A 115343-nucleotide genomic window follows, 5' to 3' on the forward strand; every position below is an offset into this window, starting at 1 on the left:
ACGGGTGAGAATCCCGTCCACCGTATGACTAAGGTTTCCTGAGGAAGGCTCGTCCGCTCAGGGTTAGTCGGGACCTAAGCCGAGGCCGATAGGCGTAGGCGATGGACAACAGGTTGATATTCCTGTACCACCTCCTCACCGTTTGAGAAATGGGGGGACGCAGTAGGATAGGGTAAGCGCGCCGTTGGTTGTGCGCGTCCAAGCAGTAAGGCGTGTGTGTAGGCAAATCCGCACACTGTAACGTTGAGCTGTGATGGCGAGTCCGTATGGACGAAGTTCCTGATTTCACACTGCCAAGAAAAGCCTCTATCGAGGTGAGAGGTGCCCGTACCGCAAACCGACACAGGTAGTCGAGGAGAGAATCCTAAGGTGTGCGAGAGAACTCTCGTTAAGGAACTCGGCAAAATGACCCCGTAACTTCGGGAGAAGGGGTGCTCTTGAGCGTGCAAGCGCATGAGAGCCGCAGTGAATAGGCCCAGGCGACTGTTTAGCAAAAACACAGGTCTCTGCAAAACCGTAAGGTGACGTATAGGGGCTGACGCCTGCCCGGTGCTGGAAGGTTAAGAGGAGTGGTTAGCGCAAGCGAAGCTGCGAATTGAAGCCCCAGTAAACGGCGGCCGTAACTATAACGGTCCTAAGGTAGCGAAATTCCTTGTCGGGTAAGTTCCGACCCGCACGAAAGGCGTAACGATCTGGGCACTGTCTCAACGAGAGACTCGGTGAAATTATAGTACCTGTGAAGATGCAGGTTACCCGCGACAGGACGGAAAGACCCCGTGGAGCTTTACTGTAGCCTGATATTGAATTTTGGTACAACTTGTACAGGATAGGTAGGAGCCAGAGATCTCGGAGCGCCAGCTTCGAAGGAGGCGTCGGTGGGATACTACCCTGGTTGTATTGAAATTCTAACCCATGCCCCTTAGCGGGGCAGGAGACAGTGTCAGGCGGACAGTTTGACTGGGGCGGTCGCCTCCTAAAAGGTAACGGAGGCGCCCAAAGGTTCCCTCAGAATGGTTGGAAATCATTCGTAGAGTGTAAAGGCACAAGGGAGCTTGACTGCGAGACCTACAAGTCGAGCAGGGTCGAAAGACGGGCTTAGTGATCCGGTGGTTCCGCATGGAAGGGCCATCGCTCAACGGATAAAAGCTACCCCGGGGATAACAGGCTTATCTCCCCCAAGAGTCCACATCGACGGGGAGGTTTGGCACCTCGATGTCGGCTCATCGCATCCTGGGGCTGTAGTCGGTCCCAAGGGTTGGGCTGTTCGCCCATTAAAGCGGTACGCGAGCTGGGTTCAGAACGTCGTGAGACAGTTCGGTCCCTATCCGTCGTGGGCGTAGGAAATTTGAGAGGAGCTGTCCTTAGTACGAGAGGACCGGGATGGACACACCGCTGGTGTACCAGTTGTCTTGCCAAAGGCATCGCTGGGTAGCTATGTGTGGACGGGATAAGTGCTGAAAGCATCTAAGCATGAAGCCCCCCTCAAGATGAGATTTCCCATTACGCAAGTAAGTAAGATCCCTCAAAGACGATGAGGTAGATAGGTTCGAGGTGGAAGTGTGGTGACACATGGAGCTGACGAATACTAATCGATCGAGGACTTAACCAATATGTTTGAAGCATTCAATGCACCGTTTATCCAGTTTTGAAAGAATAATTCTTTCAAATAAATAAATGTCTAGTGATGATGGCAAAGAGGTCACACCCGTTCCCATACCGAACACGGAAGTTAAGCTCTTTAGCGCCGATGGTAGTTGGGGGCTTCCCCCTGTGAGAGTAGGACGTCGCTAGGCAAATGAAGAGGCTGGGACAAAACCCACCTCTAAATTAAAAAGCCTGTGAAATTTTACGATCAGTAAAATTTCACAGGCTTTAAATTTTTTCATAAAAAAATAAGGATCACTTCTGATAAAATTAAGTCACCACAACAAAATTATACAGAAAGAAGGATCCTTATGTTTAAAAATTATAACATGAATCAATTAGTTTTGCCTTTAGATTTAGAAGTAACATTACAAAAAAATGATATTGCCTTCCATGTCCACCATCTAGTTGAAAGTATCTCGCCTGAAGCGTTTGAACCATTCCTTCGAAATGAAGGCTGTCCCGCCTACCATCCACGCATGATGCTTAAAATTATCTTATGTGCTTATACACAATCTGTCTTCTCAGGGCGTAAAATTGAAGCCCTATTAAAAGATAGTCTTCGGATGATGTGGCTAGCTCAAGGCTATGAACCAAGCTACCGCACGATCAACCGTTTTCGTGTTCAACCAGAAATGAAAGAGTTGATCCGCCAATGTTTCGTCCAATTCCGTTGCCAGTTGGTCCAAGAAGAATTAATTGATCAGGAAGCTATTTTTATTGATGGAACAAAGATCGAAGCCAATGCGAACAAATTTACTTTCGTGTGGAAAAAATCCATCGAGAAATATCATAACGGATTAATTGAAAAATCAAACCAGTTATACGATGAGCTACTCGAGAAAGAAATCATACCAGAAATTGAACGAGAAAATGGAGAAGAATTAGCAGTAGAAGAGCTCGCCCAGATGGTAGAAAAAGTAGACGAAGTGATTTCTACATATGATCAAAAAATAGAGGATTCATCGGATGTAGCTGCGCGAAAAGCTTTAAGAGCCGAACGGAAATTCCCAAAGCAAGCACGCAAACAATTAATCGACTATATTGTACGTAAACTAAAATATCAAAAAGACTTTGAAATCTTTGGCATGCGAAATAGTTATTCCAAGACGGACTCAGATGCCACATTTATGCGAATGAAAGATGACTATATGAAAAATGGTCAATTGAAAGCAGGTTATAACATCCAAGTCGCAACAGAAGGTCAATATGTGCTTGCCTACAGTATCTATTCGAACCCAACGGATACACGTACCTTAATCCCGTTTTTAGATGAAATCGAACAACATTATTTTGAGCTACCAAAACACGTCGTCGCAGATGCTGGATATGGTAGCGAACAAAATTATGATGATATCCTTTCGAATCGTAAACGAGAAGCCTTAATTACGTATAACTTGTATTTAAAAGAACAAAAGAAAAAGTATAAACAAAACGAATTCAATACAGCATACTGGGATTATGATGAAGAAAATGATCAATACACATGTCCAAACCAACAACAGCTTGTATTTAAATATCGTACCACGAGAACGGATCAATATGATTTCACGCGCGAGTTTAAGGTATACGAATGTGAAGACTGTTCCGAATGCCCATTTCGTTCATTATGTACAAAAGCAAAAGAAGGAAATAATCGTAAGTTAATAGTGAATGAGAAGTGGGAACAGCAAAAAGAATATGTAAGAACAAAGCTTTCAGAAGAAAAAACGAGTACCATTTATCGTCAACGCAAAATTGACGTGGAACCAGTTTTTGGATTCTTGAAAGCTAATTTGCGTTTCACTCGATTTTCTGTTCGAGGAAAATCGAAGGTTAAAAATGAAATAGGTCTGGCATTAATGGCTGTGAATTTAAGAAAATTCACAGCCATTAGGTAGGGAGACAACATAAAAAATAGAGAAATCCTAATTTGAATGAATTCAAATTAGGATTTCTCACTAATTGAAGCTAGTTATGTCCCAGCCTCTTTTTGTTGTACTGAAATTAAGAAAGTAGGCTGTTCCCGGAAAAGGACAGCCTTATACTTAAAACTCAAGAGCATTCCGAAGATCATTTAGATAAGATTGACTCACTGGTAACTCACTTCCATCAATTAAAGTGACAATAAAATTTGATGTTAAATCGCGTGCCATTTTTTTTATGAAATGTATATTTACAATGTAAGATCTATGGATACGAATAAAATATGATGGTAATCGTAATTGAAGTTCTTTAAGTGTAATACTCGTTTTATACTGATCACCCTCTACATAAAACCATGTTTTTTTCTGTAGGCTTTCAATATGAGATATTTTATTAATTGCTACAGGATTCCATTCCTCCTCTTGCTTTCCAGTTAAAAATTGATATGGTTCGGCTCTTTTTGTTGTAAATGATGACGGTAGGACAATGACAAGAGCAGCAGGCTTATTTTGAATGTATATGGGATAACCAATGCCGTAATATGGCGTATCGAATAGGGAATTATCTAAAATAGCATCTGTTTTTTTTTGAGTCTGTAACACTTGGTCCGCAATACTCCCAGGTAATACTTGTTGCCCTATCTCTAAATGAATACTTTGGTGACCAGAGTGAAAATAAACATAAGAATGTTCAACAGCAATCGCAATGGATGAATCAGCAGGTATCCAGTCTTTTAACATAAAAATATATTGTTGTGAAATATCTTTTACGAAAGAATTTAACTCATTGTTCATTGTGAATATCCCCCTTGTTTGTAAACAGTCTTCCAAATTTCATCCTTAAAAAAGGTAGTTTTATCCTTAAAATTTGATCTTTTATCGAAAAATAATGAAAATTCAAATAGTCTGTTATATATTAATTTACAACAAATAAACCTGTTATGGAACAGATAATTAAAAGTTTTTTAACAGAGTATATTGTACACAAAGGGGAAGGTGGAATTTCAATATGTCAACTCGTCAAGAAAGAATCGAAGCTTTAGAAAAACAATGGGCTGAAAACCCACGTTGGGCTGGTATTGAACGCACATATTCAGCTGAAGAGGTTGTTAAATTACAGGGGACAGTAGTAATTGAACAAACACTAGCGCAAAAAGGTGCTACTCGACTTTGGAATTCATTACATGAGGAACCGTTTATCAATGCATTGGGGGCATTAACGGGGAATCAGGCAGTACAACAAGTAAAAGCTGGCTTAAAGGCTATCTATCTATCAGGCTGGCAAGTAGCTGCAGATGCAAACCTGTCTGGTCAAATGTATCCTGACCAATCATTATATCCAGCTAACTCTGTACCAGCAGTAGTAAAACGAATTAATCAAGCACTTCAACGTGCAGATCAAATTGATCATGCTGAAGGACGTGTTGATCAATTTGATTGGTTCGCGCCAATCGTAGCAGACGCAGAAGCAGGTTTTGGTGGGCCTCTAAACGTATTCGAGCTTGTAAAAGGTATGATTGAAGCTGGAGCAGCTGGTGTTCACTTAGAAGATCAATTAGCTTCTGAAAAGAAATGTGGACACCTTGGAGGTAAAGTATTACTTCCAACACAAAATGCTGTTCGTAACTTAGTAGCTGCACGTTTAGCAACGGATGTTATGGGTGTAGATACAATTTTAATTGCACGTACAGATGCTGATGCTGCTGATATGGTTACATCAGATATTGATCCACGTGATGCAGAGTTCATCACTGGTGAACGCACACCCGAAGGCTTCTTCCGTACAAAAGCTGGAATCAAACAAGCAATTGCTCGTGGTTTAGCTTACGCGCCATATGCAGATTTAATTTGGTGTGAAACTTCTAAACCATCACTTGAAGAAGCTAGAGAATTTGCTGAGGCTATTCATGCTGAGTTCCCAGGTAAAATGCTTGCATACAACTGCTCACCTTCATTCAACTGGAAGGCAAATCTTTCAGAAGAAGAAATTGCAGAGTATCAACGTGAACTTGGTAAGTTAGGTTATAAATTCCAATTTGTTACTTTAGCAGGTTTCCATGCACTTAACCACTCTATGTTTGAGCTTGCTCATGACTATAAAGATAATGGTATGGCTGCATATTCTAAGCTACAGCAAGCAGAGTTTGCTTCTGAGTCTAAAGGCTATACAGCTACACGTCACCAACGTGAAGTAGGTACTGGTTACTTTGATGAAATCTCTCAAGTTATCTCTGGTGGTACTTCTTCTACAACTGCAATGGCAGGTTCTACTGAAACAGAACAGTTTGTATAAGTCTTAGTTTAAATACGTGTTTTCCTAAATTCATAATCATAGAATAGTCTCCTCCGCTCCTCCTAAAGCGGAGGATGACGAAACTAAAATGGCAAAGGTGGGTAAACAGCTAATGGAACAAGCAACGACAGGTAAGCTTAAAATTGTTGGAGAACAAAACGAGCAAACTAATGAAATTTTGACACCTGAAGCTCTTGAATTTGTTCTTGCCCTGCACGAAAAATTTGATGCTCGCCGCAAGGAGCTGTTGGAGGCTCGACAAGAACGCCAAAAACGACTTGATGCGGGAGAGAAGCTGGATTTCCTGCCAGAGACGAAGCATATTCGTGAAGGTGATTGGGTAATTGCACCACTTCCAAAAGACTTGCAAGATCGCCGTGTTGAAATTACAGGGCCAGTTGATCGGAAGATGGTTATTAATGCGTTAAATTCTGGAGCAAAAATGTTCATGGCATGCTTTGAGGATGCATCTTCCCCAACATGGGAAAATATGATTGGTGGTCAAATTAATATGCGTGATGCTATTAATAAGACGATTGAATTTACACAAGCATCCAATGGCAAAACATATAAATTAAATGATGAGACAGCAGTGCTGTTAGTACGTCCACGAGGTTTACACTTGCTTGAGAAGCATGTACTAGTGGATGGAGAGCCGATTTCAGGCAGTTTCTTTGACTTCGGTTTATATCTATTCCACAATGCCAAAAACGCACTTGCACAAGGTACAGGGCCATACTTCTATCTACCAAAGCTTGAAAGCCATTTAGAGGCTCGACTATGGAACGATGTCTTTGTGTTTGCTCAAGATTATATTGGTATTCCACAGGGGACAATAAAAGCTACTGTATTAATTGAAACAATTTTAGCCGCGTTTGAGATGGATGAAATTTTATATGAGCTACGTGAACATTCAGCTGGTTTGAATTGTGGTCGCTGGGATTATATTTTCAGCTATATTAAACGTCTACGCAATCAAGCTGACGTTATTTTGCCAGATCGTGGGCAAGTAACGATGACAGTACCTTTCATGAAAGCCTATACATCTTTATGTATTCAAACATGTCACAAGCGGAATGCACCAGCAATGGGCGGAATGGCAGCACAAATTCCAGTTAAAAATGATGATGAGGCAAATGCAGTAGCCTTTGCAAAAGTGGCAGAAGATAAACGTCGTGAGGCAACAGAGGGGCATGACGGTACATGGGTAGCACATCCTGGTATGGTTGCAACAGCGATGGAGCAATTTGATGCTATTATGACAACGCCTAACCAAATTCATAAAAAGCGTGAGGATGTACATGTAACTGCCGAAGATTTAGTAGCTGTACCAGAAGGAACAATTACAATTGAAGGTCTACGTATTAACTGTAGTGTTGGTGTACAATATATTGCTTCATGGCTTCGAGGTAACGGGGCTGCACCAATTAATAACTTGATGGAGGATGCTGCAACAGCAGAAATCTCTCGTACACAAGTATGGCAATGGATCCGTCATCCGAAAGGAATCTTAGATGATGGACGTGGTATTACATTAGCATTTGTTTTAGAAATATTGGAAGAAGAACTTGTGAAGATTAAAGAGGCTGTTGGGGAACAAGCTTATAACAGTGGTCGCTATGAAGAAGCTGCTGAACTGTTTAAATCCTTAATTGAACAAGATGAATTTGCAGAATTCTTGACACTTCCAGGGTATGAAAAATTAGCGTAAAATACAAATCTACTATCCAACATATCAAACTTTCCTAATAACTATCTATGGATTGCACTCGGGTACAGTCCAGCCTATTCCACTAACATAACGTGACGGGGTCTGTTCCCCCGTTTAAAGAGATGAGCACGATTGAATTAAAAGGGGTCTATAAATAAAAGTTAAGAGATTTTAAGGGTTTAAAGATGTCTTACTAGCTTAGATGGGGAGCGGTAAGGCATCTTTTTATTGTACATCCGCGTAACTGTTTTAAAAGTTACGCGGCTTTTCTATTCTAATTTACTATGGCTAGTACAAAGCCATCATACCCTTTCACACCAACTGTTTGTATAGCTGTTGCTTCAATTCTAGGGTCTGCTTTTAGTAAATCCACAAATTCCTGTACGCCTCTAACGCGTTCATCCTCACTATTTTCATCAGTTACCGCACCGTTACGCACAACATTATCAGCGATGATAACAGCCCCAGCCTGTGCTAATTTTAACGCCCACTCTAAGTAAGCAGGGTTATTAGGTTTATCAGCATCAATAAAGATAAAGTCGAATAATAGTCCAGCTTTTTTTAAGTTTGGCAATGTATCTAGGGCATTTCCTACAATTACCTCAATCATTTGTTCATAGCCTGCATTCTCTATATTTTGCTTGGCGATTTTGGCGTAATCTTCATTAATTTCTAAAGTCACTACCTTTCCTGCTTGAGGAAGAGCTTGGGCTAAGCAAATACTGCTATAGCCTCCAAGTGTACCGATCTCTAAAATATTTACCGCACTTTTCATTTTAGCGAGTAAATATAATAGTTTCCCTTGAGTAGGAGATACATCAATTTCTGGAATACCTGCAGCTTTATTAGCCTGTAGTGCACTATTAAGGTGTTCGTTTTCTGGTAGGAGCTTAGTCATGAAATAATCATCTACATTATGCCAAACATTTAATTCTGTCATTATACAGCCTCATTTCACTATTTTTTAAAGTGCAAGCTTGCCAATAAAGTGTATGATAGAATGAATCATAATAAAAATATATTATTATTATTTATACATAACTAAAGATTATGAATTGAGGTTAAATCATGAATAGTCATGGCTTAAAATTGTTTTATCAAGTTGCGGCTACAGGCAGTTTTACAAAAGCTGCAGAAAAGCTATGTATCAGTCAACCTGCCGTTTCAAGTCAAATCAAACGTTTTGAGCATGAAATTGGCGTCCAGCTATTTCAACAACAGGGACGTGGTGTAGTACTTACTGAATTCGGTGTGGCACTAGCAGAAAAAGCTCAAAATCTTATTGCTCTTGAACAACATATTGAAACATTTATAGAAGATTATCGACTTGCAAGAGCAGAAAATTTACACATTGTTGCAACCTACTTACCTGCTAATTTTTTAATTCCTAAATGGGCAGCTACTTTCAAGGCTGCAAATGAACAGGCGAATTTAATGATTACAACGACCAATACAAAGGATGCCTTTGAACAGTTAATAAACTATAAAGCGGATATGGCTATTTATGGTGGGGGAATGTCTGAAAGACCTAAGGAAATAGAGTGGGAGGAATTATATGAGGATGAATTATGGTTTGTAGTATCGCCAAATCATCGTTATGCACATCAATCTATTACATTAGTCGAAATGTTTCAGGAGCCTTTTATTATGAGGGAAGTAGGGAGTTCGATGAGGGAGCATCTTTTCTCATTATGTCAAACATACCAAGTGAGACCACCAAAAATCGCACTCCAATTTAATGGCATTCATGAAACCATTCGCTCAGTCATGGCAGGCTATGGTGCAAATTTTATTTCTTCTCTTGCGGTTAGAGAGTATGTAGAGAGTGGGCAATTGGCGAGGGTTTATGTCAAGGATATACATGCCATTAAACATAAAATTGCGATTTGTACGAGGAATAATGAGAAGCAGAATTTACTTGTGCAAAGATTTATTGAAACCATTAAAAATTCTCCCATTTAAAAATTTGTATCTCATGCAAGGTGGAGAGAAATTTGTTATATTAGTTGTATAACAAATATGGAGCTGATAAACATGCTTATTCAAATAGAATTTCAATCAGACGTACCTATTTATGAGCAGGTGACACGTCAAATTATTGAAGGAATTGCTAGAGGAGAAATGAAACCAGGTGATACTTTACCGTCTGTGCGAAGTTTAGCTGCTGATCTAGGTGTTAATATGCATACTGTTAATAAGAGCTATCATGAATTAGAGGCAAAAGGGATTATTACCATTCGACCAAAATCTGGAGCTATTATATGTTCTACAGAGGAGAGAGCTTTAACACCTGAGCAACTACGACAAATCGAAAAGAATTTGAAACCTGTTGTGGCAGAAGGAATGGTGCTCGGCGCAACAGCTGAACAAATTGAGCACATGATGAAAAAAGTATTCGCTGATTTGCAAATTCCAGCAGAGGGAGTGTAGCAAAATGCTACTTGGTGTTTTTACAACCATTTACATCATGACATTAGCTTTGCAAATAGTGGTTCCTTATATTGTACGAGAGACAATCGTTTTTGGAGTCACTGTGCCTGAACAAAAGATTAAACATCCCATCCTAGCTCAATTGAAAAAACAGTATGTTCAATTCGTAGGAGGCACAGGGATAGTATTTCTAATCATCATGATTATTAGTTACAATCAATTAGCGCCTTCTGAATCCATGCAAAGTATTGTATTATTAAGTTGTTTGTTTAGTATGCTTACAGTAAGTATGGTGCTGTATTGGATAAATCATCAAAAGGTATCTACTTTGAAAAAACAAGAGCAGTGGGGCGCAAATATTAAACAAGTACGGGCAGTAGATTTAACTGCACGAAGCCGCGATGAAATGCTTCCTTGGTCTTTTTTTGCTGTACCGTTAGGAATATCAGTATTTTTGATCATTTACACAGTACTACATTACGATCAAATGCCAAATGATATAGCAGTACATTGGGGGCCGAGTGGAGAAGCAGATGACTGGAGAGATAAGACCTATTTTACGGCTATTTCACTGCCATTGATAATGCTAATGATGCAATGTATGATGTGGGGAATTACCGACTCCATTAAACGTTCTGCAATTAAATTAGCTGTAAATCACAAAGAGGAATCGTTGGAGGATCAGCTCAAAACGCGAAAATACATGAGTTGGCAAATATTAATGATAAGTTATGCATTAACAGCTTTATTAACAATTTTGCAATTAAGCAATATCTATCCTTCTATGACAGTAGGCTATAAGCTATTACCTGTATTTATTTTGTTCTTAGTTGTTTTGCTGGGCTCATTACTTATATATGTTTTGAAAAAACATAAACACAAAGTACGCTATGAAGCAAATATAGATTCACAGGTAATGGACGTGGATGAGGATCGCTATTGGAAGGGTGGCTTAATTTATATGAATCGACAAGACCCTTCCATTTTTGTGGAGAAACGCTTTGGGGTAGGATGGACTATGAACCTTGCCAATCCTAGAGGCTATATTGTTATTGGTTTACCTTTTCTCTTATTGCTGTTGATTTCTATATTTTCGTTATAAAATAATAGTAATTTGTGATGAAAAAATTCGTTCTATATGATCGGATTTTTTCTTATTAACTGGAGGTGGGCAGATGAAGATCCTTGTTGTTGATGATGATGTTCATATTTTACAACTAGTAAATATTTATCTTACAAGGGAAGGTTATCAAGTGTTACTTGCTGAAAATGCACAGCAGGCACTAGCCTTACTTGAAGGGAGTCTGCCTGATTTAGCTGTTGTCGATGTAATGATGCCAGGAATGGATGGTTTTACACTAACAGAGTCTTTAACCCAAGATTATGATATTCCTGTTTTATTATTAACAGCAAAAGGGGAGCTAGAGGATAAAGAACGTGGCTTTTTAGCAGGATCTGACGATTATGTTGTAAAGCCCTTTGAACCAAAGGAGTTATTATTTCGTATAGCCGCGATTTTGAGGAGATTGGATAAAAAAAATCAAGTAACCATTCAAGTAGGCAAACTAGTAATTGATCGTCGAAGCTTTGAGGTTGTAATAGAGGGAAATACACTTATATTACCTTTAAAGGAATTTGAATTACTGGCTTTGTTAGCATCACGACCCCATCAAGTGTTTACTCGTAGCTATATTATGGAACAAGTATGGGGCTATGACTATGATGGAGATGAGCAAACGTTAAATACGCATGTGAAGCGGATTCGTGAAAGATTAAATCGATATGACACGGCTGTTGAAATTACAACAGTAAGAGGTGTTGGCTATAAGCTAGAGGAAACAACATGAAAACGTTATATAGTAAATTTGTTGTAACAACAATGCTGGTAATGATTGGAAGCTTATGTTTGGGCTTTTTAGTAACAAATACCTATTACCATCAAGTTGTAAAAGAAAAAAATGATACGAAAAACGTTAGCATAGCACAGGATATTGTGCATTATATTGAGACAGACAAACCAGAAGATTTAAATAGCTATTTGACAACATTGGGCGAGATTGGCTATCAAATTTATGTAACAACTGGTGAGGAGGGGCATTTTTTTGGCGGTCCATATCGTGATAAAACATTGTCAGCATCTGTTGTTGAGCATGTTTTAAACGGAGAAACCTATCATGGTATGCGAGATTTCCCTAAAGAAACCTTTGTAACAGGCTTTTTTGCTAATGAACTAAATAATACAATTGGTGTGCCATTTACCTATGAAAACAAGCCCTATGCTTTATTCATAAGACCTGATATTCGTTTATTGTTTTCTGAGGTGCATACAATACTTGCAGGATTAATGTTGGTTATGACGGTACTGAGCCTACTTGCCATGCTATTATTTGCTAAAGCATTAATTCGCCCCATTACAAAGCTAACAGCAGCCACTCAACAGCTAGCACATGAAAAATTTGATACAGTTCTAGATATTGATCGTGCAGATGAAATTGGTCAATTAGCGGCAAGCTTTAATAGGATGACTGAGAGACTACAGGAAAATGATCGTACAAGGAAGGAATTTATCAGTAATGTATCACATGACTTCCAATCACCTTTATTAAATATTCAAGGGTATGTTGATTTACTGAAAAATCCTTCCCTTACTGAGCAGGAAAGACAGGAATATGCAGCAATCATTGAGCTAGAAACAAAACGCCTATCTACATTGACCAAGCAATTATTATTATTAACATCGCTTGATCAATCGACAAGAATCGTAAAACGTGAGTCTTATCGGTTAGATGAACAGCTAAAGGAAACCGTACGAAAGTATCGTTGGCAAATGGAAGAGTCACAGCTTCAAGTATCATATAAGCTAGAGCAAATTATTTTTGATGGCGATGCAGGGCTTTTACAAAATGTATGGGATAATTTACTGACAAATGCCATTAAATATAATGTAGAGGGTGGGCAAATACGTCTACATGTACAAAGAAAATCTGCCTCACTTGAAATTCTTGTTGAGGACAGTGGAATAGGAATGACTGAGGATCAATTAGCAAAAGTATATGACCGTTTTTATCGCGCCGATGCGTCTAGAACCAAGCAAGGGACGGGGCTAGGCTTAGCGATTGTCAAACAAATTGTTGAGCTACATGGAGGGACCATACAGATGGAAAGTAAAGTGCATGCAGGCACAAAGGTTTATATCCATTTACCAATTTTGTCATAAGGAGTTCATGTAAAGTTCATGTTCACGCGATAAACTGCTACTTAGTTGAAACGAACATAGGGGGAGTTATCGTATGGAACAAAAGTGGAGCATACGCCTTATTCGATTAGCGGCAATTTTTGCTTTAATCGGCACATATTTAGGCTCACATATGTCGGGATCAGGTAGTTATGAATATAGACCGATACATGCACATATTTTACTTGTTGGCTGGCTTAGTATGTTTGCCTGGGGTATTTTTTATCGAGCCTTCAAAGTGAAATCACAAAAATTAGTAACCATTCATGGTTGGACAGCTATTGTGGGTGTTCTGGGCTTAACATTAGGCATGTGGTTTTATAATATAAATCCATTTAATTTCGGTAGTACTTTTACATTAGTCTTCTTTATTGTAGGAGGAACTACGTTATTAATTAGCTTTGCTTTATTTATTGTTGTAACATTTATGATTAATCAAAAAGTGGATATGAAAAAATAATGAAACCTACCGTGTCACGATTTGTGGAGCGGTAGGTTTTCATATTTATTGAATAACTTCTAGAGATTTTTCAGCCATTTTGAAGCCTCTTGGTACTCTTGTGTACCATACCCGATAACAAGCTGGGGTTTTTGGTTTTACTCTTTATAACGATAAAATATAACCTAAGTACCATTTTCGCGCTATTCTAATATGTCTAGTTTACAATACATTTTGTATATGATACTATACATTTAGAGGTGGGTGAATTGAAAAAAAGCAAAGTAAATAACAATGTGCGCCATTTTCGACGATTACTTAATCTAACACAAGAAGAATTTGCTGAAAAAATAGGTGTACATAGACAAACCGTTATTGCGATTGAGAAGCAAAAATATGAGCCTTCAATTGGTGTGGTATTAATGATTTCTTCGGTTTTGAAGGAGCCAATTGAAAAACTATTCTTTTTTGATGATGAAGTTGAATAAAGGATTTAAGGGGGTAAATATATATGCGGTCAAAGAAATGGATGATCTTAATTTTTTACTTATATTTATTCTTATCATTGGGGTATATGAGTTATTCCGCGTATGGTAGGGAAGATAATATTTGGATTATATGGTTAATTGCAAGTTTGTCTGTAGGCTATCAAATCATTCGATTCTTAATTGACAAAAAGAAAGATGGATGGAATAGCAGTTATGTAGTAGCCGATCAACGAATTTTTGGAAAGATTAAATTGTCGTTGGCAATATCCTATGTATTTATAATTGTTTTTTTAATAATTGGAGCTTTGGGAATTAGTCAAGGTTTCTTTATGTTTGATTCATTTGAAACGATTGTTGCAGCCATTATTTTTAGCTTATTAGTATTTATGATTTCTCAAATAGTTCAACAATTTATAAAGTAACAAACAAAAGGTTGTTATTTTTCATTTTAATTCTTCTTAATATGGTGTACGTACAAAAATACCATTTTAGGGGGAATTTTTTTATGACAATTATTAACGCATTATCATTAAATAATCAAGAACAACAAGCAGTAGTGGAAAAGATTAAGGACCGAGTAACTAGTAAATTAAATCTTGCTGTTGATTTCTCAAAATTACATGGGAATCAAGTCGATTTTTCTTTAATGAATCGTGGCGAAATTCGAAAGTTAGATAACACGATTGGTAAACAATTTACTGTTCCCACAAAAACATATGAGGGTTTAAATGGTCAGGTCCAATATACAGAGTTAAACGACATTTATATGCTTAATGTAACTACTCCAACAAAAAACCCGGAACTTTTAATTCCACTTCGCAATCTTGCTAAAGCTAATGAAAAACTTGATCGACTTGCAAAACATGTAGTTGCAGAAGGATATACGCTTATTGACAGTGATGAGGTAGTTATTCAAACACAAAAAGCAGTTTTTGAAAATGCAATCGAAACTTTTGTTGAAGCAACGAATATGTATACTCTTCCTATCTACAAAGATGATAATGCTGTCGGTTATTTAGTCTTTGATGAAATTAACTCTAATCCCATTGTAATCATTGGGAATGATATGACTGCAATCAATGAAGAGGGAGAAATAATTACAATCTTTGCCTCAGGAGATAGTTGTTCTTTAAAATGGGCTGACTGTATGCAACAAGAATTAGGTTGTAGTAACTGGTCTTCGTGTTTACTTCTGTTTGGTACTTGTATCTCCGCTTGTTGTACTTGTGCAGGTGTCGTTACTTGTCTTGTATGTGTAGGTTGTGCAATTCATGTATTTAACGCTGCGTGGTCTTGTCGTATGTGCGTTCCTGATGCAGCACGACCAAAAGAATGTCCGGTTAAATAAAAGTGTACTACCTTATGCCATTATTTAGATTCCAACTCTGTCTGCAAAAGATTATTCCTATTTTATAATTATAGGAAGATCCAGCCTTGGTTAGAAGGTGTGCCAAGTAGCTCCCATATTCTCAAAAATCTATAGATAACATAATAATAGCGCCCCCTAAAAACAGGGGCGCTATTTGACGCTTTCATTTTTTTAGAAAAGGTTGTGATATTTGAAATTGCTTTTTCTATATATCTTATGAATATTAGTGGAGGTGTTAGAGAGTGAGTGATACTCAAGTTAAACTAATATTAGGTTCAAACTCTTTTGATGAAGAGAAACTAAAAGAGAAAGTAACAAATAATATCTCTCTTATTGGAGCAAAGCACTTTTGGGATCAAGGATATAAAGGTAAAGATGTAGTTGTTGCTATATTAGATACTGGTTGTAACTATCATCATATAGACTTAAAGGATCGCATTATTGGTGGGTATAATTTTACAAAAGAATCTAATGGTGACTCTTCTATTTTTGAAGATTTTAATGGTCATGGAACGCATGTAGCTGGAACAATAGCAGCTTCAATTAACGGTATAGGAATCGTAGGAGTAGCGCCTGAAGCTAGTCTACTTATTTTGAAAGTATTAGATTATAAAGGAAGCGGTACGTTAGCTTCATTGGTTAAAGCCATTGATTATGCTATAAATTGGACAGGCCCAAATAATGAAAAAGTAAACGTTCTATCTTTATCGTTAGGCCTATCGTCTTCTAAAGAAAACCTTCATAATGTCATAAAACAAGCTGTATCAAACGATATTGCAGTTGTAGTAGCATCTGGCAATGAAGGTGATGGTGATTTATCCACTGACGAATATTCATATCCAGCTGGGTATGAGGAAGTAATAGCAGTTGGTGCAACGGATAAAAATAATAAAATTGCTAATTTTACTAATACTAATAAAGAGGTAGATATTTATGCACCAGGGGTAGATATTAGATCAACCTATTTAAATAAAGATTATGCAGATTTATCAGGTACTTCTATGGCGGCTCCACATGTAACAGGGGCATTAGCTTTATTGATTAATAAATATAAAAACTTGAAGAAATCAAAGCTTACAGAAGCAGAATTGTTTATGTATTTAATGCAACACACCACCAAAGTACAAATAGGCGATTATGGTGAAACGATCTCTATTCTTAATCTATCAAAAGACATTAGCATAGAAGGTGGTTCTAATGAACCATCTGAAACCCCATTAGATCTATCATTGCTACTTAAATGTTTCTGTGAAGCTCGAAAATCACAAGCATTATTTACACAATCCTTGAACGAAAATTCGACAGAGAATGAACGGAAATTTTTAATATCTTTGATTCAGGAATCCGCTTATACCGCGAGTCATATTAAAAATTTATGTAAATCATTTAAATGATAAAGTTATAATGTTAATATAACTATGGGATGTAAAAAATGGGTTTATTTACAAAAACTTTTTTCAAAAAAGAATGTAAACTCTTTTTTTTTAAATATAAAAGGGAACATATGATCTGTTTGAAGTAAAAAATAGAACATATGTTCCGAGAAAGGGGTGCTTTAATTGTTGGAAAACGAATGGAATGAAGAAAAAATCAGAAAATTTGAAACGGAAAATCCAGAGTTACTAAAAAATGATTTGGTGATTTCTTTTCTCGAAACACCAATTAACAAAGAAATGTATTTGAAAACAATATTAAACCCTACTCCCGAAAATATGAAAGAGTTAGATATATTATTTAAACATTTTTATTTTAAAATTCGCTTTATTTCCCATATATCTACAACACTTAAATTTAATTCTATTAATTACGACAAACGAACGAGGCTTATACAATCAAGATTTTCTACTACTTTAGATGCCCCAATTAATTTTAGTGAAGACCAAGAAACATTTCTCGATTTAATAGCCGACGAACAAGCTGGATACGACCCTTTAGAGGAGGTTGTTATAAACGATGACCTCGATGAACATATAAGCTGTCCAGTATTGTATGATGCATTAAATTCACTTACCAAAAAGCAAAAGGAAATTATTAATTTAGCGTATGCAGAAGGATTAAGTGATACAGAAATTGGACTGATATTAAATAAAACGCAGCAAGCGGTCTCTAAAACTCATAAGAAAGCTTTAGGAAATATGCTAACTTACATTGAAAAACGAAAGAATAATGGAGGTTAAGGATAAATAAAGGGGGTGACTTATTGATGATAATAGAACCATCAGAATGGCTTACGATCATCGGAAATTTTGGATTTCCTATTGCAATAACAATATATCTGTTTATTAGATTCGAAAAGAAAATAGAAAATCTTGAACTAAGTATTAACCAATTATCAGAAGTTATAAAGGATTTAAGAAGGGACTGAAAATAAATGTCACAAGAATTAATTGCCCTTGTAGAAAGATCAAAACATGATGATAAAGCTTTATTAACTATATTAAATTATTTTGAACCTAAATTGAAACATTGTCTTTATCAAACGTCTCCACATCATAGAGAAGATTTACGTCAGGATTTACTTATTAAGCTCATTAATACTATAAGAAAATATGATGTCAATTCTGTTCCTGGGTTTTGGGATATGAAGCAACGCTTTAGTGACAAACAAAATTTAAAAAAATCCAATTGATTACGAAACGGTCAAAAAGATGTGATTAAATCTTTTTGATCGTTTTATTTTTGAAAGGTTGTTATTTTAAGTAGTATTTCTTCTTTAATTAATATATCCTACATGGTGGCATAGCCAAGCGGTAAGGCCAAGGTCTGCAAAACCTTTATCCTCGGTTCAAATCCGAGTGCCACCTTTTGTAACTATTAAGCTTAAACTGAGGCTTTCATTTTATAAACACCTTTATGAGGTTGGTCTGACCCAGAAAAGTTAGACATATTTAGTTAAACAACTTTTTAGACCTGAGTTCGGACTGATATGCTCCCTATTAGGTAGACAGATTAAAAAATAAAATCTGTTTATCTAAGGGGAGTATTTTTTATGGGTCTTTGGTCTTTTAACTTTGGAAAATAAATTTTATAAAATGGTTGTTATTTCGTATTGCTGGGTTTCTTTATTACTTATAACAAGATAAGGGGGATTTTTTATGGAAGTAATAGTATATTCTAGTAACGGTTGTGGATTTTGTACTAAACAAAAGGAATTCTTAAAAGAGAAAGGGATTGTTTTTGAGGAAAGGGAGGTTAATACTAACGAACAATACTTTCAAGAATTCGAAGAATTAGGTGGTTTAGGTGTACCTTTAACGATTGTGAAAGAAGCTGGAGAGACTGTTTCGACAATTATTGGTTTCAATAGGGAAGAACTATCTAAGATCTTAATTCAACAATAAATGCTAGGTGGGTGAGAAATATTCTTGTCCACCTTTCACTAATTACTTACATACCAGAGTTTCCGGGTTTATCCTGTAAGAAAGATCTCATTCGCCAGTGTTTACTGCACTTCCATGACCAACTTATAAAAGAAAACAAAATCGACCAAGGGGCCATTTTGATTGATGGTACTAAAACTGAAACAACAAAAAAGAGTCCGGATGATATTGCTATGCGTAAACAGTTGCGTAGTGAACGAAAAAACAAATGTTATAACAAATGCATGACTGGATGACGTGTAAACAGAAGTACTTTTTTGCTCAGAATGCATTTCTAGCTGATAGGTCTCATATAGAATTTCCTTTAAAACAAAAAGTGCCTTTTGTAAAGATGCTACTGAGATTAAAGTAGCAAGTAAACTAGCATCCTGTAAATTTTAAGTTAATTTTGTAAGGGACTGCTACATTAAGTTCTGACATTGGTCTTCAATAATTATGTTATGCATGACAATAGCCCCCACTTCTTAATATGTCTTCGCTTCATTTCCAATGACTCTATGCTTCTAACCTAGATAAAATGGCACCAAATCTTACAAATCCGCTAAAATACTTCTCCTAAAATCACTTTGTTCATATATCGGAGAAAAATCGATATTATTGATATGTTTTAATGGGATTCATCAGTTGAATTGTTGCTGTTACATGATACTATTTGATATAAGGGAGATTCGTAGCTACGGAGGACCTGTCAGCCTTTAGTTGGGGGATCGAAATGAAAAATATTGCAGCTATTATACCAGCATATAATCCACAACAATCACTCATTACCTATGTACATCAATTATTAGCAACGACTATTACACAAATCATCATTGTCAATGATGGGAGTGATCAAAAATATAAGGATATTTTTGAAAACTTAAATAAAATTGACCGCTGCCAAGTACTACAGCATGATTGCAATATTGGGAAGGGTGGCGCACTTAAGACCGCCTTTGCATATATAAGAGAACAACAAGCCAGGTGCCATGGTATCCTTACAGTTGGGGCACATGGGCAACATACTTTACAAGATGTTAAGCTTGTTTTAACAATGACAAAGGTGTTTTCTGAAGGGATTGTGCTAGGTGTACGTAACTTTCATTCAGCTGATAGTACATTTCTTTCTTACTGGGGAAATCGTGCAACAAGCTTATTTTTTGAGTTACTGTATCACAAGAAATTAATGGATACACAAACAGGTTTGCGCTATATTTCGATAAATGAGTTGCCTTGGCTAATAAAAGTAAAAGGTGAACGTTATGATTATGATACAAATATGTTAATTGCTGCACTTAAAAGAAAGTGTCCAATTTTCGAGGTAGAAATTGGACAATTACGTATAAAGAAGAATTCAATAATCCAATACGATGAAATAACAAACGCTGGTACCATTATTACGAGAATGCTCATGAATTATTTAAAGCCAAGGAATAGTAATGGCTAGGTTTAAATTTAAAATAACGAGCTAGGATAAAGAATAACGATCACTCATTAGAGCGTAGCGAGTATAAGAAAAGGAGCAATGGTTATGGAATATTCAGATCAAGTAAAAAATCGTGTGAAACGGATGGAAGGACAGCTACGTGGCATTTTGAAAATGATGGAGGAGGAAAAAGACTGTAAGGCAGTCATTACACAATTATCAGCAGTACGCTCTGCTGTAGACCGTACAGTTGGGGTTATTGTTAGTACAAACCTATTGGAATGTGTTCAGAATGCTGAAGGGGATGGCGAAAAAATGAATGAAGCCATTCAGGAAGCAGTTAATTTAGTTGTGAAAAGTAGATAAAAGCTATGAATTCGTAACAAAAATATAAAGTAGAGTAATTAAAGACTTTCGGAAATCAACAAACAAATATTAACAAGCGCAAATGGACCCTTAAATGAGTTCTTTGTGCTTTTTTTGTATATAATGTAAAGAAGACGGTTGGAGGTGAGGAGTTTGTGGAAGAAATTAGCTATAATTGCCATTATTATTATTTTTATTGATCCCATTTATACGGCTGGTAAGGCTGCTGTTCAGCAGGTGATCGATTGGACAAATAATGATGAAATAGAAACTATGCTACTTTCAACAAAGGAGAAAATCGTAGATGTTACGGCAAGACTTTCAGATAATGCATCAATTGAAACAGCCCTGCCTATTGAAGATATACATGAAGCGGAGGTAGCCCCTGCAGCTCCACCCATTCAGAAACCTGAAACAAAGTTAGTCGTGACAAATGCCAAGGAAATGGCTGATGCGATGTATGCGTATTATAATAGCTTTTCACCAAAGTTTGAAATTCAATATAAAGGGAATACACAGCGAATTGAACAAATTGTAGAAGAGGCCTATAACAATGCTATCAAACGAGATGACTATGTTTACGGCCATGTAAGTAAGCATTCAATTCGATATGAATATGGGCGAAATAAAGCAACTATTTATGGAGAACAGAGCTATTTAATGACGCCAGAGCAGGCTGCATATGTAGAGATGAATGTTCAAGAAATTATCGCTAAGATCAGTAAAAAATCTATGACGGATGTAGAAAAGGTACGAGCTGTCAATGACTATATTGTTGCCAATACTTCCTATACAGATCAAACGAATTCTAGCCCACACAGCGCCTATACTGTTCTTGCTGAGCATGGAGGAGTATGCCAGGGCTATGCTTTACTTGCTCACTCCATGCTTCAAAAATTGGGTATTGAAACAAAATATATCGTGGGTTATGTAGGTCAAGAGGGACATGCGTGGAATCTCGTCAAACTTGATGGACAGTGGTATCATCTTGATACGACATGGAATGATCCGGTACCCGATCGTAAGGGCGCAATACGCTACCAATACTTTTTAGTAGATGATCGTACAATGGCGAAGGATCACACGTGGATTGCTGAAGACTATCCTAAGGCAACAAGCACAATGTATAGTTATTATCATGATATTGACTTCCCAGCACAAGTTGGTGATCAATTGTTTTATAGTAATATTGCAGATGACAATAAGTTATATGTACTAGATATGAAAACTGGTAAGACGAAGCGTGTCACAAATTCCCGTGCACAATATATCGTGTATTCGGATGGCTGGCTCTACTTTAGTAATTATTCCCGAGGGGCGTATTTAACAAAAATTCGCCCAGATGGTAGTGGCGAAGAGGTACTAAATAGGGAGGATACGAAGGATTTATTTATAAAGGATGGCTATCTCTATTTTACGACAAATGAATTGAAGAGAATGGCACTTTAAAACAAGAAAAGGGCTATGACTTATAAACAGTCATATGCCCTTTTTGTACGTTCAATTAGATAAGTAATAGGCTGATGCTGACAAAGTAAAATGTCCACTTGAGGATACATGAAGGTAATTTGCTCTGTAAAAATCTTTAAAATGAGTGGATTATGCTTGATGGCACCACCATTACAATAAAAAGTAAATGGTCCATTCTGATAGTCAATTTTTTTCAATACAGCGCTTGCTAGAAGGACTAGTTCATGTGCAGCTTGTTGAGATATTTCGATGGCGCAAGCATCTTCTTGCTCGACTGCCTTTGCCACAATGGAGCCCATCTTGGCCAGTTGTGCATTTGTATAGGAAGGGTGGAATAGCCATTCGGCGAGCTCTGTAACATCCTGTATACCTAAAGATTGATAGACAGCTTCCTTTAAGATTGTTGGTTTACCACGACCATCCTCCATTTTAAATATAGCTCTTACTACCTCCTGCCCTAACCAATATCCACTTCCCTCATCGCCAGCCCGATGTCCCCAGCCCCCTGCACGTACAATTTGTTGTCCATCATAGGCATAGGCAATAGCTCCTGTTCCAGCAATGAGCAGAGCACCTGCCTGTCCAGCAGTCACACCTAAGAGTGTGGCCTCTGCATCATTTTCAATAATCAATGTATCGACTTGTAGCTGTGTGGTCTGAAGAGCGTTTTGAACAATGGCCACTACTGCTGTATGATCCTTCGGCGAATCAATTCCAGCTAATGCAAAGGTAGCTACAGCAATTTGAGAATTAGGATACTTTTGCAAAAATGTTTCAACATTTGCTAAAAGCTCTTGTAATATTGCTGTAGCTGATTCAACACCAATGGCTTGATAATTAGAGCCTTTAGCGGATGTAGAATATTCAACGTCACCAGATTCAACATGAACGACTGCACATGCTGTTTTTGTCGCCCCACCATCAATAATTAATAACCATTGCTTCATTGATTCCATTCCTCTAGAAAGGCGGCTAGTTCTTTTTCTGCTTCCATAATGGAACTTTCCTTTAAGCGAATCCACTCATAAAAATCATGTGCATTCAGTTTGGAGCGTTCAAGAGCAGCTTTCATAGTGGCTGGAGCGGGACCACCTAGTAATGTTCGCACACCAACAAAAGATTCTGGTTTTAATGTCTTATAGAAATCCTCTTCCGAAATAGTTAATTCCTTACCCGTGATCAATTTCGATTGTGTATTTGCAAGTCCCCATGTAAGACTAGCTAATGATTCTTCTCCGTGAGCAAGCAGAACTTTAATACATTTACTAACAATACTATGTGCTTGACGGAATGAAATACCCTCTGAACGGACTAATGTATCAGCGAGCTCAGTGACATTTGCAAAGCTATTTTCAGCGCGATTTTTTAACTTCTTCTTATTGACATCCATTGTGACAACAAGCGAACCAAACAACTTATAAATGCCAATTAAGCGGTCAATGGCACGCCATAAATAAGGCTGCATATCATCCTCGGTGTCTACGATATCTCCAAACGGTGTATTATGTACCATCTGTAATACTGTACTTGCATCTCCTACAACCGCAGATAGTAATGAGCGTGTATGTTCTATAGAAACAGGATTACGCTTTTGAGGCATAATAGAGCTTATTTGCACATATGGACTTGCGAGTGTAAACGCATTAAACTCCTGAGTAGCCCATAATAAAAAGTCTTGAGAAGTTCGGCCAAGATTGAGTGCAGCAAGCTGTACAATACTTGCAGCCTCAGCTATATAATCTGCGCCTGCAACTGCATCCCATGCATTTTCGATAATATCATCAAAGGCTAGTAGCTCACGCATACGCTCTCTACTAATATTAAAGCCTGTCGTTGTTAAGGCAGCGGCTCCCATACTGCTACGATTGACTGTTTTATAGACATGTTGCATGCGTTCAAAATCACGCTCTAGTTGGTCGATGACAGCCTTTAAATAATGGGCGAAGGTTGTAGGTTGTGCCTGCTGTGTATGTGTGTAGCCAATCATAATGGTATCGATATGTTCCTCTGCAGCAGCGATTAAATCATCGCGTAATGTAAGTAATTCGCGCATTAATAATAATAGTTTTTTTCTTAATGTCATTCGATAAATGGCGATACCCATATCATTTCGGCTTCTGCCAATGTGAAGATTTCCAGCAATATCACCAGCAAGCTCTATTAATTTATTTTCAATGCGGAAAAATAAATCCTCATATTGGGGACTGTAATCCTCTAAACGATAATAATTTAAGTCTATTTTTTTTAGAGCGATCCCAATTTGCTTTGCTTCATCTTTTTTTACAAGTCCTTGTTCTTCTAACATTTTCAAATGAGCAATATTGATTTGTAGCATGATTGTTAAAAAATTTTTCTTCGCCTCATCATAAGCTGGCTGTAAAACGATTTTTCGATAGATGTTAGATGGGAATATCATCCCATCTTCCTGCTGTGTTTTGTTGCGAAAATCTTCAAACATTGTCATGGCCCCCTAATAGATTGGCAGCTAGATGGCTGTACCAGCACTGCCTTTTGATAGTTTTTCAGAAATAATAAGGACAACTAAAATTAAACAAATTTGTAAGACACCATAAGCACAGGCGGTCCCAAATTTAAATGCATATAATTTTTGGAATATCGCTACAGACAATGGAATAGTGGATGTACTGTAAATTAGAATGGATGCAACAAATTCACCAAAGCTTTGCACGAGGGCTAAGAGTGTCCCTGCTAAAATCCCGGTGAATGTTAAAGGCACGACAATACGTCTAAATGTATACCACCAATTGGCCCCTAAGCCACGTGATGCCTCTTCAATCGATTGATCTAGCTGTACAAGAGAGGCGGATGTTGATCGAAAAACAAGTGGTAAATGTCGAATAAAGTAGGCTAATGGCAAAATCCAAAATGTTCCGATCAATACTTGATTAAAACTAAAGATACTTTCTGTACTAAAGGCAGCAATTAAATTAACAGCAACAACTGTTCCTGGCAAAGCCCAGGGTACCATTATCAAAATGTCGAGCAAGGTTTTCCCTTTAAAATTTAAGCGCACCATAGCATAAGCAGCCGCGACACCAAAGATGATATTACCCAGTGTTGCAATGACACCCATTTGAATGGAGTTCCAAATTGGTCGCCATGTGCGTTCATCCGTAAAAAGGGCAATATAATGATCGATTGTATAGTCGGTCGGGAGAATTTGCGTTTTCCAAGCGCCATCCACAGAAAAGGAGATCAATATCAACACTAAAATAGGCAGTATCAATATTAATGTGCCAGCAAAAGAGGCCATTGTTGCTAGAATCTTTACTTTTTTTGAGGATACCTCTGAACGATGAACGCTAATGCCCTTACTCAGGTTTTGATAATTTCGGCGATTTTGATACCAACGCATAATGATTAAAAAAGTGATAGATACAAAGGATAATATCATCGACTGTGTTGCAGCCATCTCAAGATTCCCATTTGTCCGTGATAAATAAATTTGCATCGTCATAGTGCGCTCCACACCAAACATCAAAGGTGCAGTATAAGAAGCCATAGAAATCATAAACACCAATAAGGATGAAGCAACAATAGAAGGTGTGAGCATTGGTAAAATAACCTTTGTCCATACGCGAATACGCCCCGCCCCCAGACTAGTAGCTGCCTCTTCAAGAGCAGGATCAAGGCCCTTAATTGCAGCAGAGGCTGTTAAATAGAAGTACGTATACATTGTGAATGTATGAACGACGATGACTCCCCATATTCCCTTCAAGGCAAAAGGCACGTGATCCAACCCAAATAGATGCTGAAAAATTCGTGGGAAAATCCCGCTATCTCCATATAAAAATGAAAAGGACAGCACACCCACTAAAGGAGGAAGTGCCATTGGAACCAAAACTAAAACAGACAATATGCGTCTCCCAGGGAAATTATAGCGTTCTAGTAAAAAGGCCATTGTTACCCCGACAAGTGCACAGCAAATAACACTGACAAATGAAATATAAATGCTGGTCCACAAAGCTTCTAAATTTGCTGGACTAGCGATATCAAAAAATTTCTTATAATGAAAGAATGCTTCATCACCTGCAAAGCTTTGGATGAAGGTTTGATAGAAGGGATAAACCACATAGGCGAACAACACTAAAAATAATGGCGAAATTAAAATATAGACAAACCAATTGGCATGAAATATTCGCGTCCACGCACTTACAGACTGTTTCTCCATATTGGCTTCCTCCTATTCCCCTAAAAAATACAGTGAATCTTGTGCCATATGGATTGTAATATCCTCACCGATCTTTTTGATTTGGTCATAAGAATTAATAAGCATTACTTTAAGTGAGAACGCTGTAAAATCTACAATGTAATTAACGCTAATACCTGTAAACTCAACAAATGTAATTTTTCCTGATAATGTGTTTTCCCCAGTACCAAGTTGAATCGATTCTGGACGAATAGAAATAAATACTTTGTCTCCAATCATATGCGTTAAAGAGGGAGAGCTTTGTTGCTTTCGCCCAGTTAAAATATGTCCATTTACTGTTCGTACTTGTACATTTTCCCCTTTAATAGCTTGGATTGAACCTTCAATTAAATTAGTTTCACCAATAAAATTTGCCACAAAACGATCTTTGGGCTGATGATAAATTTCTTGAGGAGTCCCAACTTGTTTAATATTTCCATCCTCCATGACCATAATTCGATCAGACATGGACATGGCCTCCATTTGATCATGTGTAACGTAAATGGTTGTGACTCCCAACTCAGATTGGATGCGTTTGATTTCAATACGTGTTTCCTCACGCAATTTTGCATCTAGATTCGATAGAGGTTCATCTAGCAGTAAAATATCTGGCTCTATCACGAGTGCTCTAGCTAAAGCAACCCGCTGCTGCTGCCCACCAGATAGCTCATTTATTTTTCTGTTGCCGTAAGCAGCAAGATGCACTTGTCCTCTAATTCGATCAACCCTGTGTTGAATCTCAGCCTTTGAAAATTTTCGAACCTGTAAACCAAATGCAATATTCTCATCAACCGTCATATGGGGGAAAAGGGCATAATTTTGAAATACCATGCCGATATTGCGCTTATTGGGCTGAAGTCGAGTGACATCTCGCTCATCAAAAAGAATTTTGCCTTTAGTAGGGTAATAAAAGCCTGCAAGCATCCTTAAAGTGGTTGTTTTGCCACAGCCGCTAGGACCGAGAAAGGTAAAAAATTCACCAGCTTTTATTTCAAGATTTAAATCTTTCACGCCATACACTTGACCAAATTGCTTCGAGACATTTTCGATTCTGACACTTCTCAATCATAAACTCCTCTCCAACAAAGAATCTAGATGATACAGGAAGGTAAAAATTCGCTACATAAGCCGAATTTTTACCCGTTCTACTATTTACCTCGCCCTTTAATATTGTTATCCCAGTATTCCATCCATTCAGCTTCTTTGTCAGACATTAGCTGCCAATCAATATCGAAAGTCTTTAAATCTAATTCCTGATACCATTCTGGCATGGAGGCTTTATCGATATCAGAACGTGTAGGAATTTGATAATAATCATTAGCTAATTGTGTTACCATCTCTTTTTCAAATAAAAACTCTACAAATAGTTTCGCATTTTCTAGATTTTTCGCATTGTTTACAACTGCTACACCATCTACTAAAATAGGGGCTCCACTTTTTGGATAAATATAATCAAAGGGATAATCTGTCGTATATTTTTTTAACAAAATATCTTGCAGATTCCATAGAGAGACACTGCCTTCTTGACGTGTTAGCTTTAAATACAAAGCATTCGGGTCTTGTGTGTACTCCTTTGTATTGGCATCTAATTGTAGTAACCATTCATAGCCTTTATCAGGTGAATCGGCACCTTGTCGTACAATCATCGAAGAATAAATCGTACGCATTGTGCCTGACGCAAGTACACCTCTGATTAAAATTTGATCCTTCCATTTAGGATCTAATAAATCATCCCAGTCCTGTGGACCAGTTTCTTTTGTTAGTAAATCACTATTAATCATAATTACTTCTGGTAACAGCATCTCGCCGAACCATCGTCCTTCTAAATCTTTGTGTGCGCCATCAATGGAGTCAATAAAGCTCGGCTGCCAAGCATGTAGTAAGTCTTCATTTGCACCAACAATGAGAGCTGATTGCGTTCCGCCCCACCAAAAATCTGCTTGAGGATTGGCTTTCTCTCCACGAAGACGTTCTAAAATTTGTTGAGCACCCATCGTTAGAAATTCTACTTCAATGTCTGGATATTTTTCATTAAACTGATCGATCACATTTTGCACCATTTCTTCGTCACGTCCAGTGTAAATTACTAGCTTGCCTGAAGGCGACGATGCTACTACTTCTGTTTTTTTACCATCAGATGCCTCGTCGTTATTTGCTGCATCATTTGTGGATTTTTGCTGATCTTTGCCGTTACAAGCAGTTAAAACAAAAAGCATTAACATAAGCAAAAAACCAAGAATATAGGCTTTTTTCATCAACTTCCCCTTTCTTAAAGTAAGTTACTTGCATATTGCAGTATAATACCGAAAGGGAATATTAATGTTAGAATTATTAAAAAATTACATTTGCATTCATCATAACGAAGTGAATACTGGTAAGCAATGGCATTTCATTAAAGTTCAAAAAAACTCCTTAAAAAGGAATCATTCCATTTTTAAGGAGTTTTTTGTCGTTTTATGAATGTGCTTCTAATAAGCTATCCTTTTGTTGACGTTGTGCAACAATGGTTGGCAGCATCATACCAGCAATCACCAGTACAATCCCAATAATTTGTACAGCAGTTAAAGGTTCATGCAAAACAATAACGGAAACAGTAACAGCCACTGGTAATTCAATGGCACTTAAAATAGAAGCAAGCGCACCACCGATTTTAGGGATAGCAATTGAAAATAGATAAATCGGTAAAATGATACCGAAAAGACCTAGTGCTAGTCCGTATTTCCACAGGCCTTGCATGAATAGTTTACCGTTCCAAATAACCTCGGGGCTTAGGAAAATACTGATCAAAATAAGGGCTACAGAGGAAACGATTAATACCCTTGATGTGGTAGTCACGCCCTCGACGGGTCGAGAATTAAATTGAATAAAACATGCAAAAGTAACGGCTGCTGTAAAACCGAATAGCCATCCTTGAATAGGAATGTCACTTAAATCTACATTTAATACACCTGCAGCTAGAATCGTTCCTATAAATAAGATAACGATTGAAATTACTTCAGGTCTACTTGGTAATCTTTTATGGAGGGCACAATCAATCAGTAGACCAATCCATGTAAATTGGAATAACATGACTACTGCAAGAGAAGCAGGAAGATACTTTAAAGATTCTCCGTACACGATACCTGTTGTCCCTGTAAAAATTCCCGCACATATTAAAATAAGTAAGCCCTTCTTGGACGGTTTTGGTAATTTTCTGTCAGTAAAAATAAAGATCGATATTACGAGTAAAAAGCCAATAATATATTGGCTTGATACAGCCTCCGCTGATGTAAAGCCATGCTGCATAGCTACTTTGACAATAGTTGACAAGATCCCGTAACTACTAGATGCAATAACAATCAAAAGAGGGTAAAGCAAATTGTTTTTCATATATTAGTTATTCACTTCCTAAAACTGTTTAACCATATGGTGAAAAGGCTCATCAATAATTGACCAAGGCTCCGTAATAACAAAGCCTAGTCGTTCATAAAGACGGCGAGCTTCTTCTTTTTGGGTTTCAACATTTAATGATAATTTTGTATAGCCACGCTGCTTTGTCAGCTCTTCGGCAAATTGTAATAGCAATGTTCCGATTCCTTTACCACGTGCAGCTGGTGCAACACAAACTGTATCAATGTAAGCCTCATCTTCATGGGCTTCTTGGTCAATAACAATGGATGGCGCATTTTTTGCTTCAAGCCATTTAACAAGGTTAGCGTCCATGTGAACGGCTTGTTCGCCGTGATAATAAACGAGAATCCCCAAAATCTGTTCACTTTCAGTAGCGACAAAAGTATTTAAATAAGAATGTCGATTGTCTTCTTGGTGAAAAAGAACAGTCAGCTCTTGTATAACCGCCTCCGTTGTTTGCTCACCAGTTAAGCGATTAGCAATATCGCCAATGGCGTCGATAATTAAAGGCACAACGGCATGGGCATCTTGTGGTTGCGCTTGTCGAATTGTAATACTCATTTTGATAATCCCTACCTTTCTATAGGCAAGTATAACAAAGATAGGGGATGACTCAAGTTATCCATCCGCTCATAAAGAAATGCCAAAAGTAAAAACCTTTATAGAATGACAATTTTCGTGTTAATCTATAATGACTAGACTTTCAGGAGGACTATTATGACAAAGCAAGAGAAGGATTTTATATTAGTCTATGGAGATGCTTTTATTGACTATATTGCTGATGATGTAACAAACACATCATTTACTAAATATATGGGTGGCGCAACGGTCAATGTTGCAGCGGGTATTAGCCGCATTGGTGCGCCTTCCGCATTAATTACAATTACGGGGGATGACGAGGGCTCGCAATTTGTGCGAGATGGGCTTGCCCAAGAGGGTGTGAAACTGGATTATGCCGTATTTGATCCAGCAAAACGAGTAAGTGGTGTATATGTGCATCTAACAGAAGCATGTGAGCGAATTTTTAAGGATTATGTTGATGAAACACCTGATTTACAAGTTGAACCATCACAGCTAAATGAAGCAGCTTTTAAGCATGCCTCTGCTTTAACGGTGTGTTCAGGCACAATGTTCCATCCAACAGCTCTTGCTACAACACGAGCAGCAGTAGAAATGGCTAAGGACAAGGGTGCGATTATTGCAATGGATGCAAATATTCGTCCTTTACGTTGGAGCAGTGAAGAAATTTGTCGAGATACGATTACATCATTTTTCGAGGATGTCGATATTTTAAAGGTAACGGATGATGAGTTATTCTTCCTGACAGAGACAAGTAGCTTAGAAGAAGGTATCGAGCAATTAAATAGCTATCTAGTGCCTATTATTTTAATTACCGTAGGAGAAAACGGGACTTATGCAGTCCTTAATGGTGAAGTTATCCATGTACCGACTGAGAAAGTAGTGCCTGTGGATACAACAGGTGCGGGAGATGCATTTATGGCAGGTGTCCTACGTGATGTCCATTACAATGGTTTACCTACAACAAAAGAAGAACTAGTGCGTTGTACAAGCTTTGGCAACAAATTAGGAGCGTTTGCCGCAACAAAAGCAGGTGCTTTAACGGCTCTACCATATTATGAGGATATTAAGCATTTACTAAAATAAACATGTGAGGCGTGGAGAATATGGGGAAAGACTACGATGTTTTAGTAAAGGATCAACTGTTCTTTGGCGGTGCAAAAGATGCAGAGGCTGCATTTACACAAGAATCCGTTGATGTTGTGATAGATGTTCGTGTTCAAGGGCTATCCCCTCAAGACCAGGAGACAGTTCCTTATTCTTATAAACATATGCCTATAGCAGATGAAGATAGTGAGGTGGCATCATCCATTCAACAAGTCGCGCAAGAAGTTGCTATAGCCTTTGAGACAGGGCAAAAAGTATATGTTCACTGTGGAAGTGGTGGTGGACGTGCAGGTGTTGCAGCTACAGCTATATTAATGGAGTTGGGAATGGCTGATTCATTAGAAGCAGCACAGGCAGCTGTCAAAAAAGCTCGTCCATTGGTGACGATACGCCCTAAAATGGAAGACGCGCTGCAAAAACTTTATAAATAATTGAGAAGATGTACTAATTAAGGTACATCTTTTTTTATGATGTAAGAGATACTTTGTTCTATACATATTAGAACAAAGTTGTTATAGTTAATGTATAACAAATAATGAGGTGATCTGTATGATGGAGGAATTAGCAAAAGTTCCATGGGCAGTAATAGCACCGCTCATCATCGTTCAAATTATTTTGATGATTGTAGCACTTATTGATTTACGAAAAATTCATGCAACAAACGGCCCTAAAATTCTTTGGGTGTTTATTATTCTTTTTGCTAATCTATTTGGATCAATTGCGTACTTTATAGTGGGGAGAAAGCAGTCATGACAACTTTACTTCAAGTTATAGGTTTGACCAAGCAATTTGCAGAGCACAAAGTTGTAGATGCTATTCATTTTAACTTAGAGGAAAAAACTTCTACGGCTTTAATTGGTCCAAATGGAGCTGGCAAGACAACCACTTTATCTATGTTAACGGGGCTTTTAAGACCGACTGCTGGAAATGTAAAGATGCTAGGTAATGATTTACGTTCGAATATAGGTTTTTTACCCCAATATCCACAATTTCATCCTTGGTTAACTGCGTTAGAGTTTACAGAAATGGCTGCAAAATTGAATGGTGTAGCAGCCAAAAAGGCTAAATTAGAAGCACAAAAAACCTTAGAATTTGTAGGGTTAGGGGACGTCCAACATAAAAAAATAGCCTCTTTTTCAGGTGGAATGAAGCAGCGACTAGGTATTTCCCAAGCAATAGTGCATAAGCCTAAATTACTGCTATTAGACGAACCTGTTTCAGCATTAGATCCAGTTGGCCGTAGAGAAGTACTTGATTTATTAAAAGGACTACAGCAAGAGACGACTATTTTATACTCAACGCATATTTTAAATGATGCTGAAGAAATGACAGATCAACTATTATTCTTGCAAAATGGAAAACTCGTAGAACAGGGAACATTACGTGAGGTAAGGCAACGTTTTGATAAGCAAAATTATGTCATTGAGTTTAGTAGTGAAGAAGAGGCTAAGCTTTTTGCAAATCCATCTAATCATGTAATCGGTTGTTATGTCTATATTGAGATAGTGAATGAGGAGCCAACGATGAAGAAGTTGCTTCAACGATTAAGTGAATGTCCGTATACAATTAGAAAGGTAGAGCGACAGACAGCATCTTTGGAAGAAATTTTCATGAAGGTGGCGAAAAAGGCATGAGAGGATTCAATGTACTTCTGCAAAAGGAATTTAGAGAAGCGTGGCGGAGTTGGAAGTTTCTATGGATTCCTCTAGTGTTTGCTCTGCTTGGAATGAGTGATCCACTAACAAACTACTATATGATGGATATTTTAAATGCTGTTGGAAATGTTCCAGAGGGCTTTGAAATGTTGATGCCAGAATTAATGCCACTGGATTTAATTCAAGCTTCTATCGGGCAATTTCAAACAATTGGCTTGTTGGTGATGATGGCTTCGTTTGTAGGAGCTGTCAGTAAGGAACGTGCTAATGGTATGGCAACATTACTATATGCTAGGCCTATATCATTTGGCGCATATTTTTTGAGTAAATTTGTTGTTATGAGCACCATTTGTTTTGTTAGTATTTTAGCTGGGTTTGCTGCAAGTGTCTATTATACAAGTATTCTATACGGAACGTTGGATATTGGTGCACTGTTAGTAAGCTTTTCTACGTACTATATTTGGTTGCTATTTGTGATAGCTGTTACATTAATGATGAGTGCCAGTTTTAAAACAGTTATTGCTACTACATGTGCATTTACAGTGATTTTTGTTGGGCAAATCATCGATATGATTATAGGAATCTTTTGGACGGTATCACCCTGGAAGCTAGCAAGCTACGGAATTGCAAAATTTCGAGGAACAATAGAGATGTCAGATTACTGGTGGAGCTTAATAATTACGCTAGCATTGACAATTATCTGCATCGGCATTGGTATCGTGATGATGAAAAGAAATGCGTCTATGATAAAAATCTGAAGAGAGAACGGTAAAAACCAACTTATAATGGATTTTTACCGTTTTTTTTGTTTTAAATCATCCCACCATTTATAAGTAAAATCAATCCCACAAAGAACATAACCCAAGAAAGGGTTGAACTTGTTCTTTGATCAAAGAGCGTTTGAATTTTTCTTAAAGGCTTATTCATAAATCGGCGGAATAATAAATGGAAGCATAAAAGGATAATTCCTGGTGCAATCATTATCAAATTGTAACCAGCTAATATTGGTAACCATTCATAAAACTCTATTTGATTACTCGTTAAAATACCTATTGCTGCGAAATAAGGAAGAGCGGTTGCAACTTCTAAAATAGAAGTTGTGAAACCTAAAGCTACCATAGAGCTTACATGTAAAGATTTTGGTTTAGGTGCTCCATTTGTCTTTCTCTTTGGTACTAACCAACTGCCAATAAATAAAGCTGCCCCCACAATGGTCATGATTAATCGAGCTGAGTAGCTATCTAGCAAATTAGAAATTGGATTGAATATGACCCCTAGACCTAACATTAAAAAAATCCCAGTACTAAAGTAAAACAAGGCTACAGTCATTAAATAGGTTAATAAAAGGCGGATTTGCTGTTTTTTAGCCACAAGCAATACATAGACGGATACTCCAATAATAGAAGGACTAAACATGTCTAACAATGCTAAGGCACCAATCACAAGCATTATTTCTATGTTCATGGTTGTGACCTTCCTAACACCTGTTTTTTTGTTTCATAAACATGAAAAGCCTGCTCTATAAAGTGTAGAAATTCTTCCTCTAAAGGATAAAAACCCATTTGTTCAGATTTGTGTGCGGATTTTCTTATTGTCCACATCTTCTCTAAAAACTCATCATTTCCGTTATATTCTATTTCAGCCTTTTCCATCATTCGTTTGATAATAATCTGCACGGAATCAGCTTCAGGGCTTTCCTTATGAAGCTGCTTTAACTGACCTAATAAACCAATCCATTCTAAAGAATTAGGATCATTTTGATTTAAATTGGGTAATTTCTGAAAAAGCTCCATTTCGGCAGCTACAAAAATCTGTTGGCGGAAGGCTTGCTTATTATCTCGTTCTTGATTTGAAAGCTTAATGTACTTTTGGATAAGGGACTCTGTCAACCCACCTTCGATAGACGAAGCATTCTTTAATCCAAGAATAGTGTTCTTCATTTGCTGTAGTTTCTTTTGCTCTTCTGCTACAAAAGCTAACTGATGGTCTAAACTTGCTTCCCAGTTCCATGAATTATTGATAAGCGTCTGAATTTCTTTCAACTTGAAGCCCAATGCCTTTAAAAAAACAATTTGTTGTAACATTTTGAGCTCATTCTCACCATAAATTCTGTGTCCTCCCTCAGTCTTTGCTATAGGAAGTAACAAGCCGATCTCCTCGTAATAACGCAATGTTCGAACAGAAATGCCAGTTTGTTTTGATACATTGTGAATCGTAAGCAACGTAATCATTCCTCCTCTCTGTTAATGACATTATATTAAATGACGTAACGTCACTTTCAAGCGGAATTGTAAAACTACTTTCTTGGAATCTCTATAACTTAGGAATATAATGGGTGTGTAACTCGAAATTTGTCAAATAACTCGGAAAATATATAGACTACTATAGAAAGAGGGGACATGAAATTGGGAACTGAGAATTCCGATCGTTTCCTGACAGCGTTTAATCGAATAGATCATAGACTACGAGATATTGTAGGTGCTAAGGATTTTATGCCTTTTTATCGGCTGATTGATCAAGCAAAGAAAAAGGATGTCTTGGTGAAGAAATATGAAGATGATCTCCGCTCATATGCAGACTTACGAAATGCGATTGTGCATCATCGTACATCATTACATTATGTGATTGCAGAGCCACATACTGATGTTGTAGAACGAATTGAATACATAGATGCTACCCTTGCTAAGCCGACGCTTGTAGGGCAAATGTTCCGTAAAAGAGTATTGATTTTTCAAGAAAATGATTCTTTAAAACATGTTTTAAAAGTGATACGTCAGCGCAAATATACACAATTTCCTGTTTATTATAATAAGCAGTTTAAGGGGCTAATCACAACAGTAGGAATCACAAATTGGCTTGCGTCAAAGATGGGTGGGGATCATCTACCGAAAAGAATTCCAACCCTGCATGATATCTTATTGCATGAGAAAAATAGCGTGAATTACAAATTTGTCAGTAGAACGATATCCATTTATGAGGCTGAGGAAATATTTAAACAAGGAGTCGAAAGAGGGAGACGCTTTGAGGCATTATTAATAACGGAGCATGGTCAACCACATCAAAAATTACTCGGTATTATTACACCATTAGATATTGTCAAAATTGATTAATAAAAAACGAGACTAGACAAGCAATTAAGGGCTTGAATGTCTCGCTTTATCTTTTAAGCTGATGTACAAGGAACCATTTGTTTGGACTTGAGCAAAATAAACTTCTTCTACAGACTGCACATTTTGCTTTTTTAATTTCTTCATTACCCAGTCTTCTGTCAGCTCAAGTTCAACAATATTTTCGGTAATAAGTTGACCATCAGAAATAACTTCGGTAGGAAGATAGGTAGGTGGTGTTACATCTGCTTTAACATCCTGCTTTGTAGCCACTTGTTCAGAGGTTTTTTGTAGCACACTGAGTTTCCCATTCGTTTCTAGTAAGGCATACTCAACGTCCTGTACGGAGAAAATAGCTTGTTCACGAAGCATCATTGTAAGCTCATCTAGATGAAGACGATTTTTTTGTAGGGCTGATTCTAATATAAGACCCTTTTGAATCACAATCGTTGGCTTATCATCAATGAGAACGCGGGCCTTTTTAGATTTAATCGTAATAACGGTCATTAAATACGTTAAAGCACTCCACCAAACGAGGGAAATCATACCATCCAAAAAGGGTGTTTCTTCCTGAGAGGCAATCTCTGAAGCAATCGACCCAAATGTAATACCTGTAATGTAATGGAAAAATGTTAACTGGCCTAATTGTTTTTTTCCAAGTATACGTGCCAGAATTAGTAAGGCAAAAAACGAAAGTGTTGTTCGTAGAATCATTTCCCAAAAGTGAGCATGAATAAAACTTTCCATGCATATATCAACTCCTTTTACAGCTGTCGAACTATAGCTTGTGCAAAAAGGTCGATAGTATGCGACAATCATGTTTAAACAAAATAAGAGTGAGGTGGCAACATGAATAAACATTTAAATGTAACCAATCCAATCTATCCAATAATGATTGCAATCGGTGTTGCTCACCTAATTAATGATACGATGCAAGCTGTTATCCCAGCGATGTTTCCGATATTTAAGAGTGAATTAGGATTGACCTTTACACAAATTGGAATGATTTCTTTTGTATTAAATATATTTGCTTCTGCATTGCAGCCTGCGGTAGGCTTTATCAGTGATAAAAAACCAATGCCTTATGCTTTACCTATCGGTATGATTAGTTCATTTATAGGGATTGCTATTATAGCGTTCACAACGCAGTATTGGATTATTATTATTGCGGTATTATTTATAGGCTTCGGGTCAGCTATTTTTCACCCTGAGGGATCGAGAGTTTCCTTTATGGCAGCTGGATCTAAACGAGGACTTGCGCAGTCTATTTATCAAGTGGGGGGAAATTCAGGGCAAGCACTAGCACCATTAATTAGTGCTTACATCTTTGATATTTTAGGGCAACGTGGGGCTGCGATCATATTAGTCATTGCAACGTTTGGTATTATTTTATTAAGTAAAATTGCTACATGGTATAAAAAACAATTGGAGCAGGAGCGTGCAACTAAGAAAAAGCGTGTACTCGTCTCAACATTGCCTCCATTAACAAAGAAACAAGTAGGAATCGCATTAACATTATTATTTACAATTATTTTTGCACGATCATTTTATACAACAAATATAACAAGTTTTTATGTGTTTTATCTAATGGATCACTATGAGGTCAGCCTTCGACTAGGGCAAATATTAATATTCACCTTCATGGCATTTGGTGTAGTAGGTACCTTTTTTGGAGGTTCTTTATCAGACCGTATTGGTAGGAAAAATGTCATTATCCTTTCTGTAGTAGGCCCTATGCCATTTTGTTTAGCATTGCCATATGTACCATTATGGGCCGCTATGCTATTTTTAGTTATTATCGGTACGTTGATTATGATTAGCTTCTCCGTAACGGTGGTCTATGCGCAAGAGTTAGTCCCAACAAAAATTGGCACAATGGCTGGTTTAACTACGGGCTTTGCATTTGGTATGGGCGCAATAGGGGCAATGGTTATCGGCGTTTTAATGGATCATAAAGGCATTGATTTTACAATGATTGTCGTTTCATTATTACCGTTATTATTACTAGTTGCCTTCTTCTTACCGAAGGATAAACCTGCTTCAGCTGCTGTCTAATAAAAAAACGCGTAGATACGCGTTTTTTTTATTGTCTTAATGGAGCTAAAAATTCTGCTGGCAGTTTCTCCTGATCAATTACATAGCCCTCTGAAATATGAACTTCATGCATTTTATCGTTGTAAGTAAATTTAAAGATGCCGTTGTCAAAATCTGTGCCAATTTCTTTGAAGAATATACCTTCAATCGATACATACTTAGGACATGTAAATGCTACTTTAAAGTTCTCCTGTTCTTTAATTAAGTAAGCACGTACTCCTTTTTCATAGGTTTCTTTTGCATCATCGTCTGTTGGGCGTTGAACAGCTACAATATGAAAATCAACAAAAGGAACTTCTTTTAACAGTACGTTTAGGAACGAACCTTTCGTGATTTCCTCCCAACGGCTTTGTGCGCTTTGCCCAACGATAATTTGCGAAATACTATAATTCTTTGCGACCTCTGCAATAACTTTTTGTATGGGGCGTTTTTCATTATCTTGCAAAATAAATTTTTCAACCTCAAGCTCATCTGATAACTTTTTCCATTGCTCTATATAACTAGATTTTTCTGCGTCAAATGCATCAAGGGGTTGCGAATCGACTGAAAGAATATAGAGTGGGCAATCAAGCATTGTGGCCATCTTATGACCACGACGAATCAAACGTTCGCCATTTAAGCCGTAATAAACACAAACTAATATACTTTCATCTAAACGCCCTTTTACATGCTTCATAAAAAATGTACACCTCTTATCTGTTGGTATTTTGTTAATTTCACTGTTGATTTTGAAAAAATTATCCTAAAACAGCTAAAATCGATGCTGTTACAGTGCATTATGCTCATTTATATTGTATACTTAAAAATGTATAAAAGTTAACGAAAATGTATTGGAAAACCCTTGAAGGATTAAGCTTAAATCGATAATTAGAGATTATTTAATTTATGCATTCTGTGCATCTATGCTAATTTGCTTTCATATGCCACACTATTATGCAGTGAGTTAAATAGATAGTCAAGTGTCTTCATTATGCTGATATTAACTGAGTTGTAACTGTATAAATTATCTGATTTTCCACAAGTTATTTAGGCTTGCATCGGGTTAGAAGTGACTAAATAACTAAAATAACCGTTTTTATAAACAATTAGGCACTTTAATACCCCACCACATTCCATTAATAAATTTCAAGAATACATCTAATATGTTCCTTAGCTTGAACAAATTTCTAAAGTCTTAGCACTTTACATGCCCATCACCACAAAAATTTGCTAGATGATTTAGATAGTAGGAGGTTTTCATTTGGTCACAGTTCTCATTGCGATACTTTTGCCATTTGTTTGTGCTGCTCTAATTCCATTGCTTTACAGGCGACTAAGGCGTGTCACACATCTTGGCTGGTTTGTTTTATCTGTTCCATTCATCTTGTTTCTTTTACTCGCTCGCTATATTCCTCAATTAGCCGAGGGTAAAACCTTTATTCATACATATGAGTGGATTCCCTCTTTTAATATAAATTTCACCACTTACCTAGATGGACTCAGTATGATTTTTGGTCTGCTGATTACAGGTGTAGGTAGTTTAGTCATTTTATATTCTATTTTTTATTTATCAACGAAAGAATCTCTTCATCATTTTTACTGCTATTTATTACTATTCATGGGCGCTATGCTTGGCGTTGTTTTTTCAGATAACCTAATGGTATTATACACATTTTGGGAATTAACGAGTGTGTCATCATTCCTATTAATCGCATTTTGGCATCATAGAAAGGCTTCTCGGGCAGGTGCTAAAAAAGCGATGATGATTACCGTCTTTGGCGGACTCTCAATGCTTGCGGGTTTCTTAATGCTCTATGTAGCTTCTCATACATTTAGTATTCGTGAAATTGTAGCTAATGTAGAGGTTATACGAGATCATACCTTATTTACGCCAGCGCTTATTCTAATTTTACTAGGGGCTTTTACAAAATCTGCACAATTTCCATTCCACATTTGGTTGCCTGATGCTATGGAGGCCCCAACACCTGTTAGTGCTTACTTACATTCCGCAACAATGGTGAAGGCAGGCATTTATTTAGTTGCTCGTTTTTCACCGGTTTTTGGAGGAGAGGCAGTATGGTTCTGGCTAGTTAGTGTTATCGGCCTAGTTACATTATTCTGGGGCTCCTTTAATGCTGTCCGTCAGACGGATTTAAAAGCATTATTAGCCTTTTCAACAGTGAGTCAGCTTGGTTTAATTATGAGTCTCTTTGGTCTTGGGTCTGTTGGTCATTATTATGGCTATGAGGAAAACTCAATTCTTTACACCCAAGCAAGCTTTGCAGCGCTATTTCACCTTGTGAATCATTCGACCTTTAAAGGAGCTTTATTCATGATGGTTGGAATTGTCGATCATGAAGTAGGTACCCGTGATATTCGTCGTTTAGGTGGCTTAATGTCTTTCATGCCTATCACTTTTACAATTGCTGTGATTGGTAGCTTCTCAATGGCAGGACTGCCACCATTTAATGGCTTTTTAAGTAAGGAAATGTTTTTTGCAGCAGTATTGGCTATTCGTGATGTAGAAGCATTCTCTATTGCTGATATAGGGTTATTTTTCCCAATCGTAGCATGGGTGGCAAGTATCTTTACCTTTGTCTATAGTTTGATTTTAATTAGTCGTACATTTTTGGGTAAACTACAGCCAGAGAAGATTGATAAAAAACCACACGAAGCTCCTCTTGGCATGTTAATATCGCCAATTATTTTATGCTTGTTGGTAGTTGGTATCTTTTTCTTCCCTAATATATTAGGTCATTATATTTTAGAGCCTGCTATGGCTAGTATTTATCCAACATTCCCAACTACAAGTGAGTTAACACCACATATTCATGCATGGCATGGCATCAATGCAGAGTTATTGATGACAGTAGGTGTCATTATTATTGGAATTATCTTATTTAAAACATTAAAAAGCTGGAAGCCACTTTATCGTCTATTTTCACAAAAGTATACGTTTAATACGTATTACAATCGAATGATAGAGATGAGTGAAAATGGCTCACAGAAGCTTACCAATAAATATATGACAGGTAATTTAACACATTATTTTGTCTATATATATGTATTTTTTGTTGCACTTATCGCTGGTTATTTTGTTTGGTCAGATGCCATGACCTTTAATTTTGACAAAGATTCCGCTATAGAATCCTACGAGTTAATCCTTGTGTTTGTCATGATCTTCGCTGCTGTTTGGATGATTTTCGCAAAGGGTCGGGTGACAGCCATGTTGCTAAATGGTGTACTAGGCTATTCTATTGCTTTCTTCTTTGTTATTTTCCGTGCACCAGACCTAGCTTTAACACAATTAGTTGTTGAATCAGTCACAACAGCTTTATTCCTTTTATGTTTTAAATATTTGCCAGATTTAATGCCAGAGCTACCACGTAAAAGGGTTCAATGGTCAAAAGCATTGATTTCTATTTTTGTTGGTGCAACTGTAACTATTGTTGGTTTAGCCGTCGTACACTATGATCGCTTTGAACCAGTGGCTACTTACTTCAATGATGCCTATGAATTGGCTGGCGGTTCCAACATCGTTAATACAATACTAGGGGATTTCCGTGCTTTTGATACGATGCTAGAGGTTGTTGTTCTTCTAATTGCTGGCTTAGGGGTCTATGCCCTGACAAAGCTTAAGCCACGAAAGGAGGAAGCAGATCATGAAAATTAATGATGTGATTTTAAGAACCGTCACCAAAGCCGTTGTGTTCATTATTTTAACACTCGGCGTGTATTTATTCTTTGCTGGGCATCATGCTCCTGGTGGTGGCTTTATAGGTGGTCTGGTGTTAGCCTCAGGCATTGTTTTGTTATATCTAGCCTATGATATTGAAACTGTTCATAAAGGGATGCCTTTCGACTTCAAAAAAGTTGCAGCTCTTGGTGTATTGCTAGCAACTGGAACAGCAATAGGTTCGTTGTTTTTTGATGTCCCATTTTTAACACAAGCACATACGTATATAGATGTTCCTATCTTTGGGAAAATGGGCTTTTCAACTGTCACTATTTTTGAAGCAGGTGTGGCTTTAACAGTGGTGGGGGTTGTTGTAACAATTATTTTAAGTATAAGTGAGGATGAGTAGCCAATGGAGTCTTTAATACTTGTTTTAGTAGGTATATTAGTAGCTGTTGCGACGTACTTAATCCTCTCGAAGCAGTTATTGCGTGTTATTTTAGGCACCGCTGTTTTATCTCATGCTGCCCACTTATTGATTCTGACTATGGGAGGTCTAAAAAAAGGGGATGTACCGTTATTAGGAGAATCAGAGGGACCATATACAGATGCATTACCTCAAGCATTAATATTAACAGCGATTGTGATTAGCTTTGCTGTCACGGCCTTTGTTCTCGTTTTAGGGTATCGTGCGTACAAAACAAATGGTTCAGGGAATTTTGATGAATTGAGAGGTACACCTGATGAGTAATATGATTGTTTTACCATTAATTGTACCGGTAATTACGGCTATTTTACTGGTGTTTTTAAAAGAGCATGTGACGCTACAACGCATCATCAGCTTATTGACATTGAGCTTTATTATTATCATTAGCGTCATTTTATTAGTAGAGATTCAAGAGCAGGGAGTGATGCGCATTGATTTTAGTGGATGGGCACCACCATTTGGAATCTCATTTGTAGCCGATTCCTTTGCGACATTATTAGTGTTAGCTGCAAATATTGTAGCCCTCATTTGTATGCTATATGCAATTTTTACAATGGAGCTAAGATATGAAAAAATGTATTTTTATCCATTTACGCTGCTGATGATAGCAGGTGTCAATGGCTCATTTTTGACGGGCGATATTTTTAACTTATTTGTATGTTTTGAAGTAATGTTGCTTGCTTCCTACGCACTGATCAGTCTAGGTGGTGAAAAAATTCAGCTACGTGAAGCATTAAAATATGTGCTCATCAACATTGTTGCCTCTTGGATTTTCTTGGTGGCACTCGCTTTTCTGTATGGAACAGTAGGCACATTAAATATGGCCCATATATCCATTCGTGTAATGGAGGCAGGAGCTAATCCGCTTATTACAACAGTGGCGCTTATCTTCTTAATCGTCTTTAGCTTGAAGGCTGGACTTTTATTATTCTTCTGGTTACCAGGCTCGTACAGCGTACCACCAACTGCCATTGCAGCTTTATTTGCTGCTTTATTAACAAAGGTAGGGATGTATGCACTTGTACGTACTTTTACGCTGTTGTTCCCTAATAATCCTGAAGTCACACACACAGCACTTGGCATCATGGCGGGAATTACAATTATTGCAGGTTGTATCGGTGCACTTTCTGGTCGTGATGTTAGAACAATAGCCTCCTACAATGTGCTAATTGGCGTTGGTTTTATAATAATTGGGCTAGCGGTAGGCACTGAGTCAGCCTTACAAGGTGTTATCTATTATCTAATGCACGATATGGTAGCGAAGGCTATGTTGTTTTTAGCTGTTGGTATGATGATATATGTCACTGGGGAAACAGTAATTGATAAAATGAGTGGACTTATTCGTAATTATCCCTTTTTTGGATGGTTGTTTTTTATAGCGATGTGTTCACTAGCTGGTATACCACCATTAAGTGGCTTTTTAGGAAAGGTTTTAATCGGGCAAGGTGCGATAGAGGGTGGCCATTTTGTTCTATTAGGACTAGGTTTTTTCTCTAGTTTAATTGTTTTATATTCACTACTACGGATATTTCTTTCTTCCTTTTTTGGTGAAACCATTATTAGCTTAGAGGATGAAAAACCGTTACCTAAACGTATATTGTTGCCATTAACATTACTGGCTGTTTGCACAATTGGTTTAGGTATTGGGGCAGAAAAACTGGCACCATTTGTCACAGATGCAGCTGAAACACTTTATACACCATCTATTTATATTGATGCAGTTTTAGATGGCCAACAATGGCAAGGTGAGGTGAATAAATAATGGCGATGCAGTTTATTTTAAATTTATTTATCGCAGCACTTTGGTTACTTCTACAGGATGAAGTGACACCACAATTTTCAACATTTTTAATGGGCTTTGTTGTAGGTATGGGTATTCTATATGCGATGCATCGCTTTTATGGTACTCAATTTTACATGCGAAGAGTCTTTTCCATCATCAAGTTATTATGGCTGTTTAACTGGGAGCTATTTTTATCAAGCTATAGTGTATTAAGACAAATCACTACACCTAAGCTAAATATTACACCTGGTATTTTCACCTATAAAACTGTATTAAAGGGTGATTGGGAGATTACAGCTCTTGCTTTACTGCTAACATTAACACCTGGCTCTGTCGTCATGGAGGTATCGGAAGAGGGAGATGTCTTTTATATCCATGCTATGGACATAGAGCAGTCTAAGGATGCCGTTATACGATCGATTGGAAAATTTGAACAAGCAATAATGGAGGTGACACGCTAATGATTAACAATATCTTACTTCTTGCACTTGCTTTCTTTAGTATTTCAATTGCGCTGTCGTTATATCGTGTTATCTGCGGCCCATCAATGCCTGATCGAGCAATAGCTCTCGATACAATTGGTGTTAATTTATTATCGGCTATTGCGATTGTCTCTATTATATTGAAGACTAAAGCATATTTAGAAGCTATCCTTATTTTAGGTATTTTAGCGTTTATCGGAACGATTGCATTTACAAAATATATAGAAAGAGGTGTGATTGTTGAACGTAAATCAAATGATTGAATGGGCAGCAGTTATCCTTATTCTTATAGGTTCCATAGTGAGTGTTATTAGCGCATTTGGAATGATTCGCTTACCAGATGTCTATACACGATCACATGCTGCAACGAAAAGCTCTACATTATCCGTTTTAACCTGTTTGTTAGGAGCGTTTATCTATTTCTGGGTGCATGACGGTTTTGTTAGTGTACGGCTTATTTTAGGTATTCTTTTTGTCTTTGTGACAGCACCAGTCGCAGGGCATTTAATTTGTCGTGCAGCCTATCGTTCTCGCGTTCCATTAGCGAAGGGCTCTGGGGAAGATGAATTAAAATCAAAATTGTTCCCTGAAGAACATACGGTTAAATAGAAGGAGGACTGTTTGCCCGAAAGCAAACAGTCTTTTTAGTGCAAAAAAAAATGAAAAAGTTGAATTGCAAAATGGATCAATAGATTGTTCAAAGAGAGTGGTGAAATCCCTGCACGAGAGATGAGAGAGCAGTGGCTTGAAGGTAGTAAACATTGGACAAGTCTTAACATTCAAGTGGAGTTTAAATAAGTGAAAGGGAAGTTGAGCGGTTTAATCAACTTCCCTTTCAAATTATGCTTGAAAAACTAATTGATACCCAGAGCCTCTTACCATAACTATTTTAGCTGTGTGACCTGGAATGGTTTCAAGTTTTTTTCTTAAATTGCTGATATGAACTCGTAAGGCTTGTGTTTGCCCAAAGCTATCCTCTTCCCAAATAAGTCGATACAGCTCATCAGCTGGAAAGGCTTGATTGCAATGCTGTGCTAAAAAGAATAAAATTTGGAACTCCTTTGTTGATAAAGTTAATACAGTATCACCGATTGAAACCTTTCCTGAGTGTATATGAAAGTGTAATGTATGAATAATTTTGGTTCCTTCATTTACAGAAGCATGATCAACATGTTGTATCAACTTTTTATGCTCCCTTCGTTCAAGTAGTCGCTCAATTGTTTTTAAGAGTCGGTTTTGGTCAATGGGCTTTAAAATATAATCTATAGCCTGTACATTAAAGGCTTCTAAAGCATAATTTTCGTACGCTGTAACAAAGACAATATCTATATAGCTTGAGACATCTTCTATTTTAGAAGCAAATTCAAGACCTGTCATTTCAGCCATTTCAATGTCTAAAAATAAAATATCAGGTTTTAATATATCAATATTTACGAGGCCATCCTTTGGATTCTGGAAGGTTCCAATAATCTCAATAGAGCCACTTGCCTTTAGCATGGATTCTAATAAACGAATGGCTAAAATTTCATCATCTATAATAATTGCTTTTAACAAGCTGCTCACATCCTCTAAATAGTGATTATTGGAAATCTTATTTCCACAGTCGTTCCTTTGTTTTCGAGGCTATCAAAATGGATAGTAGCGTTATCGAATTTTTTTAATCTTTTAGAAATATTTAGAATGCCAATGCCTTGACTAGCTGTTTTTTCACCATTTTGAATTTGCCTTAAAAGCTCTGAAGATATACCAATGCCGTTGTCTATCAGTTGGAAAATCACCTTATGCTCTTCCTGCCTTATAACTAATTGTAGCTTGCTACGCTCTTTCCTTACTTTCAAACCATGAAGAAGAGCATTCTCTACTAGAGGCTGAAGTAGTAAAGGAGGAATAAGGCATTGGATAGGCTCATCCATGCAAATATTAAATTCTAATTGCTCAGGATATCTAGTGCGATGAATATTTACATATGCCTCAATAAGACTAAGCTCCTTTTCCAAAGGAACAAGACTGTTGGCATTTTCAAAGGCAAAACTGTTACGTAAAAATGTAGCAAAATCTGTAATCATTGCCCTTGATTTGTCTAAGTCTAAATAGCTTAGGGATAGAATGGAATTTAAGACATTATAAATAAAATGCGGTTTAATTTGTGCTTGTAAAAACGCGGTTTCCATTTTCACAGCTATTTCTGCGGACTCCTTCAATAAAAGAAGATTGCGAACCCTTGTCTTAAGCTCGGTAGCATCCAAAGGTTTATGTAAAAAATCATTTGCCCCAGATTGAAAGGCTGCAATCATATCCTCTGGGCGAATCGCCGCAGTCAACATTAGAATAGGTAGCTCTGTAGACGTGTAATTTTGTCTAACCTGTTGACAAATCTCATAGCCAGAAATAGTGGGCATCATAATATCCAAAATTAATAAATCAATACTAGGTTGCTGTGTAAGGTACTCAAAAACATGGTGTCCATTATCAATTGCTATAATGGAATAGTTTTCTTGTGTCAATATATCTATTAGCACCTTTAAATTAACAGCATCGTCATCCACAATAAGAATTTTTTTCTTTCCTATTTGTTCAACAATATGTGGGAATGTTAGGAAAGGATGTTGGTATGTTTGGATTGGCATTGATGGTAATTCCTCATTTGTCGGCTGTGCTTTTCGTAATTTAATTGAAAAGGTTGCACCTTGTCCGACAATTGAATCCACAAATATTTTCCCACCCTGCCGCTCAACAAGCTCCTTTGTAATATGTAAACCTAATCCACTGCCACCGATTGAATAATTGAATTGTTGGAATGATTAAAAATAGTTTTTAAATTTTCTGGCGCGATTCCACAGCCGGTATCCTTAATTTCAATTACTAAGAATGACTGTTTCTCATAACAAGTTATATCAATTTTTCCTTCATTTGTATACTTCAATGCATTATGAATTAAATTATATAAAATTTGGCGAAGACGATTTTCATCTGCTTGGACAAAGGTTCCCCTCTCAATGTGATTGTAGATTTTGACATTCTTGCTAATGGTATAGGAGAGTACTTCTACAGTCATATGTGTAATGGCATATAAATCAACAGAAGTCATCCGCAATGTTAATTCATTCTCCTTCAGCTTTGAAAAATCAAGTAAATCATTGACTAAATAGGAGAGACGTTCAGCAATATTAAAAATAAGGGATACTTTTTCCTTTTGTTCGTCCGCTGAGATAGGTAAACTATTATCCTTCAGCATAGATTGTGAAATGCCTATAATGCCATGTAAAGGGGTCTGGAATTCATGAGATGTTTTAGCGAGAAACTCATCCTTTAATTTATCTACACGTATAAGTGCCTCTGTTAGCTTGCCTTTTTCTAAATAAGAATCTGCAAAACGATGAGAAATATATAGGGAAAGCATTGTTAGGCAAATAAATGGCAACAACGGTGGTAGAGCACTCAGTTCAAGATTAATATTTGTATTTAACGTCGCAACGATAAAATAAAGCAAAATGGCTAGGGAGCTTAAAGTTAAATACATTACACCAGTTGCACGTCGGTAAATTGCTATAATTTGCACATAGAAAATATAAACAATATTTGCGAATACATACAATGAATTGATATTTTGAAATAGTGAATTAATTGATGTTGGAAGCAATGCAACAAGCATAAGAAGAGTACCTATTGCGCAAAACACTTTCACAACCAAACGATTCATATATTTGATTAAAGCACGGTAAAAATACAACAATATAAAAAGACCTACAGCTATACTAGAGATCATTTGTATTTTCTGAAATGGAGCGTAGGGCATATTTATCAAGGCTAGTAAAAATTTTTCGCCGTGTGTGAGAGTGTAGAGCCCACTTGCGAAACAAAATAAAGAGAAGTAAAGCTGCTCTATCCCAAATTTTGAATAAAGATAAGAGCCAAAAAAGTAGATAAACATTGTTAAAAAACCTGCTAAGGTAATTAAATCGTAGAAGAGGGCACCCTCTCGAAGCTTTGCAATACTTGATTGATCCCCTAAAAAAATGGAGCTAATAATTCCTCCTCCCGGTGCATAATCGAAATTTGCTACATGTACAATCAATTCAAGTTCTTTTTTATCAGGCGAAAAATAAGCAGTATACGGGGTATTGTGAGGTATATAGCTGCTATCCTCAGCTGGCTCTCCACTATGGCCAACTCGCTTTCCGTTAATATACAATGCGTTCGACATTCGGATATTACTCGTTTTAATCCCTAAAATATCTTCGGTATCATCGATTAAAACCTTGAGTCGATAAGTTCCACTTTCAAATACAGGTATTTGTTTCCCATCAATTGTATATTTTGTCCAAGCTGAAGGGACATCAACAAGATAGCTTTGATAAGCATCAAAGGCTTCACCATCCACTAATTGATTCGGGATAAATGCCCACTCCCCATCTAATTTGATAGGCGTATTATCGTGAAATGTATGATGACGTAAATCCATCACACCTTTAATCGCTTGCGGCCCATGCGACTTAGGTTGAGTTAAGAAAAAGGTAATGCCTGCTATCAGCATTGAACCAATAATAATTGCGAACAACAACGATAATTTTTTCATCGTAAAAATCCCTTTCAAATGATTTATATGGATTATACAAGATAACTTACGCCATTAATATAAAATTCCTACTAACGATAAGATCTAAATATTGTGAGCTTAAATGATGATGATCAATCTCTATCTCTGAACTGTTGAAATTAAGTTGTTTTTATAATGGAGGAATAAATAACGATAAAACGGAAAATAGTAAAGTTACTTTATAAAATAAATGAAAACAAAAATAAATTGACTTATCAGAAAATTATGTATATAATATTTGGCTGAAAATTTTTTAGTTTATCTTGATTATTATTTCAAAAGAGTATATCTTAATTAGCAGATAGATTTTTTATTCTTCAATATGAATAAATATCCAATCGATTATTTTAGAGAAATGTATTCTCATACACAATAAATTATAAATAAAAGGAGTTACAGGATATGAAGAACAAATTGTTCATCATGATGCTAGTACTAGTAATAGGTGTACTTGCAGCATGTGGTACTAAAGACAATAATGCAAGCAATACAGGATCTACTACGGATACAGAGGGTAAGCAAGTATTAAAAGTTGGTACATCAGCCGATTATGCGCCATTCGAATATGTGGATGCAGCTAAAGGTGAAGAAATTATCGGATTTGATATTGATTTAATCAAATTAGTTGGAGAAAAAATAGGCGTTGATATGCAAGTACAAGATATGGACTTTAACAGTTTAGTGCCAGCACTACAAGCAGGAAAAATCGATGTCGTTATTTCTGGTATGACACCGAACCCAGAGCGTGAAAAAGTAGTTGATTTCTCAGATAAATATAATGAAACAGAGCAAGTAATCCTTGTTAAAAAGGATAGCGGTATTAAAAAAGAAGCGGACTTAGCTGGTAAAAAAATAGGTGTACAAACAGCATCTATCCAGGAAAACTTAGGTAATGAAATTGCGAAAAAGGTTGATGTAGCAGTAGAAGGACGTACACGTATCCCTGAGATCGTTCAAGATATGATGTCTAAACGTTTAGACGCAGGTATTTTAGAGGGTGGCGTGGCGAAAGGGTATTTAAAAACGAATGATCAATTAGAAGCTTTCCCTGTAGAAGAACAGCCTGAAGATTTCAAAGCAATCGCTGTTCCAAAGGGAAGCGATTTGAAAGATAAAATTAACCAAGCTTTAAAAGAGCTAGCTGAAGAAGGCAAAATCCAAGAGCTAGAAGAAAAATGGTTAGAAAAAGTTGAATAATAATCGCGTGCGATAGCTCTACTTTTGGGCTATCGCTTGTGCTTTTCATTATTATCCTTTAAGCCTCTATCAAATTTGTGTTGGGTACAAAAACACAGCTACATCATGATGAAAAGAAAGGAGGGAGCGCTGTGAATTTAGATTTTACAGCTATCGTTCCCTCTATTCCTTATATTTTAAAAGGGATAGGTGTTACACTTCAAATTGCAATCGGTGCATCCATCATCGGTTTTATCGTAGGTATACTTTTAGCATTATGTAAAATTGGTAAAGTGAATTTTTTACGTTGGTTTGCCGATTTCTATACGTCGATTTTCCGCGGTACACCACTTGTATTACAATTATTAATTATTTATTATGCAGTACCACAATTACTAGATATCCAAATTGAGCCTATTCCAACAGCTATTATTGCTTTTGGTTTAAACTCAGGTGCATATATTTCAGAGATTATCCGTGCTGGTATCAATGCAGTTGATAAAGGACAAATGGAAGCGGCACAAGCACTGGGGATTCCATATGCAAAAATGATGAAGGATATTATTATTCCCCAAGCAGTAAAAAATATTTTACCATCCTTAGTAAATGAATTTATTACATTAAATAAAGAAACGGCAGTTGTGACAGTAATTAGTGCATTAGATATTATGCGCCGTGCCTACATTGTAGGGGGTTCGACATATCGTTATCTTGAGCCATTACTTTTTGCAGGGGTAATCTATTACATCATGACGCTTGTTTTAACGTTCCTTGGTAAACGAATCGAGAAAGGAATGAGAAAAAGTGATTAAAATTGAAGATTTACACAAATCCTTTGGACAGAATGAAGTATTAAAGGGTATATCAACTGAAGTTAAAGAAAAAGAAGTAATTGCGATTATTGGACCCTCTGGATCAGGTAAATCGACATTTCTTCGTTGCTTAAACTTATTGGAAACTCCTACAAGTGGAAAAGTAACGATTGCAGGGGATGTCCTTACAGATAAAGGGACAAATATAATGAAAATACGTGAAGAAGTAGGTATGGTATTTCAGCATTTCCATCTTTTCCCACATAAAACGGTGCTTGAAAATTTAACCTATGCGCCAATCAATGTGAAGGGTATGGATAAGGCAACTGCTATCAACAAAGCAGAAGAATTACTAAAGAAAGTAGGTCTGTTTGAGAAGCGTCAAGAATATCCAAATCGCTTATCGGGGGGACAAAAGCAGCGTGTTGCCATTGCGCGAGCACTTGCCATGGACCCTAAAGTTATATTATTTGATGAGCCTACATCGGCACTTGACCCTGAAATGGTTAAAGAGGTATTAGCCGTTATGAAAAACCTCGCCGATTCTGGTATGACCATGTTGATTGTGACACATGAAATGGGCTTTGCTCGAGAGGTTGCTGATCGTATCCTTTTCTTAGATGGCGGCAAGCTAATAGAAGATGCTTCACCAGATCAGTTTTTTACAGCGCCATCAACACAGCGTGCAAAGGATTTTTTAGAGAAAGTTTTATAAAATACAAAAGGCATTTAGCTTCCCTGTTTAGACGAGAGCTAAATGCCATTTTTATTTAAAAGAACATTTCAAATAGAAATAGGCTCCTGCAGGAAGTTTATTGTTAAGGAGTCTTCCGGCAATTCATATTATATTGGGATAAATTTGTAACAATAACTTTGCAATTTCCCCACCCACCTCATCATAGCCCCGATGATTAGCTATTCCTATTTTTCATTTAGTAGTTTCTCTCTTAAAAGCGACTAAAGCGTCAATCATATGTGTTTTAAATTGGGGAGAATTGTCGCAAACCCACCCTACTTCTCGCTTATTCCTTTATAAAGCATGGAGCTTCGCCAATAGCAAACTTGTATTTGAACATTGTTGAAGTTAAAAAAGAATGCTCCTAGCTTCACTAATCATAATAAAAGGTTAAGAAAAATTAACCTAAAAAATGGAATGATTTCATAGTGAAATCTATTGACCTATAATATAATGAAAAAAAGGCTAAAAGTCACCAAATAAATGCAATAATAGTCTTTTTACTTGGGTATTAAGGATTAGTTATTAATAGGGTTTATAAAATCTGAATTTTTAGATAAATGAAGTGATGGAGATATGCCACACATGGTTTATGATTCTATAATCATTAAGATTTTCAATAAAAGGATTTTGCCAGGTTTCCAAGGTAATGGAGGAGGAACTTATCTAATTAGCAATCTTCAGCAAAAGGCAAAAGAAGAAAATAAACCAGTGATATTGCAAGTTCTTCATACAAATCCTGCAAGAAATCTATATGAGAGACTAGGATTTCATGTAGTGTCAACTGATGAACTCTATTTAAAAATGAGGTGGCAATAAACGTATCAAGTCTTTTGAAGCTGATTCCCGTCCATTATTAAAATCTAAAGTGAGGTGAATGTGAATTGCCAATATCAAATACGGCTTTACAGACATATGAAGAAAATTTACGGCAAACGATTCAGTGCTTTTTCAATTTAGAGGGACAAGTCGAAAGTGTCATTGTACACATTGACAGCAATATCAAAAAATATATTCAAAAAAAAGAAAGAAGATTTTTATTAGCAAGTAAAAAGAAAGAAAAACATCTCGAAGAATTAAGAATACTACAATCGGATTTACAAAAATCCTTAATTGGTATAGCGCATGTCAAACAGCTACTAGTCAATGAAATAAACACTTTGCAAAAAAATAACAGAGAATTACAGCAAACTTTTAAGGAAATGCTTCCCCTACTTCCATTTGCAGTATCAAGCATCCCTTTTGAGACAAGTTTTTCTTCAAATGTTCAATTCAACATATTGCTGTCCCTCTTAATTGAAAAAGAGATAGTAACAAAATTACCCCTTCTAACTGCAACAATTGAATCGAGTCAAGTAAATGAAATAATAGTAACCCTAGACAAGTTTGATGTGAACATAAAAGAGCAAATAAATGAAGCAAACAACAGTGTTGCTAAATTAATGTCAATCATAATGGATACTGAAAATGAATTGGACAAACTATTTGGCGATGTCGTCTCTAATTTAAATCAAAGTGATAAGTTGTCAGAATCGCCCTATACGCAACAGGATGTCATTACTGAGATTAAGAGCAAGGGAGAACAGTTGAAAATATGGGCGGACCATTATCAAATGCTTCATACAATGTTTGAAAAAGATATGGAATTCCAAGAAGCTTTACATCTAACGGCAAAAGTATTAAGCGAAAGTTTAGAGGAACCAGCACAAATCTATCAAAACCAGAGAGTTTTACAAGGAGCTTATCTACTCGAAACAGGTGCGAACTATATGACACTAGCACAAGATGTAAAGCTATCAGAACAACAGGCAAAGCTGTTAGTAGCAGCATACTTATTGCTAAACCAAGAGAGCATAGCAGTAGTTGCTGAACAAGTGAATTTAGAATTTATGGAGATTGAAGCTTTTTATAAAGAAAATAAAGAATTATTTTCTTTAATTATTTCCTAATCAGAAAGGAGAAAATGCTATGCCAATTTCGGAATATCAATTAGACAACTATGTAAAGGAACTTCAACCCAGTATTAAAAATATAATTGAACTAGAAGACAAGCTTGGAAAAGCCGGTGGAGATATAGACAATATTTTATCTAAATTAAAAGATGAAGGATTTGACCTAGGTGCATGGCTTGGTGACAATCTATTTCGGACAGATAACCCGAAAAGGAAAGAAACAGCTATTCAACTGTTAAATGACTTAAACAATGAATTAAGTAATGCAAAAATTGATTTAAATATTTTAAAGCATGATATCCAAGATGAATTAAATACTTTATTAAAAGAGTATGGGGACTGGAAAACTTACTTTGATAATAGGTTACCATTTATTGCGTTTTCCATAGCTGTACCTAAATTCCAGGCTTTTAATCCCTTTCATCGATTAATGCTAGGGTTCGTATTAACCGTCGTATTGAAAGATATATTACTACCTATATTTGAGGTATTAGGGTTAGGTGTTGTAGGTCTTATTGTTGTGGTGGTGTTAATAGATGGAATAATTCAAGGCGAAAAAAGAATGGAGCTATTTGAAAATATCCAAAAAGAAACAAAAGCTGCGATGGAGGATGTTAAAAAGTTAAGACAGGATATCAATGATGTGCAGGTGCAAGTAAATGCCTTTTTTGAAGATGTGGCAAAGAGCTTTCAAGAAACAGGCTTGTTAACAAAGCCATATACAAACCATCAGGAGCTAGTATCGTTCGTTAAACAACAGGCTGGCACATTAAGACGTTGGTCGGATCAATATGATTCGATGAAGCGAATGATTAATAAAGGCTTAGATATTGAATTTTCAGCAGAAGTTGTTGCTGCAAATCTAGTAAATAAACAAGGTGATGAAAATGAATTAGACAATTACAGCAAACTGTTAATGGGTGCCTACCTTATTGAAATGGGAGAGCAAAATAGTGTTGTTTCTCAAAAGCTTGATATGTCCCTAGAAAGAATTAAAAAAGTAAAAGCAACCTACATGTTATTTAAAATGCATACGCCAGATGAAATTGCACAAGTCTTGGAAATGGATGTAAACGAAGTTATGACAATTCAAGAGACGAATAGCGATTTAATAGCAATTGTTAGTTAAAAAATAATTTTAGAATGGATGGATAATATGGCGATTACAGAAGCGACATTAGCAACCTATGTAGAAGAATTACAACCTTCCCTAAAAAATATTTATGAGGTAGAAGACAAGCTGGCTGAATGTAAAGAGGGAATTGATAGTATCATTTCTAAGCTATTGGACGAAGATTTAGAGATTAGTGCTTGGATTGGTGACCATATATTTCGTACAGATAACCCAGAGCGAAAGGCACAAGCAATTAAGCTTTTAAAAGAGCTGAAAAGTGAGTTAAGCGGAACAGCAATTGACTTAAATATTTTAAAGCATGATATCCAAGATGATTTAAATAGTTTGCTAATGGAATTTCTAGAATGGCGAAAGTGCTTTAAAAATACGCTGCCACTAATTTCCTTATCAATCGTTGTGCCTTCTTATAAAAAAATCACTTTAGATAAATACGTCGCGCTTACATTATTTGTAGTTAATCAATGGATTGGAAAAATAAAAGTGCTGGATAGCTTAGTTGCAAAACTTGGTACGGTTGGTGCAATAGCCGCTGTCCTTTATCTTATTACAGGTATTATTCAAGGGGAATTACGGAAAGAGTATTTTGAAAATATTCAAGCAGAAACAAATAAGGCAAAAGAGGATTTAACTAAGACAAAAGAAGAGATTAATCGTGGGCAAAGCCAAGTTAATGCTTTCTTTAAAGATCTTGCAAAGACTTTTAAGGAGACAGGACTTTTACACGATAGGGATGTAAATCATCGAGAGCTAGTTTTCTTAGTAAAGGAGCAAAACTATACTTTACGCAAATGGTCGGATCAATTTAGTGCTATGAAACGGATGCATGAAAAAGGGATGGATTTATCTGTGGCAGCGAGTATAGCTGCAGAAGCATTATGTAAAAACGCTGTGGACCAAAATGAGCTACAAAAAGTCACTAATACTTTATTAGGCTCGTATTTGATTGAGAACCATACGGATTTAGCTGAAATCTCAAATACTTTAAAAGTTTCTGGAGATCAAGCAAAGAAAATAAAGGCTATGTACATGTTATTTACGAAGCACACACCATCCGAGATAGCAAGAGTTTTAGAAATGGAAGTCCACGAAGTCGAATCTATAAAAGAAGAAAATAAGGATATTTTAGCGAGTGTTGCTTGAAATTGATTGAAATTTCGGAAAAAGGGGTGAGTAGCTTAGCAAAAATGAAAGATAAAGTGAAATTGAGAGTGGCATTACCTGAAGAGGAAGATACCCTTTATTCATTATTTGTATCTACAAGAAAAAGTGAATTTGCCATATTAGAATGGGATGAGCAACAAATAGAAGGTTTATTACGCATGCAATACGATGCTCAAAAAGCTTTTTATCAGCAACAATTTCCTAATGCTAAATATGAAATCATAATGTACGAAGGTTTAGGAATTGGTAGATTGATCACCGAGATACAGCAAGAAGCAATACGTCTGATTGATATTTTTATAATTCCCGAATATAGAGGGAGAGGAATCTGTACAGCGCTATTGAGGGAATTTCAGCATGTAGCTGCTGAATTGAGGTTGCCTATAGAACTTAATGTGTTGATGGGAAATCCTGCACAGAGGTTGTATGAGAGATGTGGGTTTGTTGTTACCGGAGAGATAGTGCCGCATGTGATGATGGCGTGGCATAGGAATTAATAAATGGTTTTTTGAATTTGAACTTGTTAAGTAGTTTTAGCATTGGAGTTAAAGTGAGTGTCGGAGAACCTTTTCAAGCATATTTGAATTAAAGGAACTTTCCCACTGTAATAATAAATAAAATTAAAGTGAGGTATAAATTATGGCCGAAATGTATATAGGATCTATTGTGGCATGGTCAGCACCATTTGCTCCAAAGTACTGGGCGTTTTGCAATGGTCAAGAACTTCCAATTCAACAGAATCAAGCTTTATTTGCTGTATTAGGAAATCGATATGGTGGAGACGGACAGAATACTTTTTGCTTACCAAACCTGAATGGACGTGTACCAGTAGGTGCTTGTGGGAAATGGGGAATGGGAGGAACTATACCACAAGGGGTCACGCCATATAATTTAGTACAGACTGGCGGTGTGGAGAAAGTAACACTTTCTCCATTGAATATGCCACAGCATACTCATAGTGCAACTACGTCTACATCTAATTTAACTGTAAGTAATATGAACGTTGCAATCCCAGCCGCCTCTCAAGGGGGAGGAAGTAATTCACCAAATAATGCAAGTCTTGCAGCCTCTGTAGATCAAGGTATGGGAACAGCAGATTTTTATACGACGGGAACTACGGATACAACCTTGAAGCCATTTCTCATCTCTGGTGGAACAGTAAGTGGGAATGTAACAACTACGATTTCTCCAGCTGGACAATCGGCGCCCTCTGCATTGGATATTCGGCAGCCTTTCCAAGCAATGAATTATATTATTTGTATTCAAGGTTGGTTCCCTACTCCAGAATAAATAAAATCTATTTTTAAATTTAAATAAAATCAAAGTGAGGTATATTATGGCGGAGAATTACACAGGAACGATTGTAGCATGGCCAGCATCATTTGCTCCACAGGGCTGGGCATTTTGCAACGGTCAAGAACTTTCAATTCAACAGAATCAAGCTTTATTTGCTGTATTAGGAGTTCGTTATGGTGGAGACGGACAGAATACTTTTTGTTTACCAAACTTGAATGGACGTGTACCAATAGGCGCGTGTGGAGATGGGGGAATGGGAGGAACTATACCACAAGGAATCACGCCATGTAATCTAGGACAGACTGGTGGTGTGGAGAAAGTAACACTTTCTCCATTAAATATGCCACAGCATACTCATAGTGCAACTACGTCTACATCTAATTTAACTGTAAGTAATATGAACGTTGCAATCCCAGCCGCCTCTCAAGGGGGAGGAAGTAATTCACCAAATAATGCAAGTCTTGCAGCCTCTGTAGATCAAGGTATGGGAACAGCAGATTTTTATACGACGGGAACTACGGATACAACCTTGAAGCCATTTCCCATCTCCGGTGGAACAGTAAGTGGGAATGTAACAACCACAATTGTACCAGCTGGACAATTAGCGCCTTCTGCATTGGATATTCGGCAGCCTTTCCAAGCATTGAATTTTATCATATGTATCCAGGGGATATTTCCTAGTCAACAGTAGGTGGTGCAAAATGCTAGATTCATATAACATTCCTTTATTTGATACATAGAAGGAATAGTTTTGTTGGAGGAGATATTTATGAGACAACGTTATAAGAAAATAGTAAGTATCCTACTAATCTTTCTATTATTTTTTCAATGGATACCCAGTGCATTTGCTGATTTTACACTAGCAACACCACCAAGTGTAAGCTATAAAGCAGTGGCTTATGGTGATGGTAAATATGTGGCTACTTCTTTGGGGACGAATACTAAGGTTTATTATTCAACAAATGGATCATCATGGACACAATCAACTACTATAACTGCCCCCCAAACGATTAATTCAGTCGTTTATGAAAATAACCAGTTTATAGCAGTTGACAACTCATCTAATTTTTATACGTCATCGGATGGGCAAACATGGACAACAGCTACTTCAGTAGATAGTACTACCCCTCTTCATTCAGTAACATATGGATATAATAAATATGTTACTGTTGGTAATTTAGGTAATATGTATGTATCAAGCAATGGGGTGACATGGCAAAAAAAAACCCCACAGACAAATAATCTTTATGGTGTAATATACGCTAATAATCAATTCGTCGCAGTAGGGCATGGTGGAACGATATTGACATCTGCAGATGGGGAAAATTGGTCAATGCAAACCTCTAATACCACGAATATTTTAAGATCAGTAATTTATGCAAATGGTCAATATGTAGTCGTTGGTCAATCTGGAACGATTCTCACCTCACCTGATGGCATAGCTTGGACAAAGCAAGATAATTTACCGGTAGGTACAACTTCTATCCTCTTAACTAGTGTATCTTATGGAAATGGTTATTATGTAACAGTTGGAGCTTCTGGTAAAGCATATTACTCATCAGACGGAATAAATTGGACTGAACATGCAACTGGTTTAGGTAGCATTCTTTTACAGGGGGTTACTTATGGAAATGGTCAGTTTGTAATAGTCGGTAATAACGGAACCATATTATATGGGAATCCAGATGTACTTACTCAAGTTCCCATAGTTATAACCTTAAATCCAGCGACAAGTGTTACGAGTACAGGTGCAACAGTAGGTGGGAACGTAACTTTTGATGGAGGAGCAGAGATTACAGAACGTGGAATTGTTTATTCGACGAGCACCGAACCAACTACGGAGAATAGTGAGAAAGTAACTGCTATTGGAACAACGGGAGCGTTTAGTGTTGATCTATCAGGTCTTAATCCAAGTAGTACTTATTATTACCGAGCGTACGCGAAAAATTCGGTGGGGACTAGTTATGGTGAAAATGAGATGTTTGAGACACTAACTGTTTTGCCAGAATTGGGAGGCACGGTAAGCATCACAGGAGAGGCTAAGTATGATGGTGTGCTAACCGCGGATATTAGTAGTATCACGTATACACCAACAACGACAGCGGATGTGCCGACCTATCAATGGTATAGAGGGAACACGGTTATTCCAGGAGCGACCTCATTCACATATACGTTGGTAGAGGCCGATATCGGTGAGAAACTCAAGGTTACAGTTACTGCCGATGGAACGCATGCGACAGGAAGTGTAACGAGTGGAGCGACGGCAACTGTGGAAAAAGCGAATGGTCCAAGTGCACCTTCAGCACCAACTGAAGCCAGTAAAACGCCGACAAGTATTACGCTAAATGGAGTAGCAGGTCAAGAATACAGTAGAGATAACGGGACGACCTGGCAGGATAGTCCGATCTTTAGTGGACTCACTCCAGATACGGAATATATGTTTATCACGAGAGTGAGAGAAACTGCGACTCATAAGGCATCACTAGTAAGTGCAGGGGCACCAATCCAAACTCAACCTATAGCGATTCCAGTAATAGGAGGCACGGTAAGTATTGCAGGAGAGACAAAGTATGGAAACGTATTAACCTCGGATATTAGTGGCATCACGTATACACCAATAACGGCATCAGATGTACCAACCTATCAATGGTATAGAGGGAACACGGTTATTCCAGGAGCGACCTCATTCACATATACGTTGGTAGAGGCCGATATCGGTGAGAAACTCAAGGTTACAGTTACTGCCGATGGAACGCATGCGACAGGAAGTGTAACGAGTGGAGCGACGGCAACTGTGGAAAAAGCGAATGGTCCAAGTGCACCTTCAGCACCAACTGAAGCCAGTAAAACGCCGACAAGTATTACGCTAAATGGAGTAGCAGGTCAAGAATACAGTAGAGATAACGGGACGACCTGGCAGGATAGTCCGAACTTTAGTGGACTCACTCCAGATACGGAATATATGTTTATCACGAGAGTGAGAGAAACTGCGACTCATAAGGCATCACTAGTAAGTGCAGGGGCACCAATCCAAACTCAACCTATAGCGATTCCAGTAATAGGAGGCACGGTAAGTATTGCAGGAGAGACAAAGTATGGAAACGTATTAACCTCGGATATTAGTGGCATCACGTATACACCAATAACGGCATCAGATGTACCAACCTATCAATGGTATAGAGGGAACACGGTAATTCCAGGAGCGACCTCATTCACATATACGTTGGTAGAGGCCGATATTGGTGAGAAACTCAAGGTTACAGTTAGTGCCGATGGAACGCATGCGACAGGAAGTGTAACGAGTGGAGCGACGGCAACTGTGGAAAAAGCGAATGGTCCAAGTGCACCGTCAGCACCAACTGAAGCCAGTAAAACAACAACAAGTATTACGCTACATGGAGTAGCAGGTCAAGAATATAGTAAAGATAACGGGACGACCTGGCAGGATAGTCCGATCTTTAGTGAACTTACTCCTAATACTGGGTATATGTTTATCACGAGAGTGAGAGAAACTGCGACTCATAAGGCATCACTAGTAAGTGCAGGGGCACCAATCCAAACTCAACCTGTAGCGATTCCAGTAATAGGAGGCACGGTAAGTATTGCAGGAGAGACAAAGTATGGAAACGTATTAACCTCGGATATTAGTGGCATCACGTATACACCAATAACGGCATCAGATGTACCAACCTATCAATGGTATAGAGGGAACACGGTAATTCCAGGGGCGACCTCGTCCACGTATACATTGGTAGAGGCGGATATTGGTGAGAAACTCAAGGTTACAGTCACTGCCGATGGAACGAATGCGACAGGAAGTATAACGAGTGGTGAAACAGCTTTCGTGGAAAAAGCGGATGGACCAAGTGCTCCGCCAGCCCCAACTGAAGCCAGTAAAACAGCGACAAGTATTACGCTAAATGGGGTAGTAGGTCAAGAATATAGTAAAGATAACGGGGCAACGTGGCAGGATAGTCTAATTTTTAATGGACTAATCCCTGAAACGGAGTATACATTTATCACGAGAGTGAAGGAGACACCCACTCACAAGGCATCACTGGTAAGTAAAGGAACATCGATCCAAACACAAACTCAAACTGTAGCGGTTCCAGAAATGGGAGGTACGATAAGCATCACGGGAGAGACGAAGTATGGAAGCGTGTTAACCGCAGATATTAGTGGGATCACGTATACGCCACCAACGACAGCAGATGCACTAACCTATGAATGGTATCGAGGGAACACGGCCATTTCAGGAGCGAACTCTTCCACATATATGTTGGTTCAAGCAGATATTGGAGAGACGATTAAAGTAAGAGCCAGTGCCGATGGAACAAATGCAACAGGAAGTGTAATGAGTGGGGAAACAACTATTGTGGAAAAAGCGGATGGACCAAGTGCTCCGCCAGCCCCAACTGTAGCCAGTAAAACAGCGACAAATATTACGCTAAATGGGGTAGTAGGTCAAGAATATAGTAGAGATAACGGAACAACGTGGCAGGACAGTCCGATCTTTAGTGAACTAACGCCTGATACAAAGTATACGTTTATCACGAGAGTGAAAGAAACGGCGACGCACAAAGCTTCATTAGTAAGTGAAGGAACCCTAGAGAATACTTCTGTGATTAGTACGTTTACTATCACCTACAACGGCAATACAAACACAGGGGGCACAGCTCCAACAGATAGTGAAACGTATGAGCAAGGAGAAACTGTAACAGTTCTGGGTAATACAGGAAATCTGGTAAAAGTGGGTTACACGTTTGAGGGCTGGAACACGCAAGCAGATGGAAGAGGAATAGATTATGCACCAGCTTCAACTTTCCTAATGGGTAGTGAAAGTATCATATTATATGCAAAATGGAAGCCAGTGACTGTGACTTATACGGTAAGCTTTGATGTAGCGGGGGGAAGTCCTGTCTCTAATCAGACGGTGGTACATGAAGGAAAAGCAAGTCAGCCAACCCCAGCACCAACGAAAGCTGGCCATATATTTGAAGGCTGGTATACGAGTCCTGCCTATACAACACCATATGATTTTAATAGTGCCATTACTAGGCACACAACGATATACGCAAAATGGATACCAATAACGTATACGGTGCGTTTTGATGTCAACGGAGGAAGTGCCGTCTCAAATCAAACGGTAGAGCATGGGAAAAAAGCAAGTCAGCCAGCCCAAGAGCCAACGAAAGCGGGCTATACATTCGGTGGTTGGTATATAAGTAATGCTTATACAACACCATATGATTTTAATAGTGCCATTAACGAGAACACAACAATCTATGCAAAATGGATTCCTGGGATGTATACAGTGAGGTTTGATGTCGACGGCGGTAGTGCTATCTCAGATCAAACGGTAGAATATGGGAAAAAGGCAAGTCAGCCTAAGATTGAGCCAACGAAAGCCGGCTATACATTTGTTGGCTGGTACACAAATAATGCCTACACAACACCATTTAATTTTGATACTGCGATTACAGCTAACACAGTGATCTATGCAAAATGGATTAGTAATGATACAGGTGGCGGTAATACTGATCCTTCACCAAATCCTGATGCAGGTTCAACAACACCTTCAACCAACGTAGAGGAAATTGTGGTAGATGTAGAGTCGGGTGATGGTGACCTCGTCTCTAAAACAACGGTAAAAAGAACAAAAAACACCGACAACACAATCAGGGATGAAGTGTTATTAACACCAGAGAGCGCAACAGAGACGATTAGGAAATTAAAGGAACAAGGAAATGATAAAGCAAGAATCATTATTCCGGATCAACAGGATCAAGTAAATCAAGTTCATGTGTCTATACCAAAAAATGTGGTGACACTTCTACAAAATAGTGCAGTCCATCTTGAGATTGTCACAGATAACGTTAGAATTGAAGTGCCAAAAACTTCGTTGGAAACGTTTAATGATAATCTCTATTTCCGACTTGTTCCTATAAAAGAGCGGGCTAATCAATTGGATATTAAAGAACAAGCTAAAAAGGAAAGGGCTGTACAGCAGTTGGCAGGAAGTACGGTTGTTGAGTTGCTTGGTCGTCCAATGACCATTGAAACAAATATGCAAAGCCGTCCCGTTATATTAACCTTACCTCTACCAACTGATTTAACACGTGAACAGCTTAATCATCTGGCTATTTATATCGAGCATAGTGATGGCACAAAAGAAGTTGTACGTGGGAAAGTTGTAGAATATCAAAAGGGAATAACAGGTTTACAGTTTGAGGTGAATAAGTTCTCCACCTTCTCCATTCTCTACTTACCAGAGAAGGAAGAAGTGAAGGAACCAACTACTGATGGTGTTACACATCTACCTTATATTCAAGGCTATCCAGATGGTACCTTCCGTCCAAATGCTCCTGTTACAAGGGCACAGATGGCAAGTATGTTTGCTCGTCAATTAACAGGTAATGCCATTCCCCAAGCAAAGGCAACCTATACAGATACATTCCAACATGATGCTAAAGATGCAATCGAATTCGCGAAGGAGAAGGGTCTGTTTAAAGGGGTTACAGCAACTAACTTTAATCCAAACGGCTTGATTACACGTGCACAGATGGCTACAGTGGCTGCCCGCTGGATAGAACAGCAATGTGTAGAACGTCCTGATGCAGATTTCTGTCCACCAACCTCACCAAGTGCAGCATTCAAAGATGTGAGCGTCCATCATTGGGCAGTGAAAGCAATTGATACTGTCAATGCAGCGGAGATTATGACAGGAGTAACAGCAGATACATTCAATCCAGATGGTTTTTTAACACGTGCACAAGCAGTGAAGGTATTAAATCGACTGTTTGAACGTCAGGTACTAACAGAAGTCCAAACACCATTATTTACAGATGTGCTAAGACAGCATTGGGCATTTTATGAAATTCAAGAAGCGGCAAAAAAATAAGCTAAAAAGGGTACGACGATTCGTTATGTAATCGCCGTGCCCTTTTTTCATGGTTCAAAAAGGAATTGATACCCCGAACCTCTCACTGTCATAATCTTTGCTTTATGACCATCAACAGATTCTAACTTTTTTCGTAAATTACTAATATGAACCTTCAATGCCTGTGTATGCCCAATACTTTCCTCAGCCCAAATAAGCTTATACAGTACTGATGGGGGAAAGATTTGACCTGGTCGTTGTGCTAGAAAGAAAAAAATTTGAAATTCCTTTGTAGATAAGGCTAATGCTTTGTTACCGATATATACTCTTCCTGAATGTACATGAAATTGAAAACCCTCTATTATACGAGCATCTTCATTTATGTGGTGTGCATCAGCTTTTTCTTGAAATTGCTTTCTTCGCAAGGAAATTCTTTTGATTGTTTTCATTAAACGCTCTTTCTCAATTGGCTTTAAAATATAGTCAACAGCCTGTACATTAAAAGCTTCTATTGCATAATGCTCATAAGCAGTTACAAATACAATGTCCATTAAAAACGGAAAGTCTGCAATCTTACTAGCAAATTCAATACCATTCAATTCAGCCATATCTATATCTAAAAAAAGAATATCTGGTTTGAGTGTAGGGATATTTGCTATAGCTTCTAGTGGATTTAGGAATTTTCCGATAATAGTAACAGCGCTATTATCATGTAACGTAGCTTCTAATAAGTTGATTGCCAAAATTTCATCATCTACTATGATGGCTTTTAACATTTTTTCACCTCTTATCTTCTAAAAAGTAGAATATTATGTAGCACAGCCGTACTTTGTAAATTTTCCGCCACTAATTTTATACATTGCTTGTAGCAATGGAAGGTTGAATAGCAAATCATGTAATTCGGAAAATTCTATAATTTATTGCGAGGTAAAAACGCTATTCGCCGTCCAATAATTGGACAATCCCTACCGCTCTCTTTTTCACCTTTAACTGTTTTAAGTTTATTAGTATTCCTGCACTTTAGTAAATGAGATGCATTTCCCAAATCGTGATGTATTATGAGTGGATAATAAAACATGCCTTTTTACCTATAGTATAGCATGCCAATAGTTAACAAAAAATAGATTAAATCGTGCATCATTATCTAATGATAGAAATTTTAATCTAAGGGTATTTGTGCATTTTGTGTATTTAAAGTGCATATACTTACAATCACTCTGTTTTTTGCTTATAATAAGAAAGTCAGAATTATTTCTGAAAAAGTAGCCACAAAGTGAGCGATTGCGATTGAAAAAATTATTATATGGTATCTTCTTTGTTGTTTTTATAGTCATTTTTTTGTACGTAAACAATCACTGGCTAGTCGTAAGTAAACATACGTTTGAATCAGAGAGTGTGCCTGATAGCTTTGATGGGCTACGCATTGTACAAGTTTCGGATTTACATGATGCCGTCTTTGGTGGCAATCAACAAAAATTGATTACTAAGATAAAGGATACAAAGCCGGATTATATTTTTATCACAGGTGACGTGATCGATAGTAATCGCTATAATTTAAAACAAAGTTTACAGGCAGTAGCAGGACTAGTTGAAATAGCGGATGTTTATTATGTACTAGGAAACCATGAGGTAGCGACGAATAAGGTGAATGAAATTTATGAGGCGCTGTCATCGTTAGGGGTACATATTATGGCCAACGAATCGACCGTGTTAGAGCGCGACGGGGAGCGCTTGGCGATTGTTGGTATTGAGGATCCATTAATGGGTAGAACAACAGAAGATATGCTAGACATTGCAACAGCCTATTTGCCAGACGATATGTTTAAGTTGTTACTAGCGCATAGACCAGAAATGTTTAATACGTATGTAAATTATCACGTTAATTTAGTATTTTCGGGACATGCGCATGGTGGGCAAGTTCGTATTCCTGGGCTTGGAGGACTTGTTGCACCAGGACAGGGGCTTTTCCCAAAATATACAGCTGGTGTCTACGAAGCAGGCGCGACGAAAATGGTAGTTAGTAGAGGCTTGGGTAATAGCTCAGTACCATATCGCATTTTTAATCTACCAGAAATTATTGTGATGGATCTAAAGAAAAAATAAGCACTGCGTAAAATTTACGCAGTGCTTTCAATTTGTTTGCGTTCTATACGTTTAACGAGATAAATACTTATTTCATACAAAATAATCATCGGTATTAATACGAGTAACTGACTTATAAAGTCTGGTGGCGTGATAACAGCGGAGCCTACGCCCATTGCGATATAAGACCAACCTCGTATTTTTTTCATGGATTCAGCAGTCAGTACACCAATGGCAGATAAGAATAGGGCAACAATCGGTAACTCAAATAATAGACCAAGCGGTACTGTAGTCATAATTAAAAAATGCATATATTCATTTGCTGATACCATGACATCGAAATTGGTAGCCCCAATGCTTACTAAGAATGTATAGCTAAGTGGGTTTACGACAAAATAACCAAAAGCGACTCCTACTAAAAATAGAACTAACATGATTGGTGCATAGAGGCCTAAAAATCGACTTTCCTCTTCTTTTAAGCCTGGTTTAATAAAGCTCCATAGAAAGTGGACGAGAAAAGGCATTGCAAGACCAAAAGCTAAAGTAGTTGAAATCGTCATGTAAAATTTAACTACTTCTAGTGGTCCTAAAATAACGAGTGAGTGACCTCGAGTTATGAATGGAAACCAAATATTAATAGTAGAAAAGACAACAATGAAAAATAAAATAAAAACCGTTAACCCTTTGATAATTTGCTTACGTAAATCAGTAAGATGCTCCAATAATGAGGTAACAGGTATAAGGGGCTCATTATACACATGCTCCTCTTCAATTGCTACCTTTGTTGGTATTTCAACTAAAGCCTCCACTGGTTTTGGAGGCTCAGCTTGTGGTTTATCAAGAGGGCTTAAATATTTTCTTTTTCCGTCTTCATATGGATCCATAGGAAACCCTCCTACGAAGCATCAGATTTTTTTTCGACCTTTTTCACGGTATCATCTTCATCATCCATAAGTCCCTTAGTAGACTTTTTAAATTCTGCAAACGTTTTACCAACCGCTCCACCGATTTCTGGTAATTTTTTTGGGCCAAATACAATTAATACAATCACTAAAATAATGATTAATCCAGGTACTCCAATTGCTCCTAGACCTCCCATAATTCTTGCCTCCTTTAGAATGATTTTTTATACTAATGAACCACCTGATTGACTATATTTAATGACTCCCTCAGCACAACGGTAGGCAAGTGCTCCTAATGTACCTGTGGGATTATAACCACTATTGTGTGCAAAGTTGCCTGCACTTACTGCGAAAAGATTATCAACATCCCAGTGTTGTAAGTAATTATTCACAACACCTTGTTCTGGTGTTAAGCTCATCACCGTACCACCAGTATTATGCGTTGTTTGGTAAGGCACGATATTGTAATCGGTAATTTCTGCGTTAGGGACAATTGTTTTTGCACCCATTTCCTTCATAATATCTGCTGCACGTGCAGAGATATATTTATGGAGAGCTCGATCCTGATCAGTAAAATTGTACGTTAACTGAGTTAATGGTAGTCCGTAAGCATCCTTGTAGGTAGGGTCAAGTGATATATAATTTTCCTTATGAGGCATAGATGCTCCTTGCGCACCAATACCGAATGAGCGTGTATAGTAATAAATTGATTGCTTTTTAAATTCTGGTCCCCAAGTAGGCGTATCTGGTGGAGTTGGATTTGAGCCGATTGGTCGGGTACCTGTCTGTGTAAGCGCAATGTTACCTCCGTGAATAAAATCTAAATCACTATGGTCAAAATTATCCCCATTGTAATCGTCTATACACATACCTAACGAACCTGCGCCCATAAATGTATTGTATTGTTCCTCGAAGAATCCAGCGGCACCTGGCAAGATTTGATAGCAATAGTTTCTGCCGAGTGTTCCTTTACCAGTAGTAGGGTCATATCTTTCGCCTATGTCAGAGACCATTAATAGCTTGGCATTATTAAAGACATAACTAGTTAATACAACAGCATTAGCTGGCTGAATGAATTCTTCTCCCGAAACAGTATCGATGTATCTTACACCTGTAGCCTTGTTACCCTGCTTTAAAATTTCAACAACATTGGAATTGAAACGTAAATCAAAATTTCCTGTCTTCAGGGCGGTTGGGACAACCGTAATTTCTGCGGACGACTTTGCACCATATTCGCATCCAAATCGTTCACAAAAACCACAATATTGGCAAGCATTGATTGTTTCGCCATCTGGGTTTTTATAAACCTCTGACACGTTAGCTGAAGGAACCATATAAGGTGTTAGCTTCAGGTTTGTTGCAGCTTTTTCGAATTGTGCAAGCATAGGCGTTTTTTTCATAGGTGGTGTTGGATAGGGATTCGAACGCTTTCCACTAAATTTATTTTTATCATCGCCTGAAATACCAGCAGTTTTTTCAAACTTATCCATATAAGGTTCAAGCTGATCGTATGTTAAACCCCAATCTTGAATCAGATAATCTGGTCCAAGCTTATTTGGTCCATATCGTTTATCTGTTAATGTTTTGATTTGAAAATCATAGGGTAAAAATCGATAAGTCATCCCATTCCAGTGTGTTCCTGATCCACCTAGACCCTCACCAAGCAAGAAGGAGCCAAGCTGACGCATTGGTAATGCCTTCATATTCCGATCATTACGAAAGCTTACTGTTTCTTTGGATAGATTTTGCATTAAATCATATCGAATCGCATAACGGTATTCATCATGGACATTTAAATAATCCTCGGTACCACGCTTTTGACCTCGCTCTAAACCAACTACCTTTAGGCCAGCTTTGGCACATTCAGCAGCAACGATACCGCCTGTCCAACCTACACCAACTGTTACAACATCTACACTCGGTAATGTTTTAGCCATTTTTAATCCCCCCTTAATGGTTGCCTAATGAATTAGGCTCAATTTTTTGGAATTTCGCATCTTCTATTTGTGTAATATAAGCCATTTGATGACCAGGGAAGCCCTTCATACGCCAGCCATCCATATTACGATTTCCTCCATACATAGGGTCAGAATAAGCTCCCTCTAATGTAGCTGCTCGTAATAATGTAAAGAAGAACGCGGAAGTAACCCCAACCATTTCTATGTCACCTTTTTGGAAGGCAGTTAAAATTTCATCCATTTGCTTGCCATCTAAATCGTTAAAGCTTTTCTTATAACGCTTTTGTGCTTCATCCTCCATTTTTTGAATACCCTGCCTAAAAATCTCCGCTCGCGTTAAGCGGCTCTGATAGCCTTGAGTTGGGGCACCCACATCAAATGGACCTTGCATATATTCTTTAGAGTTACTCCCATAATTTCCTGCAAGTTGATGATCGATAAAATAGGGAACATCTAAACCAATAGCACCTGGTCCCAAATCGTCTTCTGGGAAAATACGTTCTGTGGCCTTTGATAAGATACTAAAATCTTTTTCATTTCTGAAAAACATCTTAGCCTTCGGTGAGCCTATGGCCTCGTTTGTTGTTTCATGACCACCATGTTCCAGGGTAGAAGTACCTTTACCATGGATGTTGTAGCCTACTAATCCTCCAATTAAACCACCACCGACTAATGTACCAGCAGCAATACCTGTTGTTTTTAAAAAGTCTCGACGAGAAACATTATTTTTGTCTGAACTCATGGAAATCCTCCCCTCAAAATGTGTTAAACGGATCCTATCTTTAATAATCAGCAAAAAATGTGAATTATAATCAATTTTTGTTGGAAAATGTTTAAATTTCATCCAACAACTTTATATTCTCTGTCTTTTTATAACAAGAAGGATATATGAATTGAAAATTTTGTAGAAAATTGTTAGCACTATAAGGATAGTGATAATGGTATTATTATACATTTATTAATAATATTGGAAAATCTTTGTTGACTTCTACTTTTAGTGACTTTACTCTGAAGTTATGCAAAAATATGTGGTTTGTATAGCTAAAAATGGAAGAAGTGAGAAAAAGAGAAATGTGGTTAAAAGGTATTGGTGGTAAATTAATCGTTGCAATTATAGCTCTTGTATTTGTAACATGCGGCACGCTCGGGCTATCTACTTGGATAAATAGTACAAAAGCTGTGAATGAGCAAGTGGAATCTAATTTGGTTTCAAGAGCAGAGGATGTTTCTCACTACATAGAAGAACACTTCCAATTAACACTAGTGGAAGTGGAAGCAATTGCAGAGCAAGAGGCAGTTCGGAGCATGGACTTTGAGAAGCAGAAAAAGTATCTATCGAAACGACTTGCTAGTAATGAAAATTACTTAGGCTTTGGCATTATCAACGCTGATGGGGTTGCTCATTATCTAGATGATACAACAGCTGAACTAGGGGATCGTGATTACGTAAAAGAAGGCTTTACTGGTAAGTCTGTCATGTCTGAAATTACGATTAGTCGTGTGACAGGTGAACCAGTCATTTTAATCGTTTCTCCAATTGAAACAGTAACAGGTGAAAAAGCTTTATTATTGGCACGTATTGATGGCTATTACCTATCTAAAATAGTAGAAGGCATTAAGGTTGGAGACAGTGGCTACGCATTTATGCTAGACGCTAACGGAACGATTATTGGACATAATAATCACGCGTATGTGAAGGAGCAATACAATCCAATCAAGGAAGCAGACGAAACAGGTCTCAAGACTGGCAGGGCAATGGCTGTTAAAGAAATGCTTGCTAATGATAACGGTTATTTTTCTTTTGAAACGGAAGATGCAGGAATTAATTTAATGGGCTATCATACCCTTGATAATGGTTGGAAAATGGGTGTTATCGCATTAGAAAATGAGATGCTTTCAGGGCTTTCTAAGCTTAAGACAAACTTTATAGTCACTACGATCATTGTTTCGATACTCGGGCTATGCATCTCGTTTGCCATTTCCCGCTCTGTTAGTAGACCACTTCGACATGTACTTCGCATTAGTGAGGGGTTATCAGAAGGAGACTTTACACAGGAGATTCCAGAAAAATATTTGAAACGTATTGATGAAATGGGAACGATGGCACGTGCATTAGATCGAATGATTGATAATATGCGGGAAATGATAGTCAAAGTCAGTCAAGAAGCAACGGCAGTGAATGAAGCTTCGTGTGATTTAATGGGAGATGTAAACGGAGTAACAAAGCATTCAAAACAAATTGCTGGTGCAATAAGTGAAGTAGATCGAGGGGCACAAAGTCAAACTGTGATGGCAGAGGAAAGTGCCTCAGCAATGGAACAAATGGCAATGGGGATACAAAATGTAGCTGAAGTTGCCTCCACAATTGCTTGTAATACAGATTTTATTTCCCAGAAAATTAGTGAAAGCAATCATGCTGTCCAACAATCAATTCGTCGTATGAATGAGATTCAGCAAGGCACAACAGATGAACTAACAATTATTCACAAACTAGAAAAAGAGTCAACGGAAATTAGCTTAATTTCAAAAATGATTACCGATATTTCCGATCAAACGAATTTATTGGCATTAAATGCCTCTATTGAAGCAGCACGGGCAGGAGATGCTGGTAAAGGCTTTGCCGTTGTAGCGGAAGAAGTTCGCAAGCTATCAGAGCAAACAGCAGAATCAGCTACTAAAATTAATGTGCTCATTGAAAGAGTTCAATCTTATACATTAGAAGTAGTAAAAGCAGCGGAATCAGGTGAAGATAATGTTGAGCGTGGTTTAGCTTCCATTGAGGCAGTTGGAGAACGCTTCGAGGAAATGGTTCAAGCAGTAGGAGAAATAGCAGGTCAAATTGAAGAAATGAATGCTTCAGCTGAACAAATGTCTGCCAATACGGAGGAAGTTTCAGCATCTATGGAAGAAATGGCAGCTACTGCACATGCAGCAAGCGATTATGTTCATGAGGTAACAGATGCAACAGCGGAACAGTTGAAGACGGTAGCAGTAATGAACAATCAAACTGAAAAACTATCAGAAATGGCAAAACGTTTATATGAAGCCATTCAAAAATTTAAATATTAAATGAGAGAGGAGCTGTCTATTAATGATAGCTCCTCTATTATGCAATTAAGCGTCTTGCATCGCTGCTAGTAATTCTTCTTTCGAAACGGTGTAATCGCCACCGCCTTGTACCATTTGGTCACTTCCGCCACCCTTACCATTAATAAGAGGCAGTGCCTTTTGAGCAACATCCTTCATGCTTTTTGAAACATTATTACCTCTTGCTGCAACGAATTGTAGCTTGCCTTCATTTTCGGACACAAGTAGAGCTATTACATCTTTCTGTTCCGTAACAATAATACGGGCTATTTTTTGTAGCTCTTGCATTGTTCGCTGATTAAAAGCAGCTGTTACTACACCCTCGTTATTAACAAGTGCCTTTGCTTCATACGTGAGTAATTCCTCTTTCGCAGCAGCAAGTGCTTTTTCTGTATTTTTTTGAGCAGATAGAACTTTTGTGAGTGCTGTGGCAGCTTCAATCTCAGGGACACTTAATTGTCGAGCAACGTCTGCTAATACTTTTTTTCGCATGCCAAGCTCAGTCAATACACGTTGACCACAAACAAAAGAAACGCGCACATTGCCCTTCATTTTTTCGGTACCTAATATTTTGATGGTACTAACTTGTCCTGTAGATGTAGGGTGAGTGCCACCACAACCGTTGTAATCAAAATTAGGGATAATCACAAGTCGAATATCACCCGTCACGGCTACTTCTTTACGAAGGTTATAGTTACCAAGCTCTTGTTCTGTAACCCAGGTAGTTTGAATAGGGCGATTCTCTAAAATAATGTCATTGGCTCTTGCTTCTGCTGCTGCAAGCTGTTGCTCAGAAATCGTTTCTACAGCAAGATCAATTGTTACTTGCTCACTGCCTAGATGAAAGCTTACAGTCTGTGCATTAAAAAGCTCAACAAAAGCAGCTGTTAAAATATGTTGGCCAGCATGCTGCTGCATATGATCAAATCGTCTTGGCCAATTTAATTTTCCATGTACGACGCCATCTAAAGTCGATAGATCACCTTGAATATAGTGACGAATTTCATCATCCACTTTTTCAACATCTATGACCTCCAACGCATTCAATGTACCTGTATCGTGGGGTTGACCTCCACCAGTTGGATAGAAAGCGGTGTTCGATAGTACAACATAATGACGGCCTGATTCATCAGTTCCTTTACCAATAATAGTTGCATCAAACTCTTGTAACATAACGTCTTGATAATATAGTAGCTCTTTCATGAAAAAGCCTCCTTGTATGTAGGGAAATTTAGTTCTAAATTAATTCCATTTCATTGTGGCATAATTACTTACAGGTGTATACGGCTTTTCTAGTTGACCCATGCTGAAATTGATTTAATATAGAAAAGAACAGCTAAAGAAAAAGGAGCAAACATAATGGAAATTACACAATTCTCAATGGAAGAAATTTTAGACCCAACAAATATTATTGAAGGTAAGCGTTATGAATTTATACTGGATGTAGAAATTGATGAAGAGGATGAGCTTTACCACGAAGCTGGTATTGAAATTCGTGTCCTTATTGGTGAAAAAGACGAAGAACCATTCATATTAAATTACTTCATCATGGAAAAGGCTGAAGGTGAATATTTAGACTTTGCATTAGAGGATGATGAACTAGAAGAAATTTTGACATTCTGTAAAGAAGAAATAGCGAAAGCATAGTAAGTAACAGGTAGAGAGTATATATTCTTTACCTGTTTTTTTATTGAATTAAGGATTATGTAAGCTTGATGAAATATACATGTAGTATTGAAGGACTAAACTTAGTTTTAGTGTTCAGAAAATAGGGCAATTTAAAGAGAGAGGTGTTTCTATGTCAACGTATACACAATCCATTTTTATAGCTTTTTTCATAACCATCATGTTATCCTTCGTACTATTTATACCATGGCTTATTTATACGTATCGAAAGTATGGATACTTATCGATGTCCAAAACCATTATCATGTTCTCATTTATTTTTTACTTTTTATCTGCGCTTTGTTTAGTATTATTACCATTTCCATCTACCAGAGATACTTGCTCACTTCAATCCCAAGACACCGTTCATACTAATTTGCGACTTTTTCAATTTGTTGATGATGTTCTAAAGGATAGTGGAGTAGTTTTAACAAATCCATCTACATGGCTTGCTATCACAAAACAGCAGGCATTTTTTCAAGCCTTCTTTAATTTCTTACTACTGATGCCATTCGGCGTTTACTTGCGATATTTTCTTAAAGAAAGAAGGTACTGGAAACGTGCATTTTTAATTAGCTTTTTGCTAACATTGTTTTATGAGGTCACACAAAGAACAGGCATTTATGGCATCTTTAATTGCGCATACCGAATCTTTGATGTAGATGACTTATTACTAAACAGTGTAGGTGCGCTCCTAGGCTTCTTTTTAGCACCAATTGTTTGGGCATTATTCCCCTCTCATGAAGAGGTTGAGGCTAAAGCTGCTGAAATGGAAAAAAATGATATTGTTAAGCCGATTTCTATTTTACTAGCATTGGTCATTGATTTATTTATCGCCCAATTGGTTTGGATGATTATTGGTGTTCTGACAGGGTACAGTGGTACTTTTGAATTCTTAGTGAAAATGGCTCTGTACATTGTACTCTTTGGTTTGATGCCAAGTTTAATGAATGGTGCAACGCTCGGTATGAAGGTGATGCGTTTTACAATGGTCAACAAGAATGGCAATAGTATTGTAAAGCAATCATGGCGTCGCTGTATTGCCATTATCGCTACCTTGTGTTTATCAGATGTCATTTCAACATTAGGTGACATTCAATTAGATATGGATTCACCATTTTATGTTCTGCAAATTGTCATTTCTCTACTTGCCGCAATAGCAGGCTTTGCACTTACAATGATAATAGCCGTTCACGTGGTAAGGGTCATCGTAAGTGGTGGAAAACGACGTTTGTATATCGATCAATATGCAGATTTAATGGCAACAAGGAAAAAATAAGGGGGCTTGTAGAATGAAATACGTCATCATTGGGGGAGATGCTGCAGGTATGTCTGCAGCAATGGAAATCTATCGGAATGTTCCAGGGGCAGAAATAACTACTTTAGAACGTGGTTTTATTTATTCATATGGGCAATGTGGATTGCCTTATGTTGTAGATGGTCGTATTTCATCAACCAAACGTTTAATTGCAAGAGATGTCGAAACTTTTCGAGATAAGTATGGCATTGATGCAAGAGTTGGCTATGAGGTAGAGAATGTAAACATAGAGAAGAAGGTTATTACAGGTACACAAGCAAGTGGTGATAAATTTGAGATTACCTACGATAAACTTCTTATTGCAACGGGGGCTAGTCCAGTCATGCCTGTGAAAAGGGGGATTGAGCTAGAAGGTATCCATACTGTGAAAACAATTCCTCAACTGGAAGATTTGATGGCAGATTTAACATCAGAGATTGAGCAGGTAACCATCATAGGTGGTGGCTATATTGGTTTAGAAATGGCTGAAACCATACATGCCTGTGGGAAAAAGGTAAGGCTTATTCAGCGCGGAAGTCATGTGGCCCGTATTTTAGATGAAGAACTTGCTCAGCATGTTCATGAGGAAGCGAAAAAGAACGGTGTCGAGCTGTTATTAAATACGAGTGTTGAAGCTTTTGAAGGAAATAAACGAGTAGAACGTGTTATTACAGATAACGGCGTTCTAGAGACGGATTTAGTCATTGTTGCTTCAGGCATAAAACCAAATACTCAGTTTTTAAAGGATACTGGAATGGCATTTGCAAAAAATGGAGCGATCATTGTAAATCGCCATTTAGAGACTTCTATTGAAAATATTTATGCAGCTGGCGATTGTGCAACTCACTTTAATATTGTGAAAGAACGTTTAGATTATATACCTTTAGGAACGACTGCCAATAAGCAAGGTCGTTTAGCAGGTCTCAACATGTCAGGCAAATTTGCTCCGTTTAGAGGAATTGTGGGCACATCTATTTTAAAATTTTTCAACTTAACTATTGCTACAACAGGCATTAATGAGCGCGATGCTAAAGAGCTTGGTTTTGACTATGAGGCATTTAAATTATCTGCACGCCATATAGCTGGCTATTATCCAGGTGCACAACGTATGTTTATAAAAGTGGTCGTTCGCAAGCGCGATCAATTGTTATTGGGTGCGCAAATCGTGGGACCAGCGGGAGTCGATAAACGTATCGATGTGTTTGCGACGGCATTATATAGTAAAATGACCTTACCTGATTTGTTAGATTTAGATTTGGCCTATGCACCACCATTCAATGGTGTTTGGGATCCTTTGCAGCAGGTGGCAAGAATGAATGGACGTTTATAATAGGAGGTAGAGAGATGAGCATTTATGATATTAATGTAACTTTAGAAGATGGTACTATCTATAGCCTTGAACGTTATAAAGGAAAGCCGATGCTTATTGTTAATACAGCTTCCAAATGTGGCTTTACACCACAATTTGAAGAATTAGAAGGTCTCTATAAAAAGTATCAGGAGCAAGGTCTGGTTGTACTTGGTTTCCCATCAAATCAATTTAAACAAGAGCTAGCGACAGCTGAAGAAGCTGCCTCCCAATGTCGATTAACATATGGTGTGACATTTCCCATGCATGAGATTGTTAAGGTGAATGGTAAAGAAGCACATCCTATTTTCGATTATCTCACTTCCCACTCCAAAGGATTTTTAGGCAATAGTGTTAAATGGAACTTTACAAAATTCCTTGTAAACCGTAATGGAGAGGTTGTTGGACGATACGCCTCAGCAGATAAGCCAAGTAGCTTTGAGGAAGATATTCAAAAAGTATTAGCTCAATAGATTAGAAAGGTTCATGCACTACTTGTGTATGAATCTTTTTTTTGTCTATAAATTTCAAAAAGCTGAGGATTTAAGGTTGCTGTAAGCTTGCGACAAATTTGCTGTAAGTTTGAGGTCGTATACTAAAGTCAGAAAGAAGAGGTGAGCGTATATGACGCCATTATTAAAGGTACAAAACGTTGGAAAAACTTACGGCAAAGGCGCAAATACTTTTACAGCGCTATCGAATATATCATTTGAAGTAGCAAAGGGAGAGTTTGTTGGTGTAATGGGTCCTTCTGGGGCGGGGAAATCTACGCTTCTTAATGTATTAGCAACGATTGATACGCCAACGACTGGTGAAATTATTATTGAGGATACCAATTTGGCCCGTATGAAGGATGCTGAATTAGCAGATTTTCGTCGTGATAATTTAGGGTTTATCTTCCAGGATTATAACTTGCTCGATTCTTTAACAGTGAGAGAAAATATTGTCTTACCGCTAGCGATTGCGAAGATGCCAACAAAGGCTATTAATGCAAGAGTTGACCGCATTGCTGAATTGTTTGGCATTAGTGAATTATTAAATAAATATCCTTATCAAATTTCAGGTGGGCAAAAGCAGCGTACCGCCTCGTCACGAGCATTAGTGACAGAGCCGAAATTAATTTTTGCTGATGAACCTACAGGTGCACTAGATTCAAAATCTGCAACTGACTTGCTAGAAAGCTTAAGTGATTTAAACCAATCTCAAGCCGCAACAATTATGATGGTTACCCATGATGCCTTTGCAGCTAGCTTCTGCCAGCGCATACTATTTATTCAGGATGGACAGCTTTCTAAGGAAATTCAACGTGGGACTCTAACGAGGAAGCAATTTTTCCAAGAGATCTTGCAGGTGCTGTCTAGCATCGGGGGTGGAGTAAATGACGTTATTTAGTTTAGCGCGTAAAAATATTCAACGCAATTTATCGAATTACTTTTTATATATTGCTTCGATGGTATTTAGTATCGTTATTTACTTTACGTTTGTGACGCTCAAATACAATGATGATCTTTCAGCCTTAAAGCAATCGTCACAACAAATTAAAGGATTGATGAGTGCCTCGTCAGTCGTACTTCTGTTCTTCATTGTTATCTTTATGGCCTATTCCAATTCGTTTTTTATGAAGAAGCGGAAAAAGGAAGTAGCCCTTTACTCTTTACTTGGTGTGCGTAAGCAAAAAATTGGCTTAATGCTCTTCTTTGAAAATTTAGTCATAGGGCTTGTCTCTCTAGTGTTTGGTATCCTTCTAGGTTTCTTTATGTCCCAAGGGTTATTAATGATACTAGTTCGCTTAATGGGCTATGAAGTGGTTGGTAGTCTGACATTTTCAATGGAGGCACTAATTAATACAACGGGCATTTTTACACTATTGTTTTTATTCACATCCTTACAAGGTTACCGTGTGATTTATCAATTCAAGCTAATTGATTTATTCCATGCAGACAAACAGGGAGAGCAAATTCCACGTGCATCATTAGTAGCTGCTTTACTTGGCACTGTATTTATTGCATTTGGTTATTATACAGCTGCCTCTGATATGTTTACGAGTAAAATATGGCGATTCTTTACGGTGTTAGGTACGCCATTAATGGTCATTGGCGTAACAATTGCAGGGACATACCTTCTATTCCATAGTGTGAGTGTCTTTGTGTTAACAGCATTAAAAAAAGCAACATCATGGTCATGGAAGGGCTTAAATTTAATCGGTGTTTCTCAGCTATTGTATCGTATTCGAGCAAATGCTAAATCGTTGTCAATTATTGCAATTTTAAGTGCCACTACGATTACAGCAGGTGGCGGTGTCTTCGGTATGTATTACAATGCAGAAGCTTCTGTACGTCAGATGCTGCCAAACACATTTATGTGGAAAGGCGAGATAGTAGAATTTTCACAAAAGGATGTCTTATATAATGAAGCACTGGCTGTGAAAAATTTACGTGTGGATAATGAATTCTCATTTTTCGAATATACATTACTTAAGGAATCGGACTATAACCGCTTAGCGAAATTACAAGGCAAGGATAAAGAGCTACACATTGCAGATGGCTCTACGGTTTTACTTGATGCAGCCTATGATGAACGATTTTCACATGATTTTACAGGTGAGGACTTTAAGCTACAAAACGGCGACTCCTTTCATGTAGAGAAGATGTACACGGAAAGCGTGTTAAACTTTATAGCAGCTGGAACAGTTCTCGTTGTGAATGATCAAGAATTTAAAGCTACTGATGGCGATGAGATCATGATGCAGGTTGTTGGATTAGACAATGATTTGAAACAACAGGACGTGTCAAAAGACATTTACCAGCAGTTATCTACTGAACAGCAAGAATCATTCTCTAGTGTACCGCAAAGCTATGAGGATAGTTTAGCAACAGTAGGTGCCCTATTGTTTGTGGGAAGCTTCCTAGGATTGGTCTTCCTAGCAGCAACGGGCAGTATTATCTACTTCAAAATTTTAACGGAAGCCGAAGAAGATCAGGCGAAATATGCTATTTTAAATAAAATCGGTGTAAATAGTAAGCAAATCTTAAAGACAGTAGCAGGACAGGTCGCTGTTATCTTTAGTGCGCCACTTATTGTAGGGATTGCACATAGTGCGTTTGCATTACTAGCATTTTCACAGCTATTTAACATGAATATTACAAAACCAGTCATCTTGTGGATGATTGCATATTCAGCTATTTACTTTATTTATTATATCTTTACGGTTCGTTCGTTTTATAAAATAGTGAGACAGGGGAATTAATATGAAAAAAGTATTTTTCGGAATAGGTGCGTTGTTCATCTTATTCGTAGCAGGGTTGATTGTATTGATGACAGTAGATTTTAACCGTTTAAATAAAGATACTTACTATGTTCATATCACGGCTGATGGTGAGGTAGAGGAGTATAAGGCAGATAGTGGTGAAATCTTTAAAATGTATTGGTACGAGCTACCTTCTTACGATAAAAATGGGGGAGAGAAAACATTAAAGTTTTCCGCTCATAAAAATTTACGCCAGGATGCTTATTTAAAGCTTTACGTGAAAAAGGAAACAGAAGTTACTTCATTTGATGAAGTGAAATTCCATGAATTACCTGCTAAAGTACAGGATCAAATGAAATAGCACAAAGTGGGAGTCTCAAAATTATATGAGACTCCTTCTTTTTTACACGTAAGCGCAGTATAACGAAGCGGTAGTGCCAAAATCTAATTGGTTAAATTTGGTTTATTACTTATTGGTATCCCTTTTGTAGATCAATAATAACGCATGTACCTTTTCCTTTTTCCGAGGTGATGGTCACTGTTCCTCCATGGGCCTCAATGATATCTCTAGCAATAGCTGTGCCTAAACCAGTACCAGCAGTATTGTCCGTATTTGTGCCTCGATAATAGCGTTCAAATATATGTTCTAAATCCTCTGGGGCTATCCCCTTGCCATTATCAGAAATTGAAAGAGTATGCTCATCAACAGACACATGGACAGATACATCGGGAGCATTGTGAAGCAGAGCATTGTGTAAAAAGTTCATGATAGCTCTGCGCATAAAATGTTCATCGATTTGATGCAGGCTGTTCTCGTTTGTCGCCTCAAACGTAAGATTAGCCTGTTCATATTGTGGTGTATTTAATGTTTCAATCACTATCTCTCGAATAAAAGGCACCATGTTAACTTCATTTAGTGTAAGTGGAAGCTGTTGATGTCTTAAACGCATCGTTAAATTTAAGTCATCCAGTAGATTTTGCATATGCAATGATTGTTTTTCTATAATTTGTGCGTACTCCATTTGCTCAGTATTGGTTATTTGTGCATCATTCAATAGTTCTGCATAACCTCGTATAGAGGCAAGTGGGGTTTTCATATCGTGGGAGACATTACTAATCCATTCTTCACGCATGATCTCTAGTCTCTTTCGCTCCTGTTCATGAGCTGCCAATTCTCGTGATACTTCATTTAAGTTTTCAAAAACCGGCTTGTAGACACCACCAGGAGCCTTAATAGACGTATGATCATGATTTTTTAAATGGTGAATGCGATCTATCATCGCATAAAGAGGCTTTGTTAATGTACGACCAAAAAGCCACCCTACTAATGTAGCTACTAACAAGTCCGCAATCACGATGAACAGGCCAAATTTTCCTATAAACTGTAAGAGTGATGTGCCAGAAACATGCGTCACAATTCTTGTAACACCGCTTCCTTTAATACCGATTAAATAACTAATGGGATCCTTACTGCCAATATACACCGTAGTATCAGAATCGAATTCTTTATATTTATATACTTGAATTAAGTCGATAGGTGCATAGTGCAATGGTGCTTTATCTGGTGCAAAATGTGAATCAATAACTTGGCCATTTTCATCAAGCAATTGTATCCAAGCATTTCTTTGATGCAATTGTTCGAGTCCTTCTGCACGTATGGAGGTTGCTCCATTTTTTATCTCGATATATTTTTGGAATTCTCGCACAAAGTCTTCCTCTTCGGTGGCAGAAACGCCTTCAGAGTCAGTTGCTAGCCGATAAGTAAGGAGTCCCAGGAAGATAGCTGTATTGACGAAAATAACAATGATGACTATAGAAAGTACGGAAAGGAGAAAGCGAGCGGTTAATTTCCACTTCATTCTTGTGCCTCTTTAGGCATGATAAACTTATAGCCAAGTCCTTTTACAGTTGTGATATATAGAGGATTAGAGGCATCCTGCTCAATTTTTTCACGCAAACGACGAATATGCACCATAACAGTGTTATCAGAACCGAAGAAATCCTCTCCCCATACACGTTCAAACAATGTTTCTTTACTTAAAATTCGATTGGGATTGTGCATAAAGCACGCCATTAATCCAATTTCCTTAGCTGTTAACTCCAATAATACGCCATTTTTATGCACCTCAGTTTCATCGGCATTCAACTGAAATGGTCCAATTTGTAGTGTTTTTTCAACAATATTCGTTACGGTATCTTGTGTTTGATAGCCAGCTCTACGCAATTGAGCCTTCACTCGATAGGCAACTTCTTTAGGACTAAAAGGTTTTGTAATATAATCATCTCCGCCAATGGCTAATCCTAAAATTTTATCAATTTCCTCGTTTTTAGCAGACATAAAGAGTACAGGGACATGGGATACTTCACGGATACGCCTACATAAATCGTAGCCCTCACCATCTGGAAGCATGACATCTAGAAGTATAATATCAGGTGTTGCTTGTTGAAAGCTTGTCCAAGCATCGTGAATGGTGCCAGCTGTATAAATTTGTTTGTAGCCCTCTTTTTGTAAGCTTACTTTAAGAAGATTCGCTAAATCAGCCTCATCATCCACTACTAAAATGGTTGGTTCTTGCACTTGTTCACACGACCTTTCGATTTGGAAGAATCATTACTGACAATCATTATAAATGAAATGTATAGAAAAGAGGAAATGTTGGGTTGCACATCTTAACCAACAGATGATTTTAAGAGAAGCAACATTTTGTATATAAACCGCTCCATAGTGAAACCTTTAGAGATGGTAAAGCGTAAAAAGAGTATGACAAATTAGGAGGAATGACGATGTTTAAAAAAATAGCAGCAGATGCACTTGGACTTTCAGATATTGGAGTGGTTGTACCGCGAGAGGACTATGATAAGACAGATGCAGATGATTTTATCTTACATGAAATTGATGAAAAAATTTATTTTTTAATTAAAACGAAGGCAGATGAGTATTGCTTTACGAATCGTGCCATTATTCATGTAGATGGCGAAAGCGCTATGAGTAAGAAACGATTACTGCGACGCTATGATTATTCAATGTATACTGTTACAGAAGTTTTTCTCGAAACAGCAGGAACAATCGACCTTGATGTCGAAATTAAGTTTACAATCGGCAATTCCCCACTATCCATCGACATTCATAAACGCTTTATAGATGATATTAAAGATTTATATAAAGCACTACATGCCATTAGCTATGAACAAAAGAACAATGCTTATAAGTTAGAAGTAGCAGAAAAAAGTTTACACATTGCTTCTTCTTCACTTGGACGAATTGGCAATGACAACATTTCTCCATCAGCGTCATTCGAGGAAATTACACGCTTTGCAAATACTTGGATGATCGATCATAAAGATAAGTATAAAAAAGAAGACTTCTCACATATTTTTGATTTATATATGAACAATTGATAAAAATAGCTCTCTGCAAGTGTGGAGAGCATTTTTAACATATAACGATATACATAAAAATTATTCTAGGAGCGTGATAGAAAATGACAAACGAATTGCATGTGCTAGAAAAAGAAGAGGTAGAAAGTGATGATTTTATACAGCGACCTCAAGCCGCTGAGACATTGTTCGTAAATGAGTTTATTGATGGTATTTTAGATCCGTCACAAAAGATGTTAGGACCGGTTAAGGATGGTGGAACGATTATTGCCAATACAACACCTGGGTGTTGGGGGCCCATGCTTACACCCACTATTCGTGGAGGACATGAAGTTACGAAGCCCGTGTTTGTAGAAGGGGCAGAGGTGGGTGACGCTATTGTTATAAAAATTAAATCTATTCAGGTCACATCTCTTGCAACTTCATCTGGTCATGATGAGGCAATTGTAGATCGATTCATTGGTGATCCGTTTGTTTCTGTAAAATGCCCAGGCTGTGGGAAGCTTCATCCAAGCACAGTTGTAAAAGGAATAGGGCCACATGCAATTCGATGTTCAACATGTGATACAGAAACCGCACCCTTTAAAATGACAAATGGCTATACGATGGCACTAGATCATAAAGGGCAAATGGGTGTGACTGTTGGACGTGAGGGTGCTAGACGAATTGCACTTGATGCTAGGAACTTCATGAGAACACCTGAAAATTCTGTACAAAATCCTGTTGTTGCACTAGCTCCAAGTGACTTAGTAGGTGTAATGGCGAGAATGCGACCATTTTTAGGTCAGCTTGGTACAACCCCTTCTAAAGCGATGCCAGATTCTCATAATGCTGGTGACTTCGGTTCATTCTTAATTGGAGCACCACATGAATATGCTTTTACCCAAGATGAATTGGATTTACATCGTACCGATGGACATATGGATATCAACCGAGTTCGTGAAGGGGCGACAATAATTTGTCCGGTTAAGGTACCAGGCGGTGGTGTATATATTGGAGATATGCATGCCATGCAAGGGGATGGGGAGATTGCTGGTCATACAACCGATGTAGCGGGTATTGTGCAGCTTCAAGTAAAAGTCTTGAAAAAAGTAGCATTGCAAGGCCCGGTTTTACTACCAAATGTAGAAGATTTACCTTATACAGCAAAGCCCTTTACGAAGGAAGAAAAACGTCGTGCACGTGAGCTAGCGGAGGAATTCGGTGTTAAACAGGTAGAGGATGCATTCCCAGTGTCGGTGGTTGGTTCTGGTAAAACGTTAAACGATGCGACTGATAACGCGATCAGTCGAGCTGCGAAGCTATTTGAGATGAGCGAGCCAGAGGTTTTAAATAGAGCAACAATCACAGGCTCCATTGAAATCGGACGCCATCCAGGGGTTGTTACAGCCACCTTCCAAGTACCTAAATCCGTATTGAAAAAGGTAAGAATATATAAAACTATTAAAAAACAATATGACTAATAGATGATTTCTTGAAAAAGCAAACTTTTAAAAGTTTGCTTTTTGTATGGGTTACAAGTCAGATAAGTAAAGGTTTGACTGAAATTTGAAATTTGGATTGAAATCTATTGTTGTGTTGATATAATAGTTAAAGTTTAACAATGATTAACATGACGTATATAAATAAATGAGTATGGAAGAGAAAAGTTGGTGTCGAATGACAGAAATCATAGGTGCGGAAAACAAAATAGAGAAAAAGAGTAGTATAAAACCTTTTATATTAAAAATGAGAGGAGGAGGTCATGCTCCTTCTCGAACAAATTTCGCAGATGCCTTTACTGGAGCAATAGGTGGATTAATATGCATTTTTGTGTTGCTATGGCTAACTAACATTACCGATTCACCTTGGTTAATGGCATCATTAGGCGGTAGCTGTGTTCTTGTATTTGTCGTCTGGAATGCACCATTGTCACAGCCTCGAAATATAATTGGAGGTCATTTCATTTCAGCCTTTATTGGGTTGACCATGTATTCATTACTAGGCTCCAATATATTGTCTATTAGTCTTGGCGTTGGATTAACTATATTTTTTATGGCCTTTTTAGGTGTCATCCATCCTCCAGCAGGCGCCAATCCTATAATTATTATTTTAGGAGGTTATGGTTGGAGTTATTTACTAACCCCTGTATTCATTGGAGCAGTCATCATTGTATTTTTCGGGTTGCTGATAAATAATTTACGAGAAAAAAGAAAATATCCATTGTTTTGGTAAGGATGATATCCATCTATGAAGTGTGTTCACTTAATAGATGGTTTTTTATTTGTTAACGTTTTCGCTATGCATACCGATATTTTTTTAGCATATGTTAGTTAAGATTTGTTATATTGAAGAAAGAGTGTAAAAAACATGTATTTGAATGGTAGGGGAAGATCTTTGTTGGTAGAAATTGATGGGAGGATCCATTTTTATGCTGTTGGACTGTGATGAGCAATTATTCATGGCTTATAAACAAAAAAGTGAAAAGGGTGCTGAAAATATACTAGCAACATGGCTGGAGGCAGAGTCAAATCTACAAGAAGATCCAAAAATACTTGGTACTTCGCTTTCACCCAAACTATTTTTAGTAAACGAAGAAACGGCTAAGAATATTGCCTTTTCCACAGCACGTAAATATTGGGGTCATGTATCAACAGAAATGCAAATGTATTTTGACAAGTATGGTTTGGATTCAAAATTTGTGAATGAGCGTCTCAGTGCTTTTTTCTATACACAAAAAGGTAAAGATACTTTTTTTGAGCAGCTTTTTGCCCAACATACAATAGACTTAGAACGTTTAATTTGGTTGGTTTTCGGAAAACGAATGCAAATGGCTATGCCAGTTAATGAGCTACAATCAATTATTTTATATAAATTTCAAGATGAATATTTAGTGCATATGATGTATAAAGAGCATGCGTCTTTTTGGCATTGGCTTTTCACAAAAAAAGTTTATTCACTGCTTATCCACAAACCATTAGAGCAATTCACATTTCTTTATGAAATAATGGGACATTTCGAGCAATCTATGAGAGAAAATTGTGAACATGTGGATAACTTTGTGTATAACTATAAGGCAATACTGGATAAGTGTATAACTCATGTGGATAAGCATAATGCTAGCTGTTTGGCAAAGAAACAGTTACGTCTTTATCAAATTGTTACTCATTACTGCTTATCAGAAGGTGATTTTAATAGTGTCAAAGCGTTTATTACCTCATTTGAAGCCGAATGGCGCTACTCAATGTATGCACTATCAGAGAAGGAGAAAGTGTTAATTGCCTATATTTTATTTCATATAGCAAATAGAGAACAGCAGAGTGAAAAGGTTATACATTATGGTGAATATTTATTAGAGGATGAACGAATAAATAATTATGCCATTGAGATACTACTGGAGTATAAAGAACTATTACCAAATCGTAAACCAACACCACCTGCCATTATTAAAAATTATCAGCTAAATTATTTAGAAAATTTATATGCCATTCTACTTGAGCACTATGTAAAAATGGCACGTTATGAGGATGGCTTACTTTTATTAAAAGAGCATGTTTTAGCATCGAATAAAAAAATTAATTCCTCATTAGTACAAAAAAACTTTAGTAGTGAACAACTTATTGCGATTGAGGCATATGTTCAACAGGATATAGCACTTCATGTGAATAACTCTCTACAGCATATTGGCTTGTCTGTGGAAGAGTGGCGACGCAATTATCGTCAACCAGATGCACCATACTATGTTGTAGCACAAAGTGCTTCTCTGCATATGTTAAATATTTTAAGAGTATTGTTTGTCACCGAGCAGTACGAGCTTTTTGAAAAATTAATGGAGATTTATAAAAAATATCTACTAATTGATGATCATTTTGAAAACCTACGTATGTTTATTAGTGCGTATGTATAAAAAAGGTGTCTAATACGTCACAGTATTAGACACCTTTTTTTACTCTAAAACGCCTTTTTCTTTCAAAGCTTCGATTTGTTCAGCATCAAAGCCCAGAGATAATAAAACTTCCTCATTATGCTCTCCTAGCTTAGCGCCAACATGCTTGTATTCAGGCTGCGCACCATCAAATTTAAATGGAGAGGCGATTTGTTTTTGCATAGTCCCATCGCTTTTGGGAATAGTTACAATCATTTCTCGTGCCTTTAGCTGTGGGTGCTCACATGCTTCAGGAAATGTTAGAACTGGCTCTACACAACCTTCAAAATCCTCGTTAAATACTTCAAGCCATTCCTCATATGTCTTGGACAAAAAGGCGTCGTGAACAGCCTCTTTAAAACGAATTTGTGTATAGTAGGAATCATTGAAGGTGTTATCGATTAACTCAGGAATATCGAGTGCTTCACAGAGTAATTTGCGAAATTGAGGCTCTAAACTACCAACAGAGAAAAACCGCCCATCCTTTGTTTTGTAAAAATCATAGTAACTGCCTCCATTTAAAATTTCTTGCTCTGGCTGTGGGACACGTCCACCTCCAATAAATGCAGCTCCATACATAGCATTAAGTGAAAAGACAGCATCTGTCATACTAATATCGATGAACTGTCCTTCTCCAGTTTTTTCACGATGAAGGGCAGCAGCAAGCACGCCAATTGCTGCATGCATAGTCCCTCCAGCTATGTCAGCTAGTTGAACGCCCATGGAAACAGGCTTTTTATCCTTATGGCGGGAATAGTCGAGTATGCCTGCTAAGGATAGATAGTTATTATCATGTCCTGGTCGATTACTATAAGGCCCTGTTTGACCATAGCCAGTAATGGCACAATAAATAACCTTAGGATTTATTTCTTTAAGCGCTTCATAGCCGATGCCAAGTCGCTCCATTACACCGGGTCGAAACCCTTCGATAATAACGTCATACTCCTGTACAAGTGATTTAACAATGTCGATAGCTTCTGGTGATTTTAAATTTAACGTTATGGATTTTTTTGATCGATTTAAATGTTGATGGATGTATGCCTCGTGATCATCGTCATAGGGAGGCATAATTCGCGTTAAATCAACTCGCTTAGAAGATTCAACATGGATGACATCTGCTCCTAAATCAGCAAAAATCATTGTCGCCATTGGTCCTGGTAGTAATGCAGAAAAATCGAGAATTTTTAACCCCTTTAAAATGCCCAAATCTTCCAACCCCTTTTTGTGTAGGCTACACAACCATCTGTATGATGATGGCGAGTAGCGCTTTTCTCATAATCCCCATTGTGTGAAAAGCGTATTCTATATACTGTATTATTACAGTTTATTATATTTTAATGAGTATTATAACAGATTGAATCTTAACTTGCCTATGCTAATTTTTATTATAAAATAAACGCTTCAACTTTTATATGTCAGAATAACAATAAAAGTAAAAAAATTTAGAATTTAGATTTTCTATCAAATTTCAGATAATTAGAGTCAGCTGTTAGAATATTTAATCTAAGTATCTAAAATGTTGGAATTTTGTTTGCTAGATTCTATAGGATACGACCTCTTTTATTGTTACAATCCTAGAGGTGTATTGGATTCTTCTTACCCAATTAATACATGTTACTTTTACCTATAGGAGTCTTTGCTTATAATAGGCACTAATTGTTTAAAGAATCTCTCAAAATATACATATTAAAAAATATAAACAGGAGGGCAGAAATGAAATCGCACCGATTAAAATTAAAGCATCTTATAATGGGCGTAGCGATGGCGGCATTCTTTTTTACAAGCATTGGTAGTGTTTGGGGCGGGTATAGGATGAACATTGATTCCATTAAGGAAAATACGCTAGAAACGAATAGAGTTTATGCTCAAAAATTGGCCTCAACGGCTGATTCCTATCTACATGAGGCTTTTCAAATCTTAGGATATAGTGCGGATCAGATCAGGACGAAAATGGATGATGAACAAGTATTGAATCAGGAAACAGAGCGATTGAGATTGCAAAATCAAATGTTCAATTCTGTGGTTATAACAAATGCAAAGGGACTTGTTTTATCTGTCTCCCCACCCTCTATAGAGATTAAAGGAGAGGTTTTAACATCAATTGGCGCTAAAGAGGCATTAGCCAAAAAGACACCAATTATTTCTAAGCCATATGAGGCGATGACAGGGCGGCTCATCATTTTTATATCGTACCCTATTTTCTCAGAGTCCAATGAATATCTAGGAATGATTGCTGGCACTATTTATTTAAAGGAACCTAATGCCTTTAAAACCTTATTGGGAGAACATTATAGTAAGGATGGTTCTTACGTATATGTAGTTGATTCAGATGGACGAGTTATCTATCATCAAGATCCAAGCCGTATTAATGACGTTGTAACCAAAAATAAAGTGGTTCAGGCTGTTACATCCGGCAAGGATGGTGCTCAACTAGTTGAAAATACAAAAGGTGTGAAAATGCTAGCTGGCTATAGTGCAGTGGCATCGACAGGGTGGGGAGTTGTTGCACAGAAACCTTTAGATGTAGCATTAGCACCTTCATTTGATCGTGTACAGGAGGTCATTATAAAATCTGTTCCTCTTATGATTGTTTCGATCATCATTGTACTTTGGGCTGCAGCACGTATTGCGAATCCTTTACAACAACTAGCATCATTAACAGAAGAAAGTTTAGATAAGAAAAATGTTGAAGGTTTAAAATCTGTAAGTGGATGGTACTTTGAAGCCTATTCTTTGAAGAATGCATTGGTTCGAAGCTTATCGTTTCTACATGGACAGGTCTCTTTTTTTAAGGATCAATCTACTGTTGACCCACTGACGGGTATTACGAACCGACGTACAATGGATTCAATGCTTGCTGAGTGGTTAGCAAATAAGATACCTCATGCCATTATTTTGTTAGATTTAGATCACTTTAAAAGTGTGAATGATACATATGGACATGCAATAGGCGATAAAGTTTTACAATTTTTAGCTAGACAAATGGAATCAGTAGCTCGTGAAGGCGATGTCTGCTGCCGGTACGGTGGCGAGGAATTTGTCATGCTTCTTCCGAATACGACGGCACAGGAAGCAACACTAGTTGCTGAACAACTACGAAAAGCTTTAGCCGATACAGTCAGTCCATGTGGTAGACCAATAACATTATCTGCAGGAATAGCGGTCTATCCAGCGATGGCAAATACAACTGAAGCGCTAATTGAAGCGGCTGATGATGCACTTTACCTAGCGAAACAAGAAGGGCGCAATCAAGTAAAAGTTGCAGTCTCAAAAAAGGATTAAAAAAAATATAATAAAAGAGCTTACAACGCAAATTTTTGGGGTAATGATTAATGCAAACATCATTTGGGCAAGCTATGTATAAGTCATCCGCCACATGACTTTTAAACATGTTCAAATGATATGTAACTCGGGCCACATCTCTTGATCGACTTGACAAGACGTAAGGTTATCCCCCTTTCCCTTATGACACCCAAGTACGACTAGATGCATGCCTATATATCGTCAAAAGCCAAGCGAGCACCGATGCTCCTTGGCTTTTTTTGTTGAGTGCTTTAGTGAAGTTCATTTGATATTTGGTGGGGAATACAAATAGGGTGGAATCCTTATGAAATGCTTGGGAATAATTAGGTTGTTTTAATGAGGAGTGTGGGAGTGATCACAAAAGTGAGGTATCCGCTCAAAGAGGGTGAGGAAGTGATCACAAAAGAGTTGCCCCCGCTCATAAGAAGTCTGAAAGTGATCACAAAAGAGCTGCCTCCGCTCATAAGGAGTGAGGAAGTGATCACAAAAGAGTTGCCCCCGCTCATAAGGAGTAAGAAAGTGATCCATAAAGAGTTGCCCCCGCTCATAAGAAGTGTAAAAGTAATCCCTAGAAATCAATCCTACCTGGGTTACTAAGGGGAATTGAAACTATTTTTCGACAAAGAAATTAGCATAGTCTGAAACTATTATAAGTATTAAGAATTTTACCTGACTATTTTAAACTTATCTATGAAGGTTCACTAGCCTTTGGTCGATATAAAGGATATGAGCAAAATGATATTTGTACGTATCAAAATACATAAGCGAAAGGAAGAGTGGAATGGATAAATCTAAAATCCAAAAAGTAAATAAAGCCTTGATTGCAACAGTATTTGCTTCAAGTGGGATTGCTGTAGTAGTACCACCACCAAAAGCAGCAGCGGCTTCTTCTCCCTTTACGGATATTAACCAGTACACAGATCATTATAACGATATATTAAAATTATATTCACAAGGGGTAATTAAAGGGTTTGCCGACAATACATTTCGTCCAGATGTGAATGTAACACGTGGACAGGCAGCGAAAATGTTGGCAACTGTTTTAAAATTGGATACGAAAAATATCCAAGATCCTTATTTTAAAGACGTACCTAAAGGTAGCGAATATTATAAATATGTCGCTGCATTGCAAAACGCAGGCATCATGTCAGGTTATTCAAACGGAACATTTATGCCAAATGAAGTCATTACTCGAGGCGAACTTGCCAAAATGGTAGTGGTTGGGTTCCATTTAGAGGTATCCCAAAATTATAATAATATTTTTAAGGATGTTAATAGCCAAACAAGTAACGCTCTCTATATTCAAACAGTTATTGACTTAAATATTACCGAGGGTACAACCCCGGTTACTTTCTCACCGTTTGCTCCAGTAACCCGTGGACAGTTTGCTTCGTTTGTTGTAGGTTCACAGGAGAAGAAGAGCAATGAAACATCATTCAAAATTACAAGTGTTGAAGATGATACAGTTTATGTAAATGGTGAATCTTACACAATTCCAGAACATCTTTCTCATATTTTTAACGACTATAATGCACCTGTCTTAAAAGGTGCCTACATTGAGGGTGATCTTTCAGGGAAAGTAATTCGATCCATTTCTAAGCTAACGCTTAATGCAAGTGGAACAAGTTCTCGTTCACTTGATTTCGATGGTAATTACGGATCTTTTGGTGCAACGATTATTGTAAATGGTAACTATATTGAATTCTCTAATATGACATTGACAGGGACAATGTTTGTCAATGAAACAGTTCGCCCACCATTGCATATAGGTGCTGCAAACCATCAACCATTAGCTCTTGGACGTGTAGCAAGTAACAATATCTCATTTATCAATTGGTCGAATCCAGATAACAATAAAGGAGAAGATTCGTCGAGCAACAATTCGAATGATCTTCAAAATTGGACAAAACCAAATACTGATAATGACAAGCCATTTGTCAATTGGTCTAAAGAAAAAGAGGAAATGAAAAATGTTGAAAAGTACCTTGAATTCTATAACAGCAGTGTTTCTCGACTCGTCGTTTCTCAAACGGGTACAAAAATTGAAACAAATACAAAACTACCACGAGTAGACATCATTGGAAATGTGCGAGAGTTTGAAATTCAAGGCAATATTGGTACGTTAAATTTAAATACTGAAACAAAACTCACAATTTATGGTTCAGGAAATATAGATTGGATTAATTACAATAGCTATACAGATCTTGAGCTGTATATTGATGGTCGAATCGGCACATTATTTGTTGATAATGCATATGGCAAGATTGATATTGGAGATTATACGTATATTGATAAAGTTATTTTACCTAAGGACGTGTCACCGAATGATATCTTCGATGACTTCTTAGATGATAAAGATAATGTTGGGGAAATTACTGATCCAGATGGCAAACCAATCGATAAAGACGATAATGAGAACCAAAATCCTGATGATAAAACAAAACCTCTTGTTAGTATTACGGAACTCCAATTACTAAATGGTAGTGAGATACAAGTAGATTTCACTTCAGATGAAGTCGGTACCTACTACTACATTGTGCGTGAAAAGGATGTAGAGGCACCAAATAAAAGTGAAATGGTCAACCGTCTTTCAAACAAGAATGTAGCACATGGAACTGGTGCAGCCATTAAAGGTAAGAATACTATTAAGGTTTCTAATTTAGGTGAGAAAAAAGAATATGTTATCTACATTATGGTAGTAGATGGATCGAAAAATGCATCAGATATTGTATCTCAATCCTTCCAAATGAAAGATGCATCACCACCAGTAGTAAAATCTTTACAAGTTACGCCTTTACATGGTGGAACAAGAGCTGAATTCAAGTTTACTGCAAGTGAACCTGGAGACTATTACTATTATTTACGCCCAAAAACGACAGCACCTGACCCAACAACAGCAGATATTGTTGCCAATCCAACGGGTAAAGGGAAAGCAAAGGCTGGCGCATTACCAATAACAGGAATTTTAACAGGCTTACAGGCTGAAACTGGCTATCAGCTTTATGTAGTGATGAAAGACGAATCAGGCAACTTTTCAGTAGACCCTGCTGTAGCTAAGGATTTTACAACGAAAGAGCTTGATAATATTCATCCGTTTGTCGAAAATAAAATTTTAGAACGAAAAGGGCTTAATCAAGTATATGTTTACTTCAACGAAAGGTTAGATAAAGAAACCGCGCAAGATGTTAAAAACTATGAATTATCCGGTACTGGGATAATTAACGTTACAGGGCAAAAAGTAATTAGTCCCGAAGAGGCTATTTATGAAGAATATGGTTCTGGCAAATCAAGAGTATTATTAAAAGTTCCTTCATTAAGCGGGTTTATTAATCATGATACTTTAACTGTAACAGTATTACCTGGAGTTAAAGATTTGGCATTTAATGATTTTGAAAATATAAGTACGGTTCCTTCTGGAGCTATTCCGAATAATTATGCAGAATATATGCACTCAGATATAGATACTCCAAAATTAAAAATTGAAAAGGTAATGAAAAATGCTGAAAAAACTAAGATTGAAGTAGAGTTTTCAACAGATAAAGCGGGAACTTTCTACTATATGATTATGCCTCAAAATACAGATATGGATGCTCTAAATATAGACTCCCGTGATTTTATAGATGAGTTCACATCAAAACCAAGTGGCAAATTTGACAATAATAGTGGTGCGAAAATTTATTTATTCAAGGAAGGTGAAAAGATAGCCAATAGAGGCAACACTAAGTTTGATATTGTATTATCAGATTTGGCAGTTGATCCATTTACAAGTTATTCTGTATATATGGTAGTAAAGGATCGTTCCGGAAATTTATCTATCATTGAAGATGCCCTAATTGCTGATGATAGTAAGCCTCCACTAATTGGAGATATTCAAGTAACACCAAAAGGAGAGAAACCAGGAAAACCTGGAGAAGAGACTGCTAATTTAACATTTAACTCTGATGAAAAAGGTAATATATATTATGCTGCAATACCAAAATATAAGAAAAATCCTGTTAGCGGTGTGCTTGAACTGAATCCAGATATATATGATAATAGTGGCAATATAAAACCATTACCTGGAACAACTGATTCATCGAAAGATAATGCTACACGGAAAGCTGCCTTCTTAAGTGCTGCAACAGGCTATAAACATGCGTCATTAGATGCGGGTAATAATAAACTTTCAATTGATGGATTAATACCACATGAAGAATATGTATTATACATTGGGGTGGAAGACACACCTGGGAACTTCACAGTGCAGCAAAGGGTAGGTACTACGCAAGAATATGGTGATGTTATGATGAAACCATTCTATGCGGACGGGACAGCACCAAAGATAGATCCTATTATCAAGAAAATTACAGAGTATGAGTACGAGGAAATACCTCAATTATTGAGTTCAAAAGTTGAATATGAGTTTAATAAAACTTTTGTTATAACATTTTCAGAAGCTATATCAATATCAGATTCTAGCTTAGATATACCTGTACAAAATAAAGAAGCAGAGACATTAGCAACTCTAAAAAATGTGCTACAAGATATAGCAGGTACAACTATCAAAAATATAAAATGGCAAGATTTAACAGATGTTCCTACATGGAAAGAACGGAAATTAATAATTACATTTGATGATAAAGTAACTTCCGATATAACAGTTGATATGAATTCAAATCAATTGAAAAATATCACTGATTTAGGCAAAATATCGTTTAGTGGTGACACATCTATAGGAAAGTACAAAGTAGATAAATCACCTAACGATGTAAATATTTTAAATGAAGCAGTTCTTGAGGATCAGAAAATCATTGGAGATACAGCTAGATCCACAAAACTAACAATTCTAGCTAATCTAAAAGCTGATTCGAATTGGAAGCAAAGGTTCTACTATGCTACATCTAATAATCCTTTAGTAATGGATCAGGAAACTGTACACAGAATAATTAAATCTGTTGAAACAAAAAAACTCCAAGATAATATGGGATCTATAATTTTAGTGGGAGCAGATAATGTAGTAGGTAATGAAGGTAACAGCTTTGAGCGAACTTTTAATGCTGCACAATCACCAAGTAGTGGAAATACAAATGTGTTTATGGAAGGGCAGTATTTCTACTTATTTACACTAGATCAATATGGTAATGTAATTTGGGCACAAGACTCAAAAGACGAGAATAAAAAATATAAAGTTATTAAACGACAAACTAATTAATAATTGAAAAATGACAATAAAAACCGACCTTAGTTCCAATAAAGTGGACTTACCCCTGTCAAGTAGACAGCTTTAAAAAAGACTAAGCAGCCATCTGGTGTCGATATTCTATCGGTGCCAGGTGGTTGAGTCGTTTTTGGAAGCGTTGGAAGTTATAAAAGTAGATGTATTGCTCAACGGCTTGCCTCACTGCTTCTTCCGTATTATCGTGTAAAAGATACAAACACTCGCTTTTAAAGTGCGAGAAGAACGACTCGATACAAGCGTTATCATGGCAGTTTCCTTTGCGAGAATGACTGCCAATCATGCCAAGTTTTCTTACGGTCTGATGATACTTAATCGATGTGTATTGGAAGCCCTGATCCGAATGGATGATGCTTCGGTACACCTTTCTTTTTGCCGTCAATTCCTGTAGTGTGTCCATGACTAATTCTAAATCGTTACGCTCACTAATTTTCCAGGCGACAATTTCGTTGTTATATAAATCTTGTACAGCTGATAGGTAGAGAAAACCATTTTTCGTCGGTAAATATGTAATATCTGTCACGAGCACCTCATTTTCTACACGCTCCTTAAAATTACGCGCCAGCACATTATCAAATACACGTGATAGTCGATTTCCCCATATACGATGCTTTTTACGGATAATCGATTGAATACCCAACTCACTCATTAATCGATAGACCTTCTTATGATTCACATGAAATCCTTTGTCTCGTAAAGCGATTTTCATACGAGGATAACCATACATTTTATGCGTTTGATGAATCGCTAAAATATGCTCCTTTAAAAGGATATCATCACGTTTACGTAACGATACCTTGCCATTTTTAAGCCATCTATAATAACCTGAACGTTCATCTTTCGCCATTTCAGTGAGCCATGTAATCGAATACCGATCTTTCATTTCTTCGATAATATGATAACGGTCTGGATAAGTGGGCATTCCTCCATTTACAGATTTGGATACTGCTTTTTTAAGTATTCTACCTGTGCCTTATAGTAATCACGTTCTTCTTCTACAGTTTTAAAGTGGGTACGTTTTCCTTTTAACGGATTCTTCACACCTTTCGCTCCAGAACCCGTAGATGGAAGGCGATTAAAGGCTTCAATTGATCCAACTTCTTTAAATTTTTTCACCCAGGCCTTCACTTGTGAAACATTGCGAATTTCATATCGATCCGCAATCTTTTGCATACTTTCATTGCTCGTTAAATAGGCTTGTACAATTTCTAACTTCAATTCATTTGAATACGTATTATTTTTTCGCGACATAGAGAAAATCCCCTTTAAGTAAAATGTTTATCTACAGCGTACTGTAGGTTTTTTAACATTGTCTACTTAAAGGGGATAATATCAAAGGACGGTTTTTATTTTATAGTAAATTACTGATTAGAGATTATAAATAGAATGCTTTCTATTCAATTTATACTCAACATCTTTTAATATATTTCATTTGTAATCTCTAAAATATAAGGAGATAAAACCTCTCCACCCAAAAAGGAGGACAATCTCATGAACATAGAAGACCACCTTTTACTCTGGAATCACGCTTCTATCAAGGTATTAGATGTACGTCATAGGATACTCAGTATAGGGGAAACATTGCAGCCATAAAAATCTTTTACGCGATCTTCCCAAGCGTAATTTGTAATCCAAGAGAAGCCAGCACCTACTGTTTTGATTTTCAATGCAAGTATATCACCGTATCCTTCTCCATGATAAACCACCCTCTCAGGATCTACAGGAATTTCAACCTCATGACCTAAATAATCCTTATAAACACGAGTTGTTGATTCTGATGTTGTTTTCTCTTCTTTTTTTGTCTCTTCATTGGTAGAACTACAAGCAGCTAGTATGATACTAACCAGTAATAATAGGCTACAGATGAGCATATATCGCTTAAATTTTTTCATGTCTTTTCCTCCGCAAATGATAATCATTATCGATATAGGCTAGCATAAATTAGTCCTTGGCCTAGGACAATGGACAAAATGAAAAAGAGCCATTAAGGTTTATCCAAAAATCTAACTGCAACTTTAAAATAAAATTCGTTTTACCGTATAAGTATCCTTCCATTGGTGGAGAATGGACCTTTCATAGGACTAAGATTCGATTAATGAAAGGGGTTTAAAGATGAAAAATTATTGGGTGTTTGTCATAACAGGAATGCTATTAATTGTTACAACTACGGGTTTTGGTCGTATGGCATTATGGCGTTATATTGCCGTTTATGCAGGAGGGATTGAGTCTCACAACCATTCAATCTGGTTACTTAGGAACAATGCTGTTTTTAGGTTATGTACTAACAGTAGGTCTTTCTGGAGCTTTACAACACACATTGGTGCAAAAAATGTTCTGTTAGTAGGGGGAGCCTGTGTCATTTTAGGGTTAATAGGATTGGTGTTTGTTGCAAATTTCTGGTGGGCTGCCATCACACTGTTCCTTGCAGTGTTGGGAGTGCCCCTAAGAAACGAGGTCGGTCATGGGACTGTTAATGAGTGGAGCTGGGATAGGGATGCTTTTTGTTAGTGTTTTGTGCAATAACAACCCAGTTCTATACAGAAGGAAACCATGCATGAAAAAACAACAACATGGCGTAACAAGCAGCTAATATCATAGCAGGTATTTACTTCTTAGTAGGGATTGTCTTAATCTATGCCAAATAAGCTGTATGATAATACTTGAATTATCTAATGGGCTAGCAGGCTCCATATATACTATTGCGAGGTTTATATCTAGTAGAGGTGCACCGTTTTGGGAGATGCTAGCAGAAGATATAATTGGTGTGAATAAGGCATTAACAACAGCCTTACTATTAGCGACTGTTGGCGATATACTGCCAATCATGCAAGAGACCATGAGTGGATATATATTATCTACTATTCTTTGGGGTTCTTCACTCGGTGGTGTTCTAGTATTGACTTTCAAACTAATTCTAAATTGAACGGAGAAAAGATAGCACTAAAGAAACCAACATCGTTTCTCATTGGTATTTCTTTAGTGCTTTATATTTTAATTGTTTAGGATTTGGAATGTGTCAGATGTAGTTGTTTGGATAATATGACGATTTCCACTGATGATGAAATCGGCAGGTACTCGCTTACCCACATCGTTTGAGCGAACGATGGATGAATTTGCAGATAAACCTTCAATTATGATTTCCATATTGGCATCAAAGGTTACTGGTTTTTTATTCAATGTAGCTTGAAGTGTAATTCGGTTTGCCTTTTTTGTAACTTGAATATCCATTACCCCTTCATCTTCATTGACAAGTGTATAAAGTGGTGGAATGATGATGGTCATTTTGTCTTTTGTTGTTAGAATATAACGTTCCGTGTCAATTTCTGATGTGGCTACATTTATTTTGGCTCTATAAGTATTTTTATTTTTTGTCATTGCAGTTGTTTTCCCAGGAATAGCTGCTGTATCTGATAAATCAGGTTTTTTAGGTATGTTATCTTTTGTAGGAAGTGTGTGTTTTCCTTGTACAAAATCCACTAAAGTCCAAACGTTTGGCACAAGCTGCTGTTGGACAGGTGTTAATGCTTCAAAAGATGTTTTGACTGCCTGCACATCCTGAGCTGTAGACGTTTTTGGTGATAAAGCTGCAATTGCGTTTTCCACTTCTTTAGCTGCCGCTTTATCCTTCACAACAAGCTGTTCAGCATCAAGTAACAACTGTTCAATACCTACAGGTAAAGAAGCATTAGAAAACTTACGCAGTATATTAAGCTCTGCGCGGGCATCGGCTACATCTTTATGGAATGAGAGACGAGATGAATTAATCAATTGAATTTTATTGACTACCTTTTCAACAGATGTATTTGGTGCAATATAGGAAGTTAATATTTTTTGCGCAGATGCGCTTACAAAGGTTTTTTGTGCTGCATTCAAGGTATTATACCAATCTCTTGTTTCAATAACATTTTGATAATAATTAGCGGATGTAGAATCCACAGAATTTAATTTCTCTTCAATTTGTGCTGCAAGCTTTCGATAAGCAATTCTTGTCTGCTGATGTGATGACAATGTGGAATAGTTCGTGACATACTGTTTTTCTGTTCCCGTTAAAGCATTATAAGCCTTTAAAGCGGCCTCTAAATTTGTTTGGAAGGTAGCTGTTGTATTGTTAATATTGTTAATTAGTTGTACAACATTCGCCACATTAGCATTGTAGTTAGCAAGTATGTAGGCTGGCTTTGATATCTCAGTAGCCGATGCTGGCGTGCTGTAAAGAAGGGAGGGAACGGCCACTAAAGACAGTAATACTAATTTTTTTTTGTTTTTCATCTTGGAGAAGCCTCCTATTTTAATAGTTAATGTATATAGAACTGTAACCCAACTAATATTTGGTAGTATATTAATTCTATCATAGCCTAGGATTTTTTTATGCCCTTTTTGGGTGAATAGGTATAGTGGTTATAAAATTTATAGTAGAATGGCATAATTTTAGGAATCATATTGATAAAGATAATAGAATTATAGTGAGAAAACAGGTGATGTGAGGTTAATACATTGCCTGTTTTTTTATATTGTAGAGGCATTTTATCTTGTGTATATGGTTTAACACCTTCTGAAGCAAGGAGTAGGTTAGGGTATAGTTCCCATTCCTTTTGTAGCTTAATTTTAAAATCATGGTTAGTATCAAGTCCTCTTAAATCAATAGCCCCTTGTGTAGCAGCTACTCCTTTTGCAGTATTGGTGAAATCCATCCAAATAAAACGTAGAAGTGTAAGAAAGCAAAAAAACAATCCGGCAACGAGAATTACGGTAATTTTTTTAGAGAAAATTTTCTTTTTTATCATAAACAATAAATTTCGACAAATAGGCTCTATTCTCCTTCAATAGTAACAGTTCCCTATCAATTCTTTCAAAAAATGAACGATAATAATACAAGGAATAGTTTTTAAGGAGGGGAATAGATGAGAATCGTGCTAGTGGATGATGAATATTTACCATTAACGAGACTAAAAACCTTGCTTGAAAAAAGTAATGTCTCGGGGATTGAAATAGTTGGAGAATACACAAATTCTTTCGAATTACTTAAAGATATAGAGATCCTACAACCAAATGTTGTATTTTTAGATATTGTCATGCCTGATATGGACGGTTTAGCATTGGGTGAAAAAATTCAAGAAATAGTACCTAATGTTGAGATTGTGTTTACTACAGGTTTTGATCAGTATGCTATTGATGCATTTAATCTACATGCTATCGACTATCTATTAAAACCTGTACAAATTTCACGTTTAGAAAAAACTTTAGAACGGCTAGACCAAATCAATAACAAAGTAAAAGAAATTAAACCTAGACTAACAGTAATAAAGCTTTTTGGTGGCCTTCATGTTGTTTTACCAGATGGTCGGACACAACCAATTAAATGGCGAACTTCCAAAGCTAAAGAACTATTTGCTTACATGCTAGAGCATAAAAATGAAATGATTTTCCGTGATACGATTCTAGAGTTATTTTGGCCAGAGTCTGATATTGATAAAGCATCAAAACAACTGTATACCGCCATTTATACAATAAGGAAAACATTAAAAAACTATGGGGTGGAGGGCGTGAAAATTTCAAGTCCTTTGCTAAGTTCTGGCTACAAACTAGTAGTTGAAAATATTGTGGTGGATGTAGAACAATGGCTATCTCGTTTAAAATTGTTACCTCCAATACAACAGACAACAGTCGATGAACATGAACAAGTATTCCAGATGTATACAGGTGATTATTTAGGAGATTGTGATTATTTATGGGCGGAAAGTGAAAGAGAACGTTTGAGAAGACTATGGTTGCACCATGCTCAGCAACTAAGCGAGTTTTACATAAAAAATGAAAGTTACATTGCTGCCGTAAAAGTGCAGGAAAAAGTGCAAGCATTATTCGCTGATGCAGAGGATAACTATTTTACTTTAATGAAGCTTTACGATCTACTGAATAATACAGCCGCGGTTGAGGAGCAATACTGGCTGTTAAAAAAGACGCTTCAAGAGCATTTGGCAGTGGAACCAAGTGAGGAGATTGAGGATTGGTATAGAAGCTGGAAACAGATAAATATCATGTCTTAAATAGATGCCTTTAATTAGTCAAAATTTTTAAGGACTCTGCATAAAGCAGAGTCCTCAGACTGTAGACAAAGTCGATTTTTTCGACTTTGTCTATTATTTTTAAATTAAACGGCTATAAGTACAATTTTTTCAGATTTTCCAAACCCTTTATTTTCTAGGATTCAGAAAAATATTTGAACATAGAAAACTAAAGTTAAATGCCGACTTATGATAACTTTTTGTTACGAATTTAGTTTGTCGACACTCTGAGGACTCTGCATAAAGCAGAGTCCTTCTTTTAGTGTAATAAACCATCACGTTTAGCAGAGTTGTAATAGCTCAATGCGCTGTTTAAATTATTATAAGCACTTACGACTTCAAGCTGAGTTGCGTAATAATTGTTTACAATAGATTTAGCTTGTTCAATATAGTTATTTAGATAGATCCAATCATTTTGGGAAGTCCATTTTGAGTAATAAGGTACATCACTGCCATCTCCATTGTACGATATTGAAACAAGGTCATTATAGGCTGAAGTGATAAGGGACTCTAAATAAGATTTTTCGACATTATAACCACCATTTGTGCCATACTTATAAGCATTTTTATAAGTTCGTATAGCATTGTTTAAATTATTGATCGCGTTGGCAATATCGGTTTGAGTCGCATAATAATTATTGACAATTAACTGTGCAGACGAAACAGCAGCTTCGATTGCGTTTCTTTCCGTCTGAGTAGTCCAAGGCGAATTATAAGGTACATTTGATCCGTCCCAAGAAACCGTAACATATTGAACAGAATTAATTAAAGACTGTAGTGAAGCTTTATCGCCATAACCATATTTTGTACCACTCTTTTGAGCAGCTTGGTAGACTGCTAGTGCATTTTTGTACTGATTGATGGCATTTTTCACCTGTTCTTGTGAGGCATTTGAATTATTTGCTACAGCCTTCGCACTTGCTACAGCAGAATCAAACACTGTGCGGTCTGCTTGTGTCGTCCATTTGTCCGTATTTAAAATATCATAGCCGTTTACAGATACTTGTACATATGGTGGGGATGCGATAAGTGTATTAAGTTCCTTTTTATCAATAACAGGTAGTGTCACGGAGACATTTTTATTGTCTACTTGTACATTGTTTACCAGATGTCCTGAATCTAAAGCTACTTTAGTACCGCCCTTTACAACGATTTGCTCTATTTTACCCTCACCATAAAGATTGAAATCTTTCGCAACATCAATTGTAAGCTTTTCTATATTAGACATAGCTTCAAAAGATGTAACTTTACCTACTACATCTACTTTGGAAAGAGTTTGGTCAGAAGATATATTGACTTTAGTACGTTCCAAATTGATGTTTGATGATTTCATATCGATTAAAGTAACGTATAGCCAACTTACATTTTTCGTTACAATTGGTTTTAATGTAATTGTTTCATCTACTACTACATCATCAAGTGTAAGGGCTTTTTTTACTCTGTTTGTAATGAAAAGCTGACCATCCACACTAACATCTTGAATCTTTAGATAGTCTGCATTTACAGTAAGATCTCCAGAGATTTGTGCATCACCTCCATCAAAATAGACAGATTTTTTGCTTGTACCTGCTTTGTTTAATATTAATGAGGTAACGTCCGTAATTTGACCATTTTTCACTACAATGGTAGCCCGGGCATTTGTTAATGCAGTTTTATTTGAAGTATCAAATAGGGGCTTTAATGCCGATTGAACTCTAAATGTACCATTAGATGTTATCACAGTATCTTTTGTTATGTTTTTGATCGTTACGGATTCACCAATCACCTTTTTTGCTGCTGCTACCTGTGTCTCATATAAATTTGATTGAATTTGAGATGATGCGGCATTCGCAGTAGACATTGGTAATACTAGTGTCGCTGTAATAGCCGTGGCCATTAATGTTGATAGCGCTTTATTTTTCATGTGAGTCACTCCAATCATTCTATTTAATAGTTAATATATCATATTCTTCTATAATTTAGAATTCGAAGAGAATGTTTTACTATTAATCTCAATTCAAATAAGTCATTAGTCCTTTGTATTGAAAAATGATGATTGGCAATGTATCGGTATTTTTCTCTATAATTTTGTAAGTTTTCTACTTTATTTGCTAAATAATTTATTGTGATACAATCATCCATCCATTATTATTAGTATAAAAGTGGGGGTGTTAGTAATGAAAAAATCAAGAGGAATTGCCTTAAAACTTTCTTCCCTTATAATAGGATTATTTCTCATTTTATTTTTATCCTATACTGTCATAACGGGGATTATTATAAAAAAGCAAAGTGTTGAAGACGCAGAGCATGGAACATTGCAAACAGCTGAATCCTCTGCAGCTATTATGAGTGAACGCTTTAAGAAAGCCAATACGACATTACAAACAACAAAGCGTATCATAGAAAGCATGGAGAAGAATAATACGTTGTCTACCAAAGGTGTTATAGACATAATGGAAAATAATTTAGCTAACAATAATGACATTCTTGGGGTAGGAGCAATCTTTGAGCAGAATTCTATTATTCTTGAACCAACTGAGGCTGCTTTAATAGATACTAACAAGCGTTTTATACCTTATTTAAGTAAGAACGGAAATGATATCACGACTGCTCAAATCGAAGGTATTGATGATAAGAGTGTTTCTGAGTGGTATTGGGTACCAAAAGAAGACAGACGTGCAGTTTTGACGGAGCCCTATGATTATAATGTAAATGGGCAATCTGTATTAATGACAACGATTTCGGTGCCATTAATCAATGCTTCTGGAGCATTTTTCGGTGTATTGACAGCGGATGTATCAATAGACTTTTTAAATGATTTAACAAAATCGAACGCCCCAGCAGGCGGTTACGCAGCAATTATTACGAATAAAGGTGTGCTAACAGCTAACAGTTTTGGTGAAGAGCTTGTTGGGCGCAATATGCAAGAGGATCCTACTTGGACAAGTATTAGTAAGACAATGGAAAATGGTGAACTAACAAGTATGTACGCTGATTCTAATCAGCTGAAGGAAAAGGCATATAATGTTTTTGCTCCAATGATTTTAGAGGGCATTGACGAAACTTGGACTGTTCAAGTCGTGTTAGCTGAATCAAAGATCCTAGAGACATATAATCATGTATTTGTATTTACGATTATTGCTTCTATTATTATGGTCATTTTGATGACAGTTGCAAGTGTGTTATTCATCTTTAAACAGTTAAAGCCACTTAAATTTTTACGTACATCGATTGAAACGGCAGCCGAAGGGGATTTAACACAAAAGGTAGAGGAGAAATATATTAAGCCTGATGAAATTGGAGCAGTGGCTGTGGCCTATAATAATATGTTGGATAAAACCAATAGTGCAATTCAAACCGTTCTAAATTCTACGAGGTTATTGAACCAATCTTCTAATCAGGTAAATGAGGCATTTAATGAGGTAGTTGCTTCTAGTCAGGAGGTTTCGGTAGCTATCAACGAAATTGCACAGGGAGCTTCGAAGCAATCAGAGGATACAGAAGAAACAAATTATCGGATGATGGATTTATCTGATCAGATTGATGCCATTACGTCCCTTTCCAATGAAATGGATGAGCTATCTCATAAAACAGGTGTAACAACGGAAAAAGGATTGCATGAGGTTGAAAGTTTAAGAGTGCGTAATATGGAGACAAATGAGATGAATGGGCGTATCCAGCAGCAAATAGAATCATTAGCTTCTAATATTGCCAATATTAATCAGATCATTGCTTCGATCCAAAGCATTACCGAGCAGACTAATCTGCTAGCTTTAAATGCAAGTATTGAGGCAGCACGTGCTGGTGAACATGGTAAAGGATTTGCTGTAGTAGCAGAGGAAGTTAGAAAGCTAGCAGAACAATCTAAGAATGAAACAGAAATTATTAAGAGTACGGTAGAAAGCATTCTTGAAAATTCTCAGCAAACGGTTGCTGTTATTGCATCTAATGCAGATTTAATGCAATCACAAAATGAGTCAGTACAAAGCACGCAACTAGCATTTAAAGATAGCAGTGACTTGTCAGGTTCAATTGCCAATTCTATTAGTGAATTAATGAATAAATTATCTAGTATGTTAGAGCATAAAAATCAGGCAATCATGGCTATCCAAAGCATTTCGGCTATTTCAGAGCAAACAGCAGCCTCTGCGGAACAAGTAAGTGCTTCCGCAATGGATCAACAAGCAGAATTACAAAAAGTAGCAGAGTCTATTCAAAATATGAACGATATTTCAAACGAGCTACAAGAGGTTGTAAATCGATTTAAGCTTGCTTAAAGGGAAAGGCTGCCTTCGTTATAGAGGCAGTCTTCTTTTATTGTGAAAGTCAGAGAAATTGACCTAGAAGGAATTCGACACTACTATTAACACTGGAAGGGGGACATTGATATGATGTATCTCGGAATGATTTTCTTTCAAATTGTTGTACCTATTTTAGTGTTACTTGTAATAGGCGCTATACTACAAAAGAAATTTCGCTTTAATTTAAAAGCATTATCTCAGCTTATTACATATTGCTTTATGCCAGCAGCTGTTTTTGTAAATTTATATGAAACACATGTGGAATTATCTGTACTGGGAGAGGTCGGATTATTTATTGTACTCTTTATCGGTAGTCAAATGATACTCAGTCACTTTATGGCAAAAGGGTTAGGTTTAGCTAGAACAGAGGCAGCTGTCTTTAAAAATAGTGTTGTGCTCATTAACTCGGGTAATTACGGTATTCCAGTGGCTCAAATGATATTTGCCACGCAACCTATTGGAGTAGCCATTCAGGTCATGCTCGTAATCTTTCAAAATATGACTACGTATACATATGGTTTATACAATTTAATTTCTTCTACAAAGTCAGGTATGACAATCATCAAGGATTTCTTTAAAATGCCTATTATTCATGCGCTGATTATAGGTGTCGCTATGAATTATTTTGATATCGGTATTCCACAGTTTATCAAAATACCAGTAGAACATGTGGCAGATGGATTTATTGCTGTGGCTCTAATTACTTTAGGTGCGCAATTATCACAACTAGAGATGAAATCAATGTTTAATAAAACCGTCTTTATCAGCTGTTTTACGCGACTAATTATTGGACCATCTGTGGCATTGGCCATTATTTATATATTGGGATTAGATGGAGTCGTCGCACAATCACTCTTTATAGCTAGTGCCTTTCCAACATCCCGCAATAGTTCTAGTCTAGCATTGGAATATGATGTAGATTCAGCAACAGCCGCGCAAGCTGTTTTATTTTCAACCATTGTAAGCTGTATAACTGTAACCATTGTGATCTATTTTGCAGAAGTATTATTTACCTAGTAAGATAAAAAATAACTTCCATCTCTTAGTATTATCTGCTACACTAGCATCAAACTAAATAGTATTAACTAGGGGAGTCTGATGAGTCAGGCTGAGAGGGAAACGCTACGAAGTTTCTTGACCCTTTGGACCTGATCTGGCTCATACCAGCGTGGGAAAGTTAAGAAGCTATTGCAGAGTATGCAATCAATAGACCTTTACATTCGTGGCCGGATCCAAATAATTATTTTGGATTCGGCCTTTATTTTTTAGATTGTTGGGGTGAGCTAGAATCGGTCCTTATATCAAAATAAATTTAAGGGAGAGAAGTAGCTCATGTCAGCAATTAGTGAAAAGAATATGACCATTATGTCCAGCTTTGAGGGAAGCAAAAAAGTATATGTGGAAGGATCACGCCCAGATATTCTAGTACCTATGCGAGAAATTGCATTAAGTCCGACAACAGGCAGTTTTGGAAATGAAGAAAATCCTCCTATTCGAGTATATGATACGAGTGGACCCTATACAGATCCAGCCTACCAAGTAGATATTACGAAAGGTTTACCTGCCTTACGAAATACATGGATTCAAGAGCGAGGGGATGTAGAAGTATATGAGGGACGCGCCGTTAAACCAGAGGATAATGGCTTTCGTCGTGCAGATGACCCACGTAATCATGAAAATATCTTTCCTGGATTAGCAAGAAAGCCTTTACGTGCTAAAAAGGGTAAAAATGTGACACAGCTTCATTATGCACGAAATGGGATTATAACGCCTGAAATGGAGTTTGTAGCGATTCGCGAAAATGTGGAACCTGAATTTGTCCGTTCAGAAATTGCAGCGGGGCGTGCTATAATGCCTTCTAATATTAATCACCCTGAGGCAGAGCCGATGATTATTGGACGTAATTTCCATGTGAAGATCAATGCTAATATTGGGAATTCTGCTGTAACTTCTTCCATTGCGGAAGAAGTTGAGAAAATGACCTGGGCAACACGATGGGGTGCAGATAATATTATGGATTTATCGACTGGTAAACATATTCATACAACAAGAGAATGGATTATTCGAAATGCTGCAGTGCCAGTGGGAACAGTGCCAATTTATCAGGCTTTAGAAAAGGTAAATGGTGTAGCAGAGGATTTAACGTGGGAGGTTTATCGTGATACCCTCATTGAACAAGCTGAGCAGGGTGTGGATTACTTCACCATTCATGCAGGCGTCCTTTTACGCTATGTACCACTTACAGCAAATCGTGTAACAGGCATTGTATCTCGTGGGGGCTCTATCATGGCACAGTGGTGTTTATATCATCATCAAGAGAATTTCCTGTATACACACTTTGAGGAAATCTGTGAAATTATGAAAGCCTATGATGTTGCTTTTTCCTTAGGTGATGGTTTACGCCCAGGCTCAATTGCAGATGCCAATGATGAGGCACAATTTGCAGAGCTTGAAACATTAGGTGAGCTAACGCAAATTGCTTGGAAGCATGATGTTCAGGTGATGGTTGAAGGGCCGGGTCATGTACCAATGCATCTGATTAAAGAAAATATGGACAAACAATTAGAGGTTTGTAAGGAAGCGCCCTTCTATACATTGGGACCACTCACAACAGATATTGCTCCAGGTTATGACCACATTACCTCAGCCATTGGAGCAGCGATGATCGGATGGTTTGGTACAGCGATGCTTTGTTATGTGACACCGAAAGAGCATCTTGGTTTACCGAATCGTGAGGACGTTCGTGTGGGCGTTATCACTTATAAAATTGCTGCACATGCTGCTGATTTAGCAAAAGGCCATCCAGGTGCACAACAACGAGACGATGCACTGTCTAAAGCGCGCTTTGAGTTCCGTTGGCGTGATCAATTCAATTTGTCACTAGATCCCGAGCGTGCAGTGGAATATCATGATGAGACACTCCCAGCGGAGGGAGCAAAAACAGCACACTTTTGTTCTATGTGTGGGCCTAAATTCTGTAGTATGAGAATTTCACAGGATATTCGTAATTATGCTAAAGATAAGGATTTAAATACGACTGAAGCGATCCATCAAGGTATGAAGGAAAAGGCTGAGGAGTTTAAAAAAGCAGGCAGCCAAATTTACCAATAATGAAAGAAAAGGCTTATGTCAAAATATAGACATAGGCCTTTTCTTTATCAAAAAACTCCATGTGAATAGTGGATTCACATGGAGTATAAGTTGGATTTGGATATCAATAATTAAGTGGATATTAAACGTTTGTTGGTTGTTTTACATATGGGTTTGTAAGGTCCATACCTTCTAATGAAAGACCCATCGCTTTTGCTACACCTTCACCATATGCTGGGTCGGCTAGATAGCAGTGAAGGATGTGACGGCGTTTGATAAATTCTTCAACAGAAGCCATATCATTCGCTGTATTTTCAAATAAGCGTTGTTGCTCTTCCGCAGTCAATAGACGGAATAGTTTACCTGGTTGCTCAAAGTAATTATTATCGTCTTCACGGAAATCATGAATACCTGCATGACCATCAATGCGTAATTCAGGCTCTTTATGATCTAAATTATGCTCCCACTCGCCATAGCTATTTGGTTCATAGCTTAATGTCGAACCAAGATTGCCATCAAAGCGCATTGCTCCATCGCGGTGGAAAGTACGGAATGGACATTTTGGTGCGTTGACAGGAAGCATATAGTGGTTTACACCAAGACGATAGCGTTGTGCATCCGCATATGCAAAGATACGACCTTGTAGCATTTTATCTGGTGAGAAGCTGATGCCAGGAACAATGTTAGATGGTGCAAATGCAGCTTGTTCAACTTCTGCAAAGTAGTTGTCCGGGTTTTTGTTTAACTCGAACTCACCTACAGGAATTAATGGGAAGTCTTTTTTATACCATACCTTTGTTAAATCAAATGGGTTGTATGGTAGCTCACGCGCTTGCTCCTCTGTCATTACCTGAATGTACATTTTCCATTTAGGGAAATCGCCTTTTTCAATGGCTTCATATAAATCACGTTGTGAAGATTCACGGTCTTGACCAATAATCTCATTAGCCTCAGCACCAGTTAGGTTCTTAATGCCTTGCTCTGTACGGAAGTGGAATTTAACCCACACACGCTCATTATTAGCATTGATAAAGCTATACGTATGAGAACCAAATCCGTGCATATTGCGGTAACCAGCTGGAATACCACGGTCAGACATAACAATTGTCACTTGATGAAGTGCTTCAGGTAATGAAGTCCAGAAATCCCAGTTAGAGTTGGCATTTTTCATATTTGTACGTGGGTCACGTTTTACCACGTGGTTTAAATCTGTAAAGTGTAATGGGTCGCGGAAGAAGAATACAGGTGTATTGTTCCCTACTAAATCCCAGTTTCCATCTTCTGTATAGAATTTAAGGGCAAAGCCACGAATATCTCGCTCTGCATCTGCTGCACCACGCTCACCAGCTACTGTAGAGAAACGTGCGAACATTTCAGTTTTCTTGCCGATCTCTGAGAAGATTTTCGCTTTTGTATATTGTGAAATATCATGCGTTACAGTAAAAGTACCAAATGCACCAGAGCCTTTTGCGTGCATACGACGTTCTGGAATTACTTCACGATTGAAATTTGCTAATTTTTCAACTAACCATACATCTTGAAGTAAAAGAGGGCCACGTGGACCTGCTGACATAGAGTCATGGTTACTTACTACTGGAGCACCACCTGCTGTTGTAAATCGACGGCTACGATCATTTGCGTTTGTCATATTAGTTTACCTCCTGAAAAAAATGTGAGTCAAACTCTTCGTCTATAACTATAACAAATATAAAATAGAATTGCTAGTACATTATAATAATTATCGTTAAAGAATTTTTATATTTAAGTACAAACTATAAATATATGCGCTAGACATGCGAATTATACATAGTTTTTAGCTTTAATTTATTTTATTTAATCTCAATTTTAAAGATAATTGTCACATTAAGATCAAGATAATGACAGTATGATAAAAATCTTTATTGAAAATAAAATGAACTAATTGAAAATTATTTTAATCAATCCTTTAATTTTTTCTATATCGATTAGGCGTAATACCAATTTGTTGCTTAAATAATTTTATGAAATAATTTGGGTCATCAAAACCGTTTAAATGAGCGATTTCACTAATAGCAAAATCTGTTTCTAGCAGCATTTTTGTGGCATGTTGAATTCTTACTTGCTGTAAATAGCGCTTAAATGGCAAGCCTTGTTTTCTTGAGAAAATCGTACTTAAATAATTGGGGCTTATTCCAAGCTTATGAGCGACAAAGGGAAGAGACAGTGCGCTATCTTTAAATTGTTGATCAATTACTTCTATAGCTAGTTCAACATAGTCAGCTCGTTTCTCTATTCTAGCTTCCCTTGCTAACTCAATTAATGTCTGCGTGAAAGAAATAATCCCATTGAGTATCGTATAAAATATAGGATGCTCAATGATTAAGTGAAATAGCTGACGGTAGTTTTGTTCGATAACCGCTTTTTCATGTAATTTATATTTCAGCATAAAGCGTCTAATTTGTGCTAAGACACTCGTCAGATGAATGCGTAAATCATCTTGCTCATAATATATGCCTTCATTAGAAAGCCGATATAAAAATGTTTTAACGGCCTCTAGGTTTCCATCTTCCAAACTACTTATTAGTAATTGTTGTTCTTCTGGTGTTAGTAAGGGGTCAAAGGGCTGAGTCTCATATTGTTTGCTCGCATAAAAAATATGGCCAAAGCCTTCGTAAAAACTTTGATGTAGTGCACGCTTTGTTAATGTATACATATTTTTAATGGTTGTAGGTGTTCCATCATATATCCCAATATTTAAAGAACTATTACTAATCACACGCCATTCCTTCATAAGTGTACGTACATCTTTTTCTACAATCCTTATATCATTTGTTTGAAAAAGACATACGATGCTATTAGATAGAGGATATGTTTTCATATGGAAGTGAATCGGTGTTTGTTGAAGCCAATTGTAAAGCTTATTGAAGGTTTCTGTATGCTCGGGTTCAATCATTGTGAAATGTATCGTTGTCTCAATTGAACTAGATTTATTATCTAAAAATAATTGATTATAAAAGGAATCATTTGTAGCCTCCTGCGCATCTTCTGTAACCTGTGGTGTGCGAAGAGAAATGGCTGTGAGTTTTTTCTTTAATAGCTCTAAATCAATAGGCTTCACAAAAAGATGTGCTACCTGTAAATCAATAGCCTTCAGTGCATTTTTAAATAATGGTTCTGTTGTCATTGCTAAAATGGCGCCGGAAAGCTTTTGTAAATCGCGATGAAGAGCAGCTAAGCGATTATTGGGAAATAAATCAATATTTAACAGTATGGCGTCTGGTTCAAATTGTCGAATGCTTTGAGATACCTCTGAAATACTTGTACACATTTCAATAAAAACATCCCCTGGGAAATATGTATGTAAAAACCATTTTATTCCTGCTAGGTCGGTTGGATCGCGATCAATTAATAACAGCTTCATACCATCAGCCTTTCTTAAAATATTCTGGTTTCATATAAAAGTACGATTATATTAATAAAAATAACATAGTAATCTGAAAAAAGTCTTGTTTTCTCTATTAAAATTCTCTATATTCTGAAAAAGGTAGTTAGTACAATGTAAATAGAGTAATTGATCATCAGCAGAAACCAACTTTTGTTATGAAAACGCTTAATAAGTTTGATACTGATGTTTTTATATTACGAAAATATGAATGAAGAGAATTTATTTACATAGCCATATAGGGAATAGGGGGATGTCATGTGAAGTCAATCATCGAGCTTGATGGCAATACATTAACAAGACAACAAATTGAGGAAATCGTGAAGGGGCAAGCAACAGTTGCACTTGCTACAGAGAGTTTAGAACGTATTCGTTTAAGTAGAGAGCGTATCGAAAAGCGTTTAGCTGAAGGACAAACAATTTATGGTGTGAATACAGGGTTTGGTAAACTCAGCAATATAAAAATTGAAGAAGAAGACATTGAGCTATTGCAGTTAAATTTATTACGGTCAGATGCAACAGGTGTTGGTGAACCATTCCCAACAGATGTTGTACGTGCAATGATGGTGTTACGTGCCAATGCTTTAGCCAGAGGATTTTCTGGCATTCGTGAGGAAACTGTCCAACTACTATTGAATTTTATTAATAAAGGTGTCCACCCAATTGTTCCGTCACAAGGTTCGGTTGGAGCAAGTGGTGATTTAGCGCCTTTATCACATTTGGCATTAGTGTTAGTGGGTGAAGGAAAGGCTGAGTTTAACGGAGAAATCATGAGTGGTAGTGAGGCGCTAAAACAAGCTGGATTAACCCCTGTTAGACTTCAAGCTAAAGAGGGGCTAGCATTAGTTAACGGTACACAAGCTATGACGGGTATAGGTGTATTAACGGTCAATGAAGCTGAACGAATTGGTCTTGCAGCGGATATGGCTGCTAGCTTAACACTGGAAGCTTTAAAGGGGATTACCTCAGCATTTGATCCAGCACTTTTAGCAGTAAGACCACATCCAGAGTTAGAACTTGTGGGAGGGCGTATTCGTAAGTGGCTCGATGGCAGTAAACGTGTGACAAAGCAGGGTGAAATTCGCATGCAGGATGCTTATTCATTACGTTGTATACCGCAAGTACATGGAGCTTCTTGGCAGTCATTTTTCTATGCACAGGATCGTGTTCAAACTGAAATGAATGCAACAACTGATAACCCAATCGTTTTAGAAAGCGGGGAGGTATTATCGGGTGGGCATTTCCATGGACAGCCAATAGCCTTAGCAATGGACTTTTTGAAAATAGGTGTATGTGAATGGGCCAATATTTCAGAACGCCGTACAGAACGTATGGTAAACCCTCAACTTAATGAAGGGCTACCACCATTCCTAGCAACAAACCCTGGGATTGAATGTGGACTTATGATTGCTCAATATACAGCAGCCTCTATTGTCTCAGAAAATAAAGTTTTAGCACATCCTTCTAGTGTGGATTCTATTCCTACATCAGGAAACCAAGAGGATCATGTAAGTATGGGAACAACTTCGGCACGTCAAGTACGTCAAATTGTTCACAACGCTGCTCGCGTTCTAGCAATCGAATTAATTTGTGCATCACAGGCTATTCATTTAGACAAGGCAGAAGAGCAATTGTCTCCTACTACAAGTAAATTCTTAAAGAAAGTGCGTGAATTTTGTCCACCATTACTAGCCGATCAACCAATTGGCGATGAAATTGAAGCATTGGCGAAATATTTACTATCAAGTAATGATTTAGTAAATGAGTATGTGTAAAATGGATTGAATTTTGATATGAAAAAGCAAAGGCATGGCTCGGTTATCCACCGAGTAGCCTCTGCTTTGAAAATATTTATATATATAGCAGTCTGAATATTCAGTTATTGATAGTCGCAGACAGCAACATTCACATTACTTTTAATAGGAAAAGGAGCGTGTTTTTAATGGTATTTAAGACAGATATTCGTGCACCACGTGGAAATGAACTAACATGTAAGGGATGGACACAGGAGGCAGCAATGCGTATGTTAATGAACAATCTTGATCCAGAGGTGGCAGAGAATCCAGATGAACTGATTGTTTATGGGGGTATTGGCAAGGCTGCTCGTAACTGGGAAAGCTATGAACAAATCATTGCATCTTTGAAAGAATTAGAGAATGATGAGACTCTTTTAATCCAATCTGGAAAGCCAGTAGCCGTATTCCGTACACATGAGCATTCCCCTCGAGTGCTGATTGCCAATTCAAACCTTGTACCAGCATGGGCAAATTGGGATCACTTTTATGAATTAGAAGAAAGGGATTTAATGATGTATGGTCAAATGACTGCTGGGAGCTGGATTTATATTGGCGCTCAAGGTATTTTACAAGGCACTTATCTGTCCTTTGTAGAAGCAGGCAAAAAGGTATTTGGCACTGCTGATTTACGTGGTAAATTCATCCTTACAGGTGGTATGGGCGGAATGAGTGGTGCACAGCCATTAGCAGGGAAAATGGCAGGTGCTGTAATCTTAGTTGTTGAAGTGGATCGTGCTCGCATTGAACGTAAAATCAAAGAAGGCTACTGTGATTATATTGTAGAAACTGTAGATGAAGCGATTGCATTAGTTAATAAATTACGTGACCAAAATGAGCCAGCATCCATTGGTCTTGTTGGTAACTGTGCTGATGTTAATCG

At 37.3% G+C, this 115343-nt stretch carries 102 protein-coding genes, 1 tRNA gene, 2 rRNA genes, 1 pseudogene and 1 riboswitch (2 of these 107 running past the window's edge); of the genes and pseudogenes, 72 read left to right on the top strand and 34 right to left on the bottom strand.

Annotation, left to right across the window (positions count from 1 at the left end):
• From MKZ14_RS00630 to MKZ14_RS00640, 3 genes are all read left to right on the top strand, one after another.
• Window positions 1–1609, top strand: a 23S ribosomal RNA gene (locus tag MKZ14_RS00630) (it extends 1319 nt beyond the left edge of the window).
• Between the two features lie 68 nt (window positions 1610–1677).
• A 5S ribosomal RNA gene (gene rrf, locus MKZ14_RS00635) occupies window positions 1678–1793 on the top strand.
• Window positions 1794–1955: 162 nt separating this feature from the next.
• Window positions 1956–3524, top strand: a complete 1569-nt coding sequence (locus tag MKZ14_RS00640; RefSeq protein WP_333006306.1) for an IS1182 family transposase — start codon at window positions 1956–1958, stop codon at window positions 3522–3524.
• A 147-nt stretch (window positions 3525–3671) separates the two neighbouring features.
• Here the strand turns inward: MKZ14_RS00640 and MKZ14_RS00645 are convergent, their stop codons facing one another.
• On the bottom strand, window positions 3672–4343 hold the full coding sequence (locus MKZ14_RS00645; RefSeq protein ID WP_036075349.1) for a LytTR family DNA-binding domain-containing protein: 672 nt from the start codon (window positions 4341–4343) through the stop codon (window positions 3672–3674).
• Between the two features lie 214 nt (window positions 4344–4557).
• Here MKZ14_RS00645 and aceA point away from each other — a divergent pair, with 214 nt between their 5' ends.
• The gene (gene aceA / locus MKZ14_RS00650) at window positions 4558–5841 is read left to right on the top strand and encodes an isocitrate lyase (RefSeq protein WP_004233046.1); all 1284 of its coding nucleotides are present in this window, start codon (window positions 4558–4560) and stop codon (window positions 5839–5841) included.
• 112 nt (window positions 5842–5953) lie between these two features.
• A complete protein-coding gene (gene aceB, locus MKZ14_RS00655; protein ID WP_258859470.1) occupies window positions 5954–7552 on the top strand; it encodes a malate synthase A in 1599 nt (532 codons plus the stop codon).
• A gap of 274 nt (window positions 7553–7826) precedes the next feature.
• On the opposite strand, the gene MKZ14_RS00660 is transcribed toward aceB, so the two are convergent.
• Entirely contained in the window at window positions 7827–8492 is a 666-nt protein-coding gene (locus MKZ14_RS00660; RefSeq protein WP_036075347.1) for an O-methyltransferase, read from the bottom strand.
• Between the two features lie 128 nt (window positions 8493–8620).
• Between MKZ14_RS00660 and MKZ14_RS00665 the strand changes: the two genes are divergently transcribed.
• The 18 genes from MKZ14_RS00665 to MKZ14_RS00750 all read left to right on the top strand — a co-directional run bounded on the left by MKZ14_RS00665 (window position 8621) and on the right by MKZ14_RS00750 (window position 22113).
• Window positions 8621–9514 (top strand): LysR family transcriptional regulator, encoded by an 894-nt coding sequence (locus MKZ14_RS00665; RefSeq protein WP_339280556.1) that lies wholly within the window; start codon window positions 8621–8623, stop codon window positions 9512–9514.
• Window positions 9515–9586: 72 nt separating this feature from the next.
• Window positions 9587–9982: a GntR family transcriptional regulator gene (locus tag MKZ14_RS00670; RefSeq protein ID WP_036075346.1), complete on the top strand. Its 396-nt coding sequence runs from the start codon at window positions 9587–9589 to the stop codon at window positions 9980–9982.
• Between the two features lie 4 nt (window positions 9983–9986).
• Entirely contained in the window at window positions 9987–11084 is a 1098-nt protein-coding gene (locus MKZ14_RS00675; protein ID WP_333006308.1) for a DUF5808 domain-containing protein, read from the top strand.
• Between the two features lie 73 nt (window positions 11085–11157).
• Entirely contained in the window at window positions 11158–11829 is a 672-nt protein-coding gene (locus tag MKZ14_RS00680) for a response regulator transcription factor (RefSeq protein WP_036075344.1), read from the top strand.
• Window positions 11826–13199, top strand: coding sequence for a HAMP domain-containing sensor histidine kinase (locus tag MKZ14_RS00685; protein WP_036075343.1), 1374 nt, complete (start codon window positions 11826–11828; stop codon window positions 13197–13199). The genes MKZ14_RS00680 and MKZ14_RS00685 overlap by 4 nt, the downstream gene beginning before the upstream one ends.
• 73 nt (window positions 13200–13272) lie before the next feature.
• Entirely contained in the window at window positions 13273–13677 is a 405-nt protein-coding gene (locus MKZ14_RS00690; protein WP_016992424.1) for a hypothetical protein, read from the top strand.
• Between the two features lie 248 nt (window positions 13678–13925).
• Complete coding sequence (locus MKZ14_RS00695; protein ID WP_016992423.1) at window positions 13926–14144, top strand: helix-turn-helix transcriptional regulator; 219 nt, start codon at window positions 13926–13928, stop codon at window positions 14142–14144.
• Between the two features lie 23 nt (window positions 14145–14167).
• The gene (locus MKZ14_RS00700) at window positions 14168–14566 is read left to right on the top strand and encodes a hypothetical protein (protein ID WP_312124567.1); all 399 of its coding nucleotides are present in this window, start codon (window positions 14168–14170) and stop codon (window positions 14564–14566) included.
• An 83-nt stretch (window positions 14567–14649) separates the two neighbouring features.
• Entirely contained in the window at window positions 14650–15492 is an 843-nt protein-coding gene (locus MKZ14_RS00705) for a hypothetical protein (RefSeq protein WP_312124568.1), read from the top strand.
• A gap of 263 nt (window positions 15493–15755) precedes the next feature.
• The gene (locus MKZ14_RS00710; RefSeq protein ID WP_333006311.1) at window positions 15756–16907 is read left to right on the top strand and encodes a S8 family peptidase; all 1152 of its coding nucleotides are present in this window, start codon (window positions 15756–15758) and stop codon (window positions 16905–16907) included.
• Between the two features lie 168 nt (window positions 16908–17075).
• Entirely contained in the window at window positions 17076–17690 is a 615-nt protein-coding gene (locus MKZ14_RS00715; protein WP_128568246.1) for a sigma-70 family RNA polymerase sigma factor, read from the top strand.
• 26 nt (window positions 17691–17716) lie between these two features.
• Complete coding sequence (locus MKZ14_RS00720; protein ID WP_016992417.1) at window positions 17717–17878, top strand: YvrJ family protein; 162 nt, start codon at window positions 17717–17719, stop codon at window positions 17876–17878.
• A gap of 6 nt (window positions 17879–17884) precedes the next feature.
• Window positions 17885–18142, top strand: coding sequence for a helix-turn-helix domain-containing protein (locus MKZ14_RS00725; RefSeq protein ID WP_016992416.1), 258 nt, complete (start codon window positions 17885–17887; stop codon window positions 18140–18142).
• 104 nt (window positions 18143–18246) lie between these two features.
• Window positions 18247–18317, top strand: a tRNA-Cys gene (locus MKZ14_RS00730).
• 291 nt (window positions 18318–18608) lie between these two features.
• Window positions 18609–18854, top strand: a complete 246-nt coding sequence (locus MKZ14_RS00735; protein ID WP_016992415.1) for a glutaredoxin family protein — start codon at window positions 18609–18611, stop codon at window positions 18852–18854.
• A 751-nt stretch (window positions 18855–19605) separates the two neighbouring features.
• Window positions 19606–20319 carry a glycosyltransferase family 2 protein gene (locus tag MKZ14_RS00740; RefSeq protein ID WP_333006312.1) on the top strand — a complete coding sequence of 238 codons (714 nt, stop codon included), beginning with the start codon at window positions 19606–19608 and terminating at the stop codon, window positions 20317–20319.
• 84 nt (window positions 20320–20403) lie between these two features.
• Window positions 20404–20664 carry a metal-sensitive transcriptional regulator gene (locus tag MKZ14_RS00745; RefSeq protein WP_004233098.1) on the top strand — a complete coding sequence of 87 codons (261 nt, stop codon included), beginning with the start codon at window positions 20404–20406 and terminating at the stop codon, window positions 20662–20664.
• A 144-nt stretch (window positions 20665–20808) separates the two neighbouring features.
• Entirely contained in the window at window positions 20809–22113 is a 1305-nt protein-coding gene (locus MKZ14_RS00750; RefSeq protein ID WP_339280557.1) for a transglutaminase domain-containing protein, read from the top strand.
• A gap of 20 nt (window positions 22114–22133) precedes the next feature.
• Here the strand turns inward: MKZ14_RS00750 and MKZ14_RS00755 are convergent, their stop codons facing one another.
• From MKZ14_RS00755 to MKZ14_RS00785, 7 genes are all read right to left on the bottom strand, one after another.
• Entirely contained in the window at window positions 22134–23081 is a 948-nt protein-coding gene (locus MKZ14_RS00755) for a BadF/BadG/BcrA/BcrD ATPase family protein (protein WP_339280558.1), read from the bottom strand.
• Window positions 23078–24592: an argininosuccinate lyase gene (gene argH / locus MKZ14_RS00760; RefSeq protein WP_036075335.1), complete on the bottom strand. Its 1515-nt coding sequence runs from the start codon at window positions 24590–24592 to the stop codon at window positions 23078–23080. Before argH ends, MKZ14_RS00755 begins: the two co-directional genes overlap by 4 nt.
• A 27-nt stretch (window positions 24593–24619) precedes the next feature.
• On the bottom strand, window positions 24620–26326 hold the full coding sequence (locus MKZ14_RS00765; protein WP_339280559.1) for an iron ABC transporter permease: 1707 nt from the start codon (window positions 26324–26326) through the stop codon (window positions 24620–24622).
• Between the two features lie 12 nt (window positions 26327–26338).
• Window positions 26339–27409: an ABC transporter ATP-binding protein gene (locus MKZ14_RS00770; RefSeq protein ID WP_016992410.1), complete on the bottom strand. Its 1071-nt coding sequence runs from the start codon at window positions 27407–27409 to the stop codon at window positions 26339–26341.
• A gap of 83 nt (window positions 27410–27492) precedes the next feature.
• Window positions 27493–28599, bottom strand: coding sequence for an extracellular solute-binding protein (locus MKZ14_RS00775; protein WP_016992409.1), 1107 nt, complete (start codon window positions 28597–28599; stop codon window positions 27493–27495).
• 199 nt (window positions 28600–28798) lie between these two features.
• Window positions 28799–29713, bottom strand: a complete 915-nt coding sequence (locus tag MKZ14_RS00780; protein WP_339280560.1) for a DMT family transporter — start codon at window positions 29711–29713, stop codon at window positions 28799–28801.
• Window positions 29714–29731: 18 nt separating this feature from the next.
• Window positions 29732–30295 carry a GNAT family N-acetyltransferase gene (locus tag MKZ14_RS00785; protein ID WP_339280561.1) on the bottom strand — a complete coding sequence of 188 codons (564 nt, stop codon included), beginning with the start codon at window positions 30293–30295 and terminating at the stop codon, window positions 29732–29734.
• Between the two features lie 156 nt (window positions 30296–30451).
• On the opposite strand from MKZ14_RS00785, the gene MKZ14_RS00790 reads away from it, so the two are divergent.
• The 5 genes from MKZ14_RS00790 (at window position 30452) to MKZ14_RS00810 (ending at window position 33833) form a co-directional block, all read left to right on the top strand.
• Window positions 30452–31399 carry a carbohydrate kinase gene (locus MKZ14_RS00790; RefSeq protein ID WP_054548551.1) on the top strand — a complete coding sequence of 316 codons (948 nt, stop codon included), beginning with the start codon at window positions 30452–30454 and terminating at the stop codon, window positions 31397–31399.
• A gap of 20 nt (window positions 31400–31419) precedes the next feature.
• Complete coding sequence (locus tag MKZ14_RS00795) at window positions 31420–31851, top strand: dual specificity protein phosphatase family protein (RefSeq protein WP_048395783.1); 432 nt, start codon at window positions 31420–31422, stop codon at window positions 31849–31851.
• 118 nt (window positions 31852–31969) lie between these two features.
• A complete protein-coding gene (locus MKZ14_RS00800; protein ID WP_081010918.1) occupies window positions 31970–32173 on the top strand; it encodes a PLD nuclease N-terminal domain-containing protein in 204 nt (67 codons plus the stop codon).
• Window positions 32170–33054 carry an ABC transporter ATP-binding protein gene (locus MKZ14_RS00805; RefSeq protein ID WP_339280563.1) on the top strand — a complete coding sequence of 295 codons (885 nt, stop codon included), beginning with the start codon at window positions 32170–32172 and terminating at the stop codon, window positions 33052–33054. The genes MKZ14_RS00800 and MKZ14_RS00805 overlap by 4 nt, the downstream gene beginning before the upstream one ends.
• Entirely contained in the window at window positions 33051–33833 is a 783-nt protein-coding gene (locus MKZ14_RS00810) for an ABC transporter permease subunit (protein WP_339280564.1), read from the top strand. Before MKZ14_RS00805 ends, MKZ14_RS00810 begins: the two co-directional genes overlap by 4 nt.
• Before the next feature lie 52 nt (window positions 33834–33885).
• On the opposite strand, the gene MKZ14_RS00815 is transcribed toward MKZ14_RS00810, so the two are convergent.
• Together MKZ14_RS00815 and MKZ14_RS00820 are read right to left on the bottom strand one after the other, a co-directional pair.
• A complete protein-coding gene (locus MKZ14_RS00815; RefSeq protein WP_036075315.1) occupies window positions 33886–34539 on the bottom strand; it encodes a GAP family protein in 654 nt (217 codons plus the stop codon).
• The gene (locus MKZ14_RS00820; RefSeq protein WP_339280565.1) at window positions 34536–35306 is read right to left on the bottom strand and encodes a MerR family transcriptional regulator; all 771 of its coding nucleotides are present in this window, start codon (window positions 35304–35306) and stop codon (window positions 34536–34538) included. Before MKZ14_RS00820 ends, MKZ14_RS00815 begins: the two co-directional genes overlap by 4 nt.
• A 168-nt stretch (window positions 35307–35474) precedes the next feature.
• Between MKZ14_RS00820 and MKZ14_RS00825 the strand changes: the two genes are divergently transcribed.
• The gene (locus MKZ14_RS00825) at window positions 35475–36185 is read left to right on the top strand and encodes a CBS domain-containing protein (RefSeq protein WP_339280566.1); all 711 of its coding nucleotides are present in this window, start codon (window positions 35475–35477) and stop codon (window positions 36183–36185) included.
• 24 nt (window positions 36186–36209) lie between these two features.
• Here the strand turns inward: MKZ14_RS00825 and MKZ14_RS00830 are convergent, their stop codons facing one another.
• The gene (locus MKZ14_RS00830; RefSeq protein ID WP_339280567.1) at window positions 36210–36929 is read right to left on the bottom strand and encodes a DUF421 domain-containing protein; all 720 of its coding nucleotides are present in this window, start codon (window positions 36927–36929) and stop codon (window positions 36210–36212) included.
• A 102-nt stretch (window positions 36930–37031) separates the two neighbouring features.
• On the opposite strand from MKZ14_RS00830, the gene MKZ14_RS00835 reads away from it, so the two are divergent.
• Complete coding sequence (locus tag MKZ14_RS00835) at window positions 37032–38237, top strand: MFS transporter (protein ID WP_339280568.1); 1206 nt, start codon at window positions 37032–37034, stop codon at window positions 38235–38237.
• 28 nt (window positions 38238–38265) lie between these two features.
• Here MKZ14_RS00835 and MKZ14_RS00840 read toward each other — a convergent pair whose 3' ends face one another.
• Window positions 38266–38952: a histidine kinase gene (locus MKZ14_RS00840; RefSeq protein ID WP_333006320.1), complete on the bottom strand. Its 687-nt coding sequence runs from the start codon at window positions 38950–38952 to the stop codon at window positions 38266–38268.
• Between the two features lie 564 nt (window positions 38953–39516).
• Here MKZ14_RS00840 and MKZ14_RS00845 point away from each other — a divergent pair.
• From MKZ14_RS00845 to MKZ14_RS00875, 7 genes are read left to right on the top strand one after another with little or no spacing between them, the layout of a single operon-like run.
• Window positions 39517–41928, top strand: a complete 2412-nt coding sequence (locus MKZ14_RS00845; protein WP_048395768.1) for a Na+/H+ antiporter subunit A — start codon at window positions 39517–39519, stop codon at window positions 41926–41928.
• The gene (locus MKZ14_RS00850; protein WP_004233141.1) at window positions 41918–42340 is read left to right on the top strand and encodes a Na(+)/H(+) antiporter subunit B; all 423 of its coding nucleotides are present in this window, start codon (window positions 41918–41920) and stop codon (window positions 42338–42340) included. The genes MKZ14_RS00845 and MKZ14_RS00850 overlap by 11 nt, the downstream gene beginning before the upstream one ends.
• A 3-nt stretch (window positions 42341–42343) precedes the next feature.
• Window positions 42344–42682, top strand: coding sequence for a Na(+)/H(+) antiporter subunit C (locus MKZ14_RS00855; RefSeq protein WP_004233143.1), 339 nt, complete (start codon window positions 42344–42346; stop codon window positions 42680–42682).
• A complete protein-coding gene (locus MKZ14_RS00860; RefSeq protein ID WP_312124582.1) occupies window positions 42675–44180 on the top strand; it encodes a Na+/H+ antiporter subunit D in 1506 nt (501 codons plus the stop codon). Before MKZ14_RS00855 ends, MKZ14_RS00860 begins: the two co-directional genes overlap by 8 nt.
• Window positions 44180–44662: a Na+/H+ antiporter subunit E gene (locus MKZ14_RS00865; RefSeq protein WP_016992398.1), complete on the top strand. Its 483-nt coding sequence runs from the start codon at window positions 44180–44182 to the stop codon at window positions 44660–44662. Before MKZ14_RS00860 ends, MKZ14_RS00865 begins: the two co-directional genes overlap by 1 nt.
• On the top strand, window positions 44662–44946 hold the full coding sequence (locus MKZ14_RS00870) for a Na(+)/H(+) antiporter subunit F1 (protein WP_313870890.1): 285 nt from the start codon (window positions 44662–44664) through the stop codon (window positions 44944–44946). The genes MKZ14_RS00865 and MKZ14_RS00870 overlap by 1 nt, the downstream gene beginning before the upstream one ends.
• A complete protein-coding gene (locus MKZ14_RS00875; RefSeq protein ID WP_016992397.1) occupies window positions 44924–45292 on the top strand; it encodes a Na+/H+ antiporter subunit G in 369 nt (122 codons plus the stop codon). Before MKZ14_RS00870 ends, MKZ14_RS00875 begins: the two co-directional genes overlap by 23 nt.
• Window positions 45293–45523: 231 nt before the next feature.
• Here the strand turns inward: MKZ14_RS00875 and MKZ14_RS00880 are convergent, their stop codons facing one another.
• The 4 genes and pseudogenes from MKZ14_RS00880 to MKZ14_RS00895 all read right to left on the bottom strand — a co-directional run bounded on the left by MKZ14_RS00880 (window position 45524) and on the right by MKZ14_RS00895 (window position 49259).
• Window positions 45524–46237 carry a DNA-binding response regulator gene (locus MKZ14_RS00880; protein ID WP_333006322.1) on the bottom strand — a complete coding sequence of 238 codons (714 nt, stop codon included), beginning with the start codon at window positions 46235–46237 and terminating at the stop codon, window positions 45524–45526.
• Window positions 46238–46251: 14 nt separating this feature from the next.
• The gene (locus MKZ14_RS00885) at window positions 46252–47391 is read right to left on the bottom strand and encodes a response regulator (protein ID WP_333006323.1); all 1140 of its coding nucleotides are present in this window, start codon (window positions 47389–47391) and stop codon (window positions 46252–46254) included.
• A gap of 6 nt (window positions 47392–47397) precedes the next feature.
• Window positions 47398–47460 (bottom strand): annotated as a pseudogene (locus tag MKZ14_RS00890) (hypothetical protein); the annotation flags it as partial.
• Complete coding sequence (locus MKZ14_RS00895; RefSeq protein WP_333006324.1) at window positions 47442–49259, bottom strand: sensor histidine kinase; 1818 nt, start codon at window positions 49257–49259, stop codon at window positions 47442–47444. The pseudogene MKZ14_RS00890 and the gene MKZ14_RS00895, both read right to left, overlap by 19 nt.
• Before the next feature lie 423 nt (window positions 49260–49682).
• On the opposite strand from MKZ14_RS00895, the gene MKZ14_RS00900 reads away from it, so the two are divergent.
• From MKZ14_RS00900 to MKZ14_RS00950, 11 genes are all read left to right on the top strand, one after another.
• Window positions 49683–50477 (top strand): transporter substrate-binding domain-containing protein, encoded by a 795-nt coding sequence (locus tag MKZ14_RS00900; RefSeq protein ID WP_036075293.1) that lies wholly within the window; start codon window positions 49683–49685, stop codon window positions 50475–50477.
• Between the two features lie 131 nt (window positions 50478–50608).
• Window positions 50609–51268 (top strand): amino acid ABC transporter permease, encoded by a 660-nt coding sequence (locus MKZ14_RS00905; RefSeq protein ID WP_036075291.1) that lies wholly within the window; start codon window positions 50609–50611, stop codon window positions 51266–51268.
• Window positions 51261–51983 carry an amino acid ABC transporter ATP-binding protein gene (locus tag MKZ14_RS00910; RefSeq protein ID WP_312124587.1) on the top strand — a complete coding sequence of 241 codons (723 nt, stop codon included), beginning with the start codon at window positions 51261–51263 and terminating at the stop codon, window positions 51981–51983. Before MKZ14_RS00905 ends, MKZ14_RS00910 begins: the two co-directional genes overlap by 8 nt.
• Before the next feature lie 606 nt (window positions 51984–52589).
• Window positions 52590–52823 carry a GNAT family N-acetyltransferase gene (locus tag MKZ14_RS00915; protein ID WP_016992394.1) on the top strand — a complete coding sequence of 78 codons (234 nt, stop codon included), beginning with the start codon at window positions 52590–52592 and terminating at the stop codon, window positions 52821–52823.
• Window positions 52824–52888: 65 nt separating this feature from the next.
• Window positions 52889–53953, top strand: coding sequence for a hypothetical protein (locus MKZ14_RS00920; protein WP_339280569.1), 1065 nt, complete (start codon window positions 52889–52891; stop codon window positions 53951–53953).
• A 19-nt stretch (window positions 53954–53972) separates the two neighbouring features.
• Complete coding sequence (locus MKZ14_RS00925; RefSeq protein ID WP_339280570.1) at window positions 53973–55085, top strand: hypothetical protein; 1113 nt, start codon at window positions 53973–53975, stop codon at window positions 55083–55085.
• A 27-nt stretch (window positions 55086–55112) separates the two neighbouring features.
• Window positions 55113–56231 (top strand): hypothetical protein, encoded by a 1119-nt coding sequence (locus MKZ14_RS00930; RefSeq protein WP_333006327.1) that lies wholly within the window; start codon window positions 55113–55115, stop codon window positions 56229–56231.
• Window positions 56228–56749, top strand: a complete 522-nt coding sequence (locus MKZ14_RS00935) for a GNAT family N-acetyltransferase (RefSeq protein WP_333006328.1) — start codon at window positions 56228–56230, stop codon at window positions 56747–56749. The genes MKZ14_RS00930 and MKZ14_RS00935 overlap by 4 nt, the downstream gene beginning before the upstream one ends.
• A 142-nt stretch (window positions 56750–56891) precedes the next feature.
• Window positions 56892–57542, top strand: coding sequence for a tail fiber protein (locus MKZ14_RS00940; RefSeq protein ID WP_339280571.1), 651 nt, complete (start codon window positions 56892–56894; stop codon window positions 57540–57542).
• Window positions 57543–57588: 46 nt separating this feature from the next.
• The gene (locus tag MKZ14_RS00945; protein ID WP_339280572.1) at window positions 57589–58239 is read left to right on the top strand and encodes a tail fiber protein; all 651 of its coding nucleotides are present in this window, start codon (window positions 57589–57591) and stop codon (window positions 58237–58239) included.
• 78 nt (window positions 58240–58317) lie between these two features.
• The gene (locus tag MKZ14_RS00950; RefSeq protein WP_339280573.1) at window positions 58318–64449 is read left to right on the top strand and encodes an InlB B-repeat-containing protein; all 6132 of its coding nucleotides are present in this window, start codon (window positions 58318–58320) and stop codon (window positions 64447–64449) included.
• Between the two features lie 47 nt (window positions 64450–64496).
• Here the strand turns inward: MKZ14_RS00950 and MKZ14_RS00955 are convergent, their stop codons facing one another.
• A complete protein-coding gene (locus MKZ14_RS00955; protein WP_333006596.1) occupies window positions 64497–65204 on the bottom strand; it encodes a DNA-binding response regulator in 708 nt (235 codons plus the stop codon).
• Between the two features lie 511 nt (window positions 65205–65715).
• Between MKZ14_RS00955 and MKZ14_RS00960 the strand changes: the two genes are divergently transcribed.
• Complete coding sequence (locus MKZ14_RS00960; RefSeq protein WP_339280574.1) at window positions 65716–66531, top strand: metallophosphoesterase; 816 nt, start codon at window positions 65716–65718, stop codon at window positions 66529–66531.
• A gap of 14 nt (window positions 66532–66545) precedes the next feature.
• On the opposite strand, the gene tatC is transcribed toward MKZ14_RS00960, so the two are convergent.
• The 4 genes from tatC to MKZ14_RS00980 are packed head-to-tail and all read right to left on the bottom strand — an operon-like array spanning window position 66546 to window position 70112.
• Window positions 66546–67394: a twin-arginine translocase subunit TatC gene (gene tatC / locus MKZ14_RS00965; RefSeq protein ID WP_036075912.1), complete on the bottom strand. Its 849-nt coding sequence runs from the start codon at window positions 67392–67394 to the stop codon at window positions 66546–66548.
• An 11-nt stretch (window positions 67395–67405) separates the two neighbouring features.
• A complete protein-coding gene (tatA, locus tag MKZ14_RS00970; RefSeq protein WP_048390784.1) occupies window positions 67406–67609 on the bottom strand; it encodes a twin-arginine translocase TatA/TatE family subunit in 204 nt (67 codons plus the stop codon).
• Window positions 67610–67636: 27 nt separating this feature from the next.
• Window positions 67637–69349 carry a GMC family oxidoreductase gene (locus tag MKZ14_RS00975; RefSeq protein ID WP_333006594.1) on the bottom strand — a complete coding sequence of 571 codons (1713 nt, stop codon included), beginning with the start codon at window positions 69347–69349 and terminating at the stop codon, window positions 67637–67639.
• A gap of 13 nt (window positions 69350–69362) precedes the next feature.
• Window positions 69363–70112: a gluconate 2-dehydrogenase subunit 3 family protein gene (locus MKZ14_RS00980; RefSeq protein WP_016993258.1), complete on the bottom strand. Its 750-nt coding sequence runs from the start codon at window positions 70110–70112 to the stop codon at window positions 69363–69365.
• A 329-nt stretch (window positions 70113–70441) separates the two neighbouring features.
• Between MKZ14_RS00980 and MKZ14_RS00985 the strand changes: the two genes are divergently transcribed.
• Window positions 70442–72439 carry a methyl-accepting chemotaxis protein gene (locus MKZ14_RS00985; protein WP_026023420.1) on the top strand — a complete coding sequence of 666 codons (1998 nt, stop codon included), beginning with the start codon at window positions 70442–70444 and terminating at the stop codon, window positions 72437–72439.
• Window positions 72440–72484: 45 nt separating this feature from the next.
• On the opposite strand, the gene MKZ14_RS00990 is transcribed toward MKZ14_RS00985, so the two are convergent.
• Entirely contained in the window at window positions 72485–73660 is a 1176-nt protein-coding gene (locus MKZ14_RS00990) for a serine-tRNA(Ala) deacylase AlaX (protein WP_036075917.1), read from the bottom strand.
• Between the two features lie 156 nt (window positions 73661–73816).
• Between MKZ14_RS00990 and MKZ14_RS00995 the strand changes: the two genes are divergently transcribed.
• The 7 genes from MKZ14_RS00995 (at window position 73817) to MKZ14_RS01025 (ending at window position 80375) form a co-directional block, all read left to right on the top strand.
• On the top strand, window positions 73817–74104 hold the full coding sequence (locus tag MKZ14_RS00995; protein WP_036075918.1) for a DUF6509 family protein: 288 nt from the start codon (window positions 73817–73819) through the stop codon (window positions 74102–74104).
• Window positions 74105–74255: 151 nt separating this feature from the next.
• Window positions 74256–75401 carry a VanZ family protein gene (locus MKZ14_RS01000; protein WP_312124596.1) on the top strand — a complete coding sequence of 382 codons (1146 nt, stop codon included), beginning with the start codon at window positions 74256–74258 and terminating at the stop codon, window positions 75399–75401.
• 13 nt (window positions 75402–75414) lie between these two features.
• Window positions 75415–76749, top strand: coding sequence for an FAD-dependent oxidoreductase (locus MKZ14_RS01005; protein WP_016993263.1), 1335 nt, complete (start codon window positions 75415–75417; stop codon window positions 76747–76749).
• Between the two features lie 14 nt (window positions 76750–76763).
• Window positions 76764–77240, top strand: a complete 477-nt coding sequence (locus tag MKZ14_RS01010; protein ID WP_016993264.1) for a glutathione peroxidase — start codon at window positions 76764–76766, stop codon at window positions 77238–77240.
• 151 nt (window positions 77241–77391) lie between these two features.
• The gene (locus tag MKZ14_RS01015; RefSeq protein WP_016993265.1) at window positions 77392–78159 is read left to right on the top strand and encodes an ABC transporter ATP-binding protein; all 768 of its coding nucleotides are present in this window, start codon (window positions 77392–77394) and stop codon (window positions 78157–78159) included.
• On the top strand, window positions 78146–80014 hold the full coding sequence (locus MKZ14_RS01020) for an ABC transporter permease (protein ID WP_339280575.1): 1869 nt from the start codon (window positions 78146–78148) through the stop codon (window positions 80012–80014). Before MKZ14_RS01015 ends, MKZ14_RS01020 begins: the two co-directional genes overlap by 14 nt.
• Window position 80015: 1 nt before the next feature.
• Window positions 80016–80375, top strand: coding sequence for a YxeA family protein (locus tag MKZ14_RS01025; protein ID WP_258859439.1), 360 nt, complete (start codon window positions 80016–80018; stop codon window positions 80373–80375).
• A gap of 109 nt (window positions 80376–80484) precedes the next feature.
• Here the strand turns inward: MKZ14_RS01025 and MKZ14_RS01030 are convergent, their stop codons facing one another.
• Together MKZ14_RS01030 and MKZ14_RS01035 are read right to left on the bottom strand one after the other, a co-directional pair.
• Entirely contained in the window at window positions 80485–81873 is a 1389-nt protein-coding gene (locus MKZ14_RS01030) for a HAMP domain-containing sensor histidine kinase (RefSeq protein ID WP_339280576.1), read from the bottom strand.
• Window positions 81870–82592, bottom strand: coding sequence for a response regulator transcription factor (locus MKZ14_RS01035; protein ID WP_333006590.1), 723 nt, complete (start codon window positions 82590–82592; stop codon window positions 81870–81872). Before MKZ14_RS01035 ends, MKZ14_RS01030 begins: the two co-directional genes overlap by 4 nt.
• Before the next feature lie 206 nt (window positions 82593–82798).
• Between MKZ14_RS01035 and MKZ14_RS01040 the strand changes: the two genes are divergently transcribed.
• The 4 genes from MKZ14_RS01040 to MKZ14_RS01055 all read left to right on the top strand — a co-directional run bounded on the left by MKZ14_RS01040 (window position 82799) and on the right by MKZ14_RS01055 (window position 87278).
• Window positions 82799–83413, top strand: a complete 615-nt coding sequence (locus MKZ14_RS01040; protein ID WP_016993270.1) for a PH domain-containing protein — start codon at window positions 82799–82801, stop codon at window positions 83411–83413.
• Between the two features lie 83 nt (window positions 83414–83496).
• On the top strand, window positions 83497–84855 hold the full coding sequence (locus MKZ14_RS01045) for an acetamidase/formamidase family protein (RefSeq protein WP_333006589.1): 1359 nt from the start codon (window positions 83497–83499) through the stop codon (window positions 84853–84855).
• Window positions 84856–85051: 196 nt separating this feature from the next.
• Complete coding sequence (locus MKZ14_RS01050) at window positions 85052–85606, top strand: HPP family protein (protein WP_016995188.1); 555 nt, start codon at window positions 85052–85054, stop codon at window positions 85604–85606.
• A 196-nt stretch (window positions 85607–85802) separates the two neighbouring features.
• On the top strand, window positions 85803–87278 hold the full coding sequence (locus MKZ14_RS01055; RefSeq protein ID WP_258859434.1) for a hypothetical protein: 1476 nt from the start codon (window positions 85803–85805) through the stop codon (window positions 87276–87278).
• A 39-nt stretch (window positions 87279–87317) separates the two neighbouring features.
• On the opposite strand, the gene MKZ14_RS01060 is transcribed toward MKZ14_RS01055, so the two are convergent.
• Window positions 87318–88502, bottom strand: coding sequence for a CaiB/BaiF CoA-transferase family protein (locus MKZ14_RS01060; RefSeq protein WP_016995185.1), 1185 nt, complete (start codon window positions 88500–88502; stop codon window positions 87318–87320).
• Window positions 88503–89009: 507 nt separating this feature from the next.
• Here MKZ14_RS01060 and MKZ14_RS01065 point away from each other — a divergent pair.
• From MKZ14_RS01065 to MKZ14_RS01075, 3 genes are all read left to right on the top strand, one after another.
• Window positions 89010–90578, top strand: coding sequence for a sensor domain-containing diguanylate cyclase (locus tag MKZ14_RS01065; RefSeq protein ID WP_333006588.1), 1569 nt, complete (start codon window positions 89010–89012; stop codon window positions 90576–90578).
• 372 nt (window positions 90579–90950) lie between these two features.
• Complete coding sequence (locus MKZ14_RS01070; protein ID WP_333006587.1) at window positions 90951–91196, top strand: hypothetical protein; 246 nt, start codon at window positions 90951–90953, stop codon at window positions 91194–91196.
• A 184-nt stretch (window positions 91197–91380) separates the two neighbouring features.
• Window positions 91381–95790 carry an S-layer homology domain-containing protein gene (locus tag MKZ14_RS01075; RefSeq protein WP_339280577.1) on the top strand — a complete coding sequence of 1470 codons (4410 nt, stop codon included), beginning with the start codon at window positions 91381–91383 and terminating at the stop codon, window positions 95788–95790.
• Between the two features lie 82 nt (window positions 95791–95872).
• Here MKZ14_RS01075 and MKZ14_RS01080 read toward each other — a convergent pair whose 3' ends face one another.
• The 3 genes from MKZ14_RS01080 to MKZ14_RS01090 form a co-directional block, all read right to left on the bottom strand.
• Window positions 95873–96736 (bottom strand): IS3 family transposase, encoded by an 864-nt coding sequence (locus tag MKZ14_RS01080; protein ID WP_339280578.1) that lies wholly within the window; start codon window positions 96734–96736, stop codon window positions 95873–95875.
• Between the two features lie 8 nt (window positions 96737–96744).
• Window positions 96745–97065, bottom strand: coding sequence for a helix-turn-helix domain-containing protein (locus MKZ14_RS01085; protein ID WP_016995084.1), 321 nt, complete (start codon window positions 97063–97065; stop codon window positions 96745–96747).
• 302 nt (window positions 97066–97367) lie between these two features.
• Complete coding sequence (locus MKZ14_RS01090) at window positions 97368–97706, bottom strand: hypothetical protein (RefSeq protein ID WP_339280579.1); 339 nt, start codon at window positions 97704–97706, stop codon at window positions 97368–97370.
• A gap of 220 nt (window positions 97707–97926) precedes the next feature.
• Here MKZ14_RS01090 and MKZ14_RS01095 point away from each other — a divergent pair, with 220 nt between their 5' ends.
• Both MKZ14_RS01095 and MKZ14_RS01100 read left to right on the top strand, forming a co-directional pair.
• Window positions 97927–98322, top strand: a complete 396-nt coding sequence (locus tag MKZ14_RS01095; RefSeq protein ID WP_339280580.1) for a hypothetical protein — start codon at window positions 97927–97929, stop codon at window positions 98320–98322.
• A gap of 232 nt (window positions 98323–98554) precedes the next feature.
• On the top strand, window positions 98555–98737 hold the full coding sequence (locus tag MKZ14_RS01100; RefSeq protein WP_258859420.1) for a hypothetical protein: 183 nt from the start codon (window positions 98555–98557) through the stop codon (window positions 98735–98737).
• A gap of 68 nt (window positions 98738–98805) precedes the next feature.
• Here MKZ14_RS01100 and MKZ14_RS01105 read toward each other — a convergent pair whose 3' ends face one another.
• Window positions 98806–100083 carry a hypothetical protein gene (locus tag MKZ14_RS01105; RefSeq protein WP_036075956.1) on the bottom strand — a complete coding sequence of 426 codons (1278 nt, stop codon included), beginning with the start codon at window positions 100081–100083 and terminating at the stop codon, window positions 98806–98808.
• Between the two features lie 86 nt (window positions 100084–100169).
• Window positions 100170–100598, bottom strand: a complete 429-nt coding sequence (locus tag MKZ14_RS01110; RefSeq protein ID WP_339280581.1) for a hypothetical protein — start codon at window positions 100596–100598, stop codon at window positions 100170–100172.
• Window positions 100599–100715: 117 nt separating this feature from the next.
• Between MKZ14_RS01110 and MKZ14_RS01115 the strand changes: the two genes are divergently transcribed.
• A complete protein-coding gene (locus MKZ14_RS01115; RefSeq protein WP_333006981.1) occupies window positions 100716–101858 on the top strand; it encodes a response regulator in 1143 nt (380 codons plus the stop codon).
• A 277-nt stretch (window positions 101859–102135) separates the two neighbouring features.
• On the opposite strand, the gene MKZ14_RS01120 is transcribed toward MKZ14_RS01115, so the two are convergent.
• Window positions 102136–103779 (bottom strand): hypothetical protein, encoded by a 1644-nt coding sequence (locus MKZ14_RS01120; RefSeq protein WP_036075963.1) that lies wholly within the window; start codon window positions 103777–103779, stop codon window positions 102136–102138.
• Window positions 103780–104032: 253 nt separating this feature from the next.
• Between MKZ14_RS01120 and MKZ14_RS01125 the strand changes: the two genes are divergently transcribed.
• The 3 genes from MKZ14_RS01125 to thiC all read left to right on the top strand — a co-directional run bounded on the left by MKZ14_RS01125 (window position 104033) and on the right by thiC (window position 109267).
• On the top strand, window positions 104033–106132 hold the full coding sequence (locus MKZ14_RS01125; protein ID WP_333006770.1) for a methyl-accepting chemotaxis protein: 2100 nt from the start codon (window positions 104033–104035) through the stop codon (window positions 106130–106132).
• Between the two features lie 111 nt (window positions 106133–106243).
• Window positions 106244–107173, top strand: a complete 930-nt coding sequence (locus MKZ14_RS01130; RefSeq protein WP_339280582.1) for an AEC family transporter — start codon at window positions 106244–106246, stop codon at window positions 107171–107173.
• Between the two features lie 60 nt (window positions 107174–107233).
• Window positions 107234–107348, top strand: a riboswitch (TPP riboswitch).
• Between the two features lie 140 nt (window positions 107349–107488).
• Entirely contained in the window at window positions 107489–109267 is a 1779-nt protein-coding gene (gene thiC / locus MKZ14_RS01135; RefSeq protein WP_036075969.1) for a phosphomethylpyrimidine synthase ThiC, read from the top strand.
• A gap of 121 nt (window positions 109268–109388) precedes the next feature.
• On the opposite strand, the gene MKZ14_RS01140 is transcribed toward thiC, so the two are convergent.
• Both MKZ14_RS01140 and MKZ14_RS01145 read right to left on the bottom strand, forming a co-directional pair.
• A complete protein-coding gene (locus tag MKZ14_RS01140) occupies window positions 109389–110894 on the bottom strand; it encodes a catalase (protein WP_016993654.1) in 1506 nt (501 codons plus the stop codon).
• A 297-nt stretch (window positions 110895–111191) separates the two neighbouring features.
• Window positions 111192–112646, bottom strand: coding sequence for a helix-turn-helix domain-containing protein (locus tag MKZ14_RS01145; protein ID WP_339280583.1), 1455 nt, complete (start codon window positions 112644–112646; stop codon window positions 111192–111194).
• Between the two features lie 290 nt (window positions 112647–112936).
• Here MKZ14_RS01145 and hutH point away from each other — a divergent pair, with 290 nt between their 5' ends.
• The gene (gene hutH / locus MKZ14_RS01150; RefSeq protein ID WP_176408527.1) at window positions 112937–114442 is read left to right on the top strand and encodes a histidine ammonia-lyase; all 1506 of its coding nucleotides are present in this window, start codon (window positions 112937–112939) and stop codon (window positions 114440–114442) included.
• Window positions 114443–114609: 167 nt separating this feature from the next.
• On the top strand, window positions 114610–115343 hold the start of the coding sequence (hutU, locus tag MKZ14_RS01155; RefSeq protein ID WP_016993652.1) for a urocanate hydratase. Its footprint extends 937 nt past the window's final position; only the first 734 of its 1671 coding nucleotides appear in the window; its start codon is at window positions 114610–114612; its stop codon lies beyond the right edge, outside the window.

The sequence above is a fragment of the Lysinibacillus sp. FSL P2-0066 genome (genome assembly GCF_037969495.1).
GTDB classification, from domain to species: domain Bacteria; phylum Bacillota; class Bacilli; order Bacillales_A; family Planococcaceae; genus Lysinibacillus; species Lysinibacillus boronitolerans.

Excerpts from the sequence above, each read along its gene's own strand:
- MKZ14_RS00840 (WP_333006320.1), bottom strand. The coding sequence starts at position 38,952 with ATGAAGCATGTAAAAGGGCGTTTAGATGAAAGTATATTAGTTTGTGTT.
- MKZ14_RS00735 (WP_016992415.1), top strand. The coding sequence starts at position 18,609 with ATGGAAGTAATAGTATATTCTAGTAACGGTTGTGGATTTTGTACTAAA.
- MKZ14_RS01140 (WP_016993654.1), bottom strand. The coding sequence starts at position 110,894 with ATGACAAACGCAAATGATCGTAGCCGTCGATTTACAACAGCAGGTGGT.
- MKZ14_RS00895 (WP_333006324.1), bottom strand. The coding sequence starts at position 49,259 with ATGAAAAAATTATCGTTGTTGTTCGCAATTATTATTGGTTCAATGCTG.
- MKZ14_RS00825 (WP_339280566.1), top strand. The coding sequence starts at position 35,475 with ATGAAATTGGGAACTGAGAATTCCGATCGTTTCCTGACAGCGTTTAAT.
- MKZ14_RS01065 (WP_333006588.1), top strand. The coding sequence starts at position 89,010 with ATGAAATCGCACCGATTAAAATTAAAGCATCTTATAATGGGCGTAGCG.
- MKZ14_RS00820 (WP_339280565.1), bottom strand. The coding sequence starts at position 35,306 with ATGATTACGTTGCTTACGATTCACAATGTATCAAAACAAACTGGCATT.
- MKZ14_RS01075 (WP_339280577.1), top strand. The coding sequence starts at position 91,381 with ATGGATAAATCTAAAATCCAAAAAGTAAATAAAGCCTTGATTGCAACA.
- MKZ14_RS00640 (WP_333006306.1), top strand. The coding sequence starts at position 1,956 with ATGTTTAAAAATTATAACATGAATCAATTAGTTTTGCCTTTAGATTTA.
- MKZ14_RS00995 (WP_036075918.1), top strand. The coding sequence starts at position 73,817 with ATGGAAATTACACAATTCTCAATGGAAGAAATTTTAGACCCAACAAAT.
- MKZ14_RS00870 (WP_313870890.1), top strand. The coding sequence starts at position 44,662 with ATGATTAACAATATCTTACTTCTTGCACTTGCTTTCTTTAGTATTTCA.
- MKZ14_RS00835 (WP_339280568.1), top strand. The coding sequence starts at position 37,032 with ATGAATAAACATTTAAATGTAACCAATCCAATCTATCCAATAATGATT.
- MKZ14_RS00930 (WP_333006327.1), top strand. The coding sequence starts at position 55,113 with ATGGCGATTACAGAAGCGACATTAGCAACCTATGTAGAAGAATTACAA.
- MKZ14_RS00705 (WP_312124568.1), top strand. The coding sequence starts at position 14,650 with ATGACAATTATTAACGCATTATCATTAAATAATCAAGAACAACAAGCA.
- MKZ14_RS01005 (WP_016993263.1), top strand. The coding sequence starts at position 75,415 with ATGAAATACGTCATCATTGGGGGAGATGCTGCAGGTATGTCTGCAGCA.
- MKZ14_RS00850 (WP_004233141.1), top strand. The coding sequence starts at position 41,918 with ATGAAAATTAATGATGTGATTTTAAGAACCGTCACCAAAGCCGTTGTG.
- MKZ14_RS01020 (WP_339280575.1), top strand. The coding sequence starts at position 78,146 with ATGACGTTATTTAGTTTAGCGCGTAAAAATATTCAACGCAATTTATCG.
- MKZ14_RS00690 (WP_016992424.1), top strand. The coding sequence starts at position 13,273 with ATGGAACAAAAGTGGAGCATACGCCTTATTCGATTAGCGGCAATTTTT.
- MKZ14_RS00660 (WP_036075347.1), bottom strand. The coding sequence starts at position 8,492 with ATGACAGAATTAAATGTTTGGCATAATGTAGATGATTATTTCATGACT.
- argH (WP_036075335.1), bottom strand. The coding sequence starts at position 24,592 with ATGTTTGAAGATTTTCGCAACAAAACACAGCAGGAAGATGGGATGATA.
- MKZ14_RS00985 (WP_026023420.1), top strand. The coding sequence starts at position 70,442 with ATGTGGTTAAAAGGTATTGGTGGTAAATTAATCGTTGCAATTATAGCT.
- MKZ14_RS01090 (WP_339280579.1), bottom strand. The coding sequence starts at position 97,706 with ATGAAAAAATTTAAGCGATATATGCTCATCTGTAGCCTATTATTACTG.
- MKZ14_RS01055 (WP_258859434.1), top strand. The coding sequence starts at position 85,803 with ATGCTGTTGGACTGTGATGAGCAATTATTCATGGCTTATAAACAAAAA.
- MKZ14_RS00810 (WP_339280564.1), top strand. The coding sequence starts at position 33,051 with ATGAGAGGATTCAATGTACTTCTGCAAAAGGAATTTAGAGAAGCGTGG.
- MKZ14_RS01085 (WP_016995084.1), bottom strand. The coding sequence starts at position 97,065 with ATGTCGCGAAAAAATAATACGTATTCAAATGAATTGAAGTTAGAAATT.
- MKZ14_RS00925 (WP_339280570.1), top strand. The coding sequence starts at position 53,973 with ATGCCAATTTCGGAATATCAATTAGACAACTATGTAAAGGAACTTCAA.
- MKZ14_RS00670 (WP_036075346.1), top strand. The coding sequence starts at position 9,587 with ATGCTTATTCAAATAGAATTTCAATCAGACGTACCTATTTATGAGCAG.
- MKZ14_RS00990 (WP_036075917.1), bottom strand. The coding sequence starts at position 73,660 with ATGAAAGAGCTACTATATTATCAAGACGTTATGTTACAAGAGTTTGAT.
- MKZ14_RS00795 (WP_048395783.1), top strand. The coding sequence starts at position 31,420 with ATGGGGAAAGACTACGATGTTTTAGTAAAGGATCAACTGTTCTTTGGC.
- MKZ14_RS00720 (WP_016992417.1), top strand. The coding sequence starts at position 17,717 with ATGATAATAGAACCATCAGAATGGCTTACGATCATCGGAAATTTTGGA.
- tatC (WP_036075912.1), bottom strand. The coding sequence starts at position 67,394 with ATGGATCCATATGAAGACGGAAAAAGAAAATATTTAAGCCCTCTTGAT.
- MKZ14_RS01040 (WP_016993270.1), top strand. The coding sequence starts at position 82,799 with ATGTTTAAAAAAATAGCAGCAGATGCACTTGGACTTTCAGATATTGGA.
- MKZ14_RS00900 (WP_036075293.1), top strand. The coding sequence starts at position 49,683 with ATGAAGAACAAATTGTTCATCATGATGCTAGTACTAGTAATAGGTGTA.
- MKZ14_RS00915 (WP_016992394.1), top strand. The coding sequence starts at position 52,590 with ATGGTTTATGATTCTATAATCATTAAGATTTTCAATAAAAGGATTTTG.
- thiC (WP_036075969.1), top strand. The coding sequence starts at position 107,489 with ATGTCAGCAATTAGTGAAAAGAATATGACCATTATGTCCAGCTTTGAG.
- MKZ14_RS00765 (WP_339280559.1), bottom strand. The coding sequence starts at position 26,326 with ATGGAGAAACAGTCTGTAAGTGCGTGGACGCGAATATTTCATGCCAAT.
- MKZ14_RS00815 (WP_036075315.1), bottom strand. The coding sequence starts at position 34,539 with ATGAACATAGAAATAATGCTTGTGATTGGTGCCTTAGCATTGTTAGAC.
- MKZ14_RS01045 (WP_333006589.1), top strand. The coding sequence starts at position 83,497 with ATGACAAACGAATTGCATGTGCTAGAAAAAGAAGAGGTAGAAAGTGAT.
- MKZ14_RS00955 (WP_333006596.1), bottom strand. The coding sequence starts at position 65,204 with ATGTTAAAAGCCATCATAGTAGATGATGAAATTTTGGCAATCAACTTA.
- MKZ14_RS01010 (WP_016993264.1), top strand. The coding sequence starts at position 76,764 with ATGAGCATTTATGATATTAATGTAACTTTAGAAGATGGTACTATCTAT.
- MKZ14_RS00645 (WP_036075349.1), bottom strand. The coding sequence starts at position 4,343 with ATGAACAATGAGTTAAATTCTTTCGTAAAAGATATTTCACAACAATAT.
- MKZ14_RS00740 (WP_333006312.1), top strand. The coding sequence starts at position 19,606 with ATGAAAAATATTGCAGCTATTATACCAGCATATAATCCACAACAATCA.
- MKZ14_RS01000 (WP_312124596.1), top strand. The coding sequence starts at position 74,256 with ATGTCAACGTATACACAATCCATTTTTATAGCTTTTTTCATAACCATC.
- MKZ14_RS01030 (WP_339280576.1), bottom strand. The coding sequence starts at position 81,873 with ATGAAGTGGAAATTAACCGCTCGCTTTCTCCTTTCCGTACTTTCTATA.
- MKZ14_RS00685 (WP_036075343.1), top strand. The coding sequence starts at position 11,826 with ATGAAAACGTTATATAGTAAATTTGTTGTAACAACAATGCTGGTAATG.
- MKZ14_RS00665 (WP_339280556.1), top strand. The coding sequence starts at position 8,621 with ATGAATAGTCATGGCTTAAAATTGTTTTATCAAGTTGCGGCTACAGGC.
- MKZ14_RS01095 (WP_339280580.1), top strand. The coding sequence starts at position 97,927 with ATGAAAAATTATTGGGTGTTTGTCATAACAGGAATGCTATTAATTGTT.
- MKZ14_RS00790 (WP_054548551.1), top strand. The coding sequence starts at position 30,452 with ATGACAAAGCAAGAGAAGGATTTTATATTAGTCTATGGAGATGCTTTT.
- MKZ14_RS00785 (WP_339280561.1), bottom strand. The coding sequence starts at position 30,295 with ATGAGTATTACAATTCGACAAGCGCAACCACAAGATGCCCATGCCGTT.
- MKZ14_RS00780 (WP_339280560.1), bottom strand. The coding sequence starts at position 29,713 with ATGAAAAACAATTTGCTTTACCCTCTTTTGATTGTTATTGCATCTAGT.
- MKZ14_RS01050 (WP_016995188.1), top strand. The coding sequence starts at position 85,052 with ATGACAGAAATCATAGGTGCGGAAAACAAAATAGAGAAAAAGAGTAGT.
- MKZ14_RS01080 (WP_339280578.1), bottom strand. The coding sequence starts at position 96,736 with ATGCCCACTTATCCAGACCGTTATCATATTATCGAAGAAATGAAAGAT.
- MKZ14_RS01100 (WP_258859420.1), top strand. The coding sequence starts at position 98,555 with ATGCTAGCAGAAGATATAATTGGTGTGAATAAGGCATTAACAACAGCC.
- MKZ14_RS01125 (WP_333006770.1), top strand. The coding sequence starts at position 104,033 with ATGAAAAAATCAAGAGGAATTGCCTTAAAACTTTCTTCCCTTATAATA.
- MKZ14_RS00830 (WP_339280567.1), bottom strand. The coding sequence starts at position 36,929 with ATGGAAAGTTTTATTCATGCTCACTTTTGGGAAATGATTCTACGAACA.
- MKZ14_RS00745 (WP_004233098.1), top strand. The coding sequence starts at position 20,404 with ATGGAATATTCAGATCAAGTAAAAAATCGTGTGAAACGGATGGAAGGA.
- MKZ14_RS00680 (WP_036075344.1), top strand. The coding sequence starts at position 11,158 with ATGAAGATCCTTGTTGTTGATGATGATGTTCATATTTTACAACTAGTA.
- MKZ14_RS00940 (WP_339280571.1), top strand. The coding sequence starts at position 56,892 with ATGGCCGAAATGTATATAGGATCTATTGTGGCATGGTCAGCACCATTT.
- MKZ14_RS01015 (WP_016993265.1), top strand. The coding sequence starts at position 77,392 with ATGACGCCATTATTAAAGGTACAAAACGTTGGAAAAACTTACGGCAAA.
- MKZ14_RS00755 (WP_339280558.1), bottom strand. The coding sequence starts at position 23,081 with ATGAAGCAATGGTTATTAATTATTGATGGTGGGGCGACAAAAACAGCA.
- tatA (WP_048390784.1), bottom strand. The coding sequence starts at position 67,609 with ATGGGAGGTCTAGGAGCAATTGGAGTACCTGGATTAATCATTATTTTA.
- MKZ14_RS01145 (WP_339280583.1), bottom strand. The coding sequence starts at position 112,646 with ATGAAGCTGTTATTAATTGATCGCGATCCAACCGACCTAGCAGGAATA.
- MKZ14_RS01120 (WP_036075963.1), bottom strand. The coding sequence starts at position 103,779 with ATGAAAAATAAAGCGCTATCAACATTAATGGCCACGGCTATTACAGCG.
- MKZ14_RS00980 (WP_016993258.1), bottom strand. The coding sequence starts at position 70,112 with ATGAGTTCAGACAAAAATAATGTTTCTCGTCGAGACTTTTTAAAAACA.
- MKZ14_RS00725 (WP_016992416.1), top strand. The coding sequence starts at position 17,885 with ATGTCACAAGAATTAATTGCCCTTGTAGAAAGATCAAAACATGATGAT.
- MKZ14_RS01105 (WP_036075956.1), bottom strand. The coding sequence starts at position 100,083 with ATGAAAAACAAAAAAAAATTAGTATTACTGTCTTTAGTGGCCGTTCCC.
- MKZ14_RS00675 (WP_333006308.1), top strand. The coding sequence starts at position 9,987 with ATGCTACTTGGTGTTTTTACAACCATTTACATCATGACATTAGCTTTG.
- MKZ14_RS00950 (WP_339280573.1), top strand. The coding sequence starts at position 58,318 with ATGAGACAACGTTATAAGAAAATAGTAAGTATCCTACTAATCTTTCTA.
- aceB (WP_258859470.1), top strand. The coding sequence starts at position 5,954 with ATGGAACAAGCAACGACAGGTAAGCTTAAAATTGTTGGAGAACAAAAC.
- MKZ14_RS00800 (WP_081010918.1), top strand. The coding sequence starts at position 31,970 with ATGATGGAGGAATTAGCAAAAGTTCCATGGGCAGTAATAGCACCGCTC.
- aceA (WP_004233046.1), top strand. The coding sequence starts at position 4,558 with ATGTCAACTCGTCAAGAAAGAATCGAAGCTTTAGAAAAACAATGGGCT.
- MKZ14_RS00860 (WP_312124582.1), top strand. The coding sequence starts at position 42,675 with ATGAGTAATATGATTGTTTTACCATTAATTGTACCGGTAATTACGGCT.
- MKZ14_RS00945 (WP_339280572.1), top strand. The coding sequence starts at position 57,589 with ATGGCGGAGAATTACACAGGAACGATTGTAGCATGGCCAGCATCATTT.
- MKZ14_RS01025 (WP_258859439.1), top strand. The coding sequence starts at position 80,016 with ATGAAAAAAGTATTTTTCGGAATAGGTGCGTTGTTCATCTTATTCGTA.
- MKZ14_RS00775 (WP_016992409.1), bottom strand. The coding sequence starts at position 28,599 with ATGAAAAAAGCCTATATTCTTGGTTTTTTGCTTATGTTAATGCTTTTT.
- MKZ14_RS00805 (WP_339280563.1), top strand. The coding sequence starts at position 32,170 with ATGACAACTTTACTTCAAGTTATAGGTTTGACCAAGCAATTTGCAGAG.
- MKZ14_RS00865 (WP_016992398.1), top strand. The coding sequence starts at position 44,180 with ATGGCGATGCAGTTTATTTTAAATTTATTTATCGCAGCACTTTGGTTA.
- MKZ14_RS00975 (WP_333006594.1), bottom strand. The coding sequence starts at position 69,349 with ATGGCTAAAACATTACCGAGTGTAGATGTTGTAACAGTTGGTGTAGGT.
- MKZ14_RS01130 (WP_339280582.1), top strand. The coding sequence starts at position 106,244 with ATGATGTATCTCGGAATGATTTTCTTTCAAATTGTTGTACCTATTTTA.
- MKZ14_RS00700 (WP_312124567.1), top strand. The coding sequence starts at position 14,168 with ATGCGGTCAAAGAAATGGATGATCTTAATTTTTTACTTATATTTATTC.
- MKZ14_RS01115 (WP_333006981.1), top strand. The coding sequence starts at position 100,716 with ATGAGAATCGTGCTAGTGGATGATGAATATTTACCATTAACGAGACTA.
- MKZ14_RS01110 (WP_339280581.1), bottom strand. The coding sequence starts at position 100,598 with ATGATAAAAAAGAAAATTTTCTCTAAAAAAATTACCGTAATTCTCGTT.
- MKZ14_RS00855 (WP_004233143.1), top strand. The coding sequence starts at position 42,344 with ATGGAGTCTTTAATACTTGTTTTAGTAGGTATATTAGTAGCTGTTGCG.